This is a genomic window from Methanococcoides vulcani (assembly GCF_900111645.1).
In the GTDB taxonomy this organism is placed as follows: Archaea; Halobacteriota; Methanosarcinia; order Methanosarcinales; family Methanosarcinaceae; genus Methanococcoides; species Methanococcoides vulcani.
On record NZ_FOHQ01000007.1, the window covers coordinates 1 to 113,281 of the forward strand.

Genomic DNA, 113,281 nt, shown 5'->3' on the forward strand with positions numbered 1-113,281 from the left:
CGCAATGTAAAGGCTTATATGGTTGTGTTGCCTAGTAAAGTCCGCTTAAAAAGTGCCAAGGTGGCGGAGCGGCTACGCAATCGCCTGCAGAGCGATTCCATTCCGGTTCGAATCCGGACCTTGGCTTTCATCCATTAATATGAGTTAGAGTACGGCGGCCATAGCGGCAGGGCAACTCCTGTTCCCATTCCGAACACAGAAGATAAGCCTGCCCACGTTGCTTACTGTACTGAGGTACGAGAGTCCTCGGGAAATCTGCGTCGCTGCTGTGCTCACTCTATTACCCTTTTTCTTTAACTGATCTTAACTCACTAGCTTTGACTTTGCTGTTCTGATATGTTTTTATTCATGATCACAATATTGATATGACTTACTATAGAGATCTTCGTAACGTCTGTTTGCTCTTACTATTCTTTGAAAACTGTGCTCAGATCATATTTACAGTATTTAAATGATGGTATATGTTCTAATTAATTATTTATTCTCAATGCTCACCTGCGCGCCAATATACTGTCCCCTTGAGCGAAGCGAAAGGGACGCGCGCTCCAGAAGCGCTGATCAGGGCAGTTGGTCTGGCTTGGCTTCCGCAGGATATATCTACTTTACTGGATATATTTACGAGTTGTAATGTCCTGTGAACAGATACTTTCTGGTACGATCATTCTTGGGGATGAACTGGAATCGATTGAAGGTTATATCTGCGTGGAGGATGGATTCATAACTGAAATTGGTGAAGAGTCCACAACAAGCAAGAATATCATTGCTCCATGCTTTGTTAATTCACACACGCATATCGGAGATTCCATTTGTAAAGACCCTATACTTGGTACATGTGAGAACTTCAGGGTGAAAAAGGACCTTGATTCGTTGGTACGTCCTCCTGATGGCCTAAAACACAGGATGCTCGAAAAAACGTCCTATTCCGATCTGGTTAATTCCATGAGGTCAAGTATGGAGGATATGTTAGCAACCGGCACCTGTGCTTTTGCAGATTTCAGGGAGGGCGGGGTTCTCGGTATCCTCGCACTAGAGGAGGCGGTTGATGGTATCATTATTGACAGCATAATTCTCGGTAGGCCGAAAGATACAGATTCTTCGATGGATTCAGTATTATCAGATATCAACAGGGTCCTTCGGCATGCAGATGGGCTTGGAATGAGCGGGACAAATGATGTCGATATGGAACTTCTGCGTAGATCTCGGAAGGCATCAAAAAATAAGAGCAAGATGTTTGCAATCCATGCAGGAGAAAAATCAGACAACGATATCGATAAAGCCCTTTCTCTTGATCCGGATATCCTGATCCACATGACACAGGCAAAAACATCAGATCTGATGGCAGTTGCAGATGCCAATATCCCGGTAGTAGTATGTCCTCGTTCCAACTTCATAACCGATGTAGGGATGGCTCCTATATCCGAAATGTTGGAATCGGGAGTTACTGTAGCAGTTGGTACTGACAATGTGATGTTGAATTCAGTTAATATGTTCTCTGAAATGGAGATACTATCCAAGGTTTTTGGTCTTGAGGATAGACAAGTATTTAAGATGTGCACGCTAAATGGGGCATCTATCCTGGGATTTAATAATACGGGTTCCATTAAGGAAGGCAACAAAGCCAATCTTATGATCCTGAATGGCACTTCCAATAACTTGATTGGTGTGAAAGACCCGGTAAGCGGAATAGTCAGAAGGGGCCGACCAGATGATATTTTATCCATAATCCATGCAAACGAATGATGGCGAGGGTAATATGACAAGCGAATTATACAAGAAAATATTGATAGCAACCGATGGTTCTGAAAAGAACAAAAAGGCAATATCTTATGGTATTGAATTTGCAAAATTGAGTGGGGCAAAGTTGTATGTTGTTTATGTAGTGGATACCGCTGCGTTTGCTTCGATTCCAATGGATGCAGGATGGGAAATGATGTATGAACTTCTGGAAACAGAAGGTAAAGATGCAGCAAAAGGTGTTGAAGAACTCGCAGCAAATGCTGGTCTTGATTCTGAATCTACTGTTCTTGAAGGTCATCCCAGCCACGAGATTATTGAATTTGCAAAGAACAATGACATTGATCTGATAGTAATGGGTACACTCGGGAAGACTGGAATTGACAGGTTCCTCCTTGGAAGTGTGGCTGAAAAGATCACTCGCAACTCAGAAGTTCCCGTACTTATTGTACGCAGTGACAAAAACGAATGAAATCAATATTGAGGTTTAAAAAACATGCCTAAGGACACACTCGTTAAAGACGTAATGGTAAAGGATGTCGCATCTGTCGCTCTTCCCGGTTCAAGGGATGAGGTCCTTTCCATTCTGAAAGATAAGCGGGTTTCAGGACTGCCTGTTATCAAAGACAATAAAGTGGTCGGTATTGTAAGTCGATCCAACTTACTGAAGAATCCCACTGAGGAACAACTGGCACTGTTGATGGCACGTGACCCTGTAACAATAGGTCCTGATGAGGATCTCACAATTGCAGCACGTCTTCTGCTTAAACATGGTATAAGAAGACTTCCTGTAGTTGAAGACGATAAACTTGTGGGTCTCATCTCGGTTGCCGATGTTGTAGGCGGCATAGTGGATCTGGATGTCACCGATCCAATTAGTGAATACCTTAACCATGGTGTTGGTCCTGTCTGGTATCAGACTCCTCTCCCTGTAGTTGCCCGACACATGGAGCTTGCTCACGTAAAGGCGGTTCCTGTGATCGATTCATCTCTTGATCTCGTAGGTATTATCTCAGACAGAGATATCATAAGTTCAAGTGTTATCGAGGATTCTGTTGAAATGTCTGACATGTCTGCAGGTTCTGATGACGACGAGTGGACCTGGGAAAGCATGAGGGATACAATGAGCATCTATTATAGTGTCTCAAGGATCAAGGTGCCGGAAGTTCCTGTAGAAGAAATCATGGTTAAAGATCCTATCACAGCATCAAACAACATGGGTGTAAGTGAATGCGCACTTAAAATGAAGAGGCACAGGATTGACCAGATGCCTGTTGTGGATGCAAACCAGAAATTTATCGGACTTTTGAGGGATCGCTACCTGTTAAAAGCACTTCTTAAGTACTGATTCTGAAAAACCGGCAGTTATATTGATTTTCTGTCGGTTCATTTTATTTTTCCATAGGTGTTGTTTGTTATGGATATGCCATTTACTTTTATCAATTCCGCAATGTCTGCTGATGGTAAGATCTCCACAAAGGAACGAAAGCAGGTCCGTATCTCTGGTGATGTGGACTTTGACCGAATGGATGATCTTCGTGCAACTTCTGATGCAGTCATGGTTGGTATCGGTACGATTCTTGCAGATGATTCAAGTCTTACAGTTAAGTCTGAAGCACGACGTTCTTCTCGTAAGAGTAAAGGTTATGATGAAAATCCAATCCGCATTGTAATTGATAGTAAAGCCAGAACTCCTCTGGATGCTGATATTTTCATAAAAGGTGAGGGTAAGCGTATCATTGCAGTTTCAGGTTCAGCTCCTGCAGATAAGGTTGAGATGCTTCAGCAGAAAGCATTGGTCATAAAAACAGGATATGAACAGGTAGATCTATGTGCATTGATGAAAGAACTGAGCTCCATGGGTATACGGCGTTTAATGGTGGAGGGCGGTGCAACTCTTAATTGGGCTATGCTTTCAAGTGGTCTTGTGGATGAAGTGTATTCATTTGTAGGCAACCTGTTGATAGGTGGCACCAGTGCTCCGACTCTTGTAGGTGGTGTGGGGTTTGTTGAAAATGATATCTTACCATTGAAGCTCATGAGTTTGGAAAAGATGGATGAAGGTGTCCTGTTGAAATGGGCCGTTATTAATGATGTTTGATTATTAATTAGCTCAGTTTAATTTTGATCAGTTTTGTTATATTCTCTTCAATTTATTATTGCCAAAACAGGTTTTGCTATTCTATGTCAAAATCGTGCATAACCTTTAAATTGAAATAATACCACTTTCATTCACTTACTGAATAATCTTTGCTTAAATAGGATTATATCATAATTAGAGTGGTGATGACATGAGATCAAAAATCTACCTTCTCGGATTGATCACTGTTGCAGTCTTAATTGCAGGATGTGTTACAGAGGTAACTCCTGTGGATAATGCTGGATCGGAGGAACGGGTGGCTATCCTTGTTACTGAGCAACAGCAAATAGATGATGCACTTGAAAAAGGTCCTGTTCTTCTCAAAGCAGGTGCAGACTGGTGTTCTCCGTGCAGGCAACTGGACCCGGTCATCGATGAACTTGCAAAGGATTATGAAGGCAGGGCAACAGCTATGTATATTGACATCACACTCTCTCCCGAACTTGCCAGCAAGTTCAATGTGTATTCTATACCTGATACAACTGTGATCGTTGACATTGAAGACGGAAATTACATGTTCATGAGATATGATGGTGTCAAAGAACAGGATCGTAATAAAGCCAGAGTGCTCGGGTATGTAGACAAAGGGATTTTCGAGACAATTCTTGATCATGCTATTGAATATAGGGGGACTGTTTCTGAGGATTAACGGCCTTTGAATATGCCCTATATTTTAACATCAGGTGGTAATAGTGGAATTCGGGGTGGTGACACCGGTAGCAGCCTTTGTAGCAGGGATGATCAGTATATTCTCTCCCTGTGTCCTTCCACTACTGCCTGCAATATTTGTTTATTCAACGTCTAAAGGACCTTTGAGGCCACTTGCAATAGTCCTTGGCCTTACAATATCCTTCACAATTATGGGCGTTATAACGTCTGCATTTGGTTCGCTTTTCCAGCAATATCTTCTGTATCTTAGCTTCTTTGCAGGTCTTATCATCATACTTTTTGGAGTCACATTACTTTTCGATCTCGGGACCTTCAATATATTTGGTGGTTTTTCCGGAATGGATGTGAAAGAAAAAGGTCTGCTTGGTGGCTTACTTTTTGGTATGTCCCTCGGGATCATATGGATTCCCTGTGTGGGTCCGATATTAGCATCCATTCTTACACTGGTGGCTATTGAAGGTGACATTACCTATGGTGCTTTTTTGCTTTTCATATATTCCATGGGGCTTGGAATTCCAATACTTGTGATCGCATATTCTGCTAATGTTTCTTCTTCAGTTCTTAGCAGTATAGCGAAATATGATATGTATCTAAAAAAAGGTGCAGGTGTGGTATTGATCCTTGTAGGATTGTGGATGCTTTACAGTAATGTCCTGGTAAGGCTATAATGTATCATATATGTTTGTTAATGATACGATCTCAATAAAAGCAGTTTCTAAGTTAGTAAAGGATAAAAAAAGATTGAAGAAAAGATCGATGTGTATATCTATTAACACTCGTCCTTTTCTTTTGCAATGGCAACAAGTTCATTAACACAGGCAACTGCCATTGGTGTCCCACCGCGTGTTCCGACGCAGGTGATAGATGGTACATCCATATTTCTTACCTCTTCCTTAGATTCAGCAGAGTTGACGAATCCAACAGGAGTTCCTACTATAAGTGCCGGTTTGATGCCGTGCTCGATCATTCTGCATACTGCAAGTGCTGCAGATGGTGCATTACCAATAGCTACAATAGAACCTTCAAGCCTGTCCCTTGCCATAAGGAAACCAGCAGCTGTCCTTGTGATGCCGTATTTTTGAGCAACTTCTGCATCTTTGTCCTCATCGAGTACACAGATAACTTCGCAGTTGTGTCCTTTCTTTGTTATTCCTGCTTTGACCATGTTGATGTCCACAAAGATCGGAGCACCGTTCTTGATAGCATTGACACCTGCTTCAACAGGATTGTTCACATAGCGCATAATATCTGCGATGGTTGGATCTCCTGTGGAGATAACGCAACGCTGTGTGATACGATCTTCTTTCGTTTCATCGCCCACAAGTTTACGTGCAATGTTGCGGCTTGTCATGTATATCGCCTTTGCTTCGTCGGTCTGGGCGCCTGAGTCTGAGCAGAGCTTGACAAGTTCCGGATCGATATCTGTTGTCATCTCTACCAGTTCTTCCAGTTCAGGAAGGTTCTCTTTTTGATTGGTGGATTCAGTAGTCATATTTTCTCTGATACCCCCTGGGTGTAATGATTCTTTCTCCTGTCTTACTATTCCAAACACGTGATTCGCTGTTAGTGATCAATATCATAGTGCTCATGTCGACCCAATCATTATGATCAAGTACTTCTCCAAGAGTGGTCACTATGTAATCCTGACTGTCTCCGCGAAGTGCATTCTTGACAAGTCCAACAGGAACTGACGCGTCCTTGTGTCTCCTGATGATCTCAATAGCTCTTGAGAAGTTGGAGTGGCGCTGTCTGCTCTTTGGATTGTATAGGGAGATCACGAAGTCGCCCGCTGCTGCAGCATCAAGGCGTTTCTCGATAACTTCCCATGGTGTTAACAGGTCACTGAGACTTATAACTGCAAAATCATTGACTATTGGTGCTCCAAGTACGCTGGCTCCTGCTGTGATGGCAGTTACTCCGGGAAGCACTTCAATATCGACATCAAGATCTTCATGTTCAGCAACTTCCAGGACAAGGCCGGCCATTCCATAAACATTTGCATCTCCTCCGCTGATCATGGACACAACGTTCTCTTTTGCAAGATGCACTGCCTTTTTGGCACGGTCTACTTCTTTGCCCATGGCGCTGCGCACGATCTCCTGCTTGTCCAGCAGACTATCCATCTGATCGAGATAGGTGCCGTTTCCTACAATATAATCTGAATTAAGTATAACATCTCTGGCACGGACAGTAAGCTGCTCAACAGAGCCGGGTCCGATGCCGATGATGAATAATTTCCCATTTTGGTTTTCATTCTGCGATTGCAATTGTGATCCTTCCATAGACTTTCTTTTTCAGTATCAATTTCTTATTATCAGATAAGGCTAATGCTGCCGGTTCGGCAACACCTTTAAGGCCGAAACGGCTGGCCTGTGAATCCGAAGGCACTTCAAATCCGTTGAGAACATCATCCGGTAGGAACTTAATCTCAAATCCAAGTTCCCGGGAAGCTTCAATAAGGCCAGTTTCATTCTCTTTAAGGGTGGATGATGCAAGCATTCGAATGTCTTTTTTATCCCTTCCGACCTCTTCCAATGCAGCTTCAATAGCATTGAGGACTTCCTGGGCTGACACTCCTCTGCGGGCACCGATTCCAAAGTACATTATTCGTCCGCCCTTTCTTTTTTCAGGACTGATACATCGTTCTCAACGATGATTATTTTTGGTCCCTTTATTTCCAGCACTTCCACGTCCTGGTCAAGCAGAGCACAGTTCACATCCCTTGTGGATTCCTTGTTAACGATGTCGTATCCCAACTTTGCTGCAATACCTTCTACAGAGTTGCGATTGTGTACTTCAGTAGCTGTAGTTATAACAGGAACTACGCCCATCTCAGATATCCTGCGCACAAGTTCATTTGCACCATGATGTCCTCCGAGCAGTGATATAGCGAAGTTCAGGTTGGAATCGACTACCACTACAGCAGGGTCGTCCCATTTATCGACTACCAGAGGTGCGATCTCACGCACGACTATCCCTGTTGCAAAGACTGCAACTAATGCCTGGTAGTCTTTGAAGATTTCCTCAAATATTCCTTTTTTGTAAATAATAACATCTGCATCGATGTGATCTGCGAGTTTGTTAGCCACATCGAGATTACGTTCAAATGTTATTACAGCGGTTTTTGTGCTACTCCGTATAAGTGTGACCTCCTGTAATCGACAGGGTCTACTACACCGCCGATAAGGATCATTGCGGAACGTATGATGCCTTCATCCTTTACCTTCTGTGCAATGTCCGCGACTGTGCCATAAACGATCTTCTGGTCGGGCCAGGATGCGTGGAATACAACAGCCACTGGAGTATCATCTGAATACTCGACCTTTTCCATTATCTCTTCTATTTTCTGGGTACCAAGGAACACTGCCATGGTGGCATTGTGCTTTGAAAGACCTTTCAGATCATCCTCTTCCAGTGTCTTTCCTGCAGGACGTGTGATGATGAGTGTGTCGGAAACACCATTGAGTGTAAGCTGGGTGTCAAGTGCTGCAGCGGTTGCAAATACTGATGATACTCCAGGCACACGTTCTACTGTAATATCGTACTTCTTCAGCTCTTCCATTTGCTCAACGACGTTACCGTAGAGGGATGGATCCCCACTGTGCAGGCGTACGACCTTCTTTCCTTCCTTAATGGCATCTGCCATCTTCTTCGTGATCTCGTCAAGGGTCAGGCCATAACTGTCGACCTTTTCTCCACTGCAGTAGTTGACGACTTCAGGGTTTACAAGTGAACCTGCGTAGACAACAAGATCTGCTTCTTCCAGTTTCTCGCGTCCAAGAAGTGTGATAAGTTTTGGGTTTCCCGGTCCGGCACCCACAAAAGTAATTACATTATCTGTCATTTAAGATGACCTCTTTAGTCCTTTTTCGCATACACGATGCTGAAGTAGTTTCCTTTCTCAGGGATCTCTTCTGAATTCTTGATAATAACTTCCCTGTCAGAGAAGAGTCTCTCTGCAAAGACAAATTCGTTATAGCCTTCCTTTCTAAAGTCATCCATGATCTCTTTTGGATGGACTGCCTTGAGCCTGATCTTGTGCTTCTTTTCAGATCCATCACTGACTTCGAAGGAGCTGTCAACTTCTGCATCAGCTCTTGCAGCAAAAGATGTTATTGAACTTATCCCTGGTACCGTTGAAGTTTCAACATCAGGGTAATGCTTTTTCATAACACGCTTCAGGTGTGTGAAAGTGGAAAAGAAATTAGGATCTCCGATAAGACCGAAAGCAACAGTTCCGTTCCTTGATTCTTCCGCAATGATGTCAGCATTCTTCTTCCATACCTCGTTGAGAACATCATAATCCCTCAACATGGGGAAATCCAGTATCTCTGGTGTTACATATGGTTCTACTAGTTTTGCTGCCATATCTCCAGGTACATACACTTTATCACTGTTCTTGAGAATTTCCACAGCTTTAAGTGTAAGAAGTTTCGGGTCACCTGGGCCAAGTCCTACTCCTATCAACATATTTCTATCTCCATAATTAAATATAAATGTCACTTATAATGTCAGTTCAGTTTTCATTCATTCTGCAGTTTACCTACTACAATATAGACCGGGTTCTCTGGTTTGAACATGGTTTCGCCTGTAAGCTCATAACCTCTGGTAATAGTGACGTGGATAACCTCTGAGAATATTCCCAGTTCTTTCATCTTATTCATCACACTGACCACGGTTTCGATCCTTACCGCGTTAACAACAATTTTTCTTGCCTTTTTCTTATAGAGCACATCCAGTACCTTGGATATGTTCTTTGTCCCGCCTACAAATGCACAGTCAATGGTTCCTATCTCAGCGTTCTGATCAATAGATTCGGAAGATTCACCACTAATTAGTGTAACGTCCTCAACGCCGAAGTTCCTGAAGTTCTGTCTTGCAACATCGATAGCTTTTTCTCTCGCATCGATGGCAACTACCTTAAGGCCACGTGCTATCTTTGATGCTTCAATAGAAACAGCACCTGTTCCACATCCTACATCATAGAATGTGATCCCATCTTTCAGGTCCATTTTTGATAGTGATATCGCAATGACCTCTGGCTTTGTTGGCCCTCCGCTTATGTGCAATAGATCTGACATTTTTCACCTAACTAAAGTAAATTGGAGTTAATTAGATATAGCATAATAAACCTTGTCACATAAAAGGTTGTTGTGAATGAATACTAAAAAACATTTGTTAATACTGGGTACTGCATCTCATGTTGGCAAGAGTGCAATTGTGACTGGTCTTTGTCGCATACTTTCAGCTAACCATAAGGTTGCTCCCTTCAAAGCACAGAACATGAGTCTTAACTCCTGGATCACACAGGACGGGAAAGAGATCGGCATCGCTCAGGCAATACAGGCGATGGCAGCAGGTATTGAGCCGACTGCAGACATGAATCCTGTACTGCTTAAGCCCAAAGGGGATCGTGTCTCACAGGTAATACTCCTGGGAGAACCTTATGCTGACAAAAGTGCAGGCTCATATTATGATTCTATAGAGGACACTCATGAGGTTCTAAGGGGTGCACTTCAACGGCTTGCAGACGAGTATGATCTCATTGTTATGGAAGGTGCCGGCGGCGCTGCTGAGATCAACCTCTATGAGCGCGATATTGTTAATATCGGAACTGCAAGGCTGACCAATGCGCCTATCATTCTCGTAGGGGATATCGAAAGAGGCGGTGTTTTTGCAAGTCTTTATGGTACTATTGAACTCCTGCCTGAGGATGTGCGTAAGAATGTCCGTGGTTTTATCATAAACAAGTTCAGAGGTGATCCTACTATACTCGAGTCAGGTCTTACTGAAATCGAAGAGCGCACGGGTATTCCTGTTCTTGGTGTTCTTCCACATTTCAAGCTGCGTATTCCATCGGAGGACTCTGTATCGATCGGGGACAAGTCTTCGGATGATGCTGGAGTTCATGATATTGATATTGCGGTTATTCACCTTCCCAGAATCTCTAACTTCACGGATTTCGAACCTTTGGAGCGTATGGCAAAGGTCCGTTATGTGGACCTGTCCGATGATCTTGGAACACCGGATGCTATCATAATTCCTGGTACAAAGAATACGACCAGTGATCTGCATGATCTCATGGAAAGTGGGATGGGCGAAAAAATAAGGTCCTTTAATGGTAAGATCCCGATACTTGGTATCTGTGGTGGTTACCAGATGCTTGGAAATTCAATTGTCGATTCCGGAATTGAAGGCGGCGAAACTGCTCGCTATGAGGGTCTTGGGTTGCTGGACATTGAGACCGTGTTCGATGCATATGAGAAACGTACCGTTCAGGTAACGAAAACCATTAACGAGTGTGGTCCTATTCTCGGAAGCATAAATGGTGAGGATGTAAAGGGATATGAGATCCATATGGGCATGTCAACATCAAATAGACCTGTTTTCGGAGATGATGGTTGCGCTGATGAAAGTGGTCTTGTGATCGGCACATATCTTCATGGATTATTTGAGAACCAGAATATCAGGCATGCTCTTATAAGATATCTGGCTGAAAAGAAAGGTCTGGCCTTTGAAGATGAGGATATTCCTGAGAAGGATCCGTATGACGAACTTGCTGATGTTATGCGCGAGCGTCTGGACATGCCTCGTATCTATGAAATGCTTGGATTGGATTCTGAAGGTTTCTGATCAGTATTTTTTACTTTCTTTTTTCGTTTTCTTTCGATTCAGGGTTTAAGTTATAATTCTTCTCCTTTTGTTTTCTGCTGATGTATCCATATTATCAGGTTCAGCAGCGGCTGTGCTATATGTGTGGGGCCTGATGCGCGATTTGTCTTCTTCATTTAGTTTTGTCTGTATGTAAATTGAATAAAGTTTATATACAAAGACATTTGTTATACATTATTGTACACAATTATACATTAATGCAAGAAGGTGTCAATATGAAATATTATCTCCAAAAATTAGTTGATGGTTATGATCTGACAATGGCCGAGGCAGAAGCAGCCATGGAGCAGATATTTGAGAGTGCAACAGACACACAGATCGGTGCATTTGTAATGGCCATGAAGATGAAGGGTGAAACCCCGGATGAGATCGCAGGGTTTGCAAAGGCTATGCTAAAAGTGGCCAACATGATATCTCCTGAAGTGCAGGGCACTCTTGTGGATACCTGTGGTACCGGCGGTGATCGTCATAATACTATTAATATTTCAACAACTGCTGCCATCGTTGCAGCCGCTGCAGGGGTCACTGTAGCAAAACACGGAAATTATTCATTCACATCTCTTTCAGGAAGTGCTGATGTGCTCAAAGAGCTCGGTATAAAGATCGACCTTGAGCCGGAATATGTGAAAAGGTCAATTGAGGACATTGGCATTGGTTTCATGCTGGCCCCGAAGTTCCATCCTGCAATGAAAAGGATGGTAGGTCCCAGAAAAGAGCTTGGGATAAGGACAATGTTCAATATCCTCGGTCCACTGACAAATCCTACTGGTGCAAAGTCACAGGTCATTGGTGTTTTTGACAGGAAACTTTGCAAGCTTATGGCGGAAGTTCTCTGTAAACTTGGTAAAGAACATGTATTGGTACTCCATGGTGATGGGATGGATGAGATCAGCACTCTTTCTGAAACATATGTTGCTGAACTCAAAGATGGTGCTGTGACCACATATACAATAAGTCCTGAGGACCTGGGCATCCCAAGAGCTAAAGCCACAGATATCGTAGGTGGTACTCCGGAAGAGAATGCCGGTGATATCCTTTATATCTTCAATGGCGAAAAAGGTCCTAAAAGGGATATTGTTGTTGTCAATGCAGCAGCAGCGATCTATGTTTCAGGCATGGCAAATTCCATAAAGGAAGCTATTCCAATTGCAGAAGAGGCAATTGATAGCAAGAAAGCATTATACAAACTTAAGGAATTCATAGAATTCACATCAGGTAAAAAGGTGGAAAATGCATCACTCAACGCGTGTCAAGGTATGCGGCATGAAGTCTGTTGAAGACATAGATCTTGCAGTAAGCTCAGGTGCAGATGCTGTTGGTTTCATAACCGATGTTCCTGTGGAGACTCCAAGGAAGATCGATCTCAAGAAGGCAGAAGAACTTGTTTCTCATGTGCCTTTTTTTGTGGATTCTGTATTGGTTATCATGCCGGAATCTGCCAGTGATGCAATTGACATGATTAATTGCATAGGGCCTGATGTGGTACAGATACACAGCACTCTTGATATTGATAACATGAGGTCTGTTCGTGATAATACAGATGTTAAGTTAATTCGTACATTTCATGTTCCTTCCGGGGGCAATGTACTGGTTAATGAACTTGTTGATGAGGTCAATTCACTTTCATCTGAAGATATTGTCGATGGGATACTGCTGGATTCTTATGTTTCCGGTAAGGTCGGTGGTACAGGGCAACTCCATGATCTTTCCATAAGCAGGGAGGTTGTAAAACTCGTGGATGTGCCTGTGATCCTTGCAGGTGGTTTGAATGCTGATAATGTTGCAGATTGCGTAAAGCAGGTCTCTCCTTTTGCTGTGGATACAGCTTCAGGTGTTGAAACTGATGGGAAGAAGGATGCTGAAAAGATAAGGCGTTTTGTAAAAGAAGTTAGGTGTGCCAGATGATATCGTTCGATCTTACAAAAGATGAATTCACAGAACTCGTGAATACTTCGGAAAAACCTGCACTTGTGCAGCTTATGGCGAAAGTTAGGTCGGATTGCACTCCATTGCAGCTATATACTACGTTCCAGAATGAAAATTACTCTTACATGCTGGAATCTGTGGAAAAGGAAAAAAGGCATGCACGGTTTTCGTTCGTTGGTGCTTATCCTGATATTGTGGTTAAGATCAGTGGACGTAGGCTTACTCTTGAGTATAATATGAACTCTGTACTTATTGACAACATCCGTTCAAAGCTGGCTTTTGAATGTGAGAACATTGTGGATGATGGTTCTATTCTGATGGCTGACATAAAGGATGGGTATGATGTGGTGGATGCAATGCGTGCAGTGTTCCCTACAGCCGATGGAACGATTCTTCTGAATGAAAAAAGGTTTGACAGGCAGACCTTCCTTGGAGGTGCCATCGGGTACAATGGTTATGATATGGTGTATGACTGCTGGTTAGACATTGAAAGGGCACACCAGTCAGATGTACCTGATATGCAGTTCATTCTCACAACAAAGACATTCGTTTTTGATCACCTGACAGATGAAACCTACATGGTGCTTACTCCGTTTGCAGGTGTGGGTAGTGATCCCGGAAATTTGTATGATAATGCGTTGAATGAAGCGGAAAAAATGTGCAGATGTCTCCGTGTTGCAGCTGATGTCAGGCTGGGGGAACTTCCTCAGTTGTCTGGCTCATCAGAAGCGGTTTGCAATATGGAAAAGGATGCTTTTGAAGACGCGGTCAGAGCAGCCAAGCAGCATATCCTGGATGGTGATATCTTTCAGGTGGTACTTTCCAGACGTTATTCAATGGAAATTGAACAAACTCCTCTGGAACTTTATCGTACTCTCAGGGAGATCAACCCCAGTCCATATATGTATCTGTTCAGTTTCCGCGATCTGAACATTGTGGGTGCAAGCCCGGAGACTCTTATGACCGTCCATAAGCGCAAGGTCATAACAAACCCAATTGCAGGCACATGTCCCCGAGGGAAAGATGAAGCCGAGGATGATGAATATGCTGCCAGAATGATGTCTGATAAGAAAGAGCGTGCTGAGCATGTTATGCTTGTTGATCTTGGAAGGAACGATGTCCGCATGGTTTCAATGTCTGGTTCGGTCAAGGTCAGGGATTTCATGAATGTTGTGAAATATTCTCACGTACAACACATAGAGAGTACTGTTTGTGGGGAGCTTCGACCTGAATGTGACCAGTTCGATGCCACACGTGCCATCTTCCCGGCAGGAACTCTCTCAGGTGCTCCAAAAATAAGGGCTATGGAAATAATTGATGAGTTCGAGCCATCGGCAAGAGGGATCTATGGTGGAGGAGTTGGATATTATTCCTGGAACGGCGATGTGGATACTGCCATTGTCATAAGAACTGTGATCATAAAAGACGGGGTTGCGAATGTGCAGGCAGGGGCTGGTATCGTTGCAGATTCCGATCCGACGTATGAATATGAGGAAACAGAACGCAAGATGGCTGCTATGATAGCTGCTATGGGAGGGAAACGATGAAGGTACTTTTCGTTAACAACAGAGATTCCTTTGTCTGGAATCTTGTGGACTATGTTTCCATGTTCGAATCTGATACTCTGGTCGTTCCGAACACTATTTCTGTAGATGAGGTCCGGGAAATATCTCCTGATGCAATAGTCATATCCCCAGGTCCGGGAAACCCTGGAAACAGTCGTGATGTCGGAAGTTGCATTGAGATCATCCATGAATTTGGTGATTCTATTCCGATACTTGGAGTTTGTTTCGGACATCAGGCTATAAATGCTGCTTTTGGTGGAACCATTAATCATTCAAAGGGTGGTCCGGTTCATGGCAAGGCTTCAATGGTAATACATAATACCTCATCAATGTTCGATGGGATCTCGACCTCATTCTATGCAGGCAGGTATCATTCACTTTCAGTTGACAGGATGGCAGATGATCTGGAAATAACCGCACAGGATGAGAATGGTCTTATCATGGGAATAAAGCATAAGGAATATCCGATCTATGGTGTCCAGTTCCATCCGGAGTCAGTACTGACACCTGAAGGTTTGAAGCTCATTGAAAATTTTCTGAAAATTGCAGGCATGGGGACGAAGGATTAATGTCCATTGGCAGCATGTGAATATGCATGATCATCGGACTTACTGGAACTCCTGGCACAGGAAAAACCTCTGTTTGCAGGATACTTGAGGGTCGTGGGTATCGTGTTATACACATGAACGACCTTATCAAGAATGAACATCTTTACAGTGAGGTCGACGAGGAACGGGATACCGTTGTAGCTGATATGGACAGGGTGCTCTCTCGTGTCTGTGAACTTGTGGGTGATGATGAATCTGTGACCATACTTGACAGCCACATGTCCCACTACATCGCTGACATCGTGATCGTGTTGCGTACTGCTCCTTCTGAGCTTAAGAAACGTCTGGAAGCTCGTAATTATTCTGATCCCAAGGTGCAGGAGAATGTTGAAGCCGAGTGTCTGGATGTGATCCTTGTGGAATCTGTTGAATGGTGTCAGCTAGTCTATGAAGTGGATACTACTGGCAGAGGTGCTGATGATGTAGCGGAGGATGTTGAACGGATCATCTCCGGTGTTCTTTCAGGAGATGATACTCTTGTTTATTCCCAATACAAGCCTGGTTCGTTTGACTGGAGTGAAGAGATCTTTTAAAAACGGTATGCTTTATTTTGGATTGGCTTGTCAGGTGTAACTCCATAATATTCGGTTCTGGCTTTTCCCCATATACATCCATTTTTACCAACGATCTTTAATTCAAGGTTTTGGAGTGCTTTTCCTATGCCATTTCCTGCTCTTGCAGCTCTGCAAACAGGGCAGTATTTTTCACAGAATATTGGAGCTTTTCCTTTTGATGCTGTCATTTTGCTTCCTCTTTTAGTCCGTTTGATGAAAATTGTGATTTTTTCATCATCAAAAATTATATGTTACTGTCAGCTAATATATTTGACTGTCATGAATATATACAAAACCGAATGTGATGCATTAATATAACTCTCTTTTTGAAGACAAAATTTGATATACTTTTCAATCATTTTAGTTGTAATTATCATAAGGGAGTATTTTTATGAAATTTGCAAAGATAGGAATGGTTTTACTTTTAATTGCCGTATTGGTGGTGTCGGGTTGTTCTGATTCAGAAGAAAGTCCGGAAGAAGTTTCAGAGATAGCTGAAGACCTGGGTGTGGATGTTATGAGCACATCATTTGATGATTTTGGTGTGGTTTTCTGTGATCCTGAAACTTCGCAGGATGAAATTGCAGCTCTTGTCGATGAAGAATATAAAGGCAACTTTGTCCAGTGGACAGGTACTATATCTGCAATTACTGACAATGGTAATTCATATACTGCACAGATCAAACATTGTCCTGATTCGATTTCTGATGCAGGTGTTACGTTCAAGCCAGACCAAAATGAAGCTGCATCCCAGCTTATAAAAGGTCAGGAGATCACCTATCTCGGAAGGGTAACACGTTATCAGAAAGGTGTTGGTTTCTGGGTAGAAGAAGCTTCTATTGTATCCTGAGTAACTTAAAAAGTGTTAAACTTATCATGATGGTGGCATTGTGTCACCATCTGTCTGTTTTTTAATCAAACAACAACAAGTCTCTTTTTTATCAATAATCGAACCCATCGGTTCTGGATACTCGTTTTAGACGCCTTACGCCATCGATCTCATCGATGACATCTGCAACAGCATCAGGGACAAGATGTCTCCATTCCTCATTTGCAAGCATACGTCTTCGTATCTCTGTGCCGGAATGCTGTTCCCTGAGGTACATTGGTGGTTGCTTTACAGTTATTCCTGCTTCTTCAAAAAGTTCGATAACAAGGGGATTGTTGGTATAAGCTGTGTCAAATGGAGGGGTTCTTGATGTTACGTATGATACCCATACTGGATTTTGCTGTATGTCATCAATGGGTAAAGCATAGAAATGAACATCAATGTCTTCGAGGGCATGTCGTATCATCATAACTCGTTCACCTGCAGTGAACGGATTATTCGCTTCGTGGGTCCTTTGGGCACTTCCTATCCCTATAATAAGTTCATCAACCTCTTCTGCGATGCTTGTTATCACAGAGTAGTGACCAAGATGAAATGGCTGGAAGCGCCCTATGTAAAATGCCCTTTTCATATTCATGGTACAACAATTTCAGCGGAATCCGCCATCCTCAAAGGAGAATTTCTCACAGACCTCGAGATAGTGAGCAGAGTTGTTGTCATGTTTCATCTTTGCAAGTTTCTCGATAAGTCCCATTCCTGGCTTTGGATCTTCCATGAACTCAAGTTCACTTTCGACCATCTTGAAGTACTTCTCACCGGCATCGGTGCGTATCAATACACAGTTCCAGCCATCGGGGGTACCTACTGAACCTACTGAGATGTCAGCAAAGACTGATGTGTAGTCATTGCAGTGGTGGCATGGGTTCCTTGCGTGTGGAGCGATCTTTGAGATCGGTACGTTGTGTTCCTCACCGTCTTTGGTGTATGCCCAGAACTTACCCTTTCCGAAGTCCATCTTTTTGACATCTTCGATGTTGACTCCCATAATCTCCGGGATGATCTTCTCGGTCATGACATCGTGGTGGAAGCTCTCCATACAGAGCAGACCTACGATAAGGACGATCTTGTCGTTGACATTCTCAGAGATGAGCCTTGCAGCGTGTGCCTGGCATGGTACGCCGATCACAGCGATCTTTTCGTACTGGTTGAATGGATCTCTCAGTATGGAAAGAACGGAATCGTATGTGTATTTTGTACCTTTTGCCTTCTCTACATCTTCGGGGTCAGTAAAGACTACAAGCTCTGTTTCCCATTTTTCGTTCATAGTGATACCGACAACACAGTCGATCTCACCCTGTCTAAGGAGTGACCGTGCAATAGCTGAGGTAACACCGCCGTCCTGACCGGCAATGTTGCTCTTTGCAGCAAGGAAGCTTCTGACATTTGCGAACTCATCCTCAAGGTAACCATCCACTACAGGACAGATCCTGCTGCATGTAAGACATCCCTCACATACATTAGGGGCAGCACCGTGTGAGTAAAGTTCAAGGTTGTCAGGGTCGCGGATCTCCGCAGCCTTGCCCATTGTTATTGCACCGGCAGGACATGCTGATACGCATGCCCCACAAGCAGTACAGACGTCAAACTCGATGACGTCCATAATTTTTGGATGAACCATCAGTTTCCTCCGATGATCTCCTTTCCGATGAGTTTTATTGCTTTCTCCTTGTTTGGTCCGATTGGTGAACCTGCAACGATCTGGGTCACACCGATGTCAAGCAATTCATTGATCCTTGCCTTACAGTCATCCGGTGTACCAGAAATGGAGAATGCATCCATCATGTCACTTGTGACCATATCGCCCATGAGAGCTCCGAAGTCGCCCTTTGCGATTGCTCCGCCGATGTCTCCCTTTGCAGCGACATCAATGCCGTGGCGCTCGAGAACCATGTCAGGTGAACCTGCAACGATGAAAGCTACAACGACCTTTGCTGCGCTCTTTGCCTTCGCAGCATCCTTGTCAATAGAGAAGCATGCATATGCTGCAACATCTACGTCCTTTGGATCCCTGCCTGCTTTCTTTGCACCGGATGCGATCTGCTTGACTGCTACTTCAAAGTCCTTTGGGTGTGATGCATTGATTAGTACACCGTCTGCGACCTCTCCTGCGAGCTCGAGCATCTTTGGACCCTGTGCACCCATGTATATAGGTACGTCTCCGGTCTTGAATGCCAACTTTGCGCCGCCGAACTGGACCATGTCGCCGTCCATTGTGACCTTTTCGCCTGCGAAGAAGGAACGAAGTGCGGAAATGTTCTCCTTTGTGGTTGTTAATGGCTTGTCCCAGGAGATTCCCATTGCGTCGAAGGTTGCCTTGTCACCAGGGCCGAGACCTAAGATCGCACGTCCGCCGGATATCTCGTTAATAGCACCGATACTGGAAGCTGTGATTGCTGCATTCCTTGTGTAGGGGTTTGTAACGCCGGTACCGAGCTTAATACTGTTTGTGTTCATGGCAAGAACTGCCAGTGTTGAGTAAACATCACGGTTGTTGTAGTGGTCTGTGATCCACACATTGTCAAATCCCTGCTGTTCTGCGAGCTTTGCGTAGTGTGCGATCTTAAGCACTGGATCATTTGGCACGAATTCTATTCCGAATGTCATTTAAATCCTCCAATTTAATAATGCTATTCAGGATTACATGCATATATTAAAACCTTATTGGTTTATCTCGGACGTCTGGTTATTATTATGCTATGCTTATATCTGTTTGTACGATCTTATCTCAAAATTGTAGGAAAATTATAGAAATAGTTTTATATTTTTGCGAAAGATTATCTTTACATGGCCTTTTCTTTTGCCTGTAGCTTTCTGGCAGTCCTTTGTGCAAATACCGATATGCATAAATATTGATCTAACCTATTTTTAAGAGTAAGGACGAATCCATAATATATGTGATTCCAGGGACTTTCCGGGGTTATCTTTCAATACATTTGGGAATTGTGTTGATGGGATGTATTTTCAGGCAACTGTCAAAATATTTCCTTTTATTGTGCTCATAAATCATTATCAGGGCATGTATTGCTGATGCCTTTCGGGAAAATATCCTGTGCAGTATAGATGTTGAGTAATATTGGAAAAGCACTTTTTCGAAAAAGAATCAGGTGATCGAATGAAATGCTATGAATGTGCAAAGAACGGAAAAGACTCAGATGCCGTAGGTATCTGCATCGTATGTGGCAGAGGGGTTTGTAAAGACCATCTTGTGCGTGAGAAGATTCCTGAATGGGATGGTGAATTTGACATCAGGCTCAGGTGCATGGGTGATTCCTGTAAACTAAAGGACATGCAGCCACTGCTTAAGATATTGTGCACTCCATGCCACGATGCCTTAGTGGAAAACCCTAGTGGAAAACAAGTGAGGTGAGTATCATGATGAAATGTTATGACTGTATGGAAGAGGGCAAAGACACTGAAGCTGTAGCTGTTTGTATCGTATGTGGAAAAGGTCTTTGCATGGATCATTCGAAAGAACTTATACTTCCTGTTTCTGTTGGAAAACCACCTGAGGTCACACGCTTGCACAATGCTCTTCCGAGGATCATGTGCAACTACTGTCTGAGCAATACAATAGTTGATGCATTCGATTGATATTCATTATGGGGTACTTATCATTTTAAAGGGAGTGATCAGACATGAGTGAAAGCAGGGAAGTAATAGAAAGTATCGGGGAAAAGATGGGCTTTACGCCACAAATCCTTGAAACACTGGAGGCCATAGATCCTCATTTTGTCAGGAAATATAGCAGATGTGACCACAATATACTATCCGACGGTGCCCTTCCGGCAAAAGTAAAGATCTTGATGGCTCTTGCTGTTGTGGCATCCAAGCAATGTGAATCATGTACTGTGGCACAGATGAAGAGCGCATTAAAGCACGGTGCAACAAAAGAAGAGATAATGGAAACAATGGAAGTGATCTCCATCACATCAGGGGCACCTGCTATTGCAGCATGCCGCGATGCACTGAAGTTGTTAAAATAACCTATCCTTCCACTTTTCTAGTGGAACAAAAGGTACAATCCATAAAGGATCGCATTTTTTCCTGCGTTCCTCTTTTTTTAAGGATTGTCCCTCTTTCAATTATTTCTTTCAATTATATATCGCTACAATCTATCGAGGGGGATTTCGCATAAGGTCTATTCACTATTGTTTTATCCTGTTACTTTTCGCATCGTTCGTCCTGCTGGTCACAGGTACTGCTACTGCAGCAGAACCTACCTCTGTTGGTGAACTTGATTCGGATGACTTCGTAAGCCAGTCAAAGTGTGCCAACTGTCATGCTATAATACGTAGTCAATGGCAGGGGAGTATGCATGCTTACGCCTACACTGATCCACTTTATCAGGCAGAATTGCTAATGGCAAGTGAAGAGACCGGTGGCCAGACGGATGAATTCTGTTCACGCTGCCACACACCTATAGGTGTATTGGCTGGTGAAGTTCCTCCAATCGATGGTTCTATGGCAAGTGATGTGGCGTTAGAAGGTGTTCAATGTGATCTCTGTCATACTGTCCCTGAAGGTGCAGGTATCGGTGACGGTGCATTTGTTTCAAGTCCCGGTGATGTAAAGTGGGGACCACTTGATGATGCACCTTCGGCCTTCCACGAGTCGGAGTTCAATGAGTTCTACACAGAAGCTGAATATTGTGGAATGTGTCACAATGTGAACAGTCCTTTCAATGGTCTGCCTCTTGATGACACCTACACATCCTGGGCAGACAGCCAGTATGCTGAGGAGGAAGTTACCTGTCAGGATTGCCACATGACTCCTGGAATAACACAATTTGAGGCAAACCCCGGAAGATCTGCATCCAGTGCTCCGAAGAGGGAGCATATCTCCATACATGAAATAGTTGGGGGAAATGTCTTCATGCTGGAGGTCCTTAGCGATGGTCTATATGGTGAAAAGGCCGAGGAGAGGCTCCAGAAGGCTGCAATAATTGAAGTATCTGTGCCGGAAGATGCAAGTTCGGGTGAAGATATCACCATTGATGTCTCAATAACCAATTCCGGAGCCGGACATAAGCTTCCAACAGGTATTGCTGAGGTTAGGCAGATGTGGCTGGAGGTTTCTGTTACCGATGCTGAAGGAAAACAGTTGTATGGTTCAGGACGGCTCGATGCGGAAGGCAACATCGAAGATGCGGTCATATATCATACTGTCCTTGCTGATCCTGACGGGCAGATTACTACAAAATTGTGGGAAGCTGAATCCATTGTTTCTGATAACAGGATCCTTCCGAAAGAAACTGAAGTTGAATCCCATTCTTTCGTCATGCCCGAAGATGCGGTGGATCCGATACTTGTTGAAGCAAAGTTATTATATCGTTCTGCACCGCAGGATATGGTAGACGAACTATTTGGTGAAGGTACTTACGATGTTCCTGTGATCGATATGGCTAATGCCTATGGCTCTATCAATGGTGAGGCTGATATTCCATCTGAACCGACGCCTGGTTTTGGTGCACTCTTGCTTGTAATGTCCCTGATCGCAGTGGTTTGTATCTGCAGGACCAAAAAATAACGTTGGAGGAATTAACATACCTGGTAATGTAATAAAACTGCTTGGAATATCCGGGAGCCCTCGAAAGAAGGCAACAGATCACATGGTCAGGGCGGCTTTGGAATTTGCTGAGGAGAAATATGATGTGGAAACTGAATATTTCTCTGCAAAAGGAAAGGACCTGAAGTTCTGTATCCATTGTGATCATTGCATCCGGACCAAACAGGGTTGCATACATAAGGATGACATGCTGGAACTCTATGATAAGATGCAATGGGCAGATGCCTGGATAATCGGCACTCCCGTCTACCAGGGAACGCTTAGCGGGCAGACGAAAGTTATGATGGACAGGTGCCGCGCTGTGGTTGCCCGTGATCCGAAAGTTTTTATGAACAAAGTTGGAGCAGGTATGGCTGATGGTGGTGATCGCATAGGTGGGCAGGAGCCGGCTTTGCAGACCATTCACAATTTTTATATCATAAATGAGATGCTCCCCGTGTCCGGCGGTTCCTTTGGTTCAAATCTTGGAGGTACTTTCTGGTCACAGGACAAAGGTGCTGAGGGTGTGGATGCAGATGAGGAAGGTTTGAGGAGTATGCGAAAGACCGTCCGCAAGCTGATTCAGACTGCTCAGATGGTAAAAAACGCATCTATGGGGGGCAAGTAAATGGAATTTAAAGCACCTCTGTCTGAGATAATACGACAAACTCACGATGTTAAAAGCTTCAGGTTCGAAAGGCCTGAAGACTTCGGGTATAAAGCGGGACAGTATTTCTTTGTCAGTATTCCTGTAAACGGAGAGGTCCAGCGCAAGCCTTTCACAATATCGAGCAGTCCGACTGAAAAGGGCTTTCTGGAATTTACCAAGAAGCTCACAGGGCATGAGTTCTCTAATGAGTTTGATGCTATGGATGTAGGTGATGTTGTAGTCATAAACGGTCCATATGGAAGGTTCACGTTCGAAGGTGAGTTCGATAAGATCGCTCTTATCAGTGGTGGTATCGGTATCACTCCTATGGTCAGCATCTGCAGGTATTGCAGTGACACAAGGTCAGGCACGAATATCATTATTCTGAGCAGTAATAAAACAGCTGAAGATATTGCATTCAGGGATGAACTGGGGGAAATGGAAAATAAAAATGCCAACCTCAAGATTGTGCATACCCTGACGCGGGCGGGAGACGACTGGTTGGGTTGTACGGGACGTATATGTGATACTATTATTATGGATTATATCCCTGATCTCATGGAACGTGTTATCTACGTATGTGGTCCTTCGGCGATGATGAAAGCAACGGAAGAATTGCTACTTAACATGGGTGTGCCTAAAAAACAGATCAAGAAGGAAGCATTTGTGGGATTCTGAGAAGTATTTATTAACAATTGTTCGATTTATAATAAAATGAGGTGGATTATATGGAACTAAAAGGAACTGAAACCGAAAAGAACCTGTTGAAGGCCTTTGCAGGTGAATCACAGGCAAGGAACCGGTATACCTACTTTGCATCAGTTGCAAGAAAGGCAGGATACCAGCAGATATCTGCCATCTTTGCTGAAACTGCTGACAATGAGAAAGAGCATGCAAAAAGACTCTTCAAGTTCCTCGAAGGCGGTATGGTGGAAATAACAGCTTCCTATCCAGCAGGCATCATCTCCGATACAAGAACCAACCTTGAATCTGCTGCTGAAGGCGAGAACTACGAACACACAACAATGTATCCGGAGTTTGCAGAAGTGGCTGAAAAGGAAGGCTTCCTCGAGATCGCAGATGTGTTCCGTCACATAGCTATCGCAGAGAAAGGCCATGAAGAGCGCTACCGCAAACTTGCTGCTAACATAGACCATGAAATGGTCTTCAGGAAAGATGGTACTGTTGCATGGAGATGCCGCAATTGCGGATACATTCATGAAGGTCCGCAACCTCCTGAAGAATGTCCTGCATGTGCACATCCACAGGGCTATTTCGAGGTAATGGCTGAGAACTATTGATCGTGAGGTTGTAACATGAAACGTATAGCATGGGGTATTACAGGTTCAGGCGACCAGATCGCTGAAACTTATGAAGTAATGCGTGATATTAAAGAACGCACCGATGTCGAGTTCATGGTTTTCCTTTCAAAGGAAGGGGAGACCATAATGAAATGGTATCGGATGTGGGATGCCATTCAAAGGGATTTCCCTAACTTTAAGACTGATGCCGGTCCGAACTCCCCGTTTATTGCCGGTCCTCTTCAGGTAGGTCATTATGATGCTCTTATCATTGCACCGGCTACAGCGAACAGTGTTGCCAAGATCGTCTATGGTATTGCCGACTCGCTGGTAACAAATGTAGTTGCCCAGACTGCCAAGGGCGATACTCCAATTTATATTCTGGCAGTTGACCAGAAAAGAGGAACTGTGGATACGTCTGCACCAAACGGCAGGAAGATGACACTTAAGATGCGTGAGGTGGATGTGTCCAATTCGGAAAAACTTGCACAGATGGAGAATATCACATTGCTTGAGAAACCCGAAGACCTCTATGCTCTTGTGGGTCTGGATCAAGAATAAGTTATCTGTCGGGTTCATGTCGGAGGATCTAGTCCTCCTCTTGTTCTTTTTGCTAATTATTTTGTTAATCGGATTTGATATTGTCTTTCTTTAATCAGATATTTCTTTAGCTTATCCTTAGTCGCAGATCATTCCTTCTGAAATGTATTCTTCTGCTAAGTGTATATCAGTTGCCATCTCCTGCAATGCACGATAGGATGCATATGCTGCAATTATGCTATCAAGGGCATCACCTTCTGTATCCTCAAGAGCCGCTTTCATGACTTCCTCTTCAAGTTCTATTTTCCATTTCTTTATAGCGGATAGTATCATGCGGCGGTTTTCCAGTTCCCTGTTGTTCTTTCCTTTGTAGGGTACATAAATACCATTTCTCTTGAGTGTACAGGCAGGGCAGATCTCTGCTACGGAAGCCTTATGCTGCAGTGGTGTCTGCATTGGTATTATACGGGCACCTTTTTTCTTTAGCAATGGTTCCAGTATGTATCTGATGCCATAGTATGTCTGTCTGTAAAGCCTCAGGTTGTAAACACAAAAAGGAGCTTTTTTCTGACGGTCAGTTGTACGCTTTATCTCCTTGTTGCCCGTTCTATTACGGCATTTGGCACGAAAGTCATCAGGAGATTCATATTTGGTCGAAAAATTCAGTATTGAACTTTCCCAATCCTGGCCGTTGAGTATTGCTTCAGGCAGTCCGAATGGGAAATCAAGGCCGAAGATAGCCTCTGTTTCAGTTGAAATAAGGTCCTGGAGAAAAGCAAGGCAGTTATCCCTGTCCTTCCTGATGCTTTCGGGCATCAGGTCGGATATTGGGCAACAACTGCTGATATGAAGTGTTCTTTTATGTATCGTGCCCCTGCTGACCCATATTTTCTTACATGCAGTCTTTGAACCGCTGAAGTCTACCCCATAAACAAGGGTTTTCGGGTTGGCAGGGGATGAGAGCATCGGGAGCTTTAATTTTCTCTTTTACCTTCGATAAATTCGTTTGTCATGCGATATGCATCATCGTCAGGGAACTGTTTTGGTGGGTGCTTCATGAAATATGATGCTGGGGAGTAAAGTATTCCACCTGTTCCTCTGTCCAATGCTATCTTGCAGCAGCGGATTGCATCGATGACCACGCCTGCGGAATTTGGTGAATCTTCCACTGAAAGGCGGAGTTCGAGGTTCATTGGCACATCGCCGAAAAGCTTACCTTCCATCCTCAGGAAGCATAGCTTGTTGTCCTGCTGCCATGGGACGTAATCACTTGGTCCGACGTGGATGTTGTGGTCATCAAGTCTTTCGGCAAGTACTGACTGCACCGCTTCTGTCTTTGATGTCTTCTTGGAAGAAAGCCTGCTTCTGTTGAGCATGTTGAGGAAGTCTGTGTTACCGCCTGTGTTAAGCTGGTATGTCCTTTCAACTTTAACTCCTCTCTTCCTGAAAAGATCTGCAAGGGTGCGGTGTGTGATGGTAGCTCCAAGTTGTGCTTTAATATCATCCCCTATGATCGGGATTCCTTTTTCTTCGAACTTTTGTGCCCATTCAGGATTACTGGCAATGAATATTGGCATGTTATTGATAAAAGCAACACCTGCATCCAGTGAACACTGTGCATAGAAACGTGTTGCAATTTCAGAACCCACCGGAAGGAAGTTCAAAAGGATCTCTGCGCCGGAATCCTTTAATACGGATACGATCTCCTCATCTGTGGCTTCCTTCTCGGTGGAAGGGACGAACCTGTATTCATCTTCATAGTCCGCCATATGTTCGGAGACGCCGTCCTTGATGTTTCCCATCGTGACCTTTACGCCGGTCTTTGGTACGTCGGGACAAAAGACTGTTGTGCAGTTAGGGGGTGCGAAAATAGCATCTGCAACATCTTTTCCGACCTTTCTCTCATCGATGTCGAATGCTGCTACTACTTCAATATCAAAAGGTCTGTACCCGCCGACATCCCAATGCATCAGTCCTATCGCATCTTTTTCCGCTTTGTCTTTGTAGTACTCAAGGCCCTGGATCAGTGAACTGGCGCAGTTACCGAGTCCTGCGATTGCGATTTTTATTTTGTCCATAACACTTCCTCTTAATTAAAGTGAACAATATTGACGATATAAAATATATAATCGTTATGCAATGTCCTAATGTTTACAGTCAAATAAAAAGGTTTCTAACAAAGACGGCTTCCTGGAAGTACATGTGGCTTTATGTTTCCTGCTTTCAGAAAGGTTTTTAAGTCGTGAAAGCCGTTTCTTTTTTGGGGAAGTTCATTTCTGTACTGATGGGGAAACAAACGCAGGTATCAAGTTATGCCTGTTATTTCTTTGGCAATATACAATAAAAGGAGATGGTATTATTCAGGATGTATCAAACGAATTATCTGATGTGGGAAATATCGGTTCCGTTGAAGATGCTGTGAAGCTGGGAATCTCTTTTGAGGACCAGGGCAGGGATTTCTATCTGGAGTTTGCAGAATCTGCCACAGATCCTGCTGCCAAAGACATGTTCCTGTACCTTGCAGAAGAAGAAAAGAAACATGCTAAATATCTGCAAAGTTATCTGGAAGGTGAAGATCTTTCCATTGAGGAGGACACAGATATGCCTGATTTCAGGGAAGCATTCGCTTCAGAGTTCACTGGTGAGGATCTTGGTGAGGTTGGTGTGATGCTGGCTGCCATGCGGCTTGAGCGAAAGACCGAAGACCTTTACCTGATGCTTTCAAGTGTATCTTCTGATTCCGGACAACGCGAATTCTTTGAAAAGCTTGCTGCAGTTGAAAGGGATCACTACGACCTGATCGACGGATTGCTTGCATCAGTTACAGGTTTTAGGATGCAGACCTGATCCTTTGAGGTATATTTTATGGGTCCAAAAGATGAAAATCTTGAGATTGCAAAAGGCATTTACTGGGTAGGGGTTGTTGACTGGAACCTGCGCGACTTCCATGGCTATGCAACTCCTAAAGGTGGTACATATAACGCTTATCTTATCGTCGACGAAAAGATAACACTTATAGATACTGTGAAAGCGGAATTTGCTCCTGAGATGATCGAGAGGATACGCAGGATCGTTAATCCGTCTAAGATCGATTATGTGATCTCAAACCATGTGGAGATGGACCATTCAAGTGGTCTGCCTGCGATCATGGAACTGGCAAAGGATGCTAAGGTTTTCTGCACAAAGCATGGTAAGACCGGTTTGAATGAACATTATGGGGCAGGTGGCTGCAGGAACTGGGATTTTGAGGTTGTGGATACTGGATATGAACTTGATATTGGTTCCCGTACCTTGATGTTCATTGAAACTCCAATGCTGCATTGGCCGGATAGTATGCAGACCTACCTGAAAGGAGATAAGATACTGTTCTCCAACGATGCCTTCGGACAGCATCTTGCTACCTCCGTAAGGTTCGAGGATGAAGTGGAGGGCGGTGCTATTGAGGATGCTGCTATTTACTATGCTAATATCCTGATGCCATTTGGGTCAAAGGTCCTAAAGTATGCTGAGAAGATCGCAGATCTTGGTCTTGAATTTGATATGATCGCACCAGCGCATGGTGTAATCTGGAGGGAGGACCCTTCCTGTATCGTAGAAGCTTATCTGAGGTGGGCAAAAAGGGAAGTAATTCCAAAAGTACTGGTCATTTATGATACTATGTGGAATAGTACTGAGATCATGGCAAAGGAAATTCTCGAGGGCGTCCGTGAGGGCGGCGTCGAAGCTAAGCTTTTCCATTTGCGTAAGAATGACTGGAGCATGATGTTAAAGGAGCTGATGTTCTCTCCTGTAATTGCTCTTGGATCTCCTACTATGCATGGTACTATGTTCTTTACAGTATCGGGTTTCCTGACATATCTAAAGGGGCTTCGTCCTAAAGATAAAAGTGCTGTTGCATTTGGTTCATATGGCTGGGGCGGCGGTGCGGTAAAGGGCGTGGAGGAAATGCTAAAGTCATCTGGTTTTGACATCACGGAACCCGGCCTGCAGGTTAAGTACAGGCCTTATGAAGATGATCTTAAGGCTTGCAGGGATCTTGGTATAAGACTTGCAGAACTTGCATTGAATAAAGCTAATTGAATATAAGGAAGTGATTGAAAATGAAATTTGAAGGCGAACTTGAGGAAGAATTCTATCAAAGCTCAAAGAAAAATGCAGAAGCAACCGGATATAAACTGAATCCGGATTATGATATCATCACCACTGCTGTAAAGGGTATTTGTAACAACAAGCGTGAATTTGGTGAATGGTATTGTTTCTGTCAGAAGAGGACCGGGGATGCGGAAAAGGACAAGAAGATCATCTGTCCATGTGCTGCTCGCAGCCGTGATGTGGAGACACGCGGTTCATGCCGCTGTGGTCTGTACATCAAATAAAGGGCCTTATGGTCCTTTCAAACTTTATTTAGTCTCATCTTTTTTGAATGGGGATCATGTTATCGCAATGATCCCTGTTCAATTGTTCTATAGAATAGTTAGCTATATTTAGAAGGATGTGTTTTATGATAGATGAAGGGCACAGTTTATCATTATTGGACAGACATAAACAGTCGTTAGTGTCCATATTAATATCACAGATCATTGATCATATCCGGAGATACAAAAAATGAAAGTATTGGTAAGTGATTCATTATCAGAGGAAGGAGTTTCAAAACTTCAGGAGCATTTTGACGTCGATGTTTCAACAGGTCTTTCAGAGGATGAGCTTGTAGAGAAGATCGTTGATTTCGATGCTCTTGTGATCCGCAGCGGTACCCAGGTAACAAGCAGGGTCATCGAAGCTGCAGACAATCTTAAGATCGTCGGAAGGGCCGGCGTTGGTGTGGATAATATTGATATTGATGCTGCAACTGAAAAAGGGATCATTGTTGTTAATGCACCTGAAGGTAACATGCTTTCAGCAGCAGAGCACACTATTGCTATGATGATGTCCATGGCAAGGAACATTCCTCAGGCAAATGCTTCTCTTAAAGCAAAGAAATGGGAGCGTAAGAACTTCATGGGTGTCGAGGTAAATGGCAAGACACTTGGAGTTATTGGTCTTGGACGCATTGGTGCTGAAGTTGCAAAACGTGCACAGGGTCTTGAGATGGATATTCTTGCGTATGATCCTTTCATTACAGAAGAACGTGCAAAGGCTATGGGTGTCGAGCTTACCACTGTTGATGATATTGCAAAGAGGGCGGACTTCATTACTGTTCACACACCGCTCACAAAAGAGACGCGTAATATCCTTGATGCAGCTCAGTTCGACCTGATGAAGAGCTCTGCAAGGGTGATCAATTGTGCCCGTGGCGGTATCATAAACGAAGAGGCTCTTGCCGATGCACTTAAAGCAGGTAAGATCACAGGCGCTGCTATTGATGTTTTCACCAGCGAACCACCATTTGACTGTCCTTTCATTGGCCTTGACAATGTGGTCGTGACACCTCATCTGGGTGCTTCTACTGAGGAAGCTCAGGTAAATGTTGCAGTTTCTGTTGCTGAAGAGGTTATATCTGTCCTCAACGGCGGTTCTGCTCGTAATACTATTAATATTCCTGCTGTCAAACCTGAGGTCATGGCTGTACTGGCTCCATACATAGGCCTTGCTGAAACTCTGGGAAGTGCAGCAGCACAGCTTCTGGATGCGAATTATGACAAGATCGGGATCTCCTACAAAGGTGAGATCTCAGAAAAGGACACAAGAGCTGTGACAGTTGCAGCTATTAAGGGTGTTCTTGAGGTTGCATTAGGCTCTGCTGTGAACTATGTTAATGCACCGGCTCTCGCAAAGTCAAGGGATATTGAAGTTGTGGAAAGCAAGTCTGAGACATCGGATGAGTATGCTTCTACTATTAGTATCGAGCTTTTCCAGGATTCTAATTCCAGGTCTGTTACAGGTGCTGTGGTGGGAAGTGAACCAAAGATCATAACGATCAACGGTCAGCATGTAGATCTGGTTCCGAAAGGTTACATGATCGTTTCGAACCACATTAACCGCCCGAATGTTATCGGACCATGCTGCATGACACTTGGTGCTAACAACATTAACATTTCCGGTATGCAGGTCGGACGTGTAGAGGTTGGTGGACAGACTATAATGGCACTTAATGTGGATGTTGAGGTTTCGGAGAAGATCCTTGATGAGATCCGTGGAATTGACGGCATACTTGATGCAACACTTGTGACACTTTAATTTATATGTCACCAATGCATGGGTTAATACGCCCATGTTATTATTTTCGGATCAAATGGGAGTATTGATCACATATGATGAGAAAGCGCGTATACCACCGATTCCCTCACAGGGAGGTCCAGTTCGAGCAGAAGCACCGTTACTATTCCGACCTGCCTTTTTTTGTAAAGGTCATGGCAGGCATGGATGGTAAATTCGGAATGTTCGTGACAGAATCCACGACCAAGAAAGGGCATCGTATTCAGGCAAAAAGGGAGATCGGTGTTGAGGTCGCGATGAACAGTATGGATTTTGCTCCTCTTAACTACGAGACCGTAGATTCTGTGATCGATACGATCGAACCTGAAGGTATCATTGATTTCAGGATGACTCTCACCTATAGTTATCTTGATGGGAAGTATAATCGGGTACCTATAAGGGGCGATGTGTATCTTGTGCGTGCTATCCTTGAGTCTGAGGTACTTACCTTGAGGGTCAACCACATAGATGGTCAGGAGCGCACTGAATGTGGCCGGGTGGCAGACACGATCATAGATGAACTTCGACGTGGTGCATGATGGATGAACTTAGCCTGGTAGTGGCTTCACCTTTCAAGAAGAATGCCACATCTTCTCTTTCTATAAAGGATTTTGAATTTGCTTTGTCCTTTGACCTTAAATGGATGTCTCCGGCACAGGCATCAAAGGTCAGGGACCAGGCTATCATGTCTTCTATCCTGAAATTTGAAAATGGTGAACTTGTCCTGAATATGGATGCTGATGCAGTGGATATTCCTGCAGGGTTCAAACCATCTGAAGATCTCTTTCGGGAAAAAGGCAATATTGAGAAGATAATGGACCTTCTCATCACAAATAGCGGTATGAGCAAAAAAGAGGTTGCTTCACGCATAAATATTAAACAGGATTCTCTGGCAGGTCTTATTGATGCGGAAGTGGCAGCTTTGCTGGTGGCTCATGACATAGGATGTGATGCCGGGGACCTTTTCGATGAGGTCTATCAAAGGGTATCAGGTATTTCTGATCAACACTAACATTCGTATTTCGCATAATCTTTATGTACTATTAATATAATTATGTGCAACTCCAGTTAATTATTAACTGATACATCTTCAAAGATGTTCGAACGCAGAAATGCGTGAGTAAGAAAATCTTGCGGAGGGACATTATGGGAAAAAAAACACAAGCTAAAATCTCAAGGAAAACCAATCCAAGGATTCCATCGTTAATCGCAGTGCTGAAAGACTCAGCACGTGACAACGACGCACCTATCTGGAAAGATATGGCAAAGAGGCTCGAGAAACCTAACAGGAACTATGCTGAGGTAAATCTGAGCAAGATCAACAGGTATGCAGCAGAAAATGAACTGGTAATGATTCCTGGTAAAGTACTGGGTGCCGGTGTACTGGGACACGCTGTAACTGTTGCAGCATTGGGTTTCAGCACAACTGCTGTTGATAAGATCACAAGTGCAGGCGGAAAGTGCATTACCATTGAACAGGTTCTGGAAGAAAATCCAGCAGGTTCTGGTATCAAGATCTTGAAGTGAGGTGTTTCAAATGACGGTAATCGATGCAAATGGTTTAATTATGGGCAGACTTGCAAGTAACGTTGCAAAGAGACTGCTTGCAGGTGAGAAGATCGCAATTGTAAATGCTGAGAATGCTGTGATCTCCGGTTCAAAGGTAACAACCTTTGAAGAGTATGAAGAGATCAGGAACATGGGCACACGTGAATTCGGTCCTTACTTCCCAAAAAGACCAGACAGGATCCTCAAGAGGACTGTCAGGGGAATGCTTCCATACAAGCGCGCAAGGGGCAAGGAAGCAATGGCTAACCTTAAGATCTATGTAGGAATTCCTACTGAGTTCGAGGAAGCAGAACTTACAACTGTTGATGGAGCAAACATGACACGTTTAAGTTCTAACAAGTATTTGACCATTGGTGATGTAAGCCGCAAATTAGGTGCTAAATTCTAAGGGAGATTTATTCATGTCTACTAAAGTTGTCAATTCATCAGGTAAAAACAAGACTGCAATTGCACGTGCAACAGTTTCTGCAGGTACAGGTAAGGCAAGGGTCAACAAGAAACCTGTTGAGATCTATGAACCTGAATTTGCAAAACTTAAGATAATCGAACCTCTTATGCTGGCAGGGGATGCAGTTTCCGGCCTTGACATTGATGTTAAGGTAAGTGGCGGCGGCATCATTGGCCAGGCAAATGCGATCAGAACTGCTATCGCAAGAGGTATTGTTGAGTGGACCAACGACACCGACCTAAGGGATGCTTTTATGGCATACGACAGGAACCTTCTGGTCAACGACTCCAGACAGAAGGAGACCAAGAAGTTCGGTGGACCTGGCGCTCGCGCTAAATATCAGAAATCTTACAGGTAAGGTAGGTAGTTACAATGATTCCAGTTCGCTGTTTCACATGTGGAAAAGTAATTGCAGGAAGCTGGGAAGAGTATACCAGGCGTGTAAAGGATGGAGAAGATCCTGCTGCGGTACTTGATGATCTTAACTTCACAAGATACTGCTGCAGGCGTATGTTCCTTGCACACGTCAACCTTGTGGATATAATGGCTCCGTATCAGTGAAAGGGACCGTAGGGTAGCCTGGACCATCCTTCGGCGTTCGGGACATGGTTCTTCTTTCAAGTCTGTGCGAACCACGCCGGTACCTGAGTTCAAATCTCAGCGGTCCCATGATTCCCTTTACAGGGATGACCGATAGGCAGCAGAGATTGTATATGACCATATTCGGAGGGATTCCGAATACCATTTCATATTTAACAGACCAAACTAACAAATGAATAAAACTACTTTTGGTTCATGGTTATTTGTTAATATATAATATCACTTATCGATATATCCAAATCGTTCTTTCTAATGACGGACTTTTTATAAGGTGATCAGTTGAGCAAAGAGAAGTTTACTAGATATGAGCGTGCAAGGATCATCGGTGCAAGATCACTTCAGATAGCAATGGAAGCTCCAATACTGATCGAAGATGATAGCACTGATTCGCTGCACATAGCCACATTGGAATTTGAGAAAGGTGTTATACCAGTTACAGTGAAGAGAAATTAAGAATAATTGAGGTGAATTTATGGAATCTACAGAAAATATTGAAGTTAATGCTGAAGAAAGCGCAGCAGCACAGGAAGCAAACGAATCAACATCATTAGTGCCTATCGATGAGTATCTGGCAGCAGGTGTACACATTGGTACACAGCAGAAGACCCAGAACATGATGAAGTTCGTCTACCGTGTAAGGACAGATGGCCTTTACGTGCTTGACATCCAGTCAACCGATGAGAGGATCAGATCAATTGCACATTTCCTTTCAAAATATGACCCCTCCAGAATACTTGTTGTATCCGCACGTCAGTACGGTCAGTATCCTGCAACCATGTTCTCCAAGGCAATAGGCGCAGTTTCAAGAGTTGGAAGGTTCATCCCCGGTACTCTTACAAACCCTGTTCAGGAAGGCTTCTATGAGCCAGATGCAATTATTGTGACAGACCCTGCAGGAGATGCACAGGTAATTAAGGAAGCTGTCAGCGTAGGTATTCCTGTAGTTGCATTCTGTGATACCAATAACATGACATCCAATGTCGATCTTGTTATCCCAACCAACAACAAGGGTAGGAAAGCACTTTCTCTTGTGTACTGGCTTCTTGCAAGGGAAGTTGCAAACGAAAGGGGCATTCCTTTCAACTACGAGTCAACCGATTTTGAAACAGGTCTTTAAACGACCTGTTCTCATTTTTCGTTGCACCATTACTCATACAGTAGATGTTCCATTGGGGGGCGTAAGAGGTGACAATAGTATGAGACAACCAACTGTTGCAGGTCAGTTCTATCCGTTAAGTCCGAAGACCCTTAAAAAAGAGGTTTCCAGGTGTTTTAATGACATTGAGATCACTTCTCGTGATGTGATCGGAGCAGTGGTCCCTCATGCAGGATATGTGTATTCGGGGTCAGTTGCAGCAAATGTTTATGCAAGCTTACCTAAAGCTGATACGTACATCTTTTTTGGACCGAACCATACAGGTTATGGGTCCCCTGTGGCAATGTCACAGGATACGTGGAAGACCCCACTTGGGGAGATCGAGACCGACAAAGATATTGGCACACTTCTTGCAGGTACCATTATCGATATGGATGAGATCGCCCACAGGTACGAGCATTCCATAGAGGTACAGATACCTTTCCTTCAGCACAGGTTCGGGAATGATTTCAAGATCCTGCCTATATGCATGGGTTTGCAGGATGAGGAAACTGCTGTGGAAGTAGGTCAGGAAGTTGCACGTGCAGCCAAAGAGTCCGGAATGAAGGTAGTTTTCATTGCATCAAGTGATATGTCACATTATGTTTCGGCAGAGCATGCTGAGCGTGTAGACCATTACCTGATAGAAGCTATTCTGGATATGGATGTGCCTGAAGTTTATCGCAGAAGATCAGAGGAGAACATCACAGCCTGTGGATATGGTCCGATCTCAGCAATGTTGAGCGCTGCAAAGGAATATGGTGCAAAGAGCACCAAATTGGTCAAATACGCCACAAGCGGAGAGGTTTCAGGCGATCCTATGGTTGTAGGATATGCTGGCATCATTGTGGAATGATATTCTGTACAAAGGGGCTTTGAAGATGATCATATGTTCCGCACCGGGGAAAGTCTATCTTTTCGGTGAACATGCCGTAGTTTACGGTGAACCCGCTATCTGTTGTGCAGTGGATATACGCACACGTGTAAGTGTTGCCCCTGCAGATTCCATTACTATTAGTTCCAGCCTCGGGACTACAGGCATTGACTTTGAAACCCACCCTTATGTTTCAGCGGTTGTAGAGCGTTTCCAGGATATATCATCTCTTGAAGGTGTAAGCATCAGCATCGAGTCCGAGATACCCGTTGGTTCCGGACTTGGATCGTCTGCTGCTGTTACTATAGCAACAATAAAGGCATTGGATGCTTTGCTTGGCACTGATCTTGAGCTTGATGATGTCGCACGAACGGGACATGAGGTCGAGCAGAGGATACAGGGTGCTGCAAGTCAGACAGATACATATGTCTGCACCATGGGTGGTGTTGTCATGATACCCCAACGCAAGGGACTTGATCTTATTGACTGTGGCATCGTTATCGGTAACACCAATATTTTCTCTTCCACAAAGGAGCTTGTGGCAAATGTTGCAGAACTTAACGAGAGCTTCCCTGACGTTATCGGTCCTGTTCTGTCATCCATTGGGAAGATGTCAGTTACAGGCGAGGAGCTTGTGAACGCAAAGGATTATGTTTCCGTAGGCAAGCTCATGAATATAAATCAGGGCCTTCTGGATGCTATTGGTGTGGGTTGTTCTGAATTAAGCTCATTTACATATGCTGCCCGTAACAGTGGTGCATATGGTGCAAAGATAACCGGTGCCGGAGGCGGTGGTTGTATGGTGGCGATCGCTCCGCATGAACGTGTGGATGGTGTAGCTGCTGCCATTGCTATTGCAGGCGGGGAAGTTGTTGTGACAAAAGCAACGGATATTGGTGTAAGGGTGGAATCCCTGTGAGTTCAACAAACGATATCACAATATTGAAAATTGGCGGGAGCGTCATCACCGACAAGAATTCGAAGGATGGTCTTGCCTGGGAAGAGGAGATAGTCCGCATTGCGCGCGAGATCTCAGGATTTGAAGGGAAACTTATCATTGTGCATGGGGCTGGTTCATTTGGTCATCCTCAGGCGAAGAGGTATGCACTTACCGAAAGGTTCCATGCAGAGGGTGCTGTTGTCACCCACAAGGCTGTAAAATCTTTGAACAGGATCGTCGTGGACATCCTGGATGAAGAAGGTGTCAATGCGATCGCAGTGCATCCAATGGGTTGCACTGTCGCAAAGGATGGGAGGATCTCAGAGATGTATCTGGGAAGTATTCGTTTGATGCTTGAAAAGGGTCTTGTGCCGGTATTACATGGTGATGTAGTAATGGATACTGAAAAAGGCGTATCTATCGTATCAGGTGATCAGGTAATACCTTATCTTGCAACGGCACTTGGTGCTTCCCGCATCGGTGTTGGCAGTGCTGCAAATGGTGTCCTTGACGATAAAGGCAACACTATTCCTGTGATTACTTCGGGAAATTTCGAAGATGTGAAAAGGTATATCGGCGGCTCTGCAGGTACGGATGTGACCGGTGGCATGCTTGGGAAAGTGCTTGAGATGCTGGAGCTTGGAAAAGCATCAAGTATAACTTCATATATATTCAATGCAACAGTTGCAGGGAATGTTTCGAGTTTTCTGAATGGTGAAAATATCGGGACTGCAATTAAAGATTCATAATATACATTTACAGGTTTGATAAATTTGAGTACATCCAAGAGAAAGATAGAACATCTCGAGCTTTGTGCGCAGCGTCCGGTAGAATCAAGGGATGTCACATCAGGATTCGATGATGTGATGCTTGTACACAAAGCACTGCCTCAGATCAATATGGACGAGATCGATCTATCCACCAAATTCCTTGGACGGGAACTGAAGGCACCTTTTTTGATAGCATCCATAACCGGTGGCCACCCGGATACCAAGCCGGTAAATGCAGCACTTGCAGAAGCTGCTGAAGAAATGGGTGTTGGTATTGGCGTGGGTAGCCAGAGGGCTGCCATAGAGGACCCTGAGCAGGAAGATTCATTCAGTGTCGTCCGCGATGTGGCACCAGATGCATTTATCTATGGAAATATCGGGGCAGCCCAGCTCAGGGAATATGATCTGGAAGCCATTGAAAGGCTTGTGGAAATGCTGGATGCGGACGCAATGGCAGTTCATCTTAATTTCCTACAGGAGGCTATACAGCCTGAAGGTGACAGGGATGCTACCGGTGTGCTTGAAGCTATAGAAGAAGTATGCTCATTGAAGGTCCCGATTATTGCAAAGGAAACAGGTGCAGGTGTCTCCAAAGAAGATGCACAAATGCTTAAAAGAGCAGGTGTCAGTGCAATAGACGTTGGAGGAGTTGGCGGAACCAGCTGGTCCGGCGTGGAAGTCTATCGGGCAAATGAAAGCGGTGATACCGTATCCGAACATCTGGGAAACCTATACTGGGATTTTGGTATTCCTACGGTTTCCAGTGTGCTTGAATGCAGAAGTTCACTTCCTGTGATAGCCACAGGTGGTGTCAGGACAGGTCTTGATATTGCAAAATCCCTCTCTCTGGGAGCATATGCTGCAAGTGCAGCGCTTCCTTTTGTTGGGCCTGCACTAATTGGGAAAGATGCGGTGGTAGAAAGTTTGTCAGGCATGCTCAATGAACTGAGAGTTGCAATGTTCCTTTGCGGATGTGGAACTGTCAGTGAACTTCGCACTGATTCGAAGACCGTGGTCACAGGCTGGACAAAGGAATACATAACACAGCGTGGTTTTGACATAAATGAACTTTAAGTAAGGTCGTATCTGTAAAAGAGCGATCCGGATCAAAACGACAACAACAATTCACATTCATTTTTTGGTCAAGGGACCAAAGGAATAATTTGTATTGAAAGTAACCAAAATTTATTGGAGGAAAATATGACAGATATTGGAATAATAGCAGTTGGCGGATATAATGAAATGGGCCGCAACATGACTGCTATAAGGGTTGACGAAGACATCATTATCGTAGATATGGGTCTTAGATTGGATAGGGTCCAGATCCATGAGGATGTGGAAATTGATAAGATGCATTCTCTTGAACTGATCGAAATGGGTGCTATACCTGATGATACTATCATGAAGCAGGTCAACGGCAACGTTGCTGCTATCGTTTGTACACACGGGCACCTTGATCACATTGGTGCTATCTCAAAGCTTGCACACAGGTACACTGCACCGATCATTGGTACTCCGTACACCGTTGCTCTTGTTAAGCAGCAGATAGACTCTGAGCGCAAGTTCGGTGTAAAGAACAGGATCATCCCTGTTGAAGCAGGTGGTATCTACCAGGTCAATGATGATGTATCTATTGAGCTGATACGTGTCCAGCACAGTATAATCGACGCTGTGTTCGTAGCAGTCCACACACCAGCTGGTGCTATACTTTATGCTTGTGATTTCAAGCTTGACCGTACACCTACGCTGGGTGAGCAGCCGGACTTTGACAGGCTCAGGGAACTCGGACAGGAAGGCGTTATCTGTATGATGGTAGAGAGTACCAACGCAAACCGTGCAGGAAAAACACCTTCTGAGAGAATTGCTCATGACATGGTTCGTGATGTACTTCTTGGTACGGAGGAATCCGATGTTGGGATGATCGTAACGACATTTGCTTCCCATATAGCCCGTATTAACTCGATCATCCAGTTCGCTGAAGAGATGGGTCGTATTCCTGTATTGATGGGTCGTTCCATGGACAAGTATGTAGTAACTGCAAAGAATATGGGATACATTGATTTCCCTGATAATGTAGAGATCTACGGTAAGAGGAAGGATATCGATAAGGCGTTCAAGAAGATCATGAAAGAAGGGAAGGAAAAATACCTGCCTATTGTAACTGGTCATCAGGGTGAACCTGGTGCTATTCTTTCACGAGTTGCAAATGGTAACACTCCTTATGAGGTTGAGTCCGGAGATCGTATAATCTTCTCTGCAAATGTGATCCCAAGTCCAATGACCCAGGCAAACCGTTATGCACTGGAGACCAAGCTTCGAATGAGGGGTGGCCGTATCTATGATAACGTGCACGTTTCAGGACATGCCTATCGTGAAGATCACTGGGAGCTTCTGAGGTTGATCAATCCGGAACACGTCATTCCTGCACATGGCACTATCGAGATGCACAGTGCTTATATTGAGATGGCAGAAGATGCCGGATACGTTCTGGGCGATACCGTACACCTGTTGAGAAATGGTGAAGAACTATATATTGAAGAATGATCATTTGAATTGTAACATGGTCGTGGTTAGTATGGATCTTATGGATGAAATTAAAAAACGAAGTGTGCATGTCGATATGGGTATAGAGGAACTGCTCCCGATCGAGCATCCTGAAGAGCTTTACAGAGCATCAAGATACTTGCCGGACGCAGGTGGAAAACGCCTCCGTCCTGCAGTCCTTATGCTTGCAACTGAGGCTGTGGGTGGCGACCCCATGTCAGTTGTTCCGGCAGCAGTGGCTCTGGAACTGGTTCACAATTTCACCCTTGTACATGATGACATAATGGACAATGATGATGTCAGGCGCGGAATGCCTGCTGTTCATGTAAAATGGGGTAGTGCAGGTGCTATCCTCGCAGGAGATACTCTCTATTCCAAGGCTTTTGAGATAATCTCATCTATGGAGAAGGATCCTGAACGCATACTGAAGTGTGTCGCTCTTCTCTCAAAGACATGTACTGAAATATGCGAAGGCCAGTGGATGGATGTTGATTTCGAGACCCGCGATACTGTTTCAGAAGAAGAATATCTTGAGATGGTGGAGAAGAAAACATCTGTTCTCTATGGCGCAGCAGCAAAGGTCGGTGCCCTGCTCGGCGGAGCTTCCGATGAGGTTGCAGATGCACTTTATGAGTTTGGTCGTCTTGTAGGTATCAGTTTCCAGATACAGGATGATGTCATCGACATGGTGACCCCTGAAGAGATCCTCGGCAAGGTCCGTGGAAGTGACCTTATAGAAGGCAAGAGGACACTGATAGCTATTCATGCTCTCAACAATGGCGTTGAGCTTGATATATTCGGAAAAGGTGGAACTGCTACCCCAGAGCAGATCGATGAGGCAGTTGCCATACTTGAGAGATCCGGTTCTATTGGGTATGCACAGGAACTTTCTGCATCTTACCTTGAAAATGGTAAAAAGATGCTCGATATTCTTGAGAACTCTGAAGCAAAGGACCTTCTGCTTGCTATCGCAGACTACATGGTGACCAGAAACTATTGATCTTTTTCTTTCCCCTCACTGGGGGGACATTTCTTCTTTTTTATCTTTTTTGCTTCAATTTTCTATTTTATGCAAAAGAAGGTTTTTTAAGCATCTATGATAATGTTGTTCTGGGGAATTCTAATGCTTAAAGAGGCAATGTTCTATGAAAAGTTGGATAAGGGGAAAGTACGATGCAACCTTTGCAATCACAGGTGCAAGATATCTTCCGGTAAAAGAGGCATCTGCGGGGTAAGGGAGAACCGCGATGGTACGCTTTATTCCCTGATCTACAACACAGTTTCCAGTGAGGCAGTTGATCCGATAGAGAAGAAACCATTGTTCCACTTTAAACCGGGTTCAAAGGCTTATTCCCTGGGTACCATCGGATGCAATTTTAGGTGCAAGCACTGCCAGAACTGGACCATTTCCCAGGTCAAGCTGGATGAGGCTGTATCCGTGGAGATCACTCCTGAGGAAGCAGTGGACAGGGCCATTGCGACAGGTTCCGGCTCCATTGCCTGGACCTACAACGAGCCAACCATCTGGTATGAGTACACTTATGATTCTGCAAAGCTGGCAAAAGAAGCTGGACTGGGAACGGTATATGTGACCAATGGTTACATCACTCCGGAAGCGCTGCGGCACATCGCACCTTATCTTGATGCTTTCAGGGTGGACATCAAGGCATTCACGGAAGAGTTCTACAAGGAGACCGTCGGTGCAAAGCTTGCACCTGTGCTGGAATCTGCAAAACTGGCAAAGGAACTTGGAATGCATGTGGAGGTCATAAATCTCATCATCCCGACACTGAACGATTCCGAGGATGAGTTACGGCAACTCTCCACCTGGGTATATGAAAATCTGGGTGCCGATACTCCTATACACTTTACTCGCTTCCAGCCACATTATAAAATGAAGCACCTGCCTCCGACACCGGTGGAAACGCTTGAGGTGGCTCATGGTATTGCATTGGATGAAGGCCTGAAGTACGTTTACATTGGAAACGTATTCGGTCACCAGTATGAGAGCACATATTGCCCTTCCTGTGGTGAACTGCTGATAAAGCGTGGGCTCTTCGATGTGAGCGAGTATAATATGACTCCGGAGCACAAGTGCCGCAATTGTGGGGAACCTATCAACATCTATGGCGAATACGGCGGTCTTTGAAGGGTATTTTGAGGTGGTACCATGGCTCAAAATTGCTAAATTTCCTGCTTGTTGCGGGCTTTTTGCGTTTTCGAACAAAAGGTTTAAGTTCCATAACTGCATTAGGAGGACTCGTGCGTTGAAGCGCAATCAAGTGCCGCTATAACTCAGCTGGTAGAGTGTCTGGCTGTTAACCAGAATGTCGCAGGTTCGAGCCCTGTTGGCGGCGTTTTCTACTTATTCTTTTTTGAGGGCCTATAGCTTAGTCAGGTTAGAGCGCCCGGCTCATAACCGGGCGATCACCGGTTCAAATCCGGTTAGGCCCATCTCAAGTTTTTTTAGTAGTTCTATATCAATGGGTCATATTTGTTTTTTGTAGATTTACTCAACATTGAGTGTTATTTTTAATATCTTTCTTTCCATTCAATTGATGGAAGACTAAGGAAAGATAGGTATAGGATTCATTTACAGCAGATTGGTGACGCTAGCTAAGGAGACATTGTCTTGATAACTGATATTATTGGGGAACACACAACAATATCAAAGAAATTGTCACGTTAGCAAAGATGATCAAGAAATATTCACATGGAATTTTTGAATCGATTACAGCAAACATCAGTAATGGTGCGGAAGGGGGATTGGAAAATAAGACCAAAGCAGCTTTTAAAAGATCATATGGTTTGAAGACCGGGAAATGTGGGAATACAATGATTTTCTTAATGGCAGGAAAACTGGGTTTGGCCACCTGATGTTAAAGAGTACTTAACTATTCACATTTAGTATGAAGAACAGTAATATTAATATAACTGGTGGATAATAGGAAATGTGATGAATACAAAGGAGATCATTGCTGACTACTGGGACCACAGGAGCAGTTCGTACAAGAACGGGGTGAATGGGTTTGATGAAGAGGAACGCTCCCTCTGGAGAACGATCCTCCGCAACCATACAGGTGATAGGACAGGATTGAAGATTCTGGACATCGGGACAGGGGCTGGGTTTCTCGCATTGCTGCTTGCAGAGATGGGGCATGAGGTGACAGCCATAGATATCTCAAGATCCATGCTGGAGAAGGCAGGTCAGAATGCAAAGTCACTGGGGCTGGATATCAATTTTTGCCATGGGGATGCAGAGGATCTGCCGTTTGAGGATGATCATTTCGACATCGTTGTGAGCAAATACCTTCTCTGGACACTCCCACATCCCGACAGGACCGTGCAGGAATGGAAACGGGTATTAAAGATAAATGGCAGGATACTTGCCATCGATGGGAACTGGTTTGACTCCCGATTGGATAAACGTATCAAACGCGGTTTTTCCAAGATTATGACCCTGCTCGTTGAAAAAGGATATTATTGTCATCTATTCCAACGATGTTACGGACCTATCCGCAGGTATCTCCCACTGTACGAGGACATAAATCCCCACAACGTCTCTGCTCTCTTTGACAGAGCAGGGTTCACGAGCACGACCATAGACCCTCTGAGGGAGGTCCACAAGTATCAAAAGAGTCAGTTACCACTTTCAAGAAAGTTCATCTATACCAGTTCCATATTCCTTATTATGGGAGAAAAAGAAGGTAGATGATCTCTGCATAATTTACGAAGTTACGGTCTCTCAGGTGCAGCCGCTGATGATCTGACTGCGAACACAACGGTATTGTAAACCGGGGGTAGAGGGTGGATCCTGCGGCATTCCTTAAACTCATGGGCTAATTTCGCAGGAAGGCCAACAAGGATGCTCCTGTCCAGTAATCTCCTGAGTCCCTTTTCATAGATCCTGCAGGATATCTTAGTCCCTGCTGGCAGTGCCTTTGCCAGCTGCTCGACGATCTCTTTTTTAGGTTGGGCCTGAGCAGCTATCATGATAAGGTCTGCCCCCTCACTTAAAGGCAATTGGAAATGGTTGCCATGGATTATCTCGATGGCATTGGAAAGTCCCAGTTTATCCACCACCTTTCTTGAAAGTTCAGCCCTCTGCTCATCCTGTTCGATACCAATCCCCTTCAATCCGTGCTGATGGCACATGAGTATCAGGGTCACAGGCAAGGGTCCACTTCCAAGGAACACGACCGTATCATTGGCTTTAAGTCCGGCTCCTTGATATTCAGTTCGTACCAGCTGACAATAATTCGGATAAAATGAATAATTTTTCAGCATTTCCCATGGTTCATTACTTGTGAGTATGGAATTTGCATATTCGGTCTCAAGTCTTATGGTATAAAGATATATGAACCTGATAATGGTATCAAGTGCCTGATCGAACCCATGACCATTGAGGATGGCTTCTGCAGCTTCATAATCAATGGGTAGTGTGATCAGGTCATCCAATCTCTGATAAACGTTTTTAAGATGATCCGAAGTATCCTGAAGTATCTCTTCATCTTCAAGATCCTTGATGGATGAATAGATCTTTAATATCTCTTCGATTATTGATTCTGATGAATGGTCCGTGATGCTACACACCTCCACATGCTAATATGTTATTGGGCAGGATATAAAGTTTTAATGGTGATCGTGGCTGTGCAGGAACTTCCGGACCTCCTCATGCGTATGCTCGTGGATATGGAGGTGGATGTGTCCACTGCCGCTTTCTATCGTCCTGGTGAGAAACTCTACAGCCTCATCGATCGACATGGGCAGGCTATCGCAGTCGTACCCGAAATATGTCAGTACCTTGAACATCTTGAACACGTCTGGTGCTTCTAGATGATTCATTTCCAGAAGTTCTGAATTGGAGAATATCTCCCGCGGCGTTCCCTCAGCGACGATCTTTCTGTTCAGCACATAGACGCGGTCTGATAGGGTCGGGAGGGCGTTCACATCGTGCATGGCGATCACCGTGGTAATCCCGTCCTTATTCAAGCCACTGATCACCTGTATCAGGTCTGCCCTGCTCTTTGGATCAAGGTTGGCTGTTGGTTCGTCCAGGATCAGTATCCGTGGTTCCATGGACAATACAGCCGCGAGTGCTGCTCTTTTCTTCTGCCCATAGCTCAGGTTGTGCGGAACCCTGTCCTCAAATCCCTCAAGTCCGACACGGGACAGAGCTTTTTTCACCCGTTTCTTCACTTCCGCTTCATCCAGTCCCATGTTGATGGGACCAAATGCCACATCATCGAAGATTGTGGGCATGAACAGCTGGTCGTCAGGGTCCTGGAACACGATTCCCACCTCTTTGATCCTCTCTTCGACTTTCATATCGCCTAGATTCTTTCCAAAGATCATGACCGTGTTATCTTTGCTCTTGAGAGTACCATTGAGGTGAAGGAAAAGGGTGGTTTTTCCGGCACCATTGGGTCCGACGATCACGATCTTCTCACCTTCATGGATGACGATATCGATATCCTTTAGGGCTTTTGTCCCATCCGGATATGAATAGCTCAAACTGTTGACTGATATCGCTTCTTTCATAGGGACACCCGTTGATCAATGTACAATAGGATTGCAACCAGTATCAAAGCTAGGCTTAATAGATATTCCTTTGCCTGGAGGTTGAACCTCGTCAATGTTTTTGGATTGCCGGTATATCCTTTTACCACCATTGCCTGATACGCCCTCTGCGCCCGATCATCGCTTTTGATGAGCAACATCCTTATGATGTTTCCTGGTATGGAAAGGCCGTAAGACTTGTCTTCAGTTCAAAGCCCTTAGAGCCCATTGCCCGCCACATACGCTGGAACTCGTCTATATAAAGATACAGTGGAATAAATACTTAAATTTTATCGATACAGCCATGCAAGTAGCGGGAAGTTCTCAGTTTTCACTTTACAGTTGTAAATACTCAAAATGAACATGCACACAACATCAATTGCTGACCTTGATCTTGTTAAAATTTTGATCTATTCTATTTGTTGATCTAAAAAATAAGAGGAGCACTCAAAGGTTCATGGTTCCACTTTGTACTTCCTGCCCTCTTCTGTTGGATGATAGATTATCCAGTTGCCACTTTTCTCTCGATGAATAAGTCCATTGTCCACAAGGATCGAAAGGTGGTAGGAAAGTTTTGAATCGGGCATATTTGTGATCTCCTTGATCAGGCAGACACACAGGGGCTGTACCAGTACAAGGTTGAGTATCTTCAGGCGGATAGAGGATGATAGTGCATGATGTATGCCACTTTGCCTGGCAAGCTTCTCATCATCTGCGATCCTCAGTGCAATGCCTTCAGTTCCCCCAAGCATCTTCACTTCATTTTCGATCGGTTCAGGAATTATCATTTAATGCACCCATTGGAAATAGTATTGAGTAAACGTTGTTATCCTTATGGTATCAGGAGTGAAATAGCTTTTGTAGCGTAAGATCATTGCATGTATCTGGATTCCATCATCCTTGTAATGGCAGATGGTCCGTTAAGCTCGTTGGAGAGGTTGTGTAGTTCCTTACTTTTTTCAAGCAACTTCCCGTCATTTGTGATCTCATATATGTATTCAAGGAGTTGTTCGGGGGATAAGGAATAGTTCAGCCTCCTTCCACATCCGTCTTCTTCCAGTGCAGTAGCGTTGTTCTCCTGTTCGTTGTGTCCAATATCCGGGAAAGATAGCATCGGGATACCAAATGAAAGTGCTTCCATCATCGTACTGTGACCGCCAGGCGCAATGACAAGGTCGGAACTTTTTATGTATGGGAACTGGTCCTCAATGAATCTGAGTATGGTCACGTTCTCCGGCAGGTCAATGAAGTCATCGGGATCAACGCTTGGCCCGGACAGGAGCGTATAACTGATCGTAGGATCAAGTCTTGCTGTTTCTATAACCTTTTGAAATATGGGTTTACGATATCCGAAACCACCAACTGTGGAAAGCACATGTGGTCTGCTAAGGTCAGCTTCGATCACTTCTTCATACTTTTTTCCGACAAGAGGTCCGCTGTAGAACACAGCGTCTTCCGTTTCATCCTCAAGATCTAGGTTCAGGCGACAGATGGTATCCGGCATGGGATAATCCGGTATGATGATCCCGTCAACTTTCCTGAATATCGCATTATAGAATCTCTTTGTGATCCTTCCAATGAGCTTCATGAAAAATCCTTTATTGTAGAAGAATTCCTCCATGTTGGACTGGTTTATCATAAGGTGCACAGGGATCTTCTTGAACATCGCAGCAAGGGTTGCAGTGTAATAACTGTCTGATACAACTACCTGAGGGTTGAATTCGTTCAGTTGCCTGCTGACCTTTTTGATCCCGAGCAATTGACCACTTTTGATGGTAGCAATGACTGATCGCTTAAGATCAAGGCTTCCGGCATCACCCACAAGCTGGATCTCCGGTGGGATCTCTATGGTTTGCAGTCCCTTCTTTTCAATAAGTTCCCTGGAATATCCATAGGCACCGATCATCACATCATGGCCTGCTGCTTGCATTTGTTGTGCAAGTGGGATGCAGCGGCTGGTATGTCCAAGGCCTTCCCCGCAAACAAAGAGCATTATTTTCATTGTGATATCCTTCCCTTACTCTCTCACTCTTTTTTTCTGATTTCCTGTTCATCTTTCCATACGATCCTTTCGGAAAATCCTACTATATTTTCACGATATCTTGTTGCAATATAGTAACTTGTAAATGCCAGCATTATACCTCCGATCATATCAGTGATCCAGTGTATTCCCAGGTACAATATCGTGAACTGGATGGCAATGGTAATTGTAACTGCAATTGTCTTAAACCCTATGTGTTCTGCTCTGGATATAATGAGTAACATTGCCATAAGGGAAAGTGCTGCATGAAGGCTTGGGAAGCAATTGTCAAGTGTCGGGTCACAGATGCGTACAAAATGTATTATGGATGGATCAAGTGTGTAAAGCAGTGGTGCCATATTGGGTAACGTCTTACTGGTTACATCCACAGGGAACAATATGTAGAACGGGTATGCTATCAGGTAGATGAGTGTAAATGCTATAGAGAACTCCTGCAGGCTTTTTTCATCCTTTTTATATGCGAATACGAGGAATGTACCAATCAGGAGGCCGGAGAATCCGATAAGGTATACAAAGGCTGAAATGTATGTAAGCCACGGTGTGGCAAAATCCTGTAGGTGAGTTACGGCACCGCCTTCTATCATGACCATGAACCTTGCATAATTCAATGTCGGGTTAAGCTTTAGCAGATGTTCAATGTCTAGCTGCAGCAGCATCAGACCAAATACAAGGGTTGCAGCAAATGCATAAGGAAGGAAATTGGACATAAGATTCGGTTTGTTGTTTGATCCTGTTCCTTTTCCTCTAATTTCCGCATCTTTCTGCATTTTTTACTTCCATCATCTTTTTTACTTAGGATGAATTAGAATGCATCATATTTATGCATTATGTATATAGTCAGACGAGTCGATATATCGAAACAAATCTGTTATATGGGACTACAGATATATTCAGTAATATTGTTTCAACTGAAAAACCCCGTTAGCTATAGGAATGATCTATGTGAACAAGTTAAGAAAATGGCTGTCAGTTTCGCTTCTCATAAGTGCCATTTCCATTGTTCTTGTTATGTTCTATACAATAGATCCACAAACACTGGAGCTTATCCATGATATCAGGCCGGAGTTCCTTCTGGCTGCCGTATTTCTTCACTTGAGTTCCTACGTGGTCTGGGGCTTGCGGACAAAGACAATGTGCAACTCACTTGGTTTCAGGGTGGGCTTATCCAGATCGATCGAGATCGTTACTTCAAGCACTTTCCTTGCATCCGTCACTCCATCATCAATTGGTGGAGAGCCTTTGAGAGTACATCTGCTCAATCAGGACAATGTACCTGTGGGAAAGGCTACTGCAGTAGTTCTTGGAGAGCGATTACTTGACGGCATCCTGATCATGATGTCAGCCCCGCTTGCCCTTCACCTGTTCCGCAGGATCATATCTTCATCCGGACTGGACATTGTAATAATGGCTGGCGAGTTGTTTCTGGTACTTGTGTTTGTAATGGTGATCTATGCAGTCTGGCATCCTCGCCATACAAAGAAAGCGCTTTACTTCATACTTCATCGGGTCGCAGGATCTATGGGTAAAGGAAATGATCCCCGCCTTGACAGGGTTCTGGAAAAGATCGATCTGATCATTGAGGATTTCCATGACAGCATGGCCTTCTTTGTGACAAAAGGTCGTAAAGGACTGCTATTTGGTAGTGTTTACACTATCCTTTTCTGGTTGGTTGAATTTGCCATGGTCCCGGTGATCCTCATGGGATTGAACCAGCCACCGTCTGTCATTATCTCATTTGCTGCACAGGTCCTGCTAATGATCCTTTTGGTCATCCCGGTCACTCCTGGTTCAAGTGGTGTGGCCGAGCTTGGTGCAACTTCCCTGTTCTCGGTGTTCGTTCCGGCTTACATGGTTGGTATAGTTGTTATTGCATGGCGTGTTTTCACACTTTATATGAACCTCATTGTAGGTGGCTTTGTAAGCTTCAAAATACTCAAGGATGCAGATTATATCCGGAACCTTATGAAATGATGTTCTCGATACCTGAACGAATGACTTTACAAATAGCTGAACTGGAATCTCTGTATGAACAATGACCGGGACCGATACTTGAATTAATGAACAATGCCTATGCGAGTAATAGAATGTTTCCAATAATAGCCGTTGACATCTCAGGTCGTCACAGGATAAATAAGGAGTACTACATGGTCTGTGCTGCTGTTGCAGTTGATGTCTCTGCAAGTCATATCGAATCAATTTCCCAGATCGCTATCAAACCGTTCCTGACAACTTCAGCACCAGATATTACAGATGTTGTTAGCATTATCGAAACAACTGTTGCTGGGATAAATTATCCCGGTACCATTGTAGTGGAGCACGGTGATCTATACAATCAGCCGGAATGGCTTTCAAAGAGAATGTTCTCACGGGAGTTCAAGTATCAGGAATCTCTAAGCGAAAGACTGGCAATAGAATTTGCACACCATGTGTCCCTAAGTTCCAGAAATCTCCTTATGAAGGAATTAAGTATTGATTGATTGATTGATTGATTGATTGATTGATTGATTGATCCACCGATCCATTCATCAATTGGTCTATCTCTTTATCGATAAACATCGGACAGCGTATCCGCATAATCCAATTCAAGGGTGTACTATGAAAAAAACCATTGTTGTCCAACGAAATGATCCGAATGCTGATGATGCCTCAAATGAGCGGAAGCTGGCAGAGCTCAAGGAGCTGGCGCATGCCGCTGATTATGTGGTTGTTGGCGTATTGGTGCAATCAAGGTATCCTGACAGGAAGTACCAGATAGGTCGTGGCAAGGTAGATGAACTCGCAGAACTTGTAGAGGCTCTGGACGCTGAGAAAGTAATTTTCAACAACCAGCTTTCAACGACGCAGATCTATAATATCTCCGAGACCTGCAAATGTGAAGTAATGGACAGGTTTCAGCTTATCCTTGAGATATTTGCTGCAAGAGCTACCACAAGGCGTGCAAAGCTGCAGGTGGAGCTTGCAAAATTACATTATGAGCTTCCTAAAGCAAGGTCCATCGTTTCCTTGCTGAAGAAAGAGGAACGACCGGGGTTTATGGGTCTGGGAGGCTATGAAGATTCTTATGAACAGGATATTAAGAAAAGGATCGTGAGGATCAGGGCCGAACTTCTGCATTCATGCAAGGGAAGTGAGTCACTTCGCAGTTTCAGGCATGAGAGGGGGTTTTCTCTTGTAGCTCTGGCAGGTTATACGAATGCAGGAAAAAGCACCCTTTTCCAGTCACTTGTGAAGGAAGGAACAATAGTTGAGGACATGCTCTTTACCACACTATCTCCTACAACACGTTCTCTCACGATCAATAAAAGAAGAATGCTTCTGACAGATACTGTGGGATTTATCGAAGACCTCCCATACTGGATGGTGGATGCTTTCAGGTCAACGCTTGATGAGATCTTCCTGGCTGATATCATTCTTCTTGTGGTGGATATGAGTGATCCTGTGGATGTTATCAGACAAAAGCTGGCAGTAAGCCATGATATATTCTGGAAGAGAACAGAGGGTGCTGTGATAGTTACTGCTCTTAACAAGACAGACCTGCTTCCGGAAGAAGATCTGCAGGAGAAACTAGATGTTATTAGCTATCTTGCTCCACATCCGGTTATGATATCTGCAATATCGGACAAAGGTACTGATGAACTTAAGCAGCTTCTATATGAGAACCTGCCAAAATGGGAACATTCCAGGATCTCCATTCCGATGTCCGAGGAGGGGATGTCCACGGTCTCATGGCTTTATGATGAAGGTATTGTGCACACTATCGAGTACGGGGATTCCATTCTCATGGAAATCGAAGCGAGGGACGAGATCATTCAAAAGGTGAAACCTTTCGTCATCTCTTCTTAATAATATTAAAAGAAGCTTAATAATCGTTCGTATTTATACGAAAGGTTTATATATGTTCGGGTCGTTTGTACAATTGCGAACGGGTTTCTTCATACATCCCCTAAGTACTACACCACAAATCCCCTATGTAATCGACTTGATTCACCCCGTTCGCTTTTTATCCTCCATTTTTATTTTTTGACCAATTATGCAAGGCATTCTTCAAAAACTTTATAACCGGAAAGCACAGCATTGTCTATATGCGTATTGATCTTCATGTCCACTCCTGTTTTTCAAAGGATAGCAACGCTGAAATAGATTCTATTCTTAAATTTGCAAAAAAAAATGGTCTTGACGGTGTTGCAATATGTGATCATGATACCCGAGAGGGCGGCCTTGCCTGTGCCAGAAGAGCAAAGGAGTTAGGTTCTGATATGATTGTGATCCCTGGCATTGAGGTCACCTCTTCTAAAGGACATATCCTGGTGCTTGCTCCTGATGGGGACATCGAATCAGGAATGACCCCTGAGAAGACCATAGAACGTGCAAGGGAGCTTGAAGGTGTTGTGATAATCCCTCATCCTTTCAAGATGACATCTCATGGTATCGGGTACGTTGAAGGGCTTGATATTGATGCTGTGGAGGTCCTGAATTCCAGGTGTGTGACCGGTGGTTCCAATAACAAGGCAAAAAAGGTGGCTAAAGAGCTTAGTCTCGCACAGGTAGGTGGAAGTGATTCACACGAAGCGAAGATGGTTGGTTGTTCCTACACTGAGGTAGATGCCTCGGAAAGGACATTGGAATCCGTACTTCAGGCTATACGTGATGGGAAAGTAACTTCCGGAGGACGAAGAACTCCTGTTTCCTATGTTGTGAAACAAATGATCGTGGGAACCGGAAAAAAGATAAAGCGTGCTTTCGGTATGCGCACATGATGTGGTTTTTGTATTGATATATCTATCTTTCAAAGATATCATCTATTAGATATCATTCCTGAAGATATTCTTCATTGAACATCTTCAATACCAAAAGGAATGTTGAGATCAATAATGGTCCTACTACGATACCTATGATCCCGAAGAGATAGATACCCACAAATATTCCGAGCAGGGATACGAAGGGGTGCATTGCTCCTACTTTTTTCTGAATTAAAGGTCTTAGGACATTATCGATATTGCTGATAATAATGCCCATTACAAGTATTGCAATACCTGCAACATAGTTCTTCAATGCAAATTGTATGATGGCTGCAGGGATCCATACAAGGGGGGCACCGACCACAGGCAAAAAAGACAGGATAGCAGTGACAGCTCCCCAGAGTGTTGCTCCTTGTATTCCTACCGCATAGAAGGTCAGGCCAATGAGAGCTCCCTGAAGGAGTGCTATCAACAGTGTGGCAATGAGGGTGGATTGTATGACGTTCTTGAGCTCTCTTAGAAGTATTTCAGTGTTCCTGTTGTTGAACGGGACAAATTCCCTGAGCTTATTATCAAACCCTGTGTTAGTGGATGTGAACAGGTAGTATAGCAAAAAGAACATGATGGTGAGGGAGATGATCTGTCCGCTGATGTTCTGCAGTGCTGATAAGAGGTACCTGCTCGTGTATGAACCTACAGTGGATGCGATGTTGACCACTTTTTCCTGGATGTTCAGGTCAGGTGCAATTTCATTCAGGTAGTTTATGTTCTCTGTGATGTCAACATAGCTAATGTTGGTGGCAATGCTGCTGATAACAATTTCGAGCTCTCCTACGATAGAAACGAACAGGAAGTAAAGTGGTATGAGCACCAGTATTATTGACATCATCATCACGGAAAGTGCAGATGCATCCTTCCGCAGTTTAAATCGTTCTGTAAGCAGGCAATATACCGGTTTGAATATTACATAAAGGATGAAAGCTCCCAGAAAAGCATTAATGTAGGGTAGCAGTGCGTAGCTTAGCACGATCGCAAGTATGATTATACATAGGAGTGCTAAAACCATCTTTACAGATCGTTCTTTTCTCATCACAATTCATCCAGTCTGATTATATTTATAGTGTTCGAACAGAAAAAAAGAGCATTAAGGGATAAAAAGATACGGGATCAAACAGGCAGCATAATTGTGAATGTTGTGCCAACTCCGACCTCACTTTCCACAAAGATCTCTCCCATGTGTGCTTCAATGATCTTCTTACAAATATGCAATCCGACACCAGTGCCTCCATATTTTCTTCGGGTCGATCCGTCTACCTGATAGAAACTGCTGAAGATGTTAGGTAAAAGCTCCTCAGGGATGCCGATGCCTGTATCTTTTATCTTTATTTCTAAAGTATCGTCGTAGGTGGAGGCAGAAACTGTGATCTTCCCTTTGGAAGGTGTAAACTTTATTGCATTATCCAGAAGGTGGGTAAACATCCTTTCCAGATGTTCGATGTCTCCAAGGATAGCAGGAAGGTTTTTCGGCACATGACTTTCAACTGTCAGTTCCTTCTTTTCTACATATAGGGCTCGATCCTCGAGGATATCCTCAATAAGTCTTGCCGGATAAAGTGGTATTATATTGTACTTGATGTTCTGGTTGCGTTCTCCGCTTACGTAAAGAAGTGAATCGATAAGATGTCGAAGCCTTTCAGAATTCCTGAGGACCGCATCCAGTGCATTTTTTTGTGAATCGTTTACTGTCCCCAGCTTCTCTTCCATTAATAGTTCACAAAAACCTTTTATGGATATCAGTGGTGTCCTGAGTTCATAATTAAGATTTGTCAGGAACTGGTCCTTTATATTATCGAGTAACTTAAGTTCCGTGTTCGCCTCTTCCATTGCGTTCTCTGCAAGTTTTCTCTCCGTGATATCATCACCGGAACTAATAGTTCCCACAATGTTCATTTCATCGTCCCGGAGTATGACGTCGTGCCAGAGTACCCATCTTTCGTCTTTATTTTTGGTAATGATAGGCTTCTCTGAGAACTCCGGAGGTTCAATAGTACCATTAATGACCCCTAAATACCCTTTCTTTATATCATCTCTGATGTATTCCGGTACAAAAACATCGAACCAGTTCTTTCCCATAACCTCTTCTTTTGAGTAACCAAGAACATCACAGGCTTTCTGGTTCACGAGGGTAACTCTGAAGTCCCTATCAACAACTCCGATAATCGAACCTGCGACATCAATATATCTTTGTACCTGATCCCTTTCTTTGACAAGCTCCTCGTGCAGATGACGCATACGAAGAAGTGAACGTACTCTTGTGGTAAGTTCCAGTTCATCGACAGGTTCTATGAGGATCTCATCTGCATTTGCCTTAATAGCATCTGTCTTTTCTTCACTTTCGAGGAGGGAAGTAACCACTATTACAGGCAATAGCTTGTTCCGGAGTTTTTTCTTTATTGTCTTGCAGACATCGTACCTTTCCATATCAGACAGGTCGCTGCCAAGAAGAATAAGTTCGGGATTTTCTTTTTCGACTAGTTCAAGGGCTTCATTGCCTTTAGTAGCCCTTATTATATCGTAGTCGGCTGAAAGAACAAGGCTCAAGCTTTCAACATCAGGATCATTTGCTTCTACAACAAGGATCTTTGATCTCTTGTTTCCGTTATGTTCCCTGGTACTCGTCTTCATTAATGCTCCTGTAGTATTCCATCAATAGGATGGTATTACAGTAAATAAAAATGTATAATAAGGTTATGGTCGTTCTTTTGTTTTGAAAGAACTATTATCTGGAAAATCTGATAAATACGACACTTATTACTTGAGAAGTCCTATATTCTCTTTCTTGATCACGTGGTCATAGTTCTTATATCCGAGGATATCTGCTATCACATTCGTCTGTTTACCTTTGATGGCTTCAAGTTCTTCGGATGTGTAGTCTGTGATACCTTTTCCAAATACTTCTCCATCACATTCCAGTTTTACTATGTCGCCTCTGTCAAAGCTGCCGATGACCTCGACAACACCGGATGGGAGCAGACTCATACTGTTGGAGATGGCCTCTTTTGCTCCAGGATCGACTATGACGGTTCCGGATGCTTTCCCAAGTATTATCCAGCGTATCCTGTTCTTGTGAACGTACTGGTTTGCAAGGAAGAGTGTTCCGATGGTTTCTCCGGCAAGTATCCTGGTGATGCTATTATCCACATTGCTATTGGCAATGACCATGTAGCAGCCGGCCATATTGCATATCTTTGCAGCTGCTATTTTAGTGCGCATGCCTCCAACACCTTTCATGCTGGTAGGGCTTCCGCCATAGCTTTCGATGGTAGGTGTGATCTCTTCCACGGTATTCAATAGTACAGCGTCATCATGCCTTTTTGGGTTCTTATTGAACAGGCCGTCTATATCGGTCAGCAGTATCAATAGGTCTGCTTCAGTCTTACTTGCAACCATTGCTGAAAGCTTGTCATTATCACCAAGTGTTGCCTCGATCTCATGAACACAGGTTGGGTCATTCTCATTGATGATCGGGATAACGCCGTAGCTTAAAAGTGTGGAGATACTGTTCCTGAGGTTCAGGTATGTTAACCTGTTAGTGAAAGAATCGTATGTCAGGAGTATCTGTGCCACGTTAAGGTCATGTTTGCTGAAAGCTTCCATCCAGTGCTGCATCAATACACCCTGTCCGACAGCGGCAGCTGCCTGGCGTACGGGTATCTCTTTTGGGCGGCAGTTCAGTTTCAGGATCTCTATACCAATTCCAATTGAACCGGAACTGACCAGTATTACCTTCTTCCCGGCATTGTGCAGCTCAGAGACCTGTGCTGCAACCTTTTCCATAAATTCAGTATTAAGGCTTCCATCTTCCCTGCTGATCGAAGTTGTACCTAACTTGATGACAATTTTCTTAGCATCACTCAGTATCTGTTGCCTGTTGATCAAAGTGGACACCTTTTTGTTATTATCAGTTGTTCAAAGCATCGGATAGTTTTCTATCGATTACCCTGTGAGTAAATGGCTTTGGCTCATCTCCGGCATAATCGGAGACCTTGTCCCCATTACCCAACAATACATATTTGTAAATGACAAGTCCTTCCATTCCTACCGGGCCACGTGAATGTATCTTGTTAGTGCTAATGCCAACTTCTGCACCTTTGCCATAGCGGAACCCATCTGCAAATCTGGTGGAAGCGTTTACCATGACACTTGACGAGTCCACAAGATCGATGAACTGCTTTCGTTTTGCTGCATCTTCTGTGATGATCGCATCTGTATGGTGGGATCCATAGCTGTTGATATGGTCGATCGCCTGCTTAATGGAGTCAACGAGCTTTACTGAAAGGATCAGTTCATTGTATTCTGTTTTCCAATCTTCATCGGTTGCCTTTTTGATGTTCTTCAGGCCAAGATTTTCTGCAATAACGTATGAATCCTCATCAAAACGAAGCTCAACTCCTGCTTCATCATACCTTTTCATCATTTCGGGCATGAAGTCCTCAGCTATTTCCTTGTTTATGAGCAGGGTTTCCATGGCGTTGCATACTGCAGGGTACTGTACTTTAGAGTCGAAGCATACATCATACGCTTTGTTCATATCAGCACTGTTGTCCACATAAACGTGACATATCCCATCTGCGTGGCCGAGTACCGATATCTTTGTATTGTCCTGTATATACTTCACGAATTCGTTAGATCCGCGTGGGATCAGGAGGTCAATATAATCATCAAGTGCGAGGAGGTCCATGACCTCTTCCCTTGTTTCCATGAGCTGGAACGCACCTTTTGGTATCCCTTCTGTATTTTCCATTGCCTTGACAAGTATATCGAATATTGTACGGTTGGAGTTCAATGCTTCGCTACCACCTTTGAATATGGTGGCGTTTCCACTCTTGAGGCAAAGTGACATGATCTGTGGGACAACATCCGGACGGGATTCGAAAATAACTCCTATAAGTCCGATAGGGCAGCTTACCTGATAAAGGTCCAGACCAGTGTCAAGTTCAAGCGTTTTCATTGTTCTACCGGAAGGGTCCTCAAGTTTGATAACATCACGAATGCCGCTGATCATTCCGTCGATCTTCGAATTGCTGACCTTAAGGCGGTCCACAAGTGCCTGTGAGAGTTTACCTTCAGCCTTCATTCTCCCGGCTTCTTCGAGGTCAGCGTTATTTGCTTCTATTATTCTGTTGCGGTTTTCGTCAAGTGCTCTGGCCATGGCTTCAAGAGCCTTGTCCTTTGTCTGAGTGTCTACACTTGCAAGTGTAATGGATGCCATTTTTGCTTCCATTACTTTCTTTTCTATCTCTGTAGCCATGAAGTGATCCCCTTGTAAAAAGATAATATAGTAATTTGTTCGAAGTTTTGTTTTTCAGGTCCGGCTTGAATGCTTTTGATGATGATTACTTCCCTGATATAATTATCGATTTACCTGCTTTCTTTTCATATTTGTAATATCCTGAAGGTGTCTCTGGTAAAACGGTTTCCATCAAACAAAGCTTTCGCTCATGAAAAAAATGTTATATCAAAATAAAAAAAGCGGACGATTATGTCCAGGTCAAAAAAAGATAGAAAAAAGCAGGCAAAGCCTGCCTTTTCAAATTTATGTTTATTTTGCTGGGATGATGAGTGATCTCTCACCAGCTGGCTCGAACTCTCTGATTGCGCCTCTTCCAAACTCTTTCCTTGGTGCGGTAAAGTCGAATGGGAGAAGTTCATCTGCGAAGCAGACCTTGATCAGTGGGTTGACTGCCCATGCATCTCCACGTCCTGCGTGTGCTGCTGAAGTGATTGCGGCGTAACCACCCTGGTGACCTACATTCATTGCGTAGTTAGGGTAGTTTGGACCACGGAGCTCAAGAGGCAGACCTTCGTCGGACTGGAAGGAGAATACGTTTGTAGCACCACACTGGTCCTGCAGGTCGAAACCGAAGAAACCAAGACGTCCGAGTGCTTCCTTGTGCAGGTACATTGAAAGGTACCATGCGGAAAGACCAGCGTTTCCGTTTCCGGTTGCGAGTGCTGTTGCACTACCTGCTGCTGCGGAAAGTACTGTTGCTCTCTGGGAACCACCGAAGTGGTCTTCGAGTGCGGTTGGGTACTTCTCGTAGTTCTCGATACCATATATCGTGGACTCTGTTGCGATGTCCTTGACAACATCCATTGTTGCCTTTACCTTGTTGTCGGTACCCTTGTTTGCTGCACCATCGTACTTGTCGTTGATGTAGTCAACGTTGTAGTAGATGTTGTCATCAAGGATGTTGTTGGTGTATGCAGCGGTTGCATACTGTGTGAATCCGACACCACCAGACATGTAGGAACCAAGCCAGATCTGATCGTAGAGCATACATCCTGCACCGACTACCTCAAGGGCTACGTGTGCTGGGTCTTCTGCGTCAACACGGCTTGTCTGTATGATATCTGCCATGTGACCGAAGGAAATTCCACCAGGCTCGTTTGGACCACGTGCACGTCTTGCTGGAAGCATATCTCCCATTGAGATAACACCAGCGTGCTTTGCTGCGTATGAAAGATCAGCTACTGCTGCTTCACCAGCACACATGTTGTATGCTGCGATGAAGGACATACCGACCTGCATTGCCATCCACCTTGAGGTCTGTGCACCATCTGTTGTTCTGCTTACAACGGTTGGGATGTGTGCTGCCTGCCAGGTTGTCTTTCCGATAGCTGCTTTGAGTGCTTCTGCCTGCTCTTCTGGGAACTGCTTGTTGATGTCAATGAGGAACTGGTCATCGATCTCATCTGCAAGCTCGTCGTCACCGGTGAAGATCTTACAGTAACAGTCATCTACAAGAGCTGGGTGTGTTTCGACCATGTGCTCCTGAACAACTGCTCCGCCAGGGAGTGCGTGGTTGAGCACTTCAAGGTAGTGGTTGATCGTTTCTGGTGTGACTTCTATACCGAGACGCTTCTCGAGTGTCTCGTGAGCCATGTCCATGCCGACGATGGTGGTTCTTCTGATGTCATCCCACATCTGCTGCATTGCAGCGTTGTTGACGTAGTGGAGGTCATCGGACTCGACCATGATGTCAGTGCCGGAAATGAATGATGGGGTAAGTGCTCTCTGACCGAGTGGGATACCACCGCAGTGCATCATTGGGTTGTAACCAACGAGTCCCCTCGCAGCTGCCATTTCCTGACCTGCTTTCTTCATCTCGACTTTTCTTGGGTTCTGGTCAACACCAAGACGGTAGTATGTCACTTTCTTGTCAGTGATCTCTCCGCCTTCCATCTTGTTGTCGCCGTGTTCTTTTGTGAATTTGACTTCCAATTCTTTCTGGAATAATCTCTTTCTATCATCTGCCATTTATCTCACCTCGATTACTCTGGCTTGAATCCATATGCGGTTCTCTTCTCAAATACTGTGTGGACCCATTCGATGACCTCTGCGTCATCTCTGAATGCAACATTGTCCACACGGTAGATTGTGGTTCTCTTGGCAGCCTCGTCCTCGGACATTGCTTTTCCAAAGTCGACCTTCTTGTCGATTGCCCTTCCTACCTGGTCCTTGTGCATGATAACTACGCCGTTCTCGAGGCGGCATCTGTCAAGCATGTCAAACATGATTCCATCTTCTGGGAGACGGAGTGAGTGACCGTGGACAGTTGCGCCACGAAGGCTTGCAAGTGCTGGACAGGTCATTTCTGTCTCGAGCTGGAACTTTGCAATCTCTTCCATGTCTCTCTCACGAGCTTCAACGACCTGACGACCGGAAAGTGTACCTGGATCGACACCTCTGTAGTTGATCGCTGCTGCGTAGGACCTGAAGTATGGTGTTGATGGTGCGTTGTACATTGAGTCGACGAACTGAACGTACCTTACCCTGTCACCAGCTTTTGCGCCTGGTGTTGGTTCGACCATTTCTCTGACTGAGCATTCTGGTTCACCCATCTCAGCGAGTGGTGGGTGTGTGCTTGGGTAGTCACTACCTGGTGCACGGTGTCCGAGTACTAATGTAAGGTCGTCGTCAGAGACTTCCCTGAGCTTTTCGACGTTTCCGGACATGTGCTTTCTTCTGTTTTCTGCAACGGATGTTGCACCTGGATAATATTGTGCTTCGTATGCCATATTATACACTCCTTAGTTATCAATAGATCTCATTGTGTTCTTTACGGATTTCACGAGTTCGTTCAACTTGTCTCTTGGACATGATTCCCCTCTTGTGACTCCTGACACAATATCCATAACTTTTCCTTTTGTTAGGGTCTCGTTATTTTTAGGCTTCACAAATTTGGTCTTAATTCCTCCCTTGGCAAAATCTTCAAAGTCGACATTTGTCTGACAGACGATTATTGCCGGGACCTCTGCATCCTTTAGAATTTCCCTTACTTTTTTTACCACATGGTCTCGTATGTTCCCTGTATGGATAACTGCCAGTTTATGCCTTGATATCTGCGCAACTTCTTCAGGTGTTATCCCGAATGCGCCTGATCTCATTGGTGTATCAGGTATACCTGATCCTGAGTTCAATACCAGAACACTGACCTGTATATCCTCCCTGCGCATGCCGTATGTGAGTTCACATATCGGTTTTGTGATGTGACGTCTGCCGGGACTCATTGCGACTGTGATGACATCAGGGCGTCCGGTTTCGGAAAGAGTGCCGCGTTGTGCAAGCCCTCCACCGCGTCCCAGGCCCATTCCATGCCTGCAGTCCACAACTTGTGTTTCCCGGTCAAACATTTAACATCATTCCGCTGGATTTAAGGTACAAATACGATTACCCACTTTGCCTTTTGGATCTGCCAGTCCGAGGACTGTTGGATCTGCTCCAGGACCACGTTTTGCATAGTCGGAGACGGTCTGCTTGTTTTGTAAGAAAAGTCCTTCTCTGAACTCGAGTCCCATCGGGAGTATCCGCTCACAAATTTCCCTGATGTTGTCTCTTATTTCTGAGTTGAGGACTTCCAGCCTTATGCGGCCAACGATCACAGCCAAGTTAATGTCCGTTTCACCGATACTGATCGTGTCACTGAACTTATGGTTGACATCCTGTCCTGTCGCAGGACCATATGGTACGGTCACTGGAAGTCTTGGGCCCTGTACGAATGCCCTTGTGATGCCTTCTATTTTGCTCAGTTCGACGAGTAGTTCCTGTGCGGTTTCCGGGCTGAGTAACCTTCGTGGAAATATCTCGATCTGTATGAGGTTCTCTGTGTTTGATGCAGAATCGACCATTATTGATTACCTTCAAGATCTGTTAGAGCTCTTGTATTAGAGTGCCCCTGCAACTGCTTTGATTGGCTCTCTGAATTCTTCGATTGAACCGAACACATTTCCAACAAGTCCTGATGTCTTCTCGATGGTAATCATCTGAGTACCTGCATCGAGTGAACATGCAGCGGATACACAAGGAATTGCGAATCCTCTGGAGTGTCTTGTTACAACGTGGTTACCATTGAAGATACCTGGTCCACCGCCACCATAGATTGAGTGGCTGAAGAAAGAGAATCCGACTCCAGTACCCTGTGCTCTACCCATGTCACAGCCTGGAAGACCTGTTTCCTTCTCGAGTATATCGTTGAAGTACAGGATGGTTGATGATACGTTCTGAGCTGCTCTGCCTGCTCCACAGTTTACGAGTGTAGCTGCGAGCTGACCTGCTGCTGCGTATGCGTTCCACATGGAAACGTCATTTGCCTTGTAGAAGTTGTATCCGGATGGTGCCTTGTGGTCGACCTCGATGATACCTGCTTCGATTGCCTTGTCGACAACTGTATTGATGACTGTACCGACTGTACCGGTCTTGCCGTTCTCTTTGACCATTTCGTAGACAAGGTTGTTAGCGTTAAGACCCTGGTATGCGAATCCGAGTAACTGGTGTCTCTCGAATGAACCTACTGCATTACCCATCTCGTACATACCTGCCTGCTCGTATATTGAGGAGAGTGCAGCAGCGTTGAGTGCCTTTCTGCCTGTGATAGCAGCGACGTGGTTGGTCATGATGTTCCTCAAGGAGAAACCGAGACCTTCATTCTGCTGTGGTATGCTGAGAATTGATGCAACGTTACCGCCGCTCATGTCCATGGTTTGTGGATAGCTACCCCAGACAGCACCCTTTACGAGTGGTGCATCGAACATGTCGGTGTTGTATGTGTCAATGATGGTCTGTACAACAGCTGCTGCACTTACTGTACTTCCTGAAACGAAGTCAGCACCAGCGTCTGTTCTTGAGCTTGGGACCTGCACAAGAAGCTGTTTTCCGCCACCGATCACTTTTACGTTTGTGTCGTCATCATCGCTTACCTTTACAAAGTTTGCAACAGACTCTGCGATAGCATCTGCGTTCCCTACGATATCATATTCAAGACCACGTCCGAGAATCTGACGTCCTTTACCACCATACTTACCGGTTGCGAGACCTTTCTCGATACCTGCAAGATTGATAGCAACAGTTCTCTTTGTGTCTTTGATGATCTTTCCGATTGCTGCATTTGTTGTTGGGGCGAGTGCCATTATGTCGACGCCGCTTTCCAACAGTGTACCTCTGTCGTCATATATGTCTATTTTGTCAGACACGATATTTCCTCCTAATTTTATTCCAGAAATCCCTATGGAAACCACAAATTTGAGCGTTGGCACAGAAGTTTCCTACTGGTGCCGGGTATGTGTTTAATGATGTTCCCATTTGGTCTTTCTTCTAATTGATTCAAATTTGGAACGTTGTTTTCAGGTTTAAAGCTTTTGGATTTGGCGTGAGGTCGCTATAGTTAATCATTATTAATCATTAAGATATATGCCTCTGATGCGGTTTAGTTTGAATTATTCAAATAAATTAACATACGATATGCATACGTATGTATAGGTTTGTGTGAAACAACCGTTCATCCTTATCTTCCTAAATTAATTCTGTATGGAATAATAATCAATGTCTGTCCTCTCCCGTTTTTTGCACCACAAAGGTTTAGTACTACATACATTAAGGTACCCACGATCGATATGGAAATAGTCGCAGATGTCGGTGGAAATCCCGGCGTAGATTGTCGCGGGTTTTGCAAGTACTGTTACTTTAAGAAAGTAAAAGACGTACCTGCTTTTGGGTGTAAGCATTGTTTCCCTTTTTCAAAGGGATGTGACTATTGCACACGCGGTGTTAAAGAACTCTACTCCGGCTTCAAACCTGCTCAATATGTAATGGGTGAAGTTTCACAAGCCCTGCATTTTGGTTCAGGGGAAGCTGATAAGTTTACCATAAGTGGTGGCGGTGACATCAGTTGTTATCCAGAACTAAAGGAGCTGGTCTCTTTCTTATCACAGTTCAAAAAACCGATACATCTGGGGTATACCAGTGGCAAAGGATTTACTTCTGAAGATGATGCTGCCTTCTTCATTGAGAACGGTGTTACCGAGGTATCATTTACCGTATTTGCAACAGATCCGGAAATTCGTGGAAAATATATGAACGATCCCGAGCCGGAAGCATCCCTTGCTGTACTTCGTGATTTCTGTGCACATTGTGAGGTCTATGCTGCAATTGTTATCATTCCAGGTGCCAATGACGGTGAAGTTCTTGAGAACACACTTACAGATCTGGAAGCGATGGGTGCCTCAGGTGCGATACTCATGCGCTTTGCTAACTCAAGGGAAGAAGGCCTGATACTTGAGAATGCCCCTATTATGGACGGTATAGAGTCTCATACTGTTGAAGAGTTCACTCAGATAGTACGTGATGCTGCTAAAAATCACAGTTTCAGGGTTACCGGCACACCTCTGGAAGATCCTCTCTTTGGATCCCCGTTCGCGATCAGGTTGCATGAGGATCTGCTCGAAAAGTTGCCTGAGGTTACAAAGGAAGCTACAATAATCACAAGTAAGGTTGCAGAAGACAGGCTCTCCGGGATATTTGGCAAGCTGGGAGGCACTGTGAATGTAATTGGGTTGAACAAGGACATCGGTTGCCTTATCACTATCGATGATTTCCGTGATCTTGACCTTTCCAATGTCAAGGAGACTGTTATTATTCCTGGTCGTGCTTTTGTCCATGATCCCGAAGTAAAGGGACTGCTTTGCAGCGATGGTGTGGACCGGCTCGTAAGGCGTGGGCCTGATACATTGACAGTTGACGGCGAGATGTCAATAGGTATGAGCGAAGAAGATGTTCTTGAGCTCGAAATTAAAATGTTCACAGAGCTCATTCAGCAGATCAATGCCATAGGCATGCCTGTGCAGTGATAGCTGTCGGTAATAGACTTGTCCGATCAGTTGCTTAATATATCGATCTGCTAACGAATATATTATACACTGATCGATTGTATTTGTACACTAATATATTGCAGCGTTTGCTGCAATATTTTCACATAAAGTCTGAAAGTCCCATCTGTTTGGACCTGTCATTTTCAAAAAGTGACTTCATGTCATAGCCTATCAGTTCAATGCGCTGTTTTGTGTAACTTGAAACATTGTACTCTTCTGCCACTTTCATTGAAACCTCAAAGTACTTTTTGACAGCTCCCTCGTGAACCGTAAGGATAACCCTGCCACCACATTTTTGACAACTACCTGTAAGTGGTGGTCTGCGGTACTTAGCACCACATTTGACACATCTTGTCCCCTGTCTTGAGAAAGCTCTCAGGTTTCCGAACATATCCGGCAGGAAGTGGGATATAAGTACCCTCTCTGCGACGTCCGATGCATCAACAGCACGTATCTTCTTCCCCAGTTCAAGCTGTGCATCCATCTTCTCAACCATGCTTCCAAGTGTCTTGTATGCACTTTTAAGCGGGCCTGCCGCAATGTTGGATGTATCATGGGTGAACATGAACTTTTCATACTGTAATGGGGTGCCAAGTCTGCTGCTGATCAGGTCAAAAGTGTCTTCAAACTCCTTCGGGTTTGCGATCCTCTGTGTGGCTTCGTAGAACTCAAGCGGATATGATTCACATACATCTATATTATGTGCTTCCTTGTCAACCTCGCTGGGGTCAAGGCGTGTGGTCAGAACAAGGGGTGCATCCATCTTTCCTCCCCTTTTGTCCGGCAGGTACTCACGGGAGAAGTTGAGCAGACCATCCATAAGCAGCATGACGCAATCTTCATCCCCGTCACAATTACGCCTTTTTGCAGCATGGAAGAACGGATGGGCATATCCAACCGCAGCTGTGGTAAATCCTACAAGCCTTCCAAGCACTCCTGCTGATGTATGTGGTGCCAGTCCCATCAGGAGGATGCCAACTGTATCATCCCTGGTCTTTGCATTATAATATGGGTCAACTTTGTAATATTTGACAAAAAGATCGTCAATGTATTGCATTGTCCTTAGAAGATAATCAGCGCAATCGTATGATATTACAAGGTCCTGAACTTTAAGGCAGAGTACCTGCTCGGGGTCTGTAAGCGGTTTTCCATAGATGTCTTCTTCATAGCCAAGTTCCTTAAGTTTCTCGCAAGTGACGCCTATTTCGGAAGGTCTGATGTGTGTGAGTGGTATGTCCGACATGTCATAACGCACTGTTCCATCCTTGAAAGTGAACAGGTCATGTTTTGCCCGGAGGATACCTTTTTCGAGAGGTTCAGGTGTCATGTCTTTTGACATCATTCTCTTTACACCTTTGAAGGAATCGAGTTTGTCTCTTTCACCTACCTTCTCGAATGCTTTCTGGTAAATGCTTTTGAAATCGATCTTTCTCATACTTGTGCAGGTTGTCTTTGTACCGCACTTGGGACATTCCTTTTTGTTCACAGAGATCCCGCATCTTGGGCAGAATAGTTTTGGTATGGTATATTCGCCACAGTCACATCTGTATTCGATGGTTTCCACGCCACATGCCGGACATATCCTGTTCCCGATCTCTACGGTTATCTCGCCGACCTTTGCATTTGTTGATGCTTTGAAGCTGGCAGCATTCTCAAGTTTTCGTGTATTGCCTCCTGATTCCGCAATGGGGAACAATACATGAGGTGCCGGTGACATCTTTCTTTTATCAGATTTCTCCGGTCTTCCCATCCTTGCACCAATGCGTGTGGGAGCTCTGGGACGTACTTCAAATTCCGTTATCTGATTGATATTGTCAAGTACTTCTTCATGTTCAAGAGAGTCCCACTTCTTTCTGAGTTCGTCATCAAGTCCAAGAGTATATATGAATGGCAGCGGTTCCTCGATCAGTATCATTCCACCGCTGATCTTGTGAAGGACAAGTAGTAGCTCAAGTGTTCTTTTCACCCCGCTTGACAGGGCGGCATCGTATGGCAATCTGAGTACTGTTCTCTCGCTCTCAAGGATGCCATTCTCAGATATAAAATCAGCAAGTTGTTCGAATTTATCATTTTCAATATCATGCCACAAGTATGTGAACTTAGGATGCAGGGCTACTCCATACTTTTTGCTGATGTCCAATGCAACATCCTGGGATGGATCTTTAAGATCTTCTTCATCAACTGACTGATCTCCTCCGGCTTTCCTGTATTCCTGTATCCACCACTCGAAACAGTAAGGTGATGGCGCAAGAGGGTGGTTGTTCTCAAGGAAATCGCCATAATTTATCAGTATCTCGCCGATGTCAATGATCTCTTCTACTTCCTGTCGTAAGTTGTATGCCTCATCTATGCGGTCGATCCTGACAACATCTCCGGATCTGAGCTTTACAGTGGGACCTTCGATGGAATCAACAGGAGCCATTCCTGCTGCTTTTCCAGGTCTTTCAACTTTAAGCTGTGTTCCCGGTGCGATGAAATCGTCCATCACGATCATTCCGGAAGGATTTATTCCTGCGGCTGCAAAGGACGTATTGCGCGACCTTCCATAGCGCAACCGGAATCCTCCCGGTCGGGATGGGTGGGAAAAAACAGGTCTTCCGGCGATCAGGTCTCGCATATACTTATCCTTCGGCTTGATCCTCGGTTTCTCTTCCTTCTTCTCTTCGCCACTGTCGTCAGCTGCGCTCTTTGTGCCGGTAATAAGCTGATCGAGCCATTCCCAGCCATCGATCTTAAGCTTTTTTACATGCTTCTGTATCTTCGGGGCTTTTAGTGCCAGGCCTTCAGCAAGTACCAGGGCCATTCCACCACGTACTCTGTTAGTTCCGATCCTGTCCAGATTACGGTGTCCTTCAACCTCTTCTGCTTCTGTTGGCTCCCCGTCGATGCATATTGGGCAGTTCTCCACGATCAGCCGGATCTCCTCTTCGGATGGGGTGTACTGGAGACTTGCAACCCTTTTGTAGAGCATGATCTCCTCGATATAGCGTTCAACCTCTTCTTTTCGGGGTTTATATCTGTCAATACCAACGCCTCTGCGTACATAATCACCAACAAGGACAGATAGTGCCTGTGCAGTACCTCCTGCACTGCGTATCGGGCCGGCATAGAAAATGCTGACGTATTCTGATCCGTCATCGTTCTTTCCGATCCCTGCACGGTCAATTCCTTCAATTGGGGCAGCAACAACTCCTTCTGTCAGCATGGCAACAGACACACGGATCGCAGCTTCGATAGCATCGGATTTTGAATCAAAGGTACCAACTTTTCCCTGAGCTACTTCTCTTCCAAGGGCCAGTGCAGCTTCTTCCCTTGACCTGGTTTCTTCCAGTTTCCGGATTAGCTCTGCTACACCTTTAACTCCGATCAGGTTCTCCACTCTGTCGGCAAGGTCCTTTGCAAGTGGTATTTCAACATGGGGTTTTGGATCTTTACCCTTTGAGCGTGCATTGTTGACTATTTCTATTTCCTTTTTCAACGTGCTCTCAAGCGTATTGAAGTACTCCTGCATTTCCTTGCTTGCTACAATTTCTGCCATATTGGGTTATCTCCCTGATTTCATTGACTATGGCCTTTGAAATTAAAAAGATGTTGATATTCTTTTAAATTGATTCCATCGAATTTTTATATTTTGAATATTATATGAATTTACATATTAATACGGAGGAGTTGTATTGAACAGGATTATTCTAACATTATTGGTTATCGCGACTTTATTTTCAGTACCTGCATCAGCTGATCTTTTCAGTGAAATGGATTTTATGGTGAATGAATATAACCTGAACGCAGATAGTGTTCCTGGACCCCTTAAGAGCCTGCTTGGCAATGAAGATATTCTTGCAGCAATTGATATGAACAACGGAAGTACTCTTGCTTTGAAAATAGTGACCGAAGATATGTTCGTGACCGAATTTGTTGCTGTTGATCAGGATGAGTCGGATTTTACCCCTTCTATTATCATTAACACTAATGAGAAAAGTGTAAGAGAACTTCTTGGATCTGATGATCCGGTGAGCGATTTCCTTGAGGCTTATGATAGTGGTAATATTGAAATTGAAGCAGTAAGTATTGTTAATAAAGTTACTCTTTCTGTTGGCAATGTTATATTGAAATTGTCACAGTTATTGGGATTTGTATGAGCGACTTTATGATCTTGTAATATTCTCAAACACTTGTAATATTGTTTGATCTTCAGGCCGAAATGCCTGGTAATTCTTATTTTTAATTGATCATTCATCCTTTTCTTGCTGTTCTTGTATATCGGGATTCGTTATGGATGCATCACTTATGTTTTATTTCAAGACAGATATGTACAATTTATCCAGTTACTTATATATGCTTACCAGAAAGTACATAAAAGGAGATGTTTAATTATGTACAATTTAAGCTTATCATGAATGCAAACCCCGGATCGGGTCTAAATAGATCTAATTATGAGGTAAAATTATGTCAGTAAAAATCACGGAAACAATTCTTCGAGATGCACACCAGTCTCTTCTTGCGACACGTATGCGAACCCGTAACATGTTGCCGATCGTTGAAAAGTTGGACGAGGTCGGGTATTACTCTCTTGAGATGTGGGGAGGTGCTACATTTGATACATGTATCAGGTACTTGAATGAGGATCCGTGGGAGCGCCTGAGGGAACTTAAAAAGCAAATGGTTAACACTCCGGCACAGATGTTACTTCGTGGTCAGAATCTTGTGGGATACCGTCACTATTCAGATGATGTTGTGGAGAAGTTCGTAACCAAGGCCCATGAGAATGGTATCGACATATTCAGGATATTCGATGCTGTCAATGACATCAGGAACATGGAAAAGGCAATAAGCGTTGCAAAGAACGTTGGTGCTCATGTGCAGGGTACCCTTAGCTATACCATTAGTCCGGTACACACCGTGGAAAAGTATGTTGAGTTCGCAAAAGAACTTGCAGATCTTGACTGTGATTCTATCTGCATCAAGGATATGGCAGGTCTGCTTGCACCCCATGAGGCATACGAACTTATAACCTCGCTCAAAAAAGAGGTCGGTCTTCCTGTTGCACTTCACTGCCACTGCACATCAGGCATGGCTTCGATGAGCTATATGGCAGCATGTGATGCTGGTGTTGATGTTCTTGACACTGCATTATCTCCTCTGGCAGGTGGGACTTCCCAGCCTCCAACGGAGTCAGTTGTTGCAGCGCTTGCAAGGACAAAATATGATACTGGTCTGGACCTGGAACTTCTGGCCGAGCCATCACGATACTTCAAGGAAATCAAAGAAGAATACAGGGGTATACTTGATCCGATATCCGAACAGATAGATACGAACGTCCTGCTTTATCAGATCCCGGGTGGTATGCTTTCCAATCTTGTTTCACAGCTCAAGGAGCAGAATGCTCTTGACAAATATGATGCTGTACTGGAAGAGATGCCACGGGTACGTGAAGAACTTGGGTATCCGCCACTTGTCACTCCAACCAGCCAGATAGTGGGAACCCAGGCTGTATTGAATGTTCTTATGGGCGAGCGCTACAAGGTCATACCTAAAGAAGTAAAGGACTATGTGCGTGGTCTCTATGGAAGGTCACCTGCACCTATCAGTTCAGAAATGATCGCAAAGATAATTGGTGACGAAGAACCTATAACATGCCGCCCGGCAGATCTTCTGGAACCTGAATATGAGACTCTTAAGAAAGAAGCAGAAGAACAGGGTCTTGTAAAGAAGGAAGAGGACGTTCTGACCTATATACTGTATCCTGCAATCGCACCAAAATTCCTGCTCGGTGAGGCTGAAGAAGAGGAACTGGTTCCTGCAACTACTTTACAGGCTGCTCCACAGGTCGACATGGCTATCCCAACCGATTACCGTGTTGAGGTCGATGGTGAGATCTTTGATGTCAAAGTAGAACCTACTGGAGGTTCTGTCCAGGTTGTCGAGAGTTCGAAACAGATGGTGGAATGTGAAGGCGCCGTTACAAGCCATATGCAGGGAATGATCCTTTCGATCAATGTCAATGTTGGTGACACCGTTGAGGAAGGGGACAAGATCTGTGTTATCGAAGCCATGAAGATGGAGAATGCGATCCACGCTCCAGGTAGTGGTGTGGTAAAAGAGATATTTGTATCTGAAGGCGATCCCGTTGGTACGGGAGAAGTACTGATGGCAATCAACTAATCGGGGTATAATCATGTTCAACAAAGTTCTTATAGCCAACAGGGGTGAGATCGCCATACGCATAATGCGTGCTTGTAGGGAGCTTGGCATCTCCACTGTAGCTGTTTATTCCGAAGCCGACCAAAATGCCCTTTTTGCAAAATATGCGGATGAGGCATATCTGATCGGTCCCGCTCCTTCAAGCCAGAGCTATCTGAAAATGGATACTATTCTGGAAGTTGCGAAAGAGTCCGGTGCAGAAGCGATTCACCCGGGATATGGTTTTCTTTCTGAGAACCCGGTATTCGCAAAGAAATGTGAGGAGGCCGGCATAACTTTCATCGGTCCTTCAAGCGAGGTCATCGAAAAGATGGGTAGCAAGATCGCTGCCCGGGCACTTATGATAGAAGCCGGTGTTCCTGTCGTTCCCGGGTATGACAAGGCGATCGATGATGTTGATGAAGCACTCGATATCGCAGATTCTATTGGATATCCTGTAATGATCAAGGCATCTGCAGGTGGTGGCGGCATCGGTATGAAGATCGTCCGCTCAAGGGATGAGTTCGCTTCATCACTGGAATCCATCCAGTCAGTTGCACAATCTGCTTTTGGGGATCCGACAGTATTCGTCGAGAAATATGTTGAAGAGCCACGCCATATCGAATTCCAGATACTTGCTGATAGTTACGGTAATACTGTCTATGTATCGGACAGGGAATGTTCCATACAGCGCAGGCATCAGAAGCTCATGGAGGAGGCACCTTCTCCGATCATGACCCCTGAACTTCGTAAAGAGATGGGCGATGCTGCAGTAAAGGCAGCAGAATCAATAGGTTATGAAAATGCAGGTACAGTAGAGTTCCTTTATTCAAAGGGCGATTTCTACTTCCTTGAGGTCAATACTCGTCTTCAGGTAGAACATGGTATTACTGAGCTTGTCACAGGTATCGACCTTGCAAAACAGCAGATCCTCATCGCATGGGGCGAAAAGCTACCTTTCAAGCAGGAAGATATCAAGATACAGGGTCATGCGATCGAATGCCGTATCAATGCAGAAGATCCTCTGAACGACTTTGCACCATCTCCGGGCAAGATCAGGGGTTATCGTTCTCCGGGAGGTCCGGGTGTACGTATGGACAGTGGCGTCTACATGGGTTACAGTATTCCGCCTTACTACGATTCCATGGTTGCAAAATTAAGTACGTGGGGTAGTGACCGTGAAGAGGCTATTAACAGGATGAAAAGGGCACTTTATGAGTTTGTGATATAGGGAGTTACTACCAACATACCGTTCCACAAATCAGTCCTGGACAATGATGCATTCGTACGTGGTGACCTTACAACCCACTTCATTGATGACAACAATATCCTTGAGGATGTTGTAAGGGTTGTCGAAGAGGATAAGGAAACTGGCGTTACTCTGGGATCAGTACTTTGTTCCAATTCAAAGAATGTTGCAGCCGCAGGGGTGGCGGTTAGTGCCTATGTGAATGCTGCAAAACAGAAGATGAACAATCAACAGACTAAATAAGGTCTGTTGATATATTGTTTTATAATAATTATTTGATCATATTGGGGGTTACTATCTTGGTCGACAGGAAAATGGATATTCTCAGGGCTCTGAAAGGAGCAGGCAAAGAACCTATCTCTGGAGAAGAACTGGGTGAAAAGCTGGGTATTTCCCGGACAATGGTATGGAAATATATTAAGACCCTTGAAGAGGATGGTTATGTTATTGGATCATCTCCGGGTTCAGGCTATGTTCTTGTTTCCGTTCCTGACAAACTCTATCCTTCTGAGATCAGCATTGGTCTTGATACCGACATCATCGGGAAAGAACTTCATTATTTCGAAACAGTGGATTCTACCAATGATATGGCAAAGAAAATGGGCTTTAAGGCAGAAGAAGGTACGGTTGTAATTGCTGAGATGCAGGAAAGTGGACGTGGTCGCAAAGGCGATCGTTGGGCATCGCCTAAAGGTGGTATCTGGCTTTCGGTCATCCTCAAACCGGGGATCTTGCCTGTTCATGCACCAAGGTTGACCCTTATGGCAGGAGTTGCTGTTGCCAGGACCATAAGGCAGTTTGGTGCCGATGCATCTATCAAATGGCCAAACGATGTTGTCATTGATGGCAAAAAGGTTTGTGGCATTCTGACTGAAATGGATGCAGAGGTTGATCATATCGGTTTTGTTGTGATCGGTATTGGTATCAATGCTAACGTATCCGTCGATGAGCTTCCGGAAGAGTTAAGGGAGGGTTCCACGAGTCTGAGTTCTATTAATGGGGAAAATATAAACCGGGCTGCATTCGTGCAGGCTTTGCTTAGATCTCTTGAGGCGGAATATCTGCGTTTCAAAGTGGAGGGTTTCTCGAAGATCCTGGAAGATTGGATCTCTTTATCTGATACAATTGGAAGGCAGGTAGAAGTTATAACTCCTCAGAAGATCATTGCGGGTAAAGCAACTGGAATTACTGCCGAAGGTGCTCTAATTGTAGAGACTGCTGAAGGTATGCAAGAGGTCATGGCAGGTCGGTGCATCTATAAATAAATGGTGTGGGACGTGAGATACAGTAGAAATAACAGGATACGTTTCCTTGTATCCTTCCTTTTTATTTTATTACTTCTTGTACTGCCAGTGTTCGGAGCTCAGGTAAAGGATGAGGTGCTAATAGATGGTGCCAACATATTCATTGAGACCGAAAGTTTCTGGGAGTTCAATCAGGGTTATGTCTTTATTGTCAAAGATGTAAGCGAAGATGGGGGTGTATGGGTGGAACTTTCACTTGAGGATGTTAGTCTGAAGGATGAGGTCCTGTATGAGGGGGATATTTTTGTTTATTCTCGTGATTCAATAGAATTATTCAATATGACAGTTGATACTATCTATTATGGTCCCGGTGGTGATCTTGTAACCTTTAAACCCGTTTTCCAATATCTTGACCCCTCACTTCCAGCTCCTGTCCGGGTCAATCCTGAAATATCTCAAAATGGGTCGGATATATCTCCGGAACCGGATGTAACTCCTGATAATAGCATTCCGGGGTTTTGTCTTATAACGGCGATGTCCTGTATGGTCATTCTTTTTATTTGCAGTCGCTTTTTTGAAGCGAAGTGATCAGGTATATCGACCGAAGCTTCACTAATGTTTGGTTTTGACCCGTGTATAATAGCAGTCAGGGACGTAAAATAAAAATTAAAAATAAGAAAAGGTTAAGGGAAATTAAGTTTAGAACTTAATATCTCCCTTTTCCATTAGCAATTTAAGGTCCTGCAGGCTCATCTTCCCTGTCTTTTCGAACTTCTCTTTTGCTACGTTATGCTTTTCATCTATCTTCTTCTCATCTTTTTCAAGCTGGATATCGTTGAGCTTGTCAAGATATACACTGAGTTCATCCCTGAGTTGTGATATCTTGGTTTTAAGCGGGTCGATCTTTTCCCTTATCGGAGATACTACATCATATGTCTCCTTGATCTGTGAGTGATACATATCCGCTTCTTTGCGAAGCTCATCGACCTTCTTGTAGCTATCAAGCATTGCAAGATGATGTTTCTGTGATTCTTCTGCTAGATCCTTAATGCTCCCGCTTACAGTTCCATCGGATTTGTAGATAGATTCGGATTGCTTGTATGTTTCTACTATCTTCTTGTGGATATCGTCTGCATTGCTTGCGGAGTCGATCCTCTGTTGAAGTTCTGTCAGTCTTCCAAAGATATCTATCTCGTGTTTTAGTGGAATGTCAGCATTCAGGAACTTGTCAAGCTCTGCAGCATATGCTTTTGTGAGAGATTCCACACTTCCGCGGGAAAGCTTATTGTACTCGTCACGTTTTGCTTTAAGATCCGAAATGCTGCCTGTGATCTTGTCCTTTTCGCCACGTATCTTCTCATTTGAAGCTTTGATCTCAGCGATCTTCTCGTTCACTGCATCACGTAGTGTTTTTTCTTCACGTGCCTTTGTTGCCAGCTCTTTTACCTGTGCATTGAGCTTGTCCCTTTTTTCTTTCAGCTCATCGATGTTCGTTCGGTGTAGCTTTAGATCTCTGAAAACAGCTTTTAGGGTACGCTCGTTCTGTGAGATATTTGTCCTGTAGTCATTGACTACATTTTTAAGATCCCTTTCGGTCATGGTTGTTGCATCCGGTAAGTCGCTCATGCGTTTGCCTCCTGGGTATTTTCTTCGCTGGATGGAAGCTTTTCCCAGTATTCAAGAGCTTCATTGTGACTCTTTATTCTGTTGTCAAGCCAGCCGTGGCGAGGTGAGACTTCCTTGAGTTCATCTCTTGCTTTTTGGAAGGCATTTTCAAAGTTCTTCTCAGTGCCGAATATACTTGCAAGTTCGGTACTTGATATTATTGCTTCATTTACCCTTGTCCGGATCTGCTGAACTGCTTTCTGGACGTCTTCATGGGTTCCCATGCCATTCAGTTTATTGAGAAGCTCATCTACGATCTTCTTCTCTTCATCGATGTTAATGGCACGCTTTACCTTCGTGATGTCATCGTTGATGCCATGCATCAGCTTATTGTCCAACAGTTTTTCATCGATAATGTCAAACATTTCTTCGAGTATATTCTCTGCCTGGTGGTATAACTGTTGACGCTTTTCTTTTAGCAGTTCAGTTCGGCTCAACACATCTTCCTTGTCTTTCTTAGAAGATTCTATCTTTTCGTTCAATGCCTTTACTTTTTCTTCGAGTCCACTGAACTCTTTGTTGTATTCTTCTAAAAGGCGTTTGTGCTTTGTGATCACATTCTTGATCAATTCATTTTTGTCAAGAATGGAAAGTTCATTATTTTGTGTACTCTCACTCATAGTTCCACCAAATTTATGTCAGGATTGTAATATTTTATAATTTATATAATTGTGCATGTGGTATTCCTTCAATATATATAACGCATCCGGAGTCGATCACGCCTGCATCGATGGCGCATTGGACTGCACGACTGCCAAATATGTTTGCCGTTGTGGCATTTGATATGGCTTCGATGATCTTCTCTTCAGATGTGATCTCACCTTTGTAGAATGTCTCAGTGATCTCGAGAACCAGTTCGCCCTTCTTGAGCTTTTTACCTATCAGTTCCTCATCACAGACCGCAACGAGCATCTGATTCCCGGATTTGTGTATTTTCAGGTACATGTGTTCACTTTATCATACTAATTTTATGTGTTTATTATCAGGTGCCAGGAGATCTCCCTGTCTTTTCATTTTTGTGACAAGCTCTTCTGCTCTTTCCCTGTTTATATCTTCATTCTCAGCTTCTGCATAGACCTCTTCAAGAGGTGCCTTGGAACCGGCATGCCTTTCACTGACTCGTGTAATAATGTCTTTTATCAGGTGTATCTTATCCCTCTGGCTCTTGCTTGTTCCGGATGCGATCACATCCACATCGAATGCTCCGGTGTCCGGGTCGACTCCTACCTGTCGCATACATGCCATGGTAATTCGGGTAGTCCTTTTCGCATCATCCATTGTAACTACATTACTTAAACGCATGCGTGCACTTGCTTCAGCAATTCTTACAAGGGCTTCGAGCTGTCTTGCAGTGACAGGTACGGGTGAATCTTTGCCTTCTCCCTGTCTTCGAAGGTCAAGATAGAAATTAATGAGATGTTCACGAGCATCGTCTTCCATGATGGGGAATACTTTCCTTCGTGCATAGGCTACATATTTTCTCATCAGGTCATTTTCGATCGTAGGAAGTATGACCTCGATATGTGATTCTATATCTTCTTTTGTCACAGTGGATGATGGGAGTCTATTCTTCTGTTCTAAAAGTTCTCCTGCATATTGGGATTTTAATATGTGGTTTGCGATATTGCTGTCCTTTGTGCGGTCAGGAACATCGAGAAGTATGAAAAGAAGGTCGAATCTGGATATGAGTGCAGGTGGCATATTGATCTGTTCGGCAAGTCCTTCATACTTATCGAACCTTCCGTATTTAGGGTTGGCAGCACCAAGGAGTGCACATCTTGATTTAAGTGTTGCAAGGATGCCTGCTTTTGCGACACTGATCGTCTGCTGTTCCATGGCTTCGTGCAAGGCACTCTTGTCTTCCCTGCTCATCTTGTCCATTTCATCCACTGCTGCAAGACCCATGTCTGCCATTACCAGTGCACCGGCTTCCAGTGTCCAGCGTCCGTCTCCAAGGTCGTCTTTAACTGCTGCAGCTGTCAGACCGCTGGATGATGCGCTTTTACCTGATGCGAATACTCCGCGGGGTGATATTTTCACCATATAGCGAAGTAACTGACTTTTTGCGATACCCGGATCTCCCACCAACAGTATATGTATGTCACCCCTGACACGTGAACCGTCGGGTAGCATCTTTGGGACTGCCGAGAATAGTTGCAGGCTGAGTGCTTCCTTTATATCCTCATAACCGTAGATGGATGGGGCGATCGATCCGGTTATATTTTTATAAATGTTCGGATCTTTGCTCATTTCGACGATTGTCTCCTCATCCTCTGGGGTGATGTCAAGCTCATCGAATTCCTGATCTACATATTCGATGGAATTTGCATGAAGAACGAGGTCGTAAAAAGTGGATTTGCCCTCTCTGAGGGTTCGCTGGTGTGAGCGCAGTATTCCGTTTATTACAAGACGGTCACCGGGTTTGACAAGTCCTGCAAGATCATCCTCTGCATCAACATCAAGGCTCTGTGGTTGTGCGCCGCCTTTGAGACTTTCGGGTGATTCCTGTACCTGAAGTTTTTGTGCATCCACAAAACTGGATTGGTCGATAAGTAATTTGAACGGTCCCTTTTTGCCGCATGATTCGTTCTCACAGTCGTTCGGTTCTACGAACTTCGGTCCATCCTGTGGCTCATAGCTTGTGTTCTCACACCGCATGCACATGAATGCTGCATTTGTTATCTTCGGCCTGACTTCCGTGGCCTTGCGTATCATTCCTTCAATGGATATGAACTTCAGCAAGTGCTTGCTACGCAGATCTCGTATGGCAACAAGGTTTGGGATGTTAATGAACTGTACATGTGCATCATCGAGTTCCTTCTCGATAGGGATATCAATTTCACGAAGCGCTTGCTCAGCATATGGTATTACATCATCGGGGTGTTCGAGCAGCTCATATGCAAGGTCTGCATCGAATTGCTCAAGGTCCGGAAAATCGACTGTAATGCTACGCAGTTCAGGGTATTCATTAGCCAGCAGGAGTATATCGTCCCAGCAGTATCTTTTTAGGAAATCCCTGAATTTTTCATCCCATTTAACTTCGCTCATTTGATTCACATTTTTCCTGTTTTGGAATGGTACTTAATGTATCGAAGGTTAAAGAACCTCATAATACATATCAATATTTCGAGTCGGAACTATGGTCCGGGAGTATCTGCAACGATATGATCATTTAACAAGTTGTTGTATCCTTCCAAAAAAGCCCCTCAATGTCTGCACTTCTCTTGGCATGAGCTGTGCCCTACCGAATATCCTTTTGAACATAAGGTGTGTTTTTTCCTTTTTGTGTTCCGGGTATTGGATATCGTCCAGAAGTTCTCCAATATGCTCGTGCAGAAGCTTAAGATCAAAACCCTCAGCAAGCTGCTGTTCTCCTGCATCGATCTGACTCAATTCATATAGTATGATAGTTGTGGCGTGTGACAGGTTCATTATTGGATAAATATCTGAAGTTGGGATACTTACTATCATATCGCTTAGTTTAAGCTCTTCATTGGTGAATCCATTATCTTCCCTGCCAAAGAGGACCGCAATAGTTCCGTTAGTACCATTGAACTTTTCCTTCAGTTCCTGAGGTGTATATGGGGGCATGCGTATATGTTCATCGATTTTGAGTCCGGTGATGCCTGTTGTTGCAACCACGACATCGGCGCCTTCTATGGCTTCTTCGATGCTGGGGACTATCTTTGCGCCGTCAAGTACATCCCATGCATGTGATGCCAGTGCGCGTGCCTCGTTTTGCAGTTTGCAAGGGTTTACCAATACAAGGTCACTAAAGCTGAAATTTTTCATAGCTCTTGCTACTGATCCGACGTTACCCTGGTACAAAGGCTCCACCAGAACTATCCTCAAATTAAAACTCATCTCATCCTTCAATATCATCAATACATGTATATTTTACGCAATCAGGTATATCGTTCATCTACTGCAAAGCCAAAACAGGACTGCAATTATTTGGCAGTATTCCATAAACGTTATCAAGAATCCTACTAATATAAAATATGCAATTTGTGTCGAGGAGGTAAACAAATGAGTTTAGAAAAAATTCTGAAAGCTACTTTTAAAGGAGAGACTACTGAAGTTGGATGGTACCTTGCGATGTCAAAACTGGCTGAGCGTGAAGGCCATTTTGATGCTGCTCTCTATTTCCGCCAGATCGCTATGGATGAAGCATGGCATGCTACAGAAGTTGCTGAGATCCTTGGTGTTATAAAAGGCACTACAATTGAGAACATCGAGATGATGCTCGAGGGTGAGGCAATGGCTGAAGCTGAGAAAGCAGATGCTGCCCGTATTGCTCGCGAGGAAGGTAACGAAGCTGCAGCATTGTTCTTTGCAAGGGCATCACTTGATGAGGCAAGGCATAAAGCAGGTCTTGCAGGTCTTCTCAAGAAGCTTAAACAGACTGAATAATTAAGATATTAAAGACTTAAGTCGGATGTGGAACCATTGGCAAAGGATCTGTTAGATAAAAATGCTATACTTCAGCGTGACAAATGTTCTTATGCCATAGTTCCACAAACTCCGGCAGGCATCGTAACTCCTGATGAATTGCAAAGGATAGTGGACGTTGCAAGAAAATACGATGCTGCTACTCTTAAATTTACGTCGGCACAGCGTATTGCTATTGTCGGTTTAAAAGAAGAGGATCTTGATGGTGCATGGCTGGAACTTGGAATGGAACCTGCATCTGCGATCGGCAAATGCGTTCGCAGCATTAAGGTCTGTCCGGGCACAACATTTTGTAAAAGGGCACAACAGGATGCTGTTTCTCTTGGTTTGATCATTGATGAAAAATACCATGGAATGCAGCTTCCCTCAAAGTTCAAAATGGCTGTAAGTGGCTGTATGAACTCCTGCTCCGAACCAGCTGTAAAGGATATTGGCATAATGGGAACTCCCAGGGGCTATACTGTGATGGCAGGTGGAAATGCTGGTATCAGGCCAAGGCTTGGTGATGTGATCGGTGAAGGTCTCAACGAAACTGAGGTTCTTGAACTCGTGGAAAATGTCATCGGTATGTACAAAGGCTATGCTAAAAGATATCGTATTGGCAGGCTCATTGATGATATGGGTCTTGATAATTTCAAGAAGGAACTTGGCTTACTATAAGTTCTATGTTCTTTTATCATCTGGTAGCTTTTACTATTGTGCAGATTTCTCTTCTCTATATCTGTTTGAGTTTCGGAAGTGTTCTTAAACTTTTAGCTATTATACAAATCCTTTTAGATTTTAGAATAAGCCTCTATCTGAACGATTTTGAATTGTTTTTGACTCTTCTGATGCACACTCTGCTAATGAAAATATTTAAATACAATAGGTTCCACCAATACACAAACCGTATTCGGTATCATAATAATTTTTAGAAAGATGTAATATTACTGTTTCGTAGCAATATCAGGAGAATAATTTATGAGTATGGAATATTTCAGTGGACTTACTGAGTCTGCGGAGATCGTAAACAGTTTAGGAATGCTGACTGAGTCTATGAGAATCACATTTGCAGCGGTCATGATCATGGCCATGATATCATTTGCGATCTTCATGATCGGTATGTATATCAATCTCAAAAAATGGGGATTAGGTTCCGAAGGATATGGCCTTAAACCATCAAACGGAAGCATACTTACATTCCCTAAAACGTTAGCATATCAGATGAGTGCAAAAGGACATGGACATGGCCAGAATATATTTGTTACACTTATTCTTGATGCTCTCCTTCAGAGACGTGCTTTAAAGCGCAGTCCTGGAAGATGGCTTATGCATATCGCCATCTTTGGAGGCTGGATCGCACTTTGTATCATGTCAGTAGCTATGTTTGTTGTAGAGATCATCCATATGGTGGGTATTCACATAATTTCACCTGAAGTTTTCAGAGAGATGCTCAGTTTCCCTAATGATGTATTCAGCTACATACTGTTGTTCGGTATCATAGTTGCAATTTTCAGAAGACTTTTCGTCACAAAGGCCCGTGAAAGTACCATTGCTTTTGATTCTGTCCTTCTTATTGGGCTTACAATTATTGTCGTCACAGGTTTCATTGCTGACGGTATAAGGAACGGTACTTTCTGGGGTATGGGAATGCAATCCGATCTTGCACCACCTGCATCATTGTTCCACGTTGTGATCTCATTGTTCTTCTGTATCGCATATATCCCATTCAGTAAATATATGCATATGATCGCAGGACCACTGACCCTTATGGCTAACAAGGGAGGCGAATGATCATGAAAGGTGAACCTTCAATTAATACAAATAACTTAACTGCTGTCCAGCTCATGGAGCTTGATGCTTGTGTACGCTGTGGTGAATGTGTCAACTGGTGTCCAACCTACGATGCTGCAAACAAAGATCCGGGACTTGCACCAAGGGATAAGATCCTCAGGTGGAGGCAGTTCATGAACAAGTCCTATGGACTGCGTGCCAGACTGTTCGGTCCAAAGGCAATTCCTGAGGAAGATATCGAGCAGTTCAAGGATGATGTTTACAAGTGTACCACCTGTGGAATGTGTGCTACAGTCTGTGAAGTTGGTATCAACACCATCGAGTTGTGGGAATCTATGCGTGCAAACCTTGTCAAACGTGGCAATGGTCCATATGGTAAGCAGGGAATGTTCGTAAAGCTCATTGGCGAGTACATGAACCCGTACATGGCTGACAACAAGGACAGGCTCAGCTGGATCCCTGATGATGTAAAGATCGCTGACAAAGCAGAAATCCTTTACTTTGGTGGCTGTACTGCAGAACTGAGGCAGCAGAAGCTGGCGTTTGCTACTGCACGTGTCCTCAACCATCTTGGAATCGAGTTCACAATGCTCGGTGAGGATGAGGTATGTTGCTGTTCCGCACTTGTCAGGACCGGTCAGTACGAGATCGAGGATATTGCACGTAAAGCTGCAAGGAAGAATGTTGACGGTATCGTTGCAAAGGGTGCAAAGAAAGTTTTGTATGCATGTGCTGGTTGCTACCGTACTTCTCTTGTGGACTGGCCAAGGTTGCTTAATGAGGAAATGCCATTCGAGATCATCCATATCACAGAGTTCCTTGAGGATCTTATCAAGGAAGGCAAGCTTGAATGGAAAAAGCCATTTGATAACCTTACAGTAACATACCACGACCCATGTCACCTTGGACGTCACGTTGGTGTATATAATCCACCAAGGAGTGTTCTTAACGCGATTCCTGGTATAAACCTTAAAGAGATGGACCGTATCAAGGAAAACCAGCGCTGCTGTGGAGCTGGCGGTGGTGTAAAAGCTGGTGTTCCTGATCTTGCTCTCGGTGTTGCTGAAACTCGTGTTCAGGATGCCCTTGCAAAGAATCCGGATATCCTTTCGAGTGCATGCCCATTCTGTAAGAGGAACCTTTCTGATGGAAGGGACTCCCTTGGTGCAGATGAGCTTGTTGTTGAGGATGTTATTGTTCTGACGGCTGAAGCACTTGGAATTTCACTTGATGATTGTGTGGAGAGTTGATCTCTCTACCTTTCATTAATTTTTTTATGTTCTTTTTTTATTTTCACTAAGTTCTCTTTCACAGTTACTTTTAAATATTGCTACTTCCTCTCTTTGGCTCATGGAAATTCCCTATGAACTTCTGGGTAAGCTATTCGTATATATGCTTCTCTTTGCTCTATTGGGAATTGTTGTGGCATTACTTGTTGGATTTTACAGTTTTAAGAAGAAAAAGGTCGTCTTCCCTAATTTTGTTCTGTTCATGCTTTATCTGTTCTACTCACCTGCCAAATGGATATGTGGCGTCTTCTCGATAAGGGATACTCTTATAGATGAGATCCTTATTGAGATCAGAAATGCTGTAATGCTTGATGATTTTATCAGAGCAAGAGGCACAAGAGCTATCTTTTTACCTCAGTGCATGCGTCATGCTAATTGCAGGGCCAGATGTGATCCGATAATTGGCTATGAGTGTAAAAAGTGTGGTCTATGTGACATTGGTAGCATCTGTGAAGCTGCCGATGAACGTGGTTTCAGGGTTTATGTGATCCCTGGCGGTAGTTTTGTAAAGAAGATCATGAAAGCACACAAGCCGGTTTCATGTATAGGCGTGGCTTGTTACAATGAGCTATCAGAGTCTATGGAAGAAATATCTTTTATACCGGTTCAGGGTGTTTGCCTTTTGAAAGATGGGTGCTTCAACACAAAAGTGGATGTTCTTGAAGTGATCGAAAAAATGGAGCTCTGCAATGTATAATTTAATAGGCAAATTGTTATTGGTCTTTCTAATGCTTTCAGTGCTTGTTTCAGCGCTATCCCTTTATGTTAGTCGTGTAAGCCTTACTCGAAACGTCTGGCTATCCGGCTTTTTTGCTAATGTGCTGGATTTCTTCTTCCTGCCGCTTAAATATTTCTTTTGCAAGTTCTCGGATCCACGAAAGCTTGACAAGTGGATGGTATCTTTGAAAAACTCCGCGCACATGTCTGATTTTGGAAATACAAAAAAACGGCTTATGTTCGTGCCGCATTGTATGCGTTCACTTGATTGTCCTGCATATGCAACGAAATATGGCATACAGTGCAAGTCCTGTGGGAAATGTGTTATGGATAAGTTGAAAGAAGATGCAAACAAATATGGCTATGATTTCTATATTGTAACAGGTTCTTCTTTTGTCAAAAACATCTTGAGTGACCATTATGCAGATGGTGTGCTGGTAATTGCATGTGATTATGAGATAAATAAAGGCATGAGGTCTCTTGCAGGGGCTGGTGTCGTGACATATGGGATTCCTATGCTCAATGATGGTTGTTACAACACAAAGGTAGATGATAAACTGGTCACTGATACTCTGGAAATGTTTGCATGATCCAATTTCGATCGAAGCACCAGTGTCCTTTTATTTCCGGATTAAAAATAAGATTGATGAGTGAGGAGAGTAAGCTCCCTTCTGTTGGTGCAAAATTCCTTATCCGCAGGGCGGAAAGGGAAGGTCCTTGCGGACTCTTGCACTGACGACATTCGGCTAAGCGTTAATAACTTCGGGACGGTCCAGAAACCCGTTTGATCCCTACTTCCAACTTGCACCCACGAGGTTTCGCCGTTCCATCCACTTCCCATGCGACCTCAACCTTCCGGTATCATTGCATTAACATGGGGTGGTATCGTTTCTGTGCCAGCGCCCTGGCTCTCACCAGACACCCTTCACAGGTGTTCGTGTATCTGGATGATGGGGAGACTTTCCTCAGGCCCAGAGGCCCGGCGGTCGTCCTTCCTCTCTCGGTTGTATGGTTGTTTATGTTAGATATATATCTGACGATAACGCTTGACCTAATAATGATGAATATCACATTTAGATTTTTTGTGATATGTTTGTTATTTAATAAATCAATAATTTATATAATGACATGTGGTGTGGTGCAAATGGTTCACTGATTTCTGAATTCCCTACAGTTGCACTTCCGATCGCAGCAGTGATTGGACTGGCATTCCTGCTTCAGCGTCGCAGGCGTTGAATTAGATCGATCTTTGAACATCTGAAGCTTCAGATGTTCTGATTTTATTTTATTCCTCTTTTGTTTTTTGATTTATTTTCGGTCTTGGATCTCATTTTCATTTAATTTGACAAAGGTTATAAATGGTATTACTTATATATTTTCTATTGTTATTAGGTAATCTGAAATGACTTTTCCGGTGGTGGAAATATGTCTGAAAAAACGGTGTTTGATCAATACAAGGAAATGGTCGAGAAGACCAAACAACTTCATTCGGAATTAGTAGAGTTGTCTTCAAAAGTAGGTGGTATGGTGGACACTATCGATTCAGGTCTGCCTGGATCAGTTACACCCGCACAAAGGGTTAATGTGCGTGGTTCTGATATTAATGCTGTCAATGGTTTTGGGATCTACTCTTCGAAGGATGCTTCTTTGAAGAGACATGAATCGGATATTAAGGACTGAGTTTATAGTATCTGTTGATTGTTTATTCAACTACTCCCTCTCATAAGTTGTTTTTATTGTTTCCATCGGACAAGTTCTTATTTTTTAAGAAACAATTAAAAATACATAATATTTATGTACTGTTTAACATTAATGGTCTATGTAGATCTATGTCGTGTGAATTCATTGTGTATGGGAACAATCGAGGGGTTCTGTTGCATTGAACAAGAAAATAATGATCGTCGATGATGAGGCTGACACCATTTATCTTGTCAGGTCCATCCTTGAAGCAGAAGGTTTCGAGGTGGTGGGTGCAGGCAGTGGTGCGGAATGCCTGGAAAGGCTTGATATTGAAAAACCGGATGCTATACTGCTGGATCGAATGATGCCTGGTATGGATGGCTGGGAAACCTTCCATAAGATCGAAAAAGAATTGCCTGATGTTCCTGTTTCGATCCTCTCTGCAAAAGGGCAGAAGTTCGACCAGATGCTTGGACTTAATGTCTTGAATGCAAATGATTACATTACAAAGCCATTTAATAATACTGAGTTTATGGAACGTATCAAGTCCCTTGTTGGGGAAGCTTGATACGAAACTGATTCTTATATACACGTTTTTTATTTCTTGGGATTCAATTTCTCAACATTGCAAGTTCAATCCATTATCTTGCATATGATGGCCTTCCCATTCTTTGCAAAAAGATGTACTGTACCTGAACCTGTTAGCCCTTCCTCTATTTCATTTCGCATTTTCCAGTATCTTGCAGGATCAATTCCGGCTCTTAATATTACTGTGCCAACATCTTCTTTCCGGAGTTCCTTATTAATTAGTGCAGTGTCCAGTTCTACTACATGAAGCACTTCATAACTGTTCTTTGCAATGATGTGGTCTATCGGAGATTCGGACGTAAGCAGGATCCTCTTTGAATCAATGTTGAAAAGGCTTACTTGTGAACTTGAGTTTTCCATGATCGCAGCTGCAAACTCTGGAAGTAGTTCGGCTTTGATTACTGACGGTTCCGGTTCACAAGCAAATAGTCCAATATCTTCTGTTGTTACTATATCTGCTTTTACGTTGTTCGAATCGATCCTTGCTTCGGATGGAAGTGATACTGCTGAACGATCGCATGATCTGATATCTCCAAAGTACAGGTTCAGGCGGTTCAACTGTCCATTTAATGATAGGTACTCTTTCTCGCAATCGAAAGGAATTCTGTCCGGAGTCATCTGTGGTGGTGCTTCGAATGCGAAATTTTTTGTTTTATTCGCATAGGCTGAAAGTACATTTGGAATTCCGGGCTCAAGGCTTGATACGTGACGCTTATCTTCAGATGGTGGTCTTGCAGGATCCGAGAACAGGATGTCTATTTTTGGAACCTGGTCGATAACTTCCTTTGAGAGTGCATCTCCGCAGATGAATTCCACGTTGTCCAATCCATAACGTTTGCAGTTTTTCTCTGCAAATTCTATCTTTTGAGGGTCGATCTCTATGGCGTAGACCTTTTCACATTCTTTTGCAAAGAAAATGGTCTGCCCACCAATCCCGCAACTGATGTCTGCGATAGTTTGACATTTGAGGCGTTTGGCCCGGTAGCTTGCTACTACTTCAGGTGTTGCAAAACGCAGGCCATCATTGTCGGCTTTAATTCTGTTATCAAATTTCTTTTTTCGTGACACTTATGATCAGTATGAAAGAAAGGTTCAATCGATTTAAATCCATCCAATGCTTTGAGCTATATTCTCCGGTACATTTAATTATGTCCGGGCACATTCAGGTAATATCCTTTGTTATCCTTGAATTAGTTCAATGATAATCTCTATTTTTCATCGGTTGTATGAAAACCCTTGATCGTATGCATTTTCGTATAATCTTTTCATGGGGTTATTGTGCAAAACATTTATATATGGAATCTGACATTTAGACACCCTAAGTTAGGATTAAGTGTGTAATTTGGCTTTGCCACTTTACAAGACTAAAGATCATAACGTAGGAATAAGCAAGTGTGAAAAGTCGGATTTAACAGGAAGTGTTCATGGGCCTCTTCACGGAATGCCCGCTCTTGTGTGCAAATGTGTACAAGGGGACACCGAATGGCTAGATCTTTTAGAGATGATTGAGTACGAACGTACGGAAGGATTCATCCTATCCGTTATGACAAGTATGTTAGTTATCTTGCTTTCCGCGTAATGTGGGCAGTCGGTCTGCATAGCTCTGTTTTGAGCTATGGGATGCACTGCATACATTTTGGAACCTAAACTCTTTTCACGGTCTTGGCCTACATCATGAAAAAACGAAACGTTGTTTCAAAAAGAATCGTAAAAGAAGGAGAATACAAATGGCAAAAGGACACAGACCAAGACGGGGTTCACTTGCATTCAGTCCACGCAAGCGAGCACAAAGTCACATTCCAAGGTTTAGATCATGGCCAGAGTCAAACGCCGAACCTAAGCTGCAGGGTTTTGCAGGTTACAAGGTCGGTATGACTCATGTTATCATGATCGATGACGCAAAGAACAGTCTTACAGAGGGTACTGAAATATCCGTTCCTGTAACTGTCATTGAGACCCCAGCAATCCGTGTTGCAGCAATTCGTGCATACGGTGAGAACACTCATGGTGAGAAAGCTCTTGCAGAAGCATGGACAAATGTTCTGGACAGCGATCTTGACCGCAGGATCAAGGCTCCAAAGAACCATGACGTCAATGCAGCACTCGAAAAGATCGGGTCACTTGTCGAAAACGGCAAGGCAACAGATATCAGGGTCATCACATACACATTACCTTCAACACTTACTGGTGTTCCAAAGAAGGTACCGGATGTAATGGAGACTGGTGTAAGTGGAACTGATGTGGGCGCAAAGTTCGAGTTCGCAAAAACCATTCTGGGAACCATGGTAGATGTTTCAGATGTGTTTGATAACGGTGGAATCATCGATGTTGCAGCTATCACAACCGGTCACGGTACACAGGGCCCGGTAAAGAGATGGGGAATCAACCTCATGAAGAACAAACACTCCCGTCAGGGAAGTTTGAGACAGGTCGGTACCCTTGGTCCATGGACTCCTGCACACGTTAGCTGGAGAGTACCACAGATGGGTCAGATGGGTTACCATCAGAGAACTGAGTACAACAAGAGGATCTTAAAGATGTCTTCCGACGCTGAAGAGATCAATCCTGCAGGCGGATTTACCAATTATGGTGTTGTTCGTGGCAACTATATCCTGATCAAAGGCAGTGTTCCAGGTCCATCAAAGAGACTGATCAGACTCAGGGAACCAACCAGATCAAAGGTATCCAGCATGGGAGAACCTCAGATCGTTCACATTAGTACACAGTCCAGGCAGGGGTGAAGTGAATGACCACAGCAAATATTATTGATTTATCAGGAAATGCTAAAGGCGAGATCGCATTGCCGGAAGTCTTTAATGAGATTTTCAGGCCGGATCTTATCAAGAAGGCAGTTCTTTCTGCACAGGCTAACAGACTTCAGCCATATGGTCCTAAGAAGTATTCCGGTATGGAAACATCAGCACACTCCTGGGGATCAGGCAGAGGTGTTGCACAGGTTCCAAGGATATCCAATGGAAGCCGTGTCGCAAGAATCCCACAGGCAGTGGGCGGAAGGCGTGCACATCCTCCAAAGCCGGAGACCGACCGTACAGAGAAGATCAACAAGAAAGAGAAGCGTCTGGCTATCAGATCCGCAATTGCAGCAACTATCAATGCTGACCTTGTAAAGGCACGCGGACACAGATTCGACGCAGAAGTTCCTCTTGTTGCAGAGAACACCATTGAAGATATTTTGAAGACAAAGGACGTCATAAGCTTCCTTCAGGCAGCTGGTGTCTACGATGATGTTATCCGCGCAAAGGAAGGTAAACACATAAGGGCCGGTAAAGGTAAGCGCAGGGGCCGTAAGTACAAGACAAGGAAGAGCGTTTTGATAGTGACTGGAGAGGAAAGTCCTATTGTTAAAGCAGCTAACAATCTTTCAGGTGTCGATGTTGCTACAGTAGATTCCCTGAACGCAGAACTTCTGGCACCAGGTACCCATGCAGGCAGACTTACAATATGGACTGAATCTGCAATAACCAATATGGAGGGTATGTTCATATGAGTGCTATTAGGTATCCATTCATTACTGAAAAAGCAATGATGCTTATGGATGATAATAAGCTTCAGTTCGTTGTCGACACACGTGCTAACAAGAAGCAGGTGGAAGATGACGTGGTCAAGATGTATGGCTTTTCTGTAAAGTCAGTACGTACAATGACCACAATGAAAGGCTTAAAGAAAGCATTGGTAACATTCGAGGAACCGGATGCTGCACATGAGATCGCAACAAGGATCGGTTTGGTGTGAGGTGAAGGTATATGGGTAAAAGACTTATATCACAGAACAGAGGTCGAGGAAGTCCAACATACAGGGCTCCATCACACAAGTACAAAGCCGCACTCAAACACCCACGTGTGGATGAAGAGAGCGTTCTCAATGGTACAGTTATTGATATTACACATGATCCTGCAAGGTCAGCTCCTATTGTCAAAGTAGCCTTTGAGAATGGTGAGGAACAGTTGATCCTTGCTCCAGAAGGAATTGCTGTTGGTGAGAAGATTGCCTGTGGTGTTTCCGCAGAGGTCAAACCAGGTAACATTCTCCCTCTTGCAGAAATCCCTGAGGGTATTCCTGTATGTAACATTGAGTCAAAACCAAATGATGGCGGTCAGTTTGCACGATCTTCAGGTGTATTTGCAACACTTGTTTCCCGTGAGGCTAGCAAGGTCGTTGTCAGGATGCCATCAGGTGTCTTGAAATGGTTCAATCCTAAATGCAGGGCAACAGTCGGTATCGTTGCTGGTGGCGGAAGGATTGACAGGCCATTCCTCAAGGCAGGTAAGAAGTACCACAAGATGAAAGCAAGGGCTGCAAAGTACCCACGCGTATCAGGAGTTGCCATGAACGCTATTGACCACCCGTTCGGTGGAGGTAACAGAAAGCATCCAGGAAGGCCAACTACTGTGAGCAGGAATGCACCACCAGGACGTAAGGTTGGTCAGATCGCAGCACGTAGGACCGGAAAACGTTAAACAAAGAGGTAATATACATGGCAAAGAAATCAACATCAAGATTACCAAAACGAAAGGGAGAGTTCACATTCCGTGGTCTTACGGTTGAGCAGCTCCAGCAATTGAGTTTTGATGAATTTGCAGAACTCCTGCCTGCTAAGGAACGCAGGTCTATACGCCGGGGTCTTTCTGATAACCAGAAGGACATTCTGCAACAGTTCAAGGACGGTAAGGAAAGCGTACGAACTCACTACAGAAATATGATCATCTATCCAGAGATGGTCGGTAAGACCATCGAGGTCTACAATGGTAAGACGTTCGTAGCAACAGAGATAATGCCTGAAATGATCGGGCACAGATTCGGCGAGTTCTCTCCAACACGTAACAGGGTTTCACACGGAAGCGCTGGTGTCGGTGCAACACGTTCGAGTAAGTTCGTACCATTGAAGTAAGGTGATGTGAATGGCAAGAATCAACTATACAACGGATCTCGATCCAGAGACCAGTTCAAAAGCAATGGGTTCAGAGCTTCATATCTCACCTAAGAAATCACGTGAACTCTGCAAAGCAGTAAAAGGCATGAAAACAAAGGCTGCAAAACGCTATCTTGAAGAGGTAGTCTCTTTGAAGCAGGCAGTGCCTTTTGGCAGGCACAATGACAGTCTTGGTCACAGAAAGGGTCCAATGGCAGCAGGTCGCTATCCTGTGAAAGTTGCATCTGAAATGCTTAAATTGCTCAAGAACGCAGAGAGCAATGCAGAATACAAGGGTCTGAATGCAGATCACATGTACATTGCACATGTAGCAGCAAAGCGTGGTCGTGTGATTCATGGTATGAGACCAAGGGCTCGTGGAAGGGCAAGTCCGAAGAATACGGAAACTGTCAATATTGAGATGATCATAAGCGAGGTGCGCTAATGGCTGTAGAGAGAAAGTTCGTCCAGGATGGGTATGTAAAGGCATCCATGGATGAATATTTTGCAAAACAATTAAGCAGGGCTGGTTATGGTGGTATGGAGATCAACCGTACTCCAATGGGAACCCAGATAACGGTCTATGCTGAGAAACCAGGTATGGTTATCGGAAAGGCTGGAAAGGTTATCCGTAAACTGACCCGTGATGTAGACAGGTTATATGATCTGGACAACCCTCAGATCGATGCACAGGAAGTTAAGAGGCCTGAGCTGAATGCACAGATGATGGCATCAAGACTTGCTTCTTCCATCGAAAGAGGATGGTATTTCAGGAAAGCCGGTCACAATACCATGCGTGCTATAATGAACGCTGGTGCACTTGGTTGTGAGATCGTCATCTCCGGAAAATTGACCGGTTCAAGGTCAAGGGTGGAGAAAATGGTCAACGGTTATATCAAACACGCAGGTAAACCTGCTGAAGATATTGTTGACGACGGTTTCGCTGTTGCTGTCAAGAAACTTGGTACCCTTGGGTGCAGAATACGTATAATTCATCCTGATGCAGTCCTTCCGGACGCATACAGGATGAAGACTGCCGAGGAACTTGCAGCATCCGGTGTCGTTGCTCCTGCTGAAGAAGCAAAGAGTGCAGGCATTGAAGAGCTTGTAGAAGCTGAAGGTGCAGTTGTAGAGGCTGAAGAAACAGTTGTTGAAGCAGCAACAGAAGTAGAAGCTGTAGAAGTAGCAGTCGAAGAAGCTTCAGAAGCAGAAGTTGTAGCAGAAGAACCTGTGGCTGAATCAGCAGAAGAATCCGAAGCTACAATTGAGATCGTTGATGGAGAAGAGCGCCGTGAGGTCAACAGTGTATGGCAGCACAAGCATGAAGGTCACGATTACTGGCACCCAATGGGCCGTGTCCACAGGGAGGGCTAATCATGGCAATTCTTCGTACAAAAGAGATCAGGGATATGACCCCACACGAACGTGTGGACGAACTTGAGAAGATCCGAAGTGAGCTTATCCGTGAGCGCGCACTTGCATCAGCAGGTGGTGCTCCTGATAACCCTGGTAGGGTCGGTGAGCTTAGAAGGACAGTTGCAAGGATCAAAACGATCCAGAACGAACTGAAGGAGATCTGATTTGGAAGCATCGGCTTCTAATCTGATTTTCCACGAGCTTATCGGGCTTGTTACAGAAATAATCGAGTCAACAAATCCCACATTAAATAACATAAAAGGCAGAGTGGTCGACGAAACACGCAATATGCTTGTAATCGAGACGGAAGACATGGGCGAGAAAATGGTTCCAAAGAAGGGAACTGTTTTTATATTCCATGTTCCATCCCATTCTGCTGATCAAGATCAACGTGTTATAACAGACGGGAAATTATTGCTCTCACAACCCGAGAATAGAGTCAAGAATCTTAAGAAAATACGCATGAGGTAATAATCATGGCAAAAGATATTGGATTGGATGTACCTGAGCCGTCCAAGGAATGTGATGACGTTAATTGTCCATTCCACGGCAACCTCTCCGTAAGGGGACAGATCCTCGTCGGTACTGTTGTAAGCGACAAGATGGACAGGACAGTGGTCATTCAACAAAGGCGTGAAAAGCTGATAAACAAATACCAGAGATATGAGAAGAGGCAATCAAAGATCCACGCTCACAATCCACCATGCATCGATGCAAAGGTTGGAGATATTGTGACGTTCGCGGAATGTCGCCCTCTCAGCAAAACCAAATCATATGTAGTCGTTAAGTCGGAGGTGCAGGCGTGAGGGGTATTCGCTCAAAGATCCCACGTGCACTGAATGCCGGCGCTAAGATCGAATGTGTTGATAACACTGGTGCACGTACTGTAGAGATCATTTCAGTCAAGAAGTACCGAGGTGTAAAGAACAGGATGCCAAAGGCAGGTATTGGCGACATGTGCGTTGTATCTGTAAAGAAGGGTACTCCTGAGATGCGCAAGCAGATCATTTACGCAGTCGTTGTACGCCAAAAGAAGGAATTCCGCCGCCCGGATGGTCTGAGAGTCAGTTTCGAAGACAACGCGGTAGTGATCGTAGATGATAAGGGTATCCCAAAGGGAACCGACATCAAAGGTCCTGTTGCAAGAGAAGCAGCAGAAAGATTCCCAAAGATCGGCACAACAGCATCCATGATCGTGTGAGGTGTTAAATTATGGTATCAAAACAGCCAAGAAAACAGAGGAAAGCACGTTACGATGCACCCCTCCACATCAGGCAGAAATATATGGCTGCACCTCTTTCAAAGGAGCTTCGCGGCAAGTTTGGTCGCAGTGCAAGCGTTATTATCGGTGACACTGTTGTGGTAATGCGTGGTGACCATGCAGGTACTAAAGGAAAGGTCGAAGCATTGTCCTTGAAGAGCGGAACCATCGTAGTTGAAGGTGTTTCTGTTAGCAAGGTAGATGGAACAGAGGTTCCAAGACCGATCTATCCTTCAAACGTGATGATAACATCACTGGAATTGAACGATAAACGCAGAGAATCAATATTATCTAGAGGTAGGTGATTCTAGTGGGCAAACATCAAAAGAGGATATCTGTCCCAAATAGCTGGCAGATCTCAAAGAAGTCCAACAAATGGATAACATCCACAAGACCAGGTCCTCATAACAGATTACAGAGTCTTCCTCTTGCTGTTGTACTTAGGGACATGCTTGGTGTCGTTGACAACCGGGCAGAAGCAAAGAGAGTACTTTCAGAAGGCAAGGTCCTTGTTGACGGAGTCGCAAGGAAGGATCTAAGGTTCCCTGTAGGGTTGATGGATGTAATTAGCATCCCATTAAACAATGCAGAATACCTTATATTGCTTAATGGTAAGGGAAGGCTTGTTCTGAACAAGCTCGAGGATATGGGCGCAAACAAACTGTGCCGCATTGAAAACAAGACTGTCATCAAGGGCGGAAACGTACAGATGAACCTGAACGATGGTACAAACCTTAATGGTTCCAACGATTACAATACAAAGGATTCAATCATACTTTCCCTTCCTGACAAGGAGATCGTAAAACACATCAAGTACGAAGTGGGCAATCTTGCAATGATCATTGGTGGAAGCCACTCTGGAGAGATCGGTACCATCAAGGAGATCAACAAGGTAAGGAGCTCTAAGTACAACACAGTGACCATCTCCGGTGAAACCGAGTTCGAGACGATCGAGAACTATGTTTTCGTAGTAGGCGAGAAGGAGCCAGAGATCAGCTTAGGTGGTGAGTCAATTGAGTAACTCAATGAGAAATCCTAAGGTCGATAAAGTGGTCGTCCACATGGGTGTTGGAGAAAGTGGTCAGCACCTTGTCGATGCAGAAGGGATCCTTGGAGCTGTTACCGGTCAGACCGTTATCAGAAGCTATGCAAAGAGAACTTTGCCTGCTTTCAGTATCAAAAAGAACGAGCCTATCGGATGCAAGGTAACTCTCCGTGGAGATACTGCAGAAGGTTTCCTGAGAACATCTCTGGAAATTATCGAGAACAGCCTCCGTGCATCCCAGTTCGATGACTATGGAAACGTTTCATTTGGCGTTGAAGAACACACTGACTATCCTGGCATGAAGTACGATCCTAACATCGGTATCTTTGGAATGGATATCAATGTGGTTGTAAACCGTCCTGGTTACAGGGTAAACAAAAGAAGGGTCTTAAAGCGAAAGATACCAACTTCCCACAAAATCTCAAAAGAGGATACGATATCTTTCTTTAAAGAAAATTATGGTGTGGTGGTAGAATAATGACTCAGACAGAGAAGAACTTTGGAAGAGGCGCAAACGAGTGTAAAAGATGCGGTAGAAAGCAGGGTCTGGTACGCAAGTATGGTATCTACCTTTGCAGGCATTGTTTCAGGGAAATGGCCCGCGATATGGGATTTGAAAAATATACATGAGGTGAACAGGTATGGTATTATTAGATCCTCTTGCTGATGCGTTATCTATGATCAAGAACGCTGAAGCTGTTGGTAAAGATTCCTGCACTATCAAGCCCGCATCAAAGCTCATAGGAAATGTCCTTAAGGTCATGAAGGACCGTGGATATATCGGTGAGTTCGAGTTTGTGGAAGATGGTAAGGCTGGAGTATATACAGTAGAACTTATTGGACGTATTAACAAGTGTGGAGCTATCAAGCCACGTTATTCAGTCGGAGCAACCGAGTTCGAGAAATGGGAGAAACAGTTCCTTCCTGCAAAGAACTTTGGTGTTCTGATCCTTACAACTCCTCAGGGAGTAATTTCCCAGTATGAGGCTCGTGAGAATAACGTTGGTGGCCAGTTATTATCATTTGTGTACTAATTTAAGGGTGAGATGATATGGCAAAAGAAATCAAAAAAATAATCTCGATTCCTGAAGGTGTGACAGTAACGTTAGAAAATAACGTTCTGTCCGCTTCAGGGCCCAAAGGTACCAACACAAGATTCGTGTGGTATCCAGGTGTAAACATTGAAGTGAACGGTTCAGAAGTGGTCGTTGACTCTCCATCATCGAGGAAAAAACAAAAAGCAATGGTCGGAACGCTTTCTTCCCACATCAATAATATGATGAAGGGAGCTGTAGATGGATTTGAGTACCACATGAAAGTGGTCTACTCTCACTTTCCAATGCAGCTTAAGGTCGAAGGAAAGCAGTTTGTCATCAGTAACTTCCTTGGTGAGAAGAAGCCAAGGGTTTCCAAGATCCTTGGTGAGACAACTGTAAAAACAAGTGGTGACGAAGTTATTATCTCCGGTATCAACAAGGAAGATGTCGGTCAGACCGCTGCTAACATCGAGCAGAAGACAAAGATCAAGCGCTTTGACCCACGTGTGTTCCAGGATGGTATATACATCGTTGAGAAGAGGGTATGAGAGAGAAGTGTAGGTGATCTGAATGGAAGATACAGTTAATGAAACTAACATGAAAGAAGCAGTGACCACCGAACTTGCACTTGATGATGAGTCCAAGAGACTTTTTAAAGTCAGGAAAGTCCAGAAAGGTAAGAAACCTGCATTCAAGAGGACTGATTCACACAAGTACAAGCGTCTGGATTCCAACTGGAGAAGACCAAGGGGTCTTCAGGGCAAGCAGCGCAGGCACATTGCCGCAAAAGGTGCTCTTGCACAGGTCGGATATGGTAGTCCTGCAGCAGTAAAAGGTCTTCACCCGTCCGGGTATGCAGAAGTCCTTGTGAACACTGTTAAAGACGTTGATGACGTTGATGCTTCCCTCGAAGCTATAAGGATCGCAAGAACCGTTGGTGCAAGGAAGAAAGCAATCATCGAAGCAAAAGCAACTGAAATGGGTATTAAGATATTGAACCCTACCAGGAGTGAGTAAGATGACTGATCTCACAAACCAGAAAAGACTTGCAGCAAAGGTCCTGGGATGCGGAGTCCACAAGGTCTGGTTAGATCCTGAAGCTTCTGCTGAAATAGCAGTTGCTATTACAAGGGAAGATATCCGTGGTCTGATCGCAGGCGGAAGCATAAAAGCAGAGCTTGTAAAGGGTGTTAGCCGCGGACGCGCAAGAGAAAGGGATGCAAAGCGTAAATACGGCCACCGCAAGGGTCATGGTTCCCGTAAAGGTAGAAAGGGTGCACGTAACCCGAGGAAAGAGCAGTGGATGAAAAAGATCCGTGCTCTCAGAAGGAGGCTTAAGGAGCTTCGTGCAGATGGTACACTTGATAAGTCCACATACTGCAAGGTCTACCGTAAGGCAAAGGGTGGCGAGTATAGGAACTTGGCTCATATGGAAGCGCATCTTAATATTAAGAAGACAGAATGAGCCTGAGGAATAGACAATGAAGACAAATTTACATGTTAAGTTGATGTGGAGGATCTAATATGGCTACAGGAGCCCGTTATAAAGTCCCATTCAGGCGACGAAGGGAAGGGCGTACAGATTATCACCAGAGACTCAGGTTACTTCTGTCAAAAGAGGATCGTGTGGTTGTGCGTAAGAGCACAAGGCACATACAGTTGCAACTTGTGGCACCAGATGCAAAAGGAGATATGACATTATCGTCAGCTATCTCTACTGAGCTTGGGAAATATGGATACGAGGGAGCAACCGGTAACACAACCGCAGCATACCTGACAGGTCTCTTGTTCGGATACAGGGCACTTAAGGAAGGCTATGAGAGCGGTGTACTGGATATCGGAATTCAGGCATCATCACCAGGATGTCGCGTATATGCAGCACTCAAAGGTGTTGTTGACGCAGGACTGGATGTGCCTCACAATTCTTCAGTATTCCCATCTGATGAGCGTATAAGAGGAGAACACGTTGCAGAATATATGGAAGGATCCAATCTGCCGGAAGTGTTCGAAGCAGTGAAGGAAAAGATCCTTGCAGAGTTCAGTTAAGGTGTGGTTATATGGCATATGAATATAATGAGGAATGGGTACCCAAGACAAGGCTTGGAACGCTTGTTTCAGAAGGACAGGTTACTTCCATGGATGAAGCCATGGATTCCGGTCTCCCTATAAGGGAACCAAAAATAGTTGATATATTGCTACCTGATCTGGAGGACGAAGTTCTCGATATCAACATGGTCCAGAGGATGACCGACTCCGGAAGACGTGTCAAGTTCAGGGCAACCGTTATCGTTGGAAACGGCGATGGTTTTGTTGGACTTGGTCAGGCAAAGGATGTACAGGTAGGACCTGCTATCAGAAAGGCTATTGACAATGCAAAGATCAACATCACACGTATCAAACGTGGATGCGGTTCATGGGAATGCGGTTGTGGACTTCCACATACCGTTCCTTCCGAGGTCAATGGAAAGGCAGGTAGTGTCACTGTAGTATTGAAGCCTGCACCACGTGGACTTGGACTTGCTGCTGGAGGCACTGCAAAGAAAGTGCTTGATAAAGCAGGTGTCAAGGACGTATGGACCCGTACAGAAGGTCAGACCAGGACTACTCTCAACTTCGCAAAGGCAACATACAATGCTCTGATGAACACAGGCACTGTAAGAAGACCAATTGTATTTGATGAGACGGAGGACTGAATATGTTCGCAGTAGTCAGAATGAGGGGCCAGGTGCATGTTAGCGGTGAGATCGAGGATACCCTCGGTATGCTTCGCCTGCACAAGGTCAACCACTGCGTATTCCTTGCTGACAACCCTAACAACAAGGGTATGATCCAGAAAGCAAAGGATTACATTGCATACGGTACTGTTGATGCTGATACTCTGGTAGAGGTAATCGGCAAGCGCGGAAGGCTGGAGGGCGATGCACGCCTGACAGATGCTTATGTGAAGGAGAACACAGATTTCGACTCCATTAAAGCATTCGCAGAAGCTCTTGTCAGCGGAAATGCAAAGATCAATGACGTTCCTGGTCTGAAGCCGGTTTTCAGGCTTCACCCACCAAGGAAAGGTCACGCTGGTATCAAGAGGACCGCTCAGCAGGGCGGTGTCCTTGGAAACCATGGTGAAGACATAAAGACACTTTTGAACAAGATGAGGTGATGTTACTATGAGCAACAAAACCAATACAAAGAAGTTCAGGGGTTCACGCACCTGCGGTGGCGGTACTACCAAGAATCGCCGTGGTGCTGGTAACCGTGGTGGACGTGGTAGGTCCGGTGAGAACAAGCATCATTTCACAAGGGCTTTACAACTCGGATACACACGTGGAAGCAACCGTGGATTCTCTCGTCCATTGAAGATGATCCGCGACGTTTCAGTAGTGAACGTCGGTGAACTTGACGAACTTGCAGATCAGCTTGTAGAAGATGGCTTTGCACAACTTGAAGAAGGTGCATATGTCATCGATCTTGCAGATCTTGAGATTGAAAAGGTTCTTGGTACCGGAAAAGTAACAAAGAACATGGTTGTTACAGCAAGCAGCTTCTCAGGAGTTGCGCGGGACAAGATCGAGAATGCAGGTGGATCCTGCGTAGAAATTGAAGAGTAATGTCTTTTACAGACATTACTTTTATATTTATTGCGTTTTTATTTAGTGCAGATTAATTTATATTATAACAAAGTCCAATGGACTTTCAATCCCGTATAAAGGTGTAGTTAATGAGTCTCAGGGAGAGTTTGGAACCGTTTTTTAACAGATTGCCCGCCGTTGCAAGTCCGGAGGGGCATGTGCATTTTAAGAACAAGCTAATGTGGACTCTTGGAATATTGGTACTTTACTTTGCACTCGCAAATGTACCTCTTTTTGGTCTTTCCAAGGATTCCATTGATTTGTTCGAACAATATAGAGCGTTCTTTGCAGGAGCATCAGGATCACTAATGCTTCTTGGTATAGGTCCTATTGTGACCGCATCTATTGTCCTCCAACTTCTGGTTGGAGCTGACGTTATCAAGCTCAACATGTCCGATCCTGCAGACCAGGCGTTCTTCCAGGGTGCACAGAAATTCATGGTCTTTGTAATGATCGTTCTTGAAGCTCTGCCACAGATAGTAGGAGGCTATATCCTGCCGGATGCCGGAGTAGCATCAGCGCTTGGAGTGGGTCTTGGAGTTGTTACATCCATTATATTCATTCAGATATGTATCGGCGGTATGCTAATCCTGTTCATGGATGAGATCGTGTCAAAATGGGGAATTGGTTCCGGTGTGGGACTGTTCATCGTTGCTGGCGTTTCGCAGCAGATCGTAACTGGATTGTTCAACTGGGGACTCGACACCGGAGGTCTTCCTATCGGAATACTTCCAAAGTGGATATATATAGCTCAGAATATAGGGTTAGATTACATTCTCACAGGCGATGGAGCCATGTTCCTGCTTATCAGAGGTGGAGTTCTGGCACTTGTGAGTACTGTTGCAATCTTCCTGCTGGTCGTATATGTAGAGAGTACCCGCATTGAGATCCCATTGGCACACAGCGCTGTAAGAGGTGCAAGGGGAAGGTTCCCTGTAAAGCTTATCTATGCATCCGTTCTTCCAATGATCCTTGTCAGGGCTCTCCAGGCGAACATACAGATGGTAGGTCTGCTACTTTCAGGACGTGGTATAACTCTATTTGGTGAGTATTATGGTTCTACTCCTATCAACGGCGTGATGTACTATCTTTCGCCTATAAACAGTCCATATGACTGGATACCTTCACTTGTAAGGGAGTCATTTACAGGATACGGTGTTTCGGTGCCTTCAATGTGGCAGGTAGGATTACATGTTCTCGTTGATGCAACGTTCCTTATCGTTGGTGGTATCATATTCGCTTTGTTCTGGATCGAAACCACTGGTATGGGTGCAAAACCTACTGCACAGAAGGTGTTCAATTCAGGAATGCAGATCCCTGGTTTCAGGCGTAATGTCGGAAGTATCGAGAAGGTCATGTTACGATATATCCCGAAGGTAACCATTATTGGTGGTGCTTTCATTGGTGTCCTTACACTTCTGGCAAGTATGCTGGGTACCATTGGTGGTGCCGGAGGTACAGGCTTACTGCTTACAGTAAGTATTGTATATCGTTTGTATGAGGATATTGCATCTGAACAGATGATGGAAATGCATCCAATGGTCAGGTCGTTCTTCGGACAGGATTAAACGAAAAAATGGAGATATTTAAATGAATGTTGTGTTATTTGGTCCACCGGGTGCAGGAAAAGGCACCCAGGCCAAGGAACTGGCTAAGCATTATCAGATCCCTCACATATCTACCGGTGATATTTTGAGGGCAAATGTACGTGATGGTACCGAACTTGGACGTGAGGCTAAGGAATACATGGATAAAGGCGAACTTGTGCCTGACGAAGTGCTGATCGGTATTATCAAGGACCGTCTTACGGAGTCTGACTGTAAGGCCGGATATCTTCTTGACGGCTATCCAAGGACAGTTCCTCAGGCAGACGCTCTTTCAGGCATTCTTGATGATATTAGGATGCCTCTTGAAGTCGTCCTTAATATCGATGTTGCCGATGAGGAACTTATAACCCGTCTTTGCGGAAGGTATATGTGTACCTGTGGTGAGAGCTATCACATCAAGTTCAACCCTCCAAAGAATGAGGGTGTCTGTGACGCATGTGGTGCACAGCTCTACCAGCGCGATGATGATAAAGAAGATGTTATCGGGCAGAGACTCGATTCCTATAAGGGGAAAACCCAGCCTCTTATCGATTATTACAAGGACAAAGGTATCCTTGTTAATATTGATGGAACTGGTGAGATCGGCAGAGTATTTTCAGATATCTGCGAAGTACTTGACCAGTACAAGTAAGCTAATAGAAGGTGATGATGCATGGCAGATTCAAATTTCAAGAAAACAGCAGAAAGGTTTGTACTGGCGGTCGGTATCTCTTTGATGATAGGTATTCTTGTTCTCGGTGAGGAGGGCAGGGAAGGTATTGGAGCTATCGTTGGCATCCTGATGGATCCTATAAGTGCTATGGTCGGTGATGGCAACTTCCACATAATGTTGTTCATCATGGCAGCGATCACTGCTTTGTATGCATCACTTATTCAGAAATATACTATTAACTGGCAACTTATGCGCAACACACAGGAGCGCATGAAGTCCTTCCAGAAGGAGTTCCGTGAGGCACAGCTCTCACAGAACACCTATATGGTCAAAAAGTTAGAAGAGCAGCGTGCTGATATGATGGGTGACCAGATGGAGATGTCAAAGCAGCAGTTCAAACCGATGGCATATATCAGTATCATCTCTCTGCCGCTTTTCATGTGGGCATATCATTACATTAGCCTGCATCCAGGTGCTTCACTCGTATTCCCATTCTGGGGAGAGCAAGAGCTTGTGACTACTGTTCTGGGCCCGATCCAGTACTGGATATTCTGGTACTTCATTACATCACTGGCTATCAGTCAGGTAGTGCGTAAAGCACTGGATATTGGTGGCGTCTAAGCATGCTTTTAACTATTAGTGGACTGCCGGGCAGTGGAACCACTACTGTGGGAAAACTACTGGCAGAACATTATGGTGTGAGGATGATCTCCGCAGGTGATGTTTTCAGGGGTCTTGCAAAAGAACGTGGAATGACACTTGCAGAGTTTGGCAGTCTCGCAGAGTCTGATCCTTCCATTGACATCGAGATCGACAAAAGGCAGAGCAAGATCGCAAATAGCTCTGATCGTCTTATTCTTGAAGGTCGACTTGCAGGCCACATGGCTGGAAATGCTCTGAAGTTATGGGTAAAAGCTCCCATGGAAGTGCGTGTCAGGAGGATAGTCGAAAGGGAAGGCTCGTCCTTTGATGTATGCCTGGAGGAGACTGTAGAACGTGAAGCTTCGGAAGCATTACGTTACAAAGAGATACATTCAATTGATATCAACGATCTTTCTATTTATGATATAGTTATTGATTCCAGTCGCTGGGACCAATTTGCGATCACAGACATTCTCATACAGGCCATCGATGGCTGTGGCGGATTTTAATAAATAATTTGCAGGTACTGCTATGGTTTCATCAAGAACTTCTAAAGACGTGGACATGATGGTCGTAAAGGCACATGCTACCACGAATGCCGCATACGGTTGCAAGCCTGAAGATCGTCCTATTCTTGATTATATTAATCTGGGTGTCGTGAACATCGACAAACCTGTGGGTCCTACCAGTCATGAAGTAACAGCATGGATAAGGGATATGGTGGGTGTAAGTAAGGCCGGTCATTCCGGTTCACTTGACCCTGGTGTTACAGGTGTGCTTCCAGTGATGCTTGGAAAGGCTACTAAAGCAGTCTCAGCCCTGCGTCTTTCAGGCAAGGAGTACATCTGCCTCATGCACCTTCACAATGACATTCCTGAAATAAAGATCAGACGTGTATGTAAGGACTTCAACGGTCCTATTTACCAGACCCCGCCTATTATCTCTGCGGTCAAAAGGCAGTTGCGGATAAGGAATATCTACTATCTTGATGTTCTTGAGATCGATGGCAGGGAAGTGCTCATGAGAGTAGGCTGTGAGGCAGGAACATATCTGCGCAAACTCTGTCATGACATTGGTCTCATACTGGGCTGTGGTGCTAATATGAAGCAACTACGCAGGACAGGTACAGGTCCGTTCAGGGAAGATACTCTGGTGACCCTATACGATCTCAAGGATGCCTGTGTTTTCTGGCAGGAGGACAACGACGAGACCGAACTTCGAAAGTTGATACTTCCAATGGAAGATGGTTTGTCTCATCTGCCTCGGATCGTTATACGCGACACTGCTGTAGATGCGATTTGCAGAGGTGCATACCTTGCAGTTTCAGGTATCGTTTCTTTCAGCAAGAGCATCAAAAAGGACGATAAGGTTGCTTTATTCACATTAAAGGGGGAAGCTGTGGCACTATGCAAGGCATCCATGGATTCCGATGAACTATTGAACAATGACCATGGCATATCTTGCATTACCGAAAGAGTAATAATGGATGCCGCTATTTATCCCAGATGCTGGAAGGCGAAATAAACGCCAGTCAGCGCGAATACGGCTTTTTGCCGAGGTAGTCTAGTGGTAGGGCGCAAGCCTGGAAAGCTTGTGGGGCCTGTCCCCTCGGGAGTTCGAATCTCCCCCTCGGCGCTTTGATCTTATTTTTGAATGTTATATTCGTTTTAATCCGAATTTTCTTCGGAAATGTATATATCCCGAAAACTCACATTATCCTATGTGATAGGTATGTTGGGGGACATAACAAAAACAATAGTAATAGTTTCAACAGTTTTACTTTTATTTACGACTGTGTGTATAGCGGTAGACTTTGATGATTGTGCGGACTGTCATCAGGAGTATTATGATATGTGGAGCTCTTCTGCCCATGGTATTGCAGATTGTGAGATATGCCATACTCCTGCTGGAAGTGGTTTTGAAGGTCATATTTCGAACCCTTCTGATTCAGTTCCAACTGCAGACCTGTCTTCAGAGGTTTGCGGGGATTGCCATGTTGCCATCTTTGATGATTGGAATGAGTTTGCAGGCGAGGAGTTCGATATGGAAGCAATGGCAAGCCACTCAGAGCCGACGGAGATCGCAGAACCATTTGTACTTCATTCGGACACCTCCTGTATCGTCTGCAAGAGTACCGATGGTGCGTTACTGAACCTTGAAGAGGCAGATGTATATATGCTGAACGAGGAAGCTGCTCATGACCTTAATGTAACGGAATGGGCAATAACATGTGTTGCCTGTCATGATCCTCATGAGGGTGGCATCTGGTTGGAGGACAGCACACTTCTCTGTGGCAACTGTCATAACACGGAAGGCGTGGTTGCCGATGGTGAAACACCGGTTGTGAGGCATGCGCAGTGGGAAATGGTAAGTTCTTCAGGATATGTTGATGGAACTCACCCTACGGTGATAAGTTGTGTCGACTGCCATATGTCAATGGTACCATTGGATGGTGAAGTTACTACTGGTCATGACTTTGATTTCGATGCACTGGCGCTTTCAGACCCTGAAGCATCCAATGGCTGTTATATGTGCCATCAGGATTCATTACCATCCCTGATCGAGGAAAAGCAAGCTCCAATTTCGCAGAGGCTCTCTGATCTTAATTCATTAAAAGAAGAAGCAAATGTTGCTCTTGAAATTGTCAATGGAACGGATGCTTATGGACCACAGCTTGCCAACTATAACAACGGACTTTTCTACCTTACAGAAGTTGAAAATGATGGCAGTCTGGGAATCCACAACATGGTTCGAACCCAGAGTGATCTTGATATGGCAGAAGATTACTTCAATTCAATTATCGAGGGAAGTTCAGGTGCTGATGATGCAGGTCAGATACCTGCACCTGGTGGATTAGTTGTAGTAATGATATTTGCTACAGTTGCCTGCTTAATAAAGAGGGATTGATGTCTATCCCTCTTACCTATCTTTTCTGTCTTTTTTAATTGAATGCTTCAAGAACTGCTTTTCCATATTCCTTAGCACTTTTCGGATCTCTTCCGGTAACGATCTTTCCATCTGAGATCACACCTTTATCTTTGTGCTTAGCCCCTTTGTCCTTAAGTATGCTAACGGTCTCATCGTTCTTGAAAACCGTACTTTTCTTTCCTTCAAGAACACCGGCATTTGCGAGTACGACCGGTGATATACATATTGCAGCGACGACCTTGCCTTGCTCGTATGCTTTTCTGACTATATCCTGCAGTTCCTTGTTATCCCACAGGTATTGTTTGGAACCTCCGCCTCCGGTGATGGATATGGCATCATATTCATCGATGTTCACATCAGAGATGCTAATGTCAGGCTTGACATCTCCTCCGAGTATCCCCTTTGCTTTCTTTGTTGTATTGCTGGCAACGGTGACCTTAGCACCACTTTTCTCAAACACTTCCTTTGGTTCAAAGAATTCCTCGTCCCTGAAGTTTTCCTGTGCAACTATCATGAGTATTTTCTTCTGGTCTGTCATTTGATCACCTTTTGGTTATAGTTTATATTATTATTCTGAGAAATGTTTCTGTTGATTTAATGTTCTTGTACCATCTTATAAATCAATGGCGAATTCTCATTCGGTTTTTCTCCTCTCCATCCTCATCCTCATCTCCTCTTCATCTTCATCTTCTTCGTATTCTCCTTCTTCTCTTCTTTAGAAAAGTGTTTAAGCTAACAGTACTTTAGAAAACTAGGTGTGAAAGAATGGAGCGTATCTACAAGTATTATCCGGAGGATTTTGGAGAACTGACAGTAAAGGTCATTCATATGGACCTTTTGTTCGATGTTTACGATGATCACACTTATGTGAGTTCGGACCTCAAGGTCAGGACCCTTGGGGAACCGATAGCATCACTTGATCTTAATTGCCGTGATCTTGAAATAAAAAAAGTTAGCTGTAAAGATCATGATGTGTCCTACGAATACAGGACAGATGAGCACATTCTTTCTATTGGATTTGGTTGTCAAATTCCGGCAGACACAGAACTTGTGATCCATACGGAAACCGTATGCAAGCCGACCTGGAATGTCCTTGAAGGTCTTTATTATGACGAGACTCCTGCAGGGGCACCGCCACAGCAGATAACACAGTGCCAGCAGTGGGGATTCCAGCGTATCGTTCCATGTATCGATGACATGACCGCCAAATGTACTTACACAACCACCATCATCGCGGACGAGCGATATACAAATCTCATAACCAATGGTGATGTTGTGGAGAATAAACATTCCGTGGGTAATGGTAGGGCTAAGATCGTCTACGATAATTCCGTCACGCCAATGGCAACTTACCTTTTCTTCCTCGGGGTTGGAACCTACCGGACATTTACAAGGGAGTTCGAATACCCCGATGGTCATACTTTCGACCTTGAGCTACTGGTGCCGCCGGAATCGGATGTTTATCCGGCAGAGAAAGCACTGGATGTACTCTATGATTCAGCGATGTGGACCTATCTTTTCACAGGTCCTGAGCAGTACAATGATATCGATAAGAGAAAGGAAATATATGACCTGGTCCGGGTACGCGATGCTCTCAAGTCTGAAGGGAAGTCTGATGACCTGGTATTCTTACGGGATGAGCTTAAAAAGCTCGACAGCTCGCTTACTATGGGATACAAATATACAGGTACCGTCTATCGTGAGATCGGTATGCAAAACTCCGATTTTGGCGGTATGGAGAATGTTGGCAACACTACCATCACAACCAACCGTATTATGCCATACCCGGAAACTACTGATCCCTCATTTGAGTATATGGTACGTGTCAAGGTCCATGAATATTATCATAACATAAACGGTTCTGAGGTCACAGGCTGGAGCCCGTTCGAGATATGGCTTAATGAGGCAGTGACTGTTCACATCGAGCACCAATTCCATGCATTTGTCTTCGGAGAGAACTACAGTCGCTTGTCCAACGTTCTTGATCTTCTGGCACCCGGGGTTGGTACTTTTGCACTTGACAGTGGTGCAGCTTCCATGTCCATTGTTCCCGAAGGGTTCAATGATCCCAATGACCTGATCACAGCGGTTACTTATGTAAAAGCTCCTGAATTCGTGAGAATGCTGGAAACCCTTATGGGTAAGGAAAACTTTGCCCGGGCTCTTGATATCTATCATAAGAAGTTCAGCCACTCAAATGCTACAGGTTCTGATTGGCTGAAGACGATGGAAGAATCCTCTGGTATGGACTTTTCCGAAATATCTGAGACATGGCTGGCACAGACAAAATTCCCGATGGTCCACATTGATACTTCCTATGATGCGGACAGTATGTTCTTTACATTAGATCTTCATCAGGAAGTTCCGGAGGGTGGAAAGTATTGGGAATTCCCCTTTGTTGCAGCTCTGGTGGATGAGGATGGAAATGACATTGTGGAAATTAGCGAATGGATATGTTCCGAGGATGCTAATATTGCCATCGAGAACGTTGAAGCCCCTGCATTTGTATCTGTAAATCGTGGTTATTCCTTCTATGGAAAGGTCATTCGTGAAGTTTCTGATGAAGAACTTCTTTTGCAGGTAAGGAAGGACAGCGATATGATCAACCGTTTCATTGCCTACTACACTCTTTTGGACAGGGAGAAAATGAGGTTGATGGCTGATCCTCAGGCAAAAGTATCTGAGATGTTCATCGAACTGTTCAATGATCTCATTGATGATGATGTTTTGATGGAAGAGATGGGTGGGCAGTTCCTTGCTATCTTTGAATCAGTGGAAGATGAAAGGTTAGCACATCGCTACCAGATGCTCTTTGATGTGAAAAAACGCATCCTTGAAGGCATTGCAAGAAATAACACTGTTTCCCTCCTGAATCTTTATCATAAGTACCTGAAGGTGTCGATACCGCAGGATGATACTCTTGAGGAGCATGCTCGTGTCATCAAGGCACGTCAGGTGAAGAACACTGTGTTGCGAATCCTTGCTACTCTTGACACTCCATTTGTGCATCAGTTATGCAATAAGCAGTTTGTTGAGGCATCATGTGCAAGTGACAGGCTTGTGGCATTTGACTGTTACATTAACAGTTCTGCTGAGGATAAGATGGAATTTTTGGAGAACTTCATGGAAGAATCCAGGAAGAACCTTGTTGCATGGGAGGCTTTCCTTTCAATAGTTGCAGGAAACAGTAGCTCTGATGCTGTTTCTCTTGTGAGGAACATCGAGGCTTCAGATTCCTTCCGCATTGAGCAGGCCAACGATCAGCGTGCTCTATACGGTGGTTTTGGAAGGAACAGGAAGATATCCCTGCAGACGGAATCAGGGCGTGAACTTCTTCAGTCCATTCTGCTCAAACTTGCATCGGTTAACGAGTACAGCACAACAAATCTCCTCAATATCTTTGCTAACATCGACTTAATGGAGGATGAATATCATTTGCCATTGGTCTCAATACTTGCAGAAATGCTTGACAGTCTTGATGCGGATAAAGTTCCAAGTGTCTACAACAGGATAAGAAAGCTGTTACAAGGTGCTCCGGACGCAGTGGGAGTTTATGAGGCACAGTTTGGTAAGATCAAAGCTATTTGATACTTAATTAAAAGGAGAATTAAAGGATATTCTCCTTGCCCTTTTAATTTGTGAGGACAAAGTCCAGAACGTCTGTAATGCCTGATAATATTATGTCTGCTTCAACCTGATCAGAATAGTGCCGACTATCTCCATAAGCAGCGTAAGCTGTTATCATTCCTATTTGTCTTGCAGGTTCGATATCTCTCCGGGGGCTATCTCCTACAAAAACTGCCTGCGGCGGTTTGACTTCCAAAAGGTCAAGTGCAAAATGGAATACTTTATGGTCAGGTTTTTTGGCACCTGTCATGTCGTTGGTCACAATGAAATCAAAAAATTCTATTATTTGCATTCTTTCCAGTCTTTTGGTGGCCTGGTGTGAGTGAGCATCGGTGACCAGTGCCAGAGAAATGCGTTCTTCTTTCAGGACTCCAAGTGTATGCTTCACCCCGGGGTACAGCACAAGAGCTTCCACTTTAATGGTTTCATAGATCCTGCAACAGGTTTCATAATTCTCTTCGAAGTAAAGCTCATTGTCCAGAAGATAGTCCTTAATGTTCTCAAGATCTTCAAAACCGGGTGTGCCTCGCAGGAAATATCCGAGCATGGCTTCCGGATTTCCTGCACCCAGATGCTCTACCATCTTTTTACATGCAGTAAGCTTTGCTTCCAGAAAATCAAATAGGGTGTTGTCCATGTCAAAAAGGACAGCTTTTACGTTCCTTTCCATGGGGCAGGAGCTCCTCCTTTTTTAATCGGAAAAGGCAAGATATCCGGGTAACACTAAATTAATAATTGGTACTAATATGACAAGTCCCAACCATTTTGATTTGTTGACGGCGAATGCGATCTCTCCCCAGATGTAGGCAGCATAAATAATGTTTATAAAAGGTATGAAAAATGGTATCAAGGCTATGCCTGATAGTCTGCATATTCTTACCATTAGTAGAAGGTTCAGTATAGGTATCCATGCCATCCATACATTTGCTGTCTGTGTCTTTGCAGCGATAACCTGTAATGAATAGGCGAAGTATATATAGAACACTAAAGCTGCGAACAAATGTGATATTCCAAATCCCGGGAATAGTAGTCCTGTATCCATGTTATTCACCTATATTCAATAGAATTGTCATATGTTGTATTTATCCATACTGGTGATGTTGGAGATGTTCTATATAATGTGCATTCTATATGAATGGCCATGGCTTCAGCACCGATAAGGGGCTACCTGGAAATCACTTCCGGATGCATAATATATGGTATGGTGGGTGTATTTCTCGCTTTCATTCATGATATGGGTACTCTGCCGATCATATTCTACAAACTTTTGATAGGTATAGTGTTCATGCTGGGCTATCTCTGCCTTACCGGAAAAACAGGGATCCTCAGATTGGGTGGAAAAAGGCGTCATCTTCTGCTTCTTGGTGTTTTCAAGCTTATGACCATATCTTTCTATTTCACATGCATCATTTATTCCGGGCTTTCAATAGCAATACTCTTACTATATACTGCACCCATGTATGTGACCATATTATCTCCTGTCGTTCTTAAAGAGAAGCTGACAAGAATTGGCCTTGTTGGATTGGTCCTGTCCATGATCGGGATCTTCCTTATTGTGGACCCTGCAACATTTATTCGCTCTGGTATGGGAAATCTCCATTTTATTGGTATCGTGGCTGGTATCCTGTCGGGAATATCATTCAGTTGTATTATCATGACTGCCCGTTACGTCAGGGATGAGTATTCCGGCTTTTCGCAGTTTTTCTGGGCAACTGTCTTCTGTGTTGTTGTGCTTGTGCCATTTGCCCCCACTGTGTCCGTTCCGGTGCTTAGGGAGAACTTTCTGATGCTCCTGCTTTTCGGTTTGGTGAATACAAGTATCAGTGGTGTTCTGTATTTCAACGGCCTTTCACGGGTTCGGACCCAGGCCGCCAGCATACTTGCAATGCTGGAACCGGTAAGTGGTATCTTTTTTGACTATACTATTCTTCATAATGCGATCTTTGCCGAGACGATAGTTGGTTGCATGTTCATTATTGCAGGTGCTCTTCTTGCCGTAACTGAGCATATCTCATTTGGAAGGTATCTTGAATTTGGGACTTGAACTTCCCGGCACGGGGAATTTTATATTGGGATTCGATATGGATATATATGATATTGTTATTTGTTAGTTATATTCTGGTATAGTTTAGTATGGAATGTTCTTACTGAACATGCCAAAGAATTGTAATAAATAATGTTATATACCAGAAATTGTATATTCAGCGGAGTCGCTTTTGAATTTATAAAAATTTAAAAAGCCACATGGCTGTGTCGGAACCAATGTGTTCCGAGGCTACGGGGTGTTGTTTACACCCTTAAGGAGGATATTATATGGCAGACGAAGAAATTAGACATCTGGTTCGTATAATGAATACTGACCTGCAGGGAAGCCAGCGGGTTAAGTACGCATTGACCGGTATCCGTGGTATCGGGTTAAGAGCCTCTCGTGTTATTGTAGATAGTACTGGTGTCGATCCAAATGCAGTGATCGGTTACCTCCCTGATGAGGACGTTGAAAAACTTGATACTGCAATTGCGCAGTTCGAGCAGCACCTTCCTGTATGGATGCTCAACAGGCAGCGAGACCCAACAACCGGGGACAGCAAACATCTTCTTGGTCAGGATATCGTTATGACCCTGAAGGAAGACATTAACAACCTTAAGAAGGCACGCGCATACCGTGGTCTCAGACATGAGAGAGGTCTTAAGGTCAGAGGACAGAGAACCAAGTCCACTGGAAGACGTGGTAGCACCATTGGTGTAAGGAAGAAGAAATAAAGGTGATGCAATATGGTATATCCTGGTAAAAGCACAAAATCTTATGATACACCAAAGCACCCCTGGCAGGCTGCTAGGATGGCAAGCGAGGTCGAGCTCGTCAAAAAGTATGGTCTTCGTAACAAGAGGGAACTTTGGAAATCACACAGTGTACTGAGAAGGTTCAGGGCAGATGCAAGGCGTCTTCTTGCTGAATCTGCAGAATCCGATCTTACCGGCCATGCAAAGACCGAAGCAGATCAGATCCTTGCAAAACTTATCAGATACTCAATTCTGAAATCTGATTCCAGAATTGATGATATTCTTGGTCTTCAGACTGATGTTATTCTGGAGCGCAGGCTTCAGACACAGGTCCACAGGCTCGGACTTGCCCGCACTGCACGTCAGGCAAGGCAGTTCATCACCCACGGCCACATCTCTATAGATGGGAAGAGGGTAACTGTACCTGGTATGATGGTCACAAAGGAGCAGGAAATGGCAATTGACTACTACGGTAAGTCTCCAATTTCCAAAGAAGCTCACCCTGAAAGACCTGCACAGATCGCATCATCACTCGTAGAGGAATAAGGAGGAGTAAAATATGGCAAACGGAATCTGGGGTGTTGCAAACATCAAATGTTCATTTAACAACACGATCATCACCGTGACTGATCTCACTGGTGCAGAAACCATCGCAAAATCCTCTGGTGGAATGGTTGTAAAGGCAGCAAGGGACGAAAGCTCCCCATACACTGCTATGCAGATGGCAAGCCAGCTTGCAGATACTCTTAAAGACAAGGGTATCGAAGGTGTTCATATCAAAGTAAGGGCACCTGGAGGAAACAAGCAGAGAAGTCCGGGTCCAGGCGCACAGGCCGCGATCAGGGCATTTGCAAGAGCAGGCGTCAGGATCGGAAGGATCGAAGACGTTACACCAGTACCCCATGATGGAACTCGTCCAAAAGGCGGAAGGCGTGTATAATCACAAAGAACAGAGGTTTTCCAATGGAAATAGATATACTTGAGTTATCCGATAGGTCAGCAAAGTTCATTTTATCAGGCACAACTGCAGCTTTTGCAAATGGTGTCCGTAGGGCAATGCTTGCCGATGTACCGACGCTAGCGATCGATGACGTGAATATCTATAATAATACTTCTGTTCTGTATGACGAGCAGCTGGCATTGAGGTTGGGTTTGATCCCCCTCACATCCAGTCTTGAGGACTTTGTGCCGCAGGATAAGTGTACCTGTGAAGGTAGTGGCTGTCCTGCATGTACTGTCTCTCTGACTCTCAGCGCTGAAGCGGGTGAAGAGGAGCAGGTCATCGTTCATTCTGGTGACATTGTCTCATCTGACCCTAACGTACAGCCAGCAGACAAGAACATTCCTATAATTGATCTCAGGACCGGCCAGAAGGTTGTCCTTGAGGCAATTGCTCACATGGGTTATGGAAATAAGCATGCAAAATGGCAGGCAGGCGTTGCTTGCGGCTATAAGAACATGCCTGTGATAACCTTTGAGGGATGTGACCGGTGCGGCATATGCGTCAATGCATGTCCAAGAAACATAATTCAGCTCGGTGAAGAAACTGCTGAGATCTCCAAGGACGATCTTCTCAAGTGCTCATTGTGCAGATTATGTCAGGATTCATGTGATATAGATGCTATTTCCGTTGGTGTAGATGAAAGATCTTTCATTTTCACAATGGAATCTGATGGTTCATACACTGCTCAACAGTTAATCTTAAATGCAGTGAATACCATTAAGGGAAAAGCCTCTGAGATGCAAAACATCCTGAGCACACTGTAAATTGGAAATCTTGATTTCCTTTTTACTTTATATTTAATTTCAGAAGATCTCATTTGCGGGGGTTGCCCAGCCAGGCCAAAGGCGCTAGGTTGAGGGCCTAGTCTCGTAGGAGTTCGTGTGTTCGAATCACACCTCCCGCACCAAATCATTCTGATAAACGCCTTAACGATGCGATCCTGAGATCTTTCAGGATGGTAACTCGATATATTTAAGCAACAACCTTTTTGCGGGGGTTGCCCAGCCAGGCCAAAGGCGCTAGGTTGAGGGCCTAGTCTCGTAGGAGTTCGTGTGTTCGAATCACACCTCCCGCACCATTTTATTATTTTCAATAATTATGGCTTCTAGCTGGCGGTATCTATGAATTACTGGTATCTATTAATTGATGCTACCTACCAATTGATGTATCTATGATTGATCACGCCTATTAATTGATGATCAATTTAGCTACTAATTTGATCAACCAATGAAATTTTCAAATAAAAAAAGAATGGGAATGCAAAAGCATCTCTCAGGTCAGGTATTTTGTTAGTTCTCTTCTTCGATGTGTTCCGCTACACCCAAAACAACGATCTTTGTTTCTACCAGTGTATCAGAACTTTCAAGGATCACCTCATCCTTTTTAATATCTATCTTCACGGAATCCGGGTCAAGGTCTGCATCTCTCATGTATTCCCGAACGGTATCCTCCCCCAGTTTGAGGGCATGTTCCAATG

General features: G+C 44.3%; 132 protein-coding genes, 7 tRNA genes, 1 rRNA gene, 1 other RNA gene and 2 pseudogenes (1 of these 143 cut by a window edge). 104 read left to right on the forward strand and 39 right to left on the reverse strand.

The annotated features are described in order from the left end of the window. Positions 1-54: 54 nt before the first annotated feature. From BMX02_RS09590 to BMX02_RS09625, 8 genes are all read left to right on the forward strand, one after another. Positions 55-126, forward strand: a tRNA-Cys gene (locus BMX02_RS09590). Positions 127-150: 24 nt separating this feature from the next. Continuing rightward, positions 151-272 (forward strand): 5S ribosomal RNA (rrf, locus tag BMX02_RS09595). Positions 273-627: 355 nt separating this feature from the next. Beyond that, on the forward strand, positions 628-1,740 hold the full coding sequence (locus tag BMX02_RS09600; protein WP_091690475.1) for an amidohydrolase family protein: 1,113 nt from the start codon (positions 628-630) through the stop codon (positions 1,738-1,740). A 13-nt stretch (positions 1,741-1,753) separates the two neighbouring features. Continuing rightward, positions 1,754-2,206 (forward strand): universal stress protein, encoded by a 453-nt coding sequence (locus tag BMX02_RS09605; RefSeq protein ID WP_091690634.1) that lies wholly within the window; start codon positions 1,754-1,756, stop codon positions 2,204-2,206. Positions 2,207-2,230: 24 nt separating this feature from the next. Next, on the forward strand, positions 2,231-3,082 hold the full coding sequence (locus BMX02_RS09610; RefSeq protein WP_091690476.1) for a CBS domain-containing protein: 852 nt from the start codon (positions 2,231-2,233) through the stop codon (positions 3,080-3,082). Between the two features lie 69 nt (positions 3,083-3,151). Beyond that, a complete protein-coding gene (locus BMX02_RS09615) occupies positions 3,152-3,835 on the forward strand; it encodes a 2,5-diamino-6-(ribosylamino)-4(3H)-pyrimidinone 5'-phosphate reductase (protein WP_091690477.1) in 684 nt (227 codons plus the stop codon). Between the two features lie 190 nt (positions 3,836-4,025). Then, positions 4,026-4,523, forward strand: coding sequence for a thioredoxin family protein (locus BMX02_RS09620; protein WP_091690478.1), 498 nt, complete (start codon positions 4,026-4,028; stop codon positions 4,521-4,523). A 43-nt stretch (positions 4,524-4,566) separates the two neighbouring features. Beyond that, positions 4,567-5,211 carry a cytochrome c biogenesis CcdA family protein gene (locus BMX02_RS09625; RefSeq protein WP_091690479.1) on the forward strand — a complete coding sequence of 215 codons (645 nt, stop codon included), beginning with the start codon at positions 4,567-4,569 and terminating at the stop codon, positions 5,209-5,211. 101 nt (positions 5,212-5,312) lie between these two features. On the opposite strand, the gene BMX02_RS09630 is transcribed toward BMX02_RS09625, so the two are convergent. The 7 genes from BMX02_RS09630 to cbiT are packed head-to-tail and all read right to left on the reverse strand — an operon-like array spanning position 5,313 to position 9,624. After that, positions 5,313-6,035 (reverse strand): precorrin-8X methylmutase, encoded by a 723-nt coding sequence (locus BMX02_RS09630; protein ID WP_091690480.1) that lies wholly within the window; start codon positions 6,033-6,035, stop codon positions 5,313-5,315. After that, a complete protein-coding gene (gene cobJ, locus BMX02_RS09635) occupies positions 6,025-6,825 on the reverse strand; it encodes a precorrin-3B C(17)-methyltransferase (protein WP_091690481.1) in 801 nt (266 codons plus the stop codon). Before cobJ ends, BMX02_RS09630 begins: the two co-directional genes overlap by 11 nt. Beyond that, on the reverse strand, positions 6,794-7,147 hold the full coding sequence (locus tag BMX02_RS09640; protein WP_091690482.1) for a cobalamin biosynthesis protein: 354 nt from the start codon (positions 7,145-7,147) through the stop codon (positions 6,794-6,796). Before BMX02_RS09640 ends, cobJ begins: the two co-directional genes overlap by 32 nt. Beyond that, a complete protein-coding gene (locus BMX02_RS09645) occupies positions 7,147-7,632 on the reverse strand; it encodes a cobalamin biosynthesis protein CbiG (protein WP_244625262.1) in 486 nt (161 codons plus the stop codon). Before BMX02_RS09645 ends, BMX02_RS09640 begins: the two co-directional genes overlap by 1 nt. 23 nt (positions 7,633-7,655) lie before the next feature. Continuing rightward, on the reverse strand, positions 7,656-8,387 hold the full coding sequence (gene cobM, locus BMX02_RS09650; RefSeq protein WP_091690484.1) for a precorrin-4 C(11)-methyltransferase: 732 nt from the start codon (positions 8,385-8,387) through the stop codon (positions 7,656-7,658). 14 nt (positions 8,388-8,401) lie between these two features. Beyond that, a complete protein-coding gene (locus BMX02_RS09655) occupies positions 8,402-9,013 on the reverse strand; it encodes a cobalt-factor II C(20)-methyltransferase (RefSeq protein WP_091690485.1) in 612 nt (203 codons plus the stop codon). Between the two features lie 53 nt (positions 9,014-9,066). After that, positions 9,067-9,624: a precorrin-6Y C5,15-methyltransferase (decarboxylating) subunit CbiT gene (gene cbiT / locus BMX02_RS09660; protein WP_091690486.1), complete on the reverse strand. Its 558-nt coding sequence runs from the start codon at positions 9,622-9,624 to the stop codon at positions 9,067-9,069. 76 nt (positions 9,625-9,700) lie between these two features. Between cbiT and BMX02_RS09665 the strand changes: the two genes are divergently transcribed. The 6 genes from BMX02_RS09665 (at position 9,701) to BMX02_RS09690 (ending at position 15,847) form a co-directional block, all read left to right on the forward strand. Then, a complete protein-coding gene (locus BMX02_RS09665) occupies positions 9,701-11,176 on the forward strand; it encodes a cobyric acid synthase (RefSeq protein ID WP_091690487.1) in 1,476 nt (491 codons plus the stop codon). A 254-nt stretch (positions 11,177-11,430) separates the two neighbouring features. Beyond that, complete coding sequence (gene trpD, locus BMX02_RS09670; RefSeq protein WP_091690488.1) at positions 11,431-12,492, forward strand: anthranilate phosphoribosyltransferase; 1,062 nt, start codon at positions 11,431-11,433, stop codon at positions 12,490-12,492. Next, positions 12,479-13,120, forward strand: coding sequence for a phosphoribosylanthranilate isomerase (locus BMX02_RS09675; RefSeq protein ID WP_244625264.1), 642 nt, complete (start codon positions 12,479-12,481; stop codon positions 13,118-13,120). The genes trpD and BMX02_RS09675 overlap by 14 nt, the downstream gene beginning before the upstream one ends. Further along, the gene (gene trpE / locus BMX02_RS09680; RefSeq protein WP_091690490.1) at positions 13,117-14,688 is read left to right on the forward strand and encodes an anthranilate synthase component I; all 1,572 of its coding nucleotides are present in this window, start codon (positions 13,117-13,119) and stop codon (positions 14,686-14,688) included. Before BMX02_RS09675 ends, trpE begins: the two co-directional genes overlap by 4 nt. Next, positions 14,685-15,275, forward strand: coding sequence for an anthranilate synthase component II (locus BMX02_RS09685; protein WP_091690491.1), 591 nt, complete (start codon positions 14,685-14,687; stop codon positions 15,273-15,275). The genes trpE and BMX02_RS09685 overlap by 4 nt, the downstream gene beginning before the upstream one ends. A 26-nt stretch (positions 15,276-15,301) precedes the next feature. After that, positions 15,302-15,847 (forward strand): adenylate kinase family protein, encoded by a 546-nt coding sequence (locus BMX02_RS09690; protein WP_091690492.1) that lies wholly within the window; start codon positions 15,302-15,304, stop codon positions 15,845-15,847. On the opposite strand, the gene BMX02_RS09695 is transcribed toward BMX02_RS09690, so the two are convergent. Then, a complete protein-coding gene (locus tag BMX02_RS09695) occupies positions 15,844-16,056 on the reverse strand; it encodes a hypothetical protein (RefSeq protein WP_091690493.1) in 213 nt (70 codons plus the stop codon). The two genes, BMX02_RS09690 and BMX02_RS09695, sit on opposite strands and share 4 nt — an antisense overlap. A 203-nt stretch (positions 16,057-16,259) precedes the next feature. Here BMX02_RS09695 and BMX02_RS09700 point away from each other — a divergent pair, with 203 nt between their 5' ends. After that, the gene (locus tag BMX02_RS09700) at positions 16,260-16,718 is read left to right on the forward strand and encodes an OB-fold protein (protein WP_091690494.1); all 459 of its coding nucleotides are present in this window, start codon (positions 16,260-16,262) and stop codon (positions 16,716-16,718) included. Between the two features lie 91 nt (positions 16,719-16,809). Here BMX02_RS09700 and BMX02_RS09705 read toward each other — a convergent pair whose 3' ends face one another. From BMX02_RS09705 to mer, 3 genes are read right to left on the reverse strand one after another with little or no spacing between them, the layout of a single operon-like run. Beyond that, positions 16,810-17,334 carry a nicotinamide-nucleotide adenylyltransferase gene (locus tag BMX02_RS09705; protein ID WP_091690495.1) on the reverse strand — a complete coding sequence of 175 codons (525 nt, stop codon included), beginning with the start codon at positions 17,332-17,334 and terminating at the stop codon, positions 16,810-16,812. A 12-nt stretch (positions 17,335-17,346) separates the two neighbouring features. Beyond that, the gene (gene fpoF, locus BMX02_RS09710; RefSeq protein WP_091690496.1) at positions 17,347-18,375 is read right to left on the reverse strand and encodes a F420H2 dehydrogenase subunit FpoF; all 1,029 of its coding nucleotides are present in this window, start codon (positions 18,373-18,375) and stop codon (positions 17,347-17,349) included. After that, positions 18,375-19,361 carry a 5,10-methylenetetrahydromethanopterin reductase gene (gene mer / locus BMX02_RS09715; RefSeq protein ID WP_091690497.1) on the reverse strand — a complete coding sequence of 329 codons (987 nt, stop codon included), beginning with the start codon at positions 19,359-19,361 and terminating at the stop codon, positions 18,375-18,377. Before mer ends, fpoF begins: the two co-directional genes overlap by 1 nt. Before the next feature lie 508 nt (positions 19,362-19,869). On the opposite strand from mer, the gene BMX02_RS09720 reads away from it, so the two are divergent. The 8 genes from BMX02_RS09720 (at position 19,870) to afpA (ending at position 24,812) form a co-directional block, all read left to right on the forward strand. Beyond that, entirely contained in the window at positions 19,870-20,124 is a 255-nt protein-coding gene (locus BMX02_RS09720) for a DUF2180 family protein (RefSeq protein ID WP_091690498.1), read from the forward strand. A gap of 5 nt (positions 20,125-20,129) precedes the next feature. Then, complete coding sequence (locus tag BMX02_RS09725; protein WP_091690499.1) at positions 20,130-20,348, forward strand: DUF2180 family protein; 219 nt, start codon at positions 20,130-20,132, stop codon at positions 20,346-20,348. A gap of 44 nt (positions 20,349-20,392) precedes the next feature. After that, positions 20,393-20,740, forward strand: coding sequence for a carboxymuconolactone decarboxylase family protein (locus BMX02_RS09730; RefSeq protein ID WP_091690500.1), 348 nt, complete (start codon positions 20,393-20,395; stop codon positions 20,738-20,740). 202 nt (positions 20,741-20,942) lie between these two features. Further along, entirely contained in the window at positions 20,943-22,283 is a 1,341-nt protein-coding gene (locus tag BMX02_RS09735) for a multiheme c-type cytochrome (protein WP_256360057.1), read from the forward strand. 16 nt (positions 22,284-22,299) lie between these two features. Beyond that, the gene (locus tag BMX02_RS09740; protein WP_091690502.1) at positions 22,300-22,929 is read left to right on the forward strand and encodes a flavodoxin family protein; all 630 of its coding nucleotides are present in this window, start codon (positions 22,300-22,302) and stop codon (positions 22,927-22,929) included. Next, positions 22,930-23,628, forward strand: a complete 699-nt coding sequence (locus BMX02_RS09745; protein ID WP_091690503.1) for a ferredoxin--NADP reductase — start codon at positions 22,930-22,932, stop codon at positions 23,626-23,628. 50 nt (positions 23,629-23,678) lie between these two features. Then, positions 23,679-24,251, forward strand: a complete 573-nt coding sequence (gene rbr, locus BMX02_RS09750; RefSeq protein ID WP_091690504.1) for a rubrerythrin — start codon at positions 23,679-23,681, stop codon at positions 24,249-24,251. A 15-nt stretch (positions 24,252-24,266) separates the two neighbouring features. Then, positions 24,267-24,812 carry an archaeoflavoprotein AfpA gene (gene afpA / locus BMX02_RS09755; RefSeq protein WP_091690505.1) on the forward strand — a complete coding sequence of 182 codons (546 nt, stop codon included), beginning with the start codon at positions 24,267-24,269 and terminating at the stop codon, positions 24,810-24,812. 117 nt (positions 24,813-24,929) lie between these two features. Here the strand turns inward: afpA and BMX02_RS09760 are convergent, their stop codons facing one another. Together BMX02_RS09760 and BMX02_RS09765 are read right to left on the reverse strand one after the other, a co-directional pair. Further along, positions 24,930-25,757, reverse strand: a complete 828-nt coding sequence (locus tag BMX02_RS09760) for a DUF429 domain-containing protein (protein WP_091690506.1) — start codon at positions 25,755-25,757, stop codon at positions 24,930-24,932. An 8-nt stretch (positions 25,758-25,765) separates the two neighbouring features. Next, positions 25,766-26,869, reverse strand: a complete 1,104-nt coding sequence (locus BMX02_RS09765) for an inositol-3-phosphate synthase (protein WP_091690507.1) — start codon at positions 26,867-26,869, stop codon at positions 25,766-25,768. Between the two features lie 124 nt (positions 26,870-26,993). Here BMX02_RS09765 and BMX02_RS09770 point away from each other — a divergent pair, with 124 nt between their 5' ends. From BMX02_RS09770 to BMX02_RS09885, 24 genes and pseudogenes are all read left to right on the forward strand, one after another. After that, positions 26,994-27,638, forward strand: a complete 645-nt coding sequence (locus BMX02_RS09770) for a ferritin family protein (RefSeq protein ID WP_177165266.1) — start codon at positions 26,994-26,996, stop codon at positions 27,636-27,638. An 18-nt stretch (positions 27,639-27,656) separates the two neighbouring features. Next, positions 27,657-28,871, forward strand: coding sequence for an FprA family A-type flavoprotein (locus BMX02_RS09775; RefSeq protein ID WP_091690509.1), 1,215 nt, complete (start codon positions 27,657-27,659; stop codon positions 28,869-28,871). Between the two features lie 20 nt (positions 28,872-28,891). Beyond that, positions 28,892-29,167, forward strand: coding sequence for a ferredoxin-thioredoxin reductase catalytic domain-containing protein (locus BMX02_RS09780; protein WP_091690510.1), 276 nt, complete (start codon positions 28,892-28,894; stop codon positions 29,165-29,167). A gap of 229 nt (positions 29,168-29,396) precedes the next feature. Continuing rightward, positions 29,397-30,968 (forward strand): phosphoglycerate dehydrogenase, encoded by a 1,572-nt coding sequence (gene serA, locus BMX02_RS09785; RefSeq protein WP_091690511.1) that lies wholly within the window; start codon positions 29,397-29,399, stop codon positions 30,966-30,968. 77 nt (positions 30,969-31,045) lie between these two features. Continuing rightward, positions 31,046-31,525 carry a hypothetical protein gene (locus BMX02_RS09790; protein ID WP_245725355.1) on the forward strand — a complete coding sequence of 160 codons (480 nt, stop codon included), beginning with the start codon at positions 31,046-31,048 and terminating at the stop codon, positions 31,523-31,525. Then, entirely contained in the window at positions 31,525-31,998 is a 474-nt protein-coding gene (locus BMX02_RS09795; protein WP_091690635.1) for a DUF2240 family protein, read from the forward strand. Before BMX02_RS09790 ends, BMX02_RS09795 begins: the two co-directional genes overlap by 1 nt. 134 nt (positions 31,999-32,132) lie before the next feature. Further along, complete coding sequence (locus tag BMX02_RS09800; RefSeq protein ID WP_091690513.1) at positions 32,133-32,513, forward strand: 50S ribosomal protein L18e; 381 nt, start codon at positions 32,133-32,135, stop codon at positions 32,511-32,513. A gap of 10 nt (positions 32,514-32,523) precedes the next feature. Further along, a complete protein-coding gene (locus tag BMX02_RS09805) occupies positions 32,524-32,943 on the forward strand; it encodes a 50S ribosomal protein L13 (RefSeq protein ID WP_091690514.1) in 420 nt (139 codons plus the stop codon). Positions 32,944-32,956: 13 nt separating this feature from the next. Next, positions 32,957-33,361 (forward strand): 30S ribosomal protein S9, encoded by a 405-nt coding sequence (locus BMX02_RS09810; protein ID WP_091690515.1) that lies wholly within the window; start codon positions 32,957-32,959, stop codon positions 33,359-33,361. Between the two features lie 14 nt (positions 33,362-33,375). Further along, positions 33,376-33,564, forward strand: a complete 189-nt coding sequence (locus BMX02_RS09815) for a DNA-directed RNA polymerase subunit N (RefSeq protein WP_091690516.1) — start codon at positions 33,376-33,378, stop codon at positions 33,562-33,564. 2 nt (positions 33,565-33,566) lie between these two features. Then, a tRNA-Pro gene (locus BMX02_RS09820) sits at positions 33,567-33,672 on the forward strand. Positions 33,673-33,882: 210 nt separating this feature from the next. Beyond that, positions 33,883-34,056 carry a DNA-directed RNA polymerase subunit K gene (locus tag BMX02_RS09825; protein ID WP_091690517.1) on the forward strand — a complete coding sequence of 58 codons (174 nt, stop codon included), beginning with the start codon at positions 33,883-33,885 and terminating at the stop codon, positions 34,054-34,056. A 19-nt stretch (positions 34,057-34,075) separates the two neighbouring features. Beyond that, positions 34,076-34,720: a 30S ribosomal protein S2 gene (gene rpsB, locus BMX02_RS09830; protein ID WP_091690518.1), complete on the forward strand. Its 645-nt coding sequence runs from the start codon at positions 34,076-34,078 to the stop codon at positions 34,718-34,720. 79 nt (positions 34,721-34,799) lie between these two features. Beyond that, positions 34,800-35,594: an MEMO1 family protein gene (locus BMX02_RS09835; RefSeq protein ID WP_091690519.1), complete on the forward strand. Its 795-nt coding sequence runs from the start codon at positions 34,800-34,802 to the stop codon at positions 35,592-35,594. 25 nt (positions 35,595-35,619) lie between these two features. After that, positions 35,620-36,531, forward strand: a complete 912-nt coding sequence (locus BMX02_RS09840; protein WP_091690636.1) for a mevalonate kinase — start codon at positions 35,620-35,622, stop codon at positions 36,529-36,531. After that, entirely contained in the window at positions 36,528-37,301 is a 774-nt protein-coding gene (locus BMX02_RS09845; RefSeq protein ID WP_091690520.1) for an isopentenyl phosphate kinase, read from the forward strand. Before BMX02_RS09840 ends, BMX02_RS09845 begins: the two co-directional genes overlap by 4 nt. A gap of 15 nt (positions 37,302-37,316) precedes the next feature. After that, the gene (gene fni, locus BMX02_RS09850) at positions 37,317-38,396 is read left to right on the forward strand and encodes a type 2 isopentenyl-diphosphate Delta-isomerase (RefSeq protein ID WP_091690521.1); all 1,080 of its coding nucleotides are present in this window, start codon (positions 37,317-37,319) and stop codon (positions 38,394-38,396) included. A 126-nt stretch (positions 38,397-38,522) separates the two neighbouring features. Then, positions 38,523-39,866: an RNase J family beta-CASP ribonuclease gene (locus BMX02_RS09855; RefSeq protein ID WP_091690522.1), complete on the forward strand. Its 1,344-nt coding sequence runs from the start codon at positions 38,523-38,525 to the stop codon at positions 39,864-39,866. Positions 39,867-39,897: 31 nt separating this feature from the next. Beyond that, a complete protein-coding gene (locus BMX02_RS09860) occupies positions 39,898-40,866 on the forward strand; it encodes a polyprenyl synthetase family protein (protein WP_091690637.1) in 969 nt (322 codons plus the stop codon). 123 nt (positions 40,867-40,989) lie between these two features. Further along, positions 40,990-42,015 carry an AmmeMemoRadiSam system radical SAM enzyme gene (amrS, locus tag BMX02_RS09865; protein WP_091690523.1) on the forward strand — a complete coding sequence of 342 codons (1,026 nt, stop codon included), beginning with the start codon at positions 40,990-40,992 and terminating at the stop codon, positions 42,013-42,015. A gap of 135 nt (positions 42,016-42,150) precedes the next feature. Beyond that, positions 42,151-42,223, forward strand: a tRNA-Asn gene (locus tag BMX02_RS09870). Between the two features lie 22 nt (positions 42,224-42,245). Further along, positions 42,246-42,320: transfer RNA gene (locus BMX02_RS09875), tRNA-Ile, on the forward strand. Positions 42,321-42,509: 189 nt separating this feature from the next. Then, positions 42,510-42,743, forward strand: a pseudogene (locus tag BMX02_RS09880) (transposase); the annotation flags it as partial. Positions 42,744-42,822: 79 nt separating this feature from the next. After that, positions 42,823-43,581, forward strand: a complete 759-nt coding sequence (locus BMX02_RS09885) for a class I SAM-dependent methyltransferase (RefSeq protein WP_091690524.1) — start codon at positions 42,823-42,825, stop codon at positions 43,579-43,581. 20 nt (positions 43,582-43,601) lie between these two features. Here BMX02_RS09885 and BMX02_RS09890 read toward each other — a convergent pair whose 3' ends face one another. The 5 genes from BMX02_RS09890 to BMX02_RS09915 form a co-directional block, all read right to left on the reverse strand. Beyond that, a complete protein-coding gene (locus BMX02_RS09890) occupies positions 43,602-44,465 on the reverse strand; it encodes a nicotianamine synthase family protein (protein ID WP_244625269.1) in 864 nt (287 codons plus the stop codon). A 33-nt stretch (positions 44,466-44,498) separates the two neighbouring features. After that, positions 44,499-45,407 carry an energy-coupling factor ABC transporter ATP-binding protein gene (locus BMX02_RS09895; protein WP_091690526.1) on the reverse strand — a complete coding sequence of 303 codons (909 nt, stop codon included), beginning with the start codon at positions 45,405-45,407 and terminating at the stop codon, positions 44,499-44,501. Positions 45,408-45,880: 473 nt separating this feature from the next. Next, entirely contained in the window at positions 45,881-46,213 is a 333-nt protein-coding gene (locus BMX02_RS09905) for an ArsR/SmtB family transcription factor (protein WP_091690528.1), read from the reverse strand. 83 nt (positions 46,214-46,296) lie between these two features. Then, positions 46,297-47,427, reverse strand: a complete 1,131-nt coding sequence (locus BMX02_RS09910) for a UDP-N-acetylglucosamine--N-acetylmuramyl-(pentapeptide) pyrophosphoryl-undecaprenol N-acetylglucosamine transferase (protein ID WP_091690529.1) — start codon at positions 47,425-47,427, stop codon at positions 46,297-46,299. Between the two features lie 23 nt (positions 47,428-47,450). Further along, positions 47,451-48,233: a phosphatase PAP2 family protein gene (locus BMX02_RS09915; RefSeq protein WP_091690530.1), complete on the reverse strand. Its 783-nt coding sequence runs from the start codon at positions 48,231-48,233 to the stop codon at positions 47,451-47,453. A gap of 166 nt (positions 48,234-48,399) precedes the next feature. Here BMX02_RS09915 and BMX02_RS09920 point away from each other — a divergent pair, with 166 nt between their 5' ends. The 4 genes from BMX02_RS09920 to BMX02_RS09935 all read left to right on the forward strand — a co-directional run bounded on the left by BMX02_RS09920 (position 48,400) and on the right by BMX02_RS09935 (position 52,223). Beyond that, positions 48,400-49,437, forward strand: a complete 1,038-nt coding sequence (locus BMX02_RS09920; RefSeq protein WP_244625271.1) for a lysylphosphatidylglycerol synthase transmembrane domain-containing protein — start codon at positions 48,400-48,402, stop codon at positions 49,435-49,437. 113 nt (positions 49,438-49,550) lie between these two features. Continuing rightward, positions 49,551-49,943, forward strand: a complete 393-nt coding sequence (locus BMX02_RS09925; RefSeq protein ID WP_091690531.1) for a DUF2209 domain-containing protein — start codon at positions 49,551-49,553, stop codon at positions 49,941-49,943. 118 nt (positions 49,944-50,061) lie between these two features. Then, positions 50,062-51,309: a GTPase HflX gene (gene hflX / locus BMX02_RS09930; RefSeq protein WP_091690532.1), complete on the forward strand. Its 1,248-nt coding sequence runs from the start codon at positions 50,062-50,064 to the stop codon at positions 51,307-51,309. Positions 51,310-51,548: 239 nt separating this feature from the next. Continuing rightward, positions 51,549-52,223, forward strand: coding sequence for a CehA/McbA family metallohydrolase (locus BMX02_RS09935; protein ID WP_091690533.1), 675 nt, complete (start codon positions 51,549-51,551; stop codon positions 52,221-52,223). Positions 52,224-52,275: 52 nt separating this feature from the next. Here BMX02_RS09935 and BMX02_RS09940 read toward each other — a convergent pair whose 3' ends face one another. From BMX02_RS09940 to mcrB, 9 genes are all read right to left on the reverse strand, one after another. After that, positions 52,276-53,295: an AI-2E family transporter gene (locus tag BMX02_RS09940; RefSeq protein ID WP_091690534.1), complete on the reverse strand. Its 1,020-nt coding sequence runs from the start codon at positions 53,293-53,295 to the stop codon at positions 52,276-52,278. Between the two features lie 77 nt (positions 53,296-53,372). Continuing rightward, positions 53,373-54,890 carry an ATP-binding protein gene (locus tag BMX02_RS09945; protein WP_091690535.1) on the reverse strand — a complete coding sequence of 506 codons (1,518 nt, stop codon included), beginning with the start codon at positions 54,888-54,890 and terminating at the stop codon, positions 53,373-53,375. 126 nt (positions 54,891-55,016) lie between these two features. Next, the gene (proB, locus tag BMX02_RS09950; protein ID WP_091690536.1) at positions 55,017-56,144 is read right to left on the reverse strand and encodes a glutamate 5-kinase; all 1,128 of its coding nucleotides are present in this window, start codon (positions 56,142-56,144) and stop codon (positions 55,017-55,019) included. A gap of 22 nt (positions 56,145-56,166) precedes the next feature. Continuing rightward, a complete protein-coding gene (locus BMX02_RS09955; protein WP_091690537.1) occupies positions 56,167-57,516 on the reverse strand; it encodes a glutamate-5-semialdehyde dehydrogenase in 1,350 nt (449 codons plus the stop codon). 291 nt (positions 57,517-57,807) lie between these two features. Then, complete coding sequence (mcrA, locus tag BMX02_RS09960; protein ID WP_091690538.1) at positions 57,808-59,526, reverse strand: coenzyme-B sulfoethylthiotransferase subunit alpha; 1,719 nt, start codon at positions 59,524-59,526, stop codon at positions 57,808-57,810. Between the two features lie 14 nt (positions 59,527-59,540). Further along, positions 59,541-60,287: a coenzyme-B sulfoethylthiotransferase subunit gamma gene (gene mcrG / locus BMX02_RS09965; protein WP_091690539.1), complete on the reverse strand. Its 747-nt coding sequence runs from the start codon at positions 60,285-60,287 to the stop codon at positions 59,541-59,543. A 12-nt stretch (positions 60,288-60,299) separates the two neighbouring features. Continuing rightward, entirely contained in the window at positions 60,300-60,902 is a 603-nt protein-coding gene (gene mcrC, locus BMX02_RS09970; protein WP_091690540.1) for a methyl-coenzyme M reductase I operon protein C, read from the reverse strand. 6 nt (positions 60,903-60,908) lie between these two features. Then, positions 60,909-61,397, reverse strand: a complete 489-nt coding sequence (gene mcrD, locus BMX02_RS09975; RefSeq protein WP_091690541.1) for a methyl-coenzyme M reductase operon protein D — start codon at positions 61,395-61,397, stop codon at positions 60,909-60,911. Positions 61,398-61,433: 36 nt separating this feature from the next. Continuing rightward, the gene (mcrB, locus tag BMX02_RS09980) at positions 61,434-62,738 is read right to left on the reverse strand and encodes a coenzyme-B sulfoethylthiotransferase subunit beta (protein WP_091690542.1); all 1,305 of its coding nucleotides are present in this window, start codon (positions 62,736-62,738) and stop codon (positions 61,434-61,436) included. Positions 62,739-63,158: 420 nt separating this feature from the next. On the opposite strand from mcrB, the gene mmp10 reads away from it, so the two are divergent. After that, positions 63,159-64,391, forward strand: a complete 1,233-nt coding sequence (gene mmp10, locus BMX02_RS09985) for a methyl coenzyme M reductase-arginine methyltransferase Mmp10 (RefSeq protein WP_091690543.1) — start codon at positions 63,159-63,161, stop codon at positions 64,389-64,391. A 121-nt stretch (positions 64,392-64,512) separates the two neighbouring features. Here the strand turns inward: mmp10 and BMX02_RS09990 are convergent, their stop codons facing one another. Further along, on the reverse strand, positions 64,513-67,950 hold the full coding sequence (locus BMX02_RS09990) for a DNA polymerase II large subunit (RefSeq protein ID WP_091690544.1): 3,438 nt from the start codon (positions 67,948-67,950) through the stop codon (positions 64,513-64,515). Between the two features lie 136 nt (positions 67,951-68,086). Here BMX02_RS09990 and BMX02_RS09995 point away from each other — a divergent pair, with 136 nt between their 5' ends. The 5 genes and pseudogenes from BMX02_RS09995 to BMX02_RS10015 all read left to right on the forward strand — a co-directional run bounded on the left by BMX02_RS09995 (position 68,087) and on the right by BMX02_RS10015 (position 73,673). Then, positions 68,087-68,551, forward strand: coding sequence for a hypothetical protein (locus BMX02_RS09995; RefSeq protein WP_135644113.1), 465 nt, complete (start codon positions 68,087-68,089; stop codon positions 68,549-68,551). A gap of 307 nt (positions 68,552-68,858) precedes the next feature. Continuing rightward, positions 68,859-70,574: a sodium-extruding oxaloacetate decarboxylase subunit alpha gene (oadA, locus tag BMX02_RS10000; RefSeq protein ID WP_091690546.1), complete on the forward strand. Its 1,716-nt coding sequence runs from the start codon at positions 68,859-68,861 to the stop codon at positions 70,572-70,574. 13 nt (positions 70,575-70,587) lie between these two features. Beyond that, positions 70,588-72,084 (forward strand): annotated as a pseudogene (locus BMX02_RS10005) (acetyl-CoA carboxylase biotin carboxylase subunit). 56 nt (positions 72,085-72,140) lie between these two features. After that, positions 72,141-73,106 carry a biotin--[acetyl-CoA-carboxylase] ligase gene (locus tag BMX02_RS10010; RefSeq protein ID WP_091690547.1) on the forward strand — a complete coding sequence of 322 codons (966 nt, stop codon included), beginning with the start codon at positions 72,141-72,143 and terminating at the stop codon, positions 73,104-73,106. Between the two features lie 12 nt (positions 73,107-73,118). After that, on the forward strand, positions 73,119-73,673 hold the full coding sequence (locus BMX02_RS10015; protein ID WP_135644116.1) for a hypothetical protein: 555 nt from the start codon (positions 73,119-73,121) through the stop codon (positions 73,671-73,673). Positions 73,674-73,784: 111 nt separating this feature from the next. Here the strand turns inward: BMX02_RS10015 and BMX02_RS10020 are convergent, their stop codons facing one another. The 5 genes from BMX02_RS10020 to BMX02_RS10040 form a co-directional block, all read right to left on the reverse strand. Further along, positions 73,785-74,711: a coiled-coil protein gene (locus BMX02_RS10020; RefSeq protein ID WP_091690549.1), complete on the reverse strand. Its 927-nt coding sequence runs from the start codon at positions 74,709-74,711 to the stop codon at positions 73,785-73,787. Then, the gene (locus tag BMX02_RS11960) at positions 74,708-75,370 is read right to left on the reverse strand and encodes a hypothetical protein (RefSeq protein ID WP_091690550.1); all 663 of its coding nucleotides are present in this window, start codon (positions 75,368-75,370) and stop codon (positions 74,708-74,710) included. The genes BMX02_RS10020 and BMX02_RS11960 overlap by 4 nt, the downstream gene beginning before the upstream one ends. 34 nt (positions 75,371-75,404) lie before the next feature. After that, positions 75,405-75,695 (reverse strand): DUF424 domain-containing protein, encoded by a 291-nt coding sequence (locus BMX02_RS10030; RefSeq protein WP_091690551.1) that lies wholly within the window; start codon positions 75,693-75,695, stop codon positions 75,405-75,407. Positions 75,696-75,707: 12 nt separating this feature from the next. Then, positions 75,708-77,798, reverse strand: a complete 2,091-nt coding sequence (locus tag BMX02_RS10035) for a minichromosome maintenance protein MCM (protein ID WP_091690552.1) — start codon at positions 77,796-77,798, stop codon at positions 75,708-75,710. Positions 77,799-77,918: 120 nt separating this feature from the next. Beyond that, positions 77,919-78,614 carry an RNA methyltransferase gene (locus tag BMX02_RS10040; protein WP_091690639.1) on the reverse strand — a complete coding sequence of 232 codons (696 nt, stop codon included), beginning with the start codon at positions 78,612-78,614 and terminating at the stop codon, positions 77,919-77,921. Between the two features lie 165 nt (positions 78,615-78,779). Here BMX02_RS10040 and BMX02_RS10045 point away from each other — a divergent pair, with 165 nt between their 5' ends. The 6 genes from BMX02_RS10045 to BMX02_RS10070 all read left to right on the forward strand — a co-directional run bounded on the left by BMX02_RS10045 (position 78,780) and on the right by BMX02_RS10070 (position 83,571). Next, positions 78,780-79,163 carry a ferritin-like domain-containing protein gene (locus BMX02_RS10045; protein ID WP_091690553.1) on the forward strand — a complete coding sequence of 128 codons (384 nt, stop codon included), beginning with the start codon at positions 78,780-78,782 and terminating at the stop codon, positions 79,161-79,163. 36 nt (positions 79,164-79,199) lie between these two features. Further along, a complete protein-coding gene (locus tag BMX02_RS10050) occupies positions 79,200-79,862 on the forward strand; it encodes a nitrite/sulfite reductase domain-containing protein (RefSeq protein ID WP_091690554.1) in 663 nt (220 codons plus the stop codon). Positions 79,863-80,162: 300 nt separating this feature from the next. Further along, the gene (locus tag BMX02_RS10055; protein WP_091690555.1) at positions 80,163-80,975 is read left to right on the forward strand and encodes a disulfide reductase; all 813 of its coding nucleotides are present in this window, start codon (positions 80,163-80,165) and stop codon (positions 80,973-80,975) included. After that, positions 80,975-82,225 (forward strand): (Fe-S)-binding protein, encoded by a 1,251-nt coding sequence (locus BMX02_RS10060; RefSeq protein WP_091690640.1) that lies wholly within the window; start codon positions 80,975-80,977, stop codon positions 82,223-82,225. Before BMX02_RS10055 ends, BMX02_RS10060 begins: the two co-directional genes overlap by 1 nt. Before the next feature lie 100 nt (positions 82,226-82,325). After that, positions 82,326-82,961, forward strand: a complete 636-nt coding sequence (locus BMX02_RS10065; protein WP_091690556.1) for a DUF116 domain-containing protein — start codon at positions 82,326-82,328, stop codon at positions 82,959-82,961. Then, a complete protein-coding gene (locus BMX02_RS10070) occupies positions 82,954-83,571 on the forward strand; it encodes a DUF116 domain-containing protein (RefSeq protein WP_091690557.1) in 618 nt (205 codons plus the stop codon). The genes BMX02_RS10065 and BMX02_RS10070 overlap by 8 nt, the downstream gene beginning before the upstream one ends. A gap of 58 nt (positions 83,572-83,629) precedes the next feature. Here BMX02_RS10070 and rnpB read toward each other — a convergent pair. After that, positions 83,630-83,983, reverse strand: an RNA gene (gene rnpB, locus BMX02_RS10075) — RNase P RNA component. 126 nt (positions 83,984-84,109) lie between these two features. On the opposite strand from rnpB, the gene BMX02_RS10080 reads away from it, so the two are divergent. From BMX02_RS10080 to BMX02_RS10090, 3 genes are all read left to right on the forward strand, one after another. After that, positions 84,110-84,217: a PEF-CTERM sorting domain-containing protein gene (locus BMX02_RS10080; RefSeq protein WP_091690558.1), complete on the forward strand. Its 108-nt coding sequence runs from the start codon at positions 84,110-84,112 to the stop codon at positions 84,215-84,217. A 189-nt stretch (positions 84,218-84,406) separates the two neighbouring features. Then, positions 84,407-84,661, forward strand: a complete 255-nt coding sequence (locus BMX02_RS10085) for a hypothetical protein (RefSeq protein WP_091690559.1) — start codon at positions 84,407-84,409, stop codon at positions 84,659-84,661. Between the two features lie 199 nt (positions 84,662-84,860). After that, positions 84,861-85,229: a response regulator transcription factor gene (locus BMX02_RS10090; protein WP_167879334.1), complete on the forward strand. Its 369-nt coding sequence runs from the start codon at positions 84,861-84,863 to the stop codon at positions 85,227-85,229. Between the two features lie 65 nt (positions 85,230-85,294). Here the strand turns inward: BMX02_RS10090 and BMX02_RS10095 are convergent, their stop codons facing one another. Beyond that, the gene (locus BMX02_RS10095) at positions 85,295-86,317 is read right to left on the reverse strand and encodes a methyltransferase domain-containing protein (RefSeq protein ID WP_091690560.1); all 1,023 of its coding nucleotides are present in this window, start codon (positions 86,315-86,317) and stop codon (positions 85,295-85,297) included. 659 nt (positions 86,318-86,976) lie between these two features. Here BMX02_RS10095 and rpl3p point away from each other — a divergent pair. The 30 genes from rpl3p (at position 86,977) to BMX02_RS10250 (ending at position 104,372) form a co-directional block, all read left to right on the forward strand. Next, positions 86,977-87,990 carry a 50S ribosomal protein L3 gene (gene rpl3p / locus BMX02_RS10105; protein WP_091690562.1) on the forward strand — a complete coding sequence of 338 codons (1,014 nt, stop codon included), beginning with the start codon at positions 86,977-86,979 and terminating at the stop codon, positions 87,988-87,990. A 5-nt stretch (positions 87,991-87,995) separates the two neighbouring features. Then, complete coding sequence (gene rpl4p / locus BMX02_RS10110; RefSeq protein WP_091690563.1) at positions 87,996-88,757, forward strand: 50S ribosomal protein L4; 762 nt, start codon at positions 87,996-87,998, stop codon at positions 88,755-88,757. Beyond that, positions 88,754-89,002: a 50S ribosomal protein L23 gene (locus tag BMX02_RS10115; protein WP_091690564.1), complete on the forward strand. Its 249-nt coding sequence runs from the start codon at positions 88,754-88,756 to the stop codon at positions 89,000-89,002. The genes rpl4p and BMX02_RS10115 overlap by 4 nt, the downstream gene beginning before the upstream one ends. A gap of 11 nt (positions 89,003-89,013) precedes the next feature. Continuing rightward, on the forward strand, positions 89,014-89,727 hold the full coding sequence (locus BMX02_RS10120) for a 50S ribosomal protein L2 (RefSeq protein WP_091690565.1): 714 nt from the start codon (positions 89,014-89,016) through the stop codon (positions 89,725-89,727). Positions 89,728-89,744: 17 nt separating this feature from the next. Then, positions 89,745-90,158, forward strand: coding sequence for a 30S ribosomal protein S19 (locus BMX02_RS10125; protein WP_091690566.1), 414 nt, complete (start codon positions 89,745-89,747; stop codon positions 90,156-90,158). Positions 90,159-90,168: 10 nt separating this feature from the next. Beyond that, the gene (locus BMX02_RS10130) at positions 90,169-90,624 is read left to right on the forward strand and encodes a 50S ribosomal protein L22 (protein ID WP_091690567.1); all 456 of its coding nucleotides are present in this window, start codon (positions 90,169-90,171) and stop codon (positions 90,622-90,624) included. Next, on the forward strand, positions 90,624-91,553 hold the full coding sequence (locus BMX02_RS10135) for a 30S ribosomal protein S3 (RefSeq protein ID WP_091690568.1): 930 nt from the start codon (positions 90,624-90,626) through the stop codon (positions 91,551-91,553). The genes BMX02_RS10130 and BMX02_RS10135 overlap by 1 nt, the downstream gene beginning before the upstream one ends. Before the next feature lie 2 nt (positions 91,554-91,555). Beyond that, positions 91,556-91,759 (forward strand): 50S ribosomal protein L29, encoded by a 204-nt coding sequence (rpmC, locus tag BMX02_RS10140; protein ID WP_091690569.1) that lies wholly within the window; start codon positions 91,556-91,558, stop codon positions 91,757-91,759. 1 nt (position 91,760) lies between these two features. Then, positions 91,761-92,066, forward strand: coding sequence for a ribonuclease P protein component 1 (gene rnp1 / locus BMX02_RS10145; RefSeq protein ID WP_091690570.1), 306 nt, complete (start codon positions 91,761-91,763; stop codon positions 92,064-92,066). A gap of 5 nt (positions 92,067-92,071) precedes the next feature. Beyond that, on the forward strand, positions 92,072-92,401 hold the full coding sequence (locus BMX02_RS10150) for a 30S ribosomal protein S17 (RefSeq protein WP_091690571.1): 330 nt from the start codon (positions 92,072-92,074) through the stop codon (positions 92,399-92,401). Beyond that, entirely contained in the window at positions 92,398-92,796 is a 399-nt protein-coding gene (locus BMX02_RS10155) for a 50S ribosomal protein L14 (RefSeq protein WP_091690572.1), read from the forward strand. The genes BMX02_RS10150 and BMX02_RS10155 overlap by 4 nt, the downstream gene beginning before the upstream one ends. An 11-nt stretch (positions 92,797-92,807) precedes the next feature. Continuing rightward, a complete protein-coding gene (gene rplX / locus BMX02_RS10160) occupies positions 92,808-93,161 on the forward strand; it encodes a 50S ribosomal protein L24 (RefSeq protein ID WP_091690573.1) in 354 nt (117 codons plus the stop codon). A 5-nt stretch (positions 93,162-93,166) separates the two neighbouring features. Next, on the forward strand, positions 93,167-93,877 hold the full coding sequence (locus BMX02_RS10165; protein WP_091690574.1) for a 30S ribosomal protein S4e: 711 nt from the start codon (positions 93,167-93,169) through the stop codon (positions 93,875-93,877). 4 nt (positions 93,878-93,881) lie between these two features. Next, positions 93,882-94,379 carry a 50S ribosomal protein L5 gene (locus BMX02_RS10170; protein ID WP_091690575.1) on the forward strand — a complete coding sequence of 166 codons (498 nt, stop codon included), beginning with the start codon at positions 93,882-93,884 and terminating at the stop codon, positions 94,377-94,379. Further along, the gene (locus tag BMX02_RS10175) at positions 94,379-94,531 is read left to right on the forward strand and encodes a 30S ribosomal protein S14 (RefSeq protein WP_091690576.1); all 153 of its coding nucleotides are present in this window, start codon (positions 94,379-94,381) and stop codon (positions 94,529-94,531) included. Before BMX02_RS10170 ends, BMX02_RS10175 begins: the two co-directional genes overlap by 1 nt. 11 nt (positions 94,532-94,542) lie before the next feature. Further along, positions 94,543-94,935, forward strand: a complete 393-nt coding sequence (locus BMX02_RS10180) for a 30S ribosomal protein S8 (protein WP_091690577.1) — start codon at positions 94,543-94,545, stop codon at positions 94,933-94,935. Positions 94,936-94,952: 17 nt separating this feature from the next. Then, complete coding sequence (locus BMX02_RS10185) at positions 94,953-95,486, forward strand: 50S ribosomal protein L6 (RefSeq protein ID WP_091690578.1); 534 nt, start codon at positions 94,953-94,955, stop codon at positions 95,484-95,486. Between the two features lie 22 nt (positions 95,487-95,508). After that, positions 95,509-95,955, forward strand: coding sequence for a 50S ribosomal protein L32e (locus BMX02_RS10190; RefSeq protein WP_091690579.1), 447 nt, complete (start codon positions 95,509-95,511; stop codon positions 95,953-95,955). A gap of 1 nt (position 95,956) precedes the next feature. Further along, positions 95,957-96,403: a 50S ribosomal protein L19e gene (locus BMX02_RS10195; RefSeq protein ID WP_091690580.1), complete on the forward strand. Its 447-nt coding sequence runs from the start codon at positions 95,957-95,959 to the stop codon at positions 96,401-96,403. A 59-nt stretch (positions 96,404-96,462) separates the two neighbouring features. Then, positions 96,463-96,984 (forward strand): 50S ribosomal protein L18, encoded by a 522-nt coding sequence (locus BMX02_RS10200; protein WP_091690581.1) that lies wholly within the window; start codon positions 96,463-96,465, stop codon positions 96,982-96,984. Positions 96,985-96,995: 11 nt separating this feature from the next. Next, entirely contained in the window at positions 96,996-97,631 is a 636-nt protein-coding gene (locus BMX02_RS10205; RefSeq protein WP_091690582.1) for a 30S ribosomal protein S5, read from the forward strand. 2 nt (positions 97,632-97,633) lie between these two features. Next, entirely contained in the window at positions 97,634-98,095 is a 462-nt protein-coding gene (locus BMX02_RS10210; RefSeq protein WP_091690583.1) for a 50S ribosomal protein L30, read from the forward strand. A gap of 7 nt (positions 98,096-98,102) precedes the next feature. Next, positions 98,103-98,543 (forward strand): uL15m family ribosomal protein, encoded by a 441-nt coding sequence (locus tag BMX02_RS10215; protein WP_091690584.1) that lies wholly within the window; start codon positions 98,103-98,105, stop codon positions 98,541-98,543. Between the two features lie 110 nt (positions 98,544-98,653). Next, entirely contained in the window at positions 98,654-100,132 is a 1,479-nt protein-coding gene (gene secY / locus BMX02_RS10220) for a preprotein translocase subunit SecY (protein WP_091690585.1), read from the forward strand. 22 nt (positions 100,133-100,154) lie between these two features. Then, positions 100,155-100,802: an adenylate kinase gene (locus BMX02_RS10225; RefSeq protein WP_091690586.1), complete on the forward strand. Its 648-nt coding sequence runs from the start codon at positions 100,155-100,157 to the stop codon at positions 100,800-100,802. Positions 100,803-100,823: 21 nt separating this feature from the next. Continuing rightward, on the forward strand, positions 100,824-101,444 hold the full coding sequence (locus tag BMX02_RS10230) for a DUF106 domain-containing protein (RefSeq protein ID WP_091690587.1): 621 nt from the start codon (positions 100,824-100,826) through the stop codon (positions 101,442-101,444). A gap of 2 nt (positions 101,445-101,446) precedes the next feature. After that, positions 101,447-101,974 (forward strand): (d)CMP kinase, encoded by a 528-nt coding sequence (gene cmk / locus BMX02_RS10235; RefSeq protein ID WP_091690588.1) that lies wholly within the window; start codon positions 101,447-101,449, stop codon positions 101,972-101,974. A 22-nt stretch (positions 101,975-101,996) separates the two neighbouring features. Continuing rightward, positions 101,997-102,989, forward strand: coding sequence for an RNA-guided pseudouridylation complex pseudouridine synthase subunit Cbf5 (locus BMX02_RS10240; protein ID WP_091690589.1), 993 nt, complete (start codon positions 101,997-101,999; stop codon positions 102,987-102,989). Between the two features lie 28 nt (positions 102,990-103,017). Next, a tRNA-Ser gene (locus tag BMX02_RS10245) sits at positions 103,018-103,100 on the forward strand. A gap of 216 nt (positions 103,101-103,316) precedes the next feature. Next, positions 103,317-104,372 (forward strand): ammonia-forming cytochrome c nitrite reductase subunit c552, encoded by a 1,056-nt coding sequence (locus BMX02_RS10250; protein ID WP_091690590.1) that lies wholly within the window; start codon positions 103,317-103,319, stop codon positions 104,370-104,372. Positions 104,373-104,406: 34 nt separating this feature from the next. Here BMX02_RS10250 and BMX02_RS10255 read toward each other — a convergent pair whose 3' ends face one another. Further along, positions 104,407-104,931, reverse strand: a complete 525-nt coding sequence (locus BMX02_RS10255) for a DJ-1/PfpI family protein (protein WP_091690591.1) — start codon at positions 104,929-104,931, stop codon at positions 104,407-104,409. A gap of 227 nt (positions 104,932-105,158) precedes the next feature. On the opposite strand from BMX02_RS10255, the gene BMX02_RS10260 reads away from it, so the two are divergent. Then, positions 105,159-107,981 carry a M1 family metallopeptidase gene (locus BMX02_RS10260; protein WP_091690592.1) on the forward strand — a complete coding sequence of 941 codons (2,823 nt, stop codon included), beginning with the start codon at positions 105,159-105,161 and terminating at the stop codon, positions 107,979-107,981. A 43-nt stretch (positions 107,982-108,024) separates the two neighbouring features. Here the strand turns inward: BMX02_RS10260 and BMX02_RS10265 are convergent, their stop codons facing one another. Both BMX02_RS10265 and BMX02_RS10270 read right to left on the reverse strand, forming a co-directional pair. After that, positions 108,025-108,690: an HAD family hydrolase gene (locus BMX02_RS10265; RefSeq protein WP_091690593.1), complete on the reverse strand. Its 666-nt coding sequence runs from the start codon at positions 108,688-108,690 to the stop codon at positions 108,025-108,027. 21 nt (positions 108,691-108,711) lie between these two features. Then, a complete protein-coding gene (locus BMX02_RS10270; RefSeq protein WP_091690594.1) occupies positions 108,712-109,062 on the reverse strand; it encodes a DUF5684 domain-containing protein in 351 nt (116 codons plus the stop codon). Between the two features lie 99 nt (positions 109,063-109,161). Between BMX02_RS10270 and BMX02_RS10275 the strand changes: the two genes are divergently transcribed. From BMX02_RS10275 to BMX02_RS10305, 7 genes are all read left to right on the forward strand, one after another. Further along, positions 109,162-110,064 carry a DMT family transporter gene (locus tag BMX02_RS10275; protein WP_167879335.1) on the forward strand — a complete coding sequence of 301 codons (903 nt, stop codon included), beginning with the start codon at positions 109,162-109,164 and terminating at the stop codon, positions 110,062-110,064. A 269-nt stretch (positions 110,065-110,333) separates the two neighbouring features. Next, a complete protein-coding gene (locus tag BMX02_RS10280; RefSeq protein WP_091690596.1) occupies positions 110,334-110,780 on the forward strand; it encodes a 30S ribosomal protein S13 in 447 nt (148 codons plus the stop codon). A gap of 12 nt (positions 110,781-110,792) precedes the next feature. After that, positions 110,793-111,347, forward strand: a complete 555-nt coding sequence (locus BMX02_RS10285) for a 30S ribosomal protein S4 (RefSeq protein WP_091690597.1) — start codon at positions 110,793-110,795, stop codon at positions 111,345-111,347. A gap of 13 nt (positions 111,348-111,360) precedes the next feature. Beyond that, the gene (locus BMX02_RS10290) at positions 111,361-111,741 is read left to right on the forward strand and encodes a 30S ribosomal protein S11 (RefSeq protein WP_091690598.1); all 381 of its coding nucleotides are present in this window, start codon (positions 111,361-111,363) and stop codon (positions 111,739-111,741) included. A gap of 23 nt (positions 111,742-111,764) precedes the next feature. After that, positions 111,765-112,568, forward strand: coding sequence for a DNA-directed RNA polymerase subunit D (locus BMX02_RS10295; RefSeq protein WP_091690599.1), 804 nt, complete (start codon positions 111,765-111,767; stop codon positions 112,566-112,568). A gap of 55 nt (positions 112,569-112,623) precedes the next feature. After that, a tRNA-Leu gene (locus BMX02_RS10300) sits at positions 112,624-112,711 on the forward strand. Positions 112,712-112,794: 83 nt separating this feature from the next. After that, positions 112,795-112,882 (forward strand) — tRNA-Leu (locus tag BMX02_RS10305). Positions 112,883-113,093: 211 nt separating this feature from the next. Here the strand turns inward: BMX02_RS10305 and BMX02_RS10310 are convergent. Continuing rightward, positions 113,094-113,281, reverse strand: partial view of a hydantoinase/oxoprolinase N-terminal domain-containing protein gene (locus BMX02_RS10310; protein ID WP_091690642.1) — the end only. The gene runs 1,741 nt beyond the window's last position; the window shows 188 of its 1,929 coding nt (coding positions 1,742-1,929); its start codon lies beyond the right edge, outside the window; the stop codon is at positions 113,094-113,096.

Coding starts and splice junctions, on each gene's coding strand:
- BMX02_RS09600 (WP_091690475.1), top strand. CDS start 628: ATGTCCTGTGAACAGATACTTTCTGGTACGATCATTCTTGGGGATGAA.
- BMX02_RS09605 (WP_091690634.1), top strand. CDS start 1,754: ATGACAAGCGAATTATACAAGAAAATATTGATAGCAACCGATGGTTCT.
- BMX02_RS09610 (WP_091690476.1), top strand. CDS start 2,231: ATGCCTAAGGACACACTCGTTAAAGACGTAATGGTAAAGGATGTCGCA.
- BMX02_RS09615 (WP_091690477.1), top strand. CDS start 3,152: ATGGATATGCCATTTACTTTTATCAATTCCGCAATGTCTGCTGATGGT.
- BMX02_RS09620 (WP_091690478.1), top strand. CDS start 4,026: ATGAGATCAAAAATCTACCTTCTCGGATTGATCACTGTTGCAGTCTTA.
- BMX02_RS09630 (WP_091690480.1), bottom strand. CDS start 6,035: ATGACTACTGAATCCACCAATCAAAAAGAGAACCTTCCTGAACTGGAA.
- cobJ (WP_091690481.1), bottom strand. CDS start 6,825: ATGGAAGGATCACAATTGCAATCGCAGAATGAAAACCAAAATGGGAAA.
- BMX02_RS09640 (WP_091690482.1), bottom strand. CDS start 7,147: ATGTACTTTGGAATCGGTGCCCGCAGAGGAGTGTCAGCCCAGGAAGTC.
- cobM (WP_091690484.1), bottom strand. CDS start 8,387: ATGACAGATAATGTAATTACTTTTGTGGGTGCCGGACCGGGAAACCCA.
- BMX02_RS09655 (WP_091690485.1), bottom strand. CDS start 9,013: ATGTTGATAGGAGTAGGACTTGGCCCAGGTGACCCGAAACTTCTTACA.
- cbiT (WP_091690486.1), bottom strand. CDS start 9,624: ATGTCAGATCTATTGCACATAAGCGGAGGGCCAACAAAGCCAGAGGTC.
- BMX02_RS09665 (WP_091690487.1), top strand. CDS start 9,701: ATGAATACTAAAAAACATTTGTTAATACTGGGTACTGCATCTCATGTT.
- trpD (WP_091690488.1), top strand. CDS start 11,431: ATGAAATATTATCTCCAAAAATTAGTTGATGGTTATGATCTGACAATG.
- BMX02_RS09675 (WP_244625264.1), top strand. CDS start 12,479: ATGAAGTCTGTTGAAGACATAGATCTTGCAGTAAGCTCAGGTGCAGAT.
- trpE (WP_091690490.1), top strand. CDS start 13,117: ATGATATCGTTCGATCTTACAAAAGATGAATTCACAGAACTCGTGAAT.
- BMX02_RS09685 (WP_091690491.1), top strand. CDS start 14,685: ATGAAGGTACTTTTCGTTAACAACAGAGATTCCTTTGTCTGGAATCTT.
- BMX02_RS09690 (WP_091690492.1), top strand. CDS start 15,302: ATGATCATCGGACTTACTGGAACTCCTGGCACAGGAAAAACCTCTGTT.
- BMX02_RS09695 (WP_091690493.1), bottom strand. CDS start 16,056: ATGACAGCATCAAAAGGAAAAGCTCCAATATTCTGTGAAAAATACTGC.
- BMX02_RS09700 (WP_091690494.1), top strand. CDS start 16,260: ATGAAATTTGCAAAGATAGGAATGGTTTTACTTTTAATTGCCGTATTG.
- BMX02_RS09705 (WP_091690495.1), bottom strand. CDS start 17,334: ATGAATATGAAAAGGGCATTTTACATAGGGCGCTTCCAGCCATTTCAT.
- fpoF (WP_091690496.1), bottom strand. CDS start 18,375: ATGGTTCATCCAAAAATTATGGACGTCATCGAGTTTGACGTCTGTACT.
- mer (WP_091690497.1), bottom strand. CDS start 19,361: ATGACATTCGGAATAGAATTCGTGCCAAATGATCCAGTGCTTAAGATC.
- BMX02_RS09720 (WP_091690498.1), top strand. CDS start 19,870: ATGAAATGCTATGAATGTGCAAAGAACGGAAAAGACTCAGATGCCGTA.
- BMX02_RS09725 (WP_091690499.1), top strand. CDS start 20,130: ATGATGAAATGTTATGACTGTATGGAAGAGGGCAAAGACACTGAAGCT.
- BMX02_RS09730 (WP_091690500.1), top strand. CDS start 20,393: ATGAGTGAAAGCAGGGAAGTAATAGAAAGTATCGGGGAAAAGATGGGC.
- BMX02_RS09745 (WP_091690503.1), top strand. CDS start 22,930: ATGGAATTTAAAGCACCTCTGTCTGAGATAATACGACAAACTCACGAT.
- rbr (WP_091690504.1), top strand. CDS start 23,679: ATGGAACTAAAAGGAACTGAAACCGAAAAGAACCTGTTGAAGGCCTTT.
- afpA (WP_091690505.1), top strand. CDS start 24,267: ATGAAACGTATAGCATGGGGTATTACAGGTTCAGGCGACCAGATCGCT.
- BMX02_RS09760 (WP_091690506.1), bottom strand. CDS start 25,757: ATGCTCTCATCCCCTGCCAACCCGAAAACCCTTGTTTATGGGGTAGAC.
- BMX02_RS09765 (WP_091690507.1), bottom strand. CDS start 26,869: ATGGACAAAATAAAAATCGCAATCGCAGGACTCGGTAACTGCGCCAGT.
- BMX02_RS09775 (WP_091690509.1), top strand. CDS start 27,657: ATGGGTCCAAAAGATGAAAATCTTGAGATTGCAAAAGGCATTTACTGG.
- BMX02_RS09780 (WP_091690510.1), top strand. CDS start 28,892: ATGAAATTTGAAGGCGAACTTGAGGAAGAATTCTATCAAAGCTCAAAG.
- serA (WP_091690511.1), top strand. CDS start 29,397: ATGAAAGTATTGGTAAGTGATTCATTATCAGAGGAAGGAGTTTCAAAA.
- BMX02_RS09790 (WP_245725355.1), top strand. CDS start 31,046: ATGAGAAAGCGCGTATACCACCGATTCCCTCACAGGGAGGTCCAGTTC.
- BMX02_RS09795 (WP_091690635.1), top strand. CDS start 31,525: ATGGATGAACTTAGCCTGGTAGTGGCTTCACCTTTCAAGAAGAATGCC.
- BMX02_RS09800 (WP_091690513.1), top strand. CDS start 32,133: ATGGGAAAAAAAACACAAGCTAAAATCTCAAGGAAAACCAATCCAAGG.
- BMX02_RS09805 (WP_091690514.1), top strand. CDS start 32,524: ATGACGGTAATCGATGCAAATGGTTTAATTATGGGCAGACTTGCAAGT.
- BMX02_RS09810 (WP_091690515.1), top strand. CDS start 32,957: ATGTCTACTAAAGTTGTCAATTCATCAGGTAAAAACAAGACTGCAATT.
- BMX02_RS09815 (WP_091690516.1), top strand. CDS start 33,376: ATGATTCCAGTTCGCTGTTTCACATGTGGAAAAGTAATTGCAGGAAGC.
- rpsB (WP_091690518.1), top strand. CDS start 34,076: ATGGAATCTACAGAAAATATTGAAGTTAATGCTGAAGAAAGCGCAGCA.
- BMX02_RS09835 (WP_091690519.1), top strand. CDS start 34,800: ATGAGACAACCAACTGTTGCAGGTCAGTTCTATCCGTTAAGTCCGAAG.
- BMX02_RS09840 (WP_091690636.1), top strand. CDS start 35,620: ATGATCATATGTTCCGCACCGGGGAAAGTCTATCTTTTCGGTGAACAT.
- BMX02_RS09855 (WP_091690522.1), top strand. CDS start 38,523: ATGACAGATATTGGAATAATAGCAGTTGGCGGATATAATGAAATGGGC.
- BMX02_RS09860 (WP_091690637.1), top strand. CDS start 39,898: ATGGATCTTATGGATGAAATTAAAAAACGAAGTGTGCATGTCGATATG.
- amrS (WP_091690523.1), top strand. CDS start 40,990: ATGCTTAAAGAGGCAATGTTCTATGAAAAGTTGGATAAGGGGAAAGTA.
- BMX02_RS09885 (WP_091690524.1), top strand. CDS start 42,823: ATGAATACAAAGGAGATCATTGCTGACTACTGGGACCACAGGAGCAGT.
- BMX02_RS09895 (WP_091690526.1), bottom strand. CDS start 45,407: ATGAAAGAAGCGATATCAGTCAACAGTTTGAGCTATTCATATCCGGAT.
- BMX02_RS09905 (WP_091690528.1), bottom strand. CDS start 46,213: ATGATAATTCCTGAACCGATCGAAAATGAAGTGAAGATGCTTGGGGGA.
- BMX02_RS09910 (WP_091690529.1), bottom strand. CDS start 47,427: ATGAAAATAATGCTCTTTGTTTGCGGGGAAGGCCTTGGACATACCAGC.
- BMX02_RS09915 (WP_091690530.1), bottom strand. CDS start 48,233: ATGCAGAAAGATGCGGAAATTAGAGGAAAAGGAACAGGATCAAACAAC.
- BMX02_RS09920 (WP_244625271.1), top strand. CDS start 48,400: ATGATCTATGTGAACAAGTTAAGAAAATGGCTGTCAGTTTCGCTTCTC.
- BMX02_RS09925 (WP_091690531.1), top strand. CDS start 49,551: ATGTTTCCAATAATAGCCGTTGACATCTCAGGTCGTCACAGGATAAAT.
- hflX (WP_091690532.1), top strand. CDS start 50,062: ATGAAAAAAACCATTGTTGTCCAACGAAATGATCCGAATGCTGATGAT.
- BMX02_RS09935 (WP_091690533.1), top strand. CDS start 51,549: ATGCGTATTGATCTTCATGTCCACTCCTGTTTTTCAAAGGATAGCAAC.
- BMX02_RS09940 (WP_091690534.1), bottom strand. CDS start 53,295: ATGAGAAAAGAACGATCTGTAAAGATGGTTTTAGCACTCCTATGTATA.
- BMX02_RS09945 (WP_091690535.1), bottom strand. CDS start 54,890: ATGAAGACGAGTACCAGGGAACATAACGGAAACAAGAGATCAAAGATC.
- BMX02_RS09955 (WP_091690537.1), bottom strand. CDS start 57,516: ATGGCTACAGAGATAGAAAAGAAAGTAATGGAAGCAAAAATGGCATCC.
- mcrA (WP_091690538.1), bottom strand. CDS start 59,526: ATGGCAGATGATAGAAAGAGATTATTCCAGAAAGAATTGGAAGTCAAA.
- mcrG (WP_091690539.1), bottom strand. CDS start 60,287: ATGGCATACGAAGCACAATATTATCCAGGTGCAACATCCGTTGCAGAA.
- mcrC (WP_091690540.1), bottom strand. CDS start 60,902: ATGTTTGACCGGGAAACACAAGTTGTGGACTGCAGGCATGGAATGGGC.
- mcrD (WP_091690541.1), bottom strand. CDS start 61,397: ATGGTCGATTCTGCATCAAACACAGAGAACCTCATACAGATCGAGATA.
- mmp10 (WP_091690543.1), top strand. CDS start 63,159: ATGGAAATAGTCGCAGATGTCGGTGGAAATCCCGGCGTAGATTGTCGC.
- BMX02_RS09990 (WP_091690544.1), bottom strand. CDS start 67,950: ATGGCAGAAATTGTAGCAAGCAAGGAAATGCAGGAGTACTTCAATACG.
- oadA (WP_091690546.1), top strand. CDS start 68,859: ATGTCAGTAAAAATCACGGAAACAATTCTTCGAGATGCACACCAGTCT.
- BMX02_RS10020 (WP_091690549.1), bottom strand. CDS start 74,711: ATGAGCGACTTACCGGATGCAACAACCATGACCGAAAGGGATCTTAAA.
- BMX02_RS11960 (WP_091690550.1), bottom strand. CDS start 75,370: ATGAGTGAGAGTACACAAAATAATGAACTTTCCATTCTTGACAAAAAT.
- BMX02_RS10030 (WP_091690551.1), bottom strand. CDS start 75,695: ATGTACCTGAAAATACACAAATCCGGGAATCAGATGCTCGTTGCGGTC.
- BMX02_RS10035 (WP_091690552.1), bottom strand. CDS start 77,798: ATGAGCGAAGTTAAATGGGATGAAAAATTCAGGGATTTCCTAAAAAGA.
- BMX02_RS10040 (WP_091690639.1), bottom strand. CDS start 78,614: ATGAGTTTTAATTTGAGGATAGTTCTGGTGGAGCCTTTGTACCAGGGT.
- BMX02_RS10045 (WP_091690553.1), top strand. CDS start 78,780: ATGAGTTTAGAAAAAATTCTGAAAGCTACTTTTAAAGGAGAGACTACT.
- BMX02_RS10055 (WP_091690555.1), top strand. CDS start 80,163: ATGAGTATGGAATATTTCAGTGGACTTACTGAGTCTGCGGAGATCGTA.
- BMX02_RS10065 (WP_091690556.1), top strand. CDS start 82,326: ATGGAAATTCCCTATGAACTTCTGGGTAAGCTATTCGTATATATGCTT.
- BMX02_RS10070 (WP_091690557.1), top strand. CDS start 82,954: ATGTATAATTTAATAGGCAAATTGTTATTGGTCTTTCTAATGCTTTCA.
- BMX02_RS10080 (WP_091690558.1), top strand. CDS start 84,110: ATGTGGTGTGGTGCAAATGGTTCACTGATTTCTGAATTCCCTACAGTT.
- BMX02_RS10085 (WP_091690559.1), top strand. CDS start 84,407: ATGTCTGAAAAAACGGTGTTTGATCAATACAAGGAAATGGTCGAGAAG.
- rpl3p (WP_091690562.1), top strand. CDS start 86,977: ATGGCAAAAGGACACAGACCAAGACGGGGTTCACTTGCATTCAGTCCA.
- rpl4p (WP_091690563.1), top strand. CDS start 87,996: ATGACCACAGCAAATATTATTGATTTATCAGGAAATGCTAAAGGCGAG.
- BMX02_RS10115 (WP_091690564.1), top strand. CDS start 88,754: ATGAGTGCTATTAGGTATCCATTCATTACTGAAAAAGCAATGATGCTT.
- BMX02_RS10120 (WP_091690565.1), top strand. CDS start 89,014: ATGGGTAAAAGACTTATATCACAGAACAGAGGTCGAGGAAGTCCAACA.
- BMX02_RS10125 (WP_091690566.1), top strand. CDS start 89,745: ATGGCAAAGAAATCAACATCAAGATTACCAAAACGAAAGGGAGAGTTC.
- BMX02_RS10130 (WP_091690567.1), top strand. CDS start 90,169: ATGGCAAGAATCAACTATACAACGGATCTCGATCCAGAGACCAGTTCA.
- BMX02_RS10135 (WP_091690568.1), top strand. CDS start 90,624: ATGGCTGTAGAGAGAAAGTTCGTCCAGGATGGGTATGTAAAGGCATCC.
- rpmC (WP_091690569.1), top strand. CDS start 91,556: ATGGCAATTCTTCGTACAAAAGAGATCAGGGATATGACCCCACACGAA.
- BMX02_RS10150 (WP_091690571.1), top strand. CDS start 92,072: ATGGCAAAAGATATTGGATTGGATGTACCTGAGCCGTCCAAGGAATGT.
- rplX (WP_091690573.1), top strand. CDS start 92,808: ATGGTATCAAAACAGCCAAGAAAACAGAGGAAAGCACGTTACGATGCA.
- BMX02_RS10170 (WP_091690575.1), top strand. CDS start 93,882: ATGAGAAATCCTAAGGTCGATAAAGTGGTCGTCCACATGGGTGTTGGA.
- BMX02_RS10175 (WP_091690576.1), top strand. CDS start 94,379: ATGACTCAGACAGAGAAGAACTTTGGAAGAGGCGCAAACGAGTGTAAA.
- BMX02_RS10180 (WP_091690577.1), top strand. CDS start 94,543: ATGGTATTATTAGATCCTCTTGCTGATGCGTTATCTATGATCAAGAAC.
- BMX02_RS10185 (WP_091690578.1), top strand. CDS start 94,953: ATGGCAAAAGAAATCAAAAAAATAATCTCGATTCCTGAAGGTGTGACA.
- BMX02_RS10190 (WP_091690579.1), top strand. CDS start 95,509: ATGGAAGATACAGTTAATGAAACTAACATGAAAGAAGCAGTGACCACC.
- BMX02_RS10195 (WP_091690580.1), top strand. CDS start 95,957: ATGACTGATCTCACAAACCAGAAAAGACTTGCAGCAAAGGTCCTGGGA.
- BMX02_RS10200 (WP_091690581.1), top strand. CDS start 96,463: ATGGCTACAGGAGCCCGTTATAAAGTCCCATTCAGGCGACGAAGGGAA.
- BMX02_RS10205 (WP_091690582.1), top strand. CDS start 96,996: ATGGCATATGAATATAATGAGGAATGGGTACCCAAGACAAGGCTTGGA.
- BMX02_RS10210 (WP_091690583.1), top strand. CDS start 97,634: ATGTTCGCAGTAGTCAGAATGAGGGGCCAGGTGCATGTTAGCGGTGAG.
- BMX02_RS10215 (WP_091690584.1), top strand. CDS start 98,103: ATGAGCAACAAAACCAATACAAAGAAGTTCAGGGGTTCACGCACCTGC.
- secY (WP_091690585.1), top strand. CDS start 98,654: ATGAGTCTCAGGGAGAGTTTGGAACCGTTTTTTAACAGATTGCCCGCC.
- BMX02_RS10225 (WP_091690586.1), top strand. CDS start 100,155: ATGAATGTTGTGTTATTTGGTCCACCGGGTGCAGGAAAAGGCACCCAG.
- BMX02_RS10230 (WP_091690587.1), top strand. CDS start 100,824: ATGGCAGATTCAAATTTCAAGAAAACAGCAGAAAGGTTTGTACTGGCG.
- cmk (WP_091690588.1), top strand. CDS start 101,447: ATGCTTTTAACTATTAGTGGACTGCCGGGCAGTGGAACCACTACTGTG.
- BMX02_RS10240 (WP_091690589.1), top strand. CDS start 101,997: ATGGTTTCATCAAGAACTTCTAAAGACGTGGACATGATGGTCGTAAAG.
- BMX02_RS10250 (WP_091690590.1), top strand. CDS start 103,317: ATGTGGAGCTCTTCTGCCCATGGTATTGCAGATTGTGAGATATGCCAT.
- BMX02_RS10255 (WP_091690591.1), bottom strand. CDS start 104,931: ATGACAGACCAGAAGAAAATACTCATGATAGTTGCACAGGAAAACTTC.
- BMX02_RS10260 (WP_091690592.1), top strand. CDS start 105,159: ATGGAGCGTATCTACAAGTATTATCCGGAGGATTTTGGAGAACTGACA.
- BMX02_RS10265 (WP_091690593.1), bottom strand. CDS start 108,690: ATGGAAAGGAACGTAAAAGCTGTCCTTTTTGACATGGACAACACCCTA.
- BMX02_RS10270 (WP_091690594.1), bottom strand. CDS start 109,062: ATGGATACAGGACTACTATTCCCGGGATTTGGAATATCACATTTGTTC.
- BMX02_RS10275 (WP_167879335.1), top strand. CDS start 109,162: ATGGCTTCAGCACCGATAAGGGGCTACCTGGAAATCACTTCCGGATGC.
- BMX02_RS10280 (WP_091690596.1), top strand. CDS start 110,334: ATGGCAGACGAAGAAATTAGACATCTGGTTCGTATAATGAATACTGAC.
- BMX02_RS10285 (WP_091690597.1), top strand. CDS start 110,793: ATGGTATATCCTGGTAAAAGCACAAAATCTTATGATACACCAAAGCAC.
- BMX02_RS10290 (WP_091690598.1), top strand. CDS start 111,361: ATGGCAAACGGAATCTGGGGTGTTGCAAACATCAAATGTTCATTTAAC.
- BMX02_RS10295 (WP_091690599.1), top strand. CDS start 111,765: ATGGAAATAGATATACTTGAGTTATCCGATAGGTCAGCAAAGTTCATT.